Annotated in this window: 98 protein-coding genes (1 of these 98 only partly in view); 54 read left to right on the plus strand and 44 right to left on the minus strand. The window is 67.6% G+C overall.

Annotated elements, in window-relative coordinates:
* Positions 1-139 precede the first annotated feature (139 nt).
* Together AACH00_RS10105 and AACH00_RS10110 are read left to right on the plus strand one after the other, a co-directional pair.
* Positions 140-970, plus strand: a complete 831-nt coding sequence (locus tag AACH00_RS10105; protein WP_341398997.1) for a hypothetical protein — start codon at positions 140-142, stop codon at positions 968-970.
* A gap of 552 nt (positions 971-1,522) precedes the next feature.
* Positions 1,523-1,966 (plus strand): hypothetical protein, encoded by a 444-nt coding sequence (locus AACH00_RS10110; protein WP_341398998.1) that lies wholly within the window; start codon positions 1,523-1,525, stop codon positions 1,964-1,966.
* Positions 1,967-2,233: 267 nt separating this feature from the next.
* Here AACH00_RS10110 and AACH00_RS10115 read toward each other — a convergent pair whose 3' ends face one another.
* Together AACH00_RS10115 and AACH00_RS10120 are read right to left on the minus strand one after the other, a co-directional pair.
* Entirely contained in the window at positions 2,234-2,836 is a 603-nt protein-coding gene (locus tag AACH00_RS10115) for a TetR/AcrR family transcriptional regulator (protein WP_341398999.1), read from the minus strand.
* An 80-nt stretch (positions 2,837-2,916) separates the two neighbouring features.
* Entirely contained in the window at positions 2,917-3,603 is a 687-nt protein-coding gene (locus AACH00_RS10120) for a type 1 glutamine amidotransferase domain-containing protein (RefSeq protein WP_341399000.1), read from the minus strand.
* A 258-nt stretch (positions 3,604-3,861) separates the two neighbouring features.
* Here AACH00_RS10120 and AACH00_RS10125 point away from each other — a divergent pair, with 258 nt between their 5' ends.
* Positions 3,862-4,278 (plus strand): DUF2177 family protein, encoded by a 417-nt coding sequence (locus AACH00_RS10125; RefSeq protein ID WP_341399001.1) that lies wholly within the window; start codon positions 3,862-3,864, stop codon positions 4,276-4,278.
* A gap of 37 nt (positions 4,279-4,315) precedes the next feature.
* Here AACH00_RS10125 and AACH00_RS10130 read toward each other — a convergent pair whose 3' ends face one another.
* From AACH00_RS10130 to AACH00_RS10140, 3 genes are read right to left on the minus strand one after another with little or no spacing between them, the layout of a single operon-like run.
* Positions 4,316-4,765, minus strand: coding sequence for a hypothetical protein (locus AACH00_RS10130; RefSeq protein WP_341399002.1), 450 nt, complete (start codon positions 4,763-4,765; stop codon positions 4,316-4,318).
* A gap of 49 nt (positions 4,766-4,814) precedes the next feature.
* Complete coding sequence (locus tag AACH00_RS10135) at positions 4,815-5,255, minus strand: type 2 periplasmic-binding domain-containing protein (RefSeq protein ID WP_341399003.1); 441 nt, start codon at positions 5,253-5,255, stop codon at positions 4,815-4,817.
* A gap of 38 nt (positions 5,256-5,293) precedes the next feature.
* A complete protein-coding gene (locus AACH00_RS10140; RefSeq protein ID WP_341399004.1) occupies positions 5,294-6,451 on the minus strand; it encodes a porin in 1,158 nt (385 codons plus the stop codon).
* A gap of 334 nt (positions 6,452-6,785) precedes the next feature.
* Here AACH00_RS10140 and AACH00_RS10145 point away from each other — a divergent pair, with 334 nt between their 5' ends.
* The 3 genes from AACH00_RS10145 to AACH00_RS10155 are packed head-to-tail and all read left to right on the plus strand — an operon-like array spanning position 6,786 to position 10,359.
* Complete coding sequence (locus tag AACH00_RS10145) at positions 6,786-8,411, plus strand: CHASE2 domain-containing protein (RefSeq protein WP_341399005.1); 1,626 nt, start codon at positions 6,786-6,788, stop codon at positions 8,409-8,411.
* Complete coding sequence (locus tag AACH00_RS10150; RefSeq protein WP_341399006.1) at positions 8,408-8,812, plus strand: hypothetical protein; 405 nt, start codon at positions 8,408-8,410, stop codon at positions 8,810-8,812. The genes AACH00_RS10145 and AACH00_RS10150 overlap by 4 nt, the downstream gene beginning before the upstream one ends.
* On the plus strand, positions 8,809-10,359 hold the full coding sequence (locus tag AACH00_RS10155; RefSeq protein WP_341399007.1) for a M48 family metalloprotease: 1,551 nt from the start codon (positions 8,809-8,811) through the stop codon (positions 10,357-10,359). Before AACH00_RS10150 ends, AACH00_RS10155 begins: the two co-directional genes overlap by 4 nt.
* Here the strand turns inward: AACH00_RS10155 and AACH00_RS10160 are convergent.
* The 10 genes from AACH00_RS10160 to AACH00_RS10205 all read right to left on the minus strand — a co-directional run bounded on the left by AACH00_RS10160 (position 10,352) and on the right by AACH00_RS10205 (position 34,314).
* Entirely contained in the window at positions 10,352-13,396 is a 3,045-nt protein-coding gene (locus AACH00_RS10160; protein ID WP_341399008.1) for an ATP-binding protein, read from the minus strand. The two genes, AACH00_RS10155 and AACH00_RS10160, sit on opposite strands and share 8 nt — an antisense overlap.
* A 63-nt stretch (positions 13,397-13,459) precedes the next feature.
* Positions 13,460-14,188 carry a PEP-CTERM sorting domain-containing protein gene (locus AACH00_RS10165; protein ID WP_341399009.1) on the minus strand — a complete coding sequence of 243 codons (729 nt, stop codon included), beginning with the start codon at positions 14,186-14,188 and terminating at the stop codon, positions 13,460-13,462.
* Between the two features lie 203 nt (positions 14,189-14,391).
* Positions 14,392-14,739 (minus strand): RNA recognition motif domain-containing protein, encoded by a 348-nt coding sequence (locus AACH00_RS10170; protein ID WP_341399010.1) that lies wholly within the window; start codon positions 14,737-14,739, stop codon positions 14,392-14,394.
* 102 nt (positions 14,740-14,841) lie between these two features.
* Complete coding sequence (locus AACH00_RS10175; RefSeq protein ID WP_341399011.1) at positions 14,842-15,051, minus strand: hypothetical protein; 210 nt, start codon at positions 15,049-15,051, stop codon at positions 14,842-14,844.
* Positions 15,052-15,321: 270 nt separating this feature from the next.
* A complete protein-coding gene (locus AACH00_RS10180; RefSeq protein WP_341399012.1) occupies positions 15,322-16,425 on the minus strand; it encodes a M12 family metallopeptidase in 1,104 nt (367 codons plus the stop codon).
* Between the two features lie 68 nt (positions 16,426-16,493).
* Positions 16,494-20,597, minus strand: coding sequence for a hypothetical protein (locus AACH00_RS10185; protein ID WP_341399013.1), 4,104 nt, complete (start codon positions 20,595-20,597; stop codon positions 16,494-16,496).
* Positions 20,594-21,643, minus strand: a complete 1,050-nt coding sequence (locus AACH00_RS10190; protein WP_341399014.1) for a hypothetical protein — start codon at positions 21,641-21,643, stop codon at positions 20,594-20,596. Before AACH00_RS10190 ends, AACH00_RS10185 begins: the two co-directional genes overlap by 4 nt.
* Positions 21,644-21,647: 4 nt before the next feature.
* Entirely contained in the window at positions 21,648-23,651 is a 2,004-nt protein-coding gene (locus tag AACH00_RS10195) for a hypothetical protein (RefSeq protein ID WP_341399015.1), read from the minus strand.
* Positions 23,652-33,686, minus strand: a complete 10,035-nt coding sequence (locus AACH00_RS10200) for a DUF6603 domain-containing protein (protein WP_341399016.1) — start codon at positions 33,684-33,686, stop codon at positions 23,652-23,654. It abuts the gene before it with no gap.
* 16 nt (positions 33,687-33,702) lie between these two features.
* Positions 33,703-34,314, minus strand: a complete 612-nt coding sequence (locus tag AACH00_RS10205) for a hypothetical protein (protein ID WP_341399017.1) — start codon at positions 34,312-34,314, stop codon at positions 33,703-33,705.
* A 388-nt stretch (positions 34,315-34,702) separates the two neighbouring features.
* Between AACH00_RS10205 and AACH00_RS10210 the strand changes: the two genes are divergently transcribed.
* The 4 genes from AACH00_RS10210 (at position 34,703) to AACH00_RS10225 (ending at position 38,058) form a co-directional block, all read left to right on the plus strand.
* Entirely contained in the window at positions 34,703-35,125 is a 423-nt protein-coding gene (locus tag AACH00_RS10210) for a post-PEP-CTERM-1 domain-containing protein (RefSeq protein ID WP_341399018.1), read from the plus strand.
* Positions 35,118-36,578 (plus strand): PA domain-containing protein, encoded by a 1,461-nt coding sequence (locus AACH00_RS10215; RefSeq protein ID WP_341399019.1) that lies wholly within the window; start codon positions 35,118-35,120, stop codon positions 36,576-36,578. Before AACH00_RS10210 ends, AACH00_RS10215 begins: the two co-directional genes overlap by 8 nt.
* A gap of 200 nt (positions 36,579-36,778) precedes the next feature.
* A complete protein-coding gene (locus tag AACH00_RS10220; protein ID WP_341399020.1) occupies positions 36,779-37,534 on the plus strand; it encodes a DUF481 domain-containing protein in 756 nt (251 codons plus the stop codon).
* A 23-nt stretch (positions 37,535-37,557) separates the two neighbouring features.
* A complete protein-coding gene (locus AACH00_RS10225) occupies positions 37,558-38,058 on the plus strand; it encodes a CreA family protein (protein WP_341399021.1) in 501 nt (166 codons plus the stop codon).
* Between the two features lie 29 nt (positions 38,059-38,087).
* Here the strand turns inward: AACH00_RS10225 and AACH00_RS10230 are convergent, their stop codons facing one another.
* Positions 38,088-38,942 carry a PA4780 family RIO1-like protein kinase gene (locus AACH00_RS10230; protein ID WP_341399022.1) on the minus strand — a complete coding sequence of 285 codons (855 nt, stop codon included), beginning with the start codon at positions 38,940-38,942 and terminating at the stop codon, positions 38,088-38,090.
* 81 nt (positions 38,943-39,023) lie between these two features.
* On the opposite strand from AACH00_RS10230, the gene AACH00_RS10235 reads away from it, so the two are divergent.
* On the plus strand, positions 39,024-39,245 hold the full coding sequence (locus AACH00_RS10235; RefSeq protein WP_341399023.1) for a hypothetical protein: 222 nt from the start codon (positions 39,024-39,026) through the stop codon (positions 39,243-39,245).
* A 30-nt stretch (positions 39,246-39,275) separates the two neighbouring features.
* Positions 39,276-40,754 (plus strand): GGDEF domain-containing protein, encoded by a 1,479-nt coding sequence (locus AACH00_RS10240; RefSeq protein WP_341399024.1) that lies wholly within the window; start codon positions 39,276-39,278, stop codon positions 40,752-40,754.
* On the opposite strand, the gene AACH00_RS10245 is transcribed toward AACH00_RS10240, so the two are convergent.
* Entirely contained in the window at positions 40,676-41,386 is a 711-nt protein-coding gene (locus AACH00_RS10245) for a lysoplasmalogenase (protein ID WP_341399025.1), read from the minus strand. The genes AACH00_RS10240 and AACH00_RS10245 overlap by 79 nt on opposite strands.
* Positions 41,387-41,554: 168 nt before the next feature.
* On the opposite strand from AACH00_RS10245, the gene AACH00_RS10250 reads away from it, so the two are divergent.
* Positions 41,555-42,640, plus strand: a complete 1,086-nt coding sequence (locus AACH00_RS10250) for a DnaJ C-terminal domain-containing protein (protein WP_341399026.1) — start codon at positions 41,555-41,557, stop codon at positions 42,638-42,640.
* Positions 42,641-42,738: 98 nt separating this feature from the next.
* Positions 42,739-43,419, plus strand: a complete 681-nt coding sequence (locus AACH00_RS10255) for a diguanylate cyclase domain-containing protein (protein ID WP_341399027.1) — start codon at positions 42,739-42,741, stop codon at positions 43,417-43,419.
* Between the two features lie 150 nt (positions 43,420-43,569).
* On the opposite strand, the gene AACH00_RS10260 is transcribed toward AACH00_RS10255, so the two are convergent.
* Both AACH00_RS10260 and AACH00_RS10265 read right to left on the minus strand, forming a co-directional pair.
* Positions 43,570-43,878 (minus strand): hypothetical protein, encoded by a 309-nt coding sequence (locus tag AACH00_RS10260; RefSeq protein WP_341399028.1) that lies wholly within the window; start codon positions 43,876-43,878, stop codon positions 43,570-43,572.
* Positions 43,879-44,045: 167 nt separating this feature from the next.
* Complete coding sequence (locus AACH00_RS10265; protein WP_341399029.1) at positions 44,046-45,254, minus strand: lipase family alpha/beta hydrolase; 1,209 nt, start codon at positions 45,252-45,254, stop codon at positions 44,046-44,048.
* Positions 45,255-45,420: 166 nt separating this feature from the next.
* On the opposite strand from AACH00_RS10265, the gene AACH00_RS10270 reads away from it, so the two are divergent.
* The 3 genes from AACH00_RS10270 to AACH00_RS10280 all read left to right on the plus strand — a co-directional run bounded on the left by AACH00_RS10270 (position 45,421) and on the right by AACH00_RS10280 (position 47,235).
* Positions 45,421-45,726: a flagellar basal body protein gene (locus AACH00_RS10270; protein ID WP_341399030.1), complete on the plus strand. Its 306-nt coding sequence runs from the start codon at positions 45,421-45,423 to the stop codon at positions 45,724-45,726.
* A 96-nt stretch (positions 45,727-45,822) separates the two neighbouring features.
* Positions 45,823-46,143 (plus strand): nucleotide pyrophosphohydrolase, encoded by a 321-nt coding sequence (locus AACH00_RS10275; RefSeq protein WP_341399188.1) that lies wholly within the window; start codon positions 45,823-45,825, stop codon positions 46,141-46,143.
* Positions 46,144-46,287: 144 nt separating this feature from the next.
* Positions 46,288-47,235 (plus strand): DMT family transporter, encoded by a 948-nt coding sequence (locus AACH00_RS10280; RefSeq protein WP_341399031.1) that lies wholly within the window; start codon positions 46,288-46,290, stop codon positions 47,233-47,235.
* 9 nt (positions 47,236-47,244) lie between these two features.
* Here AACH00_RS10280 and AACH00_RS10285 read toward each other — a convergent pair whose 3' ends face one another.
* Positions 47,245-47,652, minus strand: coding sequence for a DUF6249 domain-containing protein (locus AACH00_RS10285; protein ID WP_341399032.1), 408 nt, complete (start codon positions 47,650-47,652; stop codon positions 47,245-47,247).
* A 138-nt stretch (positions 47,653-47,790) separates the two neighbouring features.
* Here AACH00_RS10285 and AACH00_RS10290 point away from each other — a divergent pair, with 138 nt between their 5' ends.
* Both AACH00_RS10290 and AACH00_RS10295 read left to right on the plus strand, forming a co-directional pair.
* On the plus strand, positions 47,791-48,408 hold the full coding sequence (locus tag AACH00_RS10290) for an RNA polymerase sigma factor (RefSeq protein WP_341399033.1): 618 nt from the start codon (positions 47,791-47,793) through the stop codon (positions 48,406-48,408).
* A gap of 32 nt (positions 48,409-48,440) precedes the next feature.
* Positions 48,441-48,878 carry a hypothetical protein gene (locus AACH00_RS10295; protein ID WP_341399035.1) on the plus strand — a complete coding sequence of 146 codons (438 nt, stop codon included), beginning with the start codon at positions 48,441-48,443 and terminating at the stop codon, positions 48,876-48,878.
* Between the two features lie 5 nt (positions 48,879-48,883).
* On the opposite strand, the gene AACH00_RS10300 is transcribed toward AACH00_RS10295, so the two are convergent.
* Positions 48,884-50,236 carry a radical SAM protein gene (locus tag AACH00_RS10300; protein ID WP_341399036.1) on the minus strand — a complete coding sequence of 451 codons (1,353 nt, stop codon included), beginning with the start codon at positions 50,234-50,236 and terminating at the stop codon, positions 48,884-48,886.
* Positions 50,237-50,430: 194 nt separating this feature from the next.
* On the opposite strand from AACH00_RS10300, the gene AACH00_RS10305 reads away from it, so the two are divergent.
* On the plus strand, positions 50,431-50,976 hold the full coding sequence (locus AACH00_RS10305) for a hypothetical protein (RefSeq protein WP_341399037.1): 546 nt from the start codon (positions 50,431-50,433) through the stop codon (positions 50,974-50,976).
* A gap of 649 nt (positions 50,977-51,625) precedes the next feature.
* Here AACH00_RS10305 and AACH00_RS10310 read toward each other — a convergent pair.
* Positions 51,626-52,582 carry a pseudouridine synthase gene (locus AACH00_RS10310; RefSeq protein ID WP_341399038.1) on the minus strand — a complete coding sequence of 319 codons (957 nt, stop codon included), beginning with the start codon at positions 52,580-52,582 and terminating at the stop codon, positions 51,626-51,628.
* Positions 52,579-53,403 carry an oxygen-dependent tRNA uridine(34) hydroxylase TrhO gene (trhO, locus tag AACH00_RS10315; protein WP_341399039.1) on the minus strand — a complete coding sequence of 275 codons (825 nt, stop codon included), beginning with the start codon at positions 53,401-53,403 and terminating at the stop codon, positions 52,579-52,581. The genes AACH00_RS10310 and trhO overlap by 4 nt, the downstream gene beginning before the upstream one ends.
* A 119-nt stretch (positions 53,404-53,522) precedes the next feature.
* On the opposite strand from trhO, the gene AACH00_RS10320 reads away from it, so the two are divergent.
* The 7 genes from AACH00_RS10320 (at position 53,523) to AACH00_RS10350 (ending at position 62,780) form a co-directional block, all read left to right on the plus strand.
* Positions 53,523-53,924 (plus strand): AbrB/MazE/SpoVT family DNA-binding domain-containing protein, encoded by a 402-nt coding sequence (locus AACH00_RS10320; protein WP_341399040.1) that lies wholly within the window; start codon positions 53,523-53,525, stop codon positions 53,922-53,924.
* A complete protein-coding gene (locus AACH00_RS10325; protein WP_341399041.1) occupies positions 53,921-54,409 on the plus strand; it encodes a PIN domain-containing protein in 489 nt (162 codons plus the stop codon). Before AACH00_RS10320 ends, AACH00_RS10325 begins: the two co-directional genes overlap by 4 nt.
* Before the next feature lie 144 nt (positions 54,410-54,553).
* Positions 54,554-54,985 (plus strand): MarR family winged helix-turn-helix transcriptional regulator, encoded by a 432-nt coding sequence (locus AACH00_RS10330; protein ID WP_341399042.1) that lies wholly within the window; start codon positions 54,554-54,556, stop codon positions 54,983-54,985.
* Between the two features lie 21 nt (positions 54,986-55,006).
* A complete protein-coding gene (locus tag AACH00_RS10335) occupies positions 55,007-56,263 on the plus strand; it encodes an efflux RND transporter periplasmic adaptor subunit (RefSeq protein ID WP_341399043.1) in 1,257 nt (418 codons plus the stop codon).
* Positions 56,260-59,340 (plus strand): efflux RND transporter permease subunit, encoded by a 3,081-nt coding sequence (locus AACH00_RS10340; protein ID WP_341399044.1) that lies wholly within the window; start codon positions 56,260-56,262, stop codon positions 59,338-59,340. Before AACH00_RS10335 ends, AACH00_RS10340 begins: the two co-directional genes overlap by 4 nt.
* A 23-nt stretch (positions 59,341-59,363) precedes the next feature.
* Positions 59,364-60,671, plus strand: a complete 1,308-nt coding sequence (locus AACH00_RS10345; protein ID WP_341399045.1) for a class I SAM-dependent methyltransferase — start codon at positions 59,364-59,366, stop codon at positions 60,669-60,671.
* An 87-nt stretch (positions 60,672-60,758) separates the two neighbouring features.
* Complete coding sequence (locus tag AACH00_RS10350; protein WP_341399046.1) at positions 60,759-62,780, plus strand: M13 family metallopeptidase; 2,022 nt, start codon at positions 60,759-60,761, stop codon at positions 62,778-62,780.
* 36 nt (positions 62,781-62,816) lie between these two features.
* On the opposite strand, the gene AACH00_RS10355 is transcribed toward AACH00_RS10350, so the two are convergent.
* The 3 genes from AACH00_RS10355 to AACH00_RS10365 form a co-directional block, all read right to left on the minus strand.
* The gene (locus AACH00_RS10355; protein WP_341399047.1) at positions 62,817-65,288 is read right to left on the minus strand and encodes an ATP-binding protein; all 2,472 of its coding nucleotides are present in this window, start codon (positions 65,286-65,288) and stop codon (positions 62,817-62,819) included.
* A 17-nt stretch (positions 65,289-65,305) separates the two neighbouring features.
* Positions 65,306-66,412 (minus strand): TRAP transporter substrate-binding protein, encoded by a 1,107-nt coding sequence (locus AACH00_RS10360; protein WP_341399048.1) that lies wholly within the window; start codon positions 66,410-66,412, stop codon positions 65,306-65,308.
* A gap of 73 nt (positions 66,413-66,485) precedes the next feature.
* The gene (locus tag AACH00_RS10365; RefSeq protein WP_341399049.1) at positions 66,486-68,222 is read right to left on the minus strand and encodes a sensor histidine kinase; all 1,737 of its coding nucleotides are present in this window, start codon (positions 68,220-68,222) and stop codon (positions 66,486-66,488) included.
* A 167-nt stretch (positions 68,223-68,389) separates the two neighbouring features.
* Between AACH00_RS10365 and AACH00_RS10370 the strand changes: the two genes are divergently transcribed.
* A complete protein-coding gene (locus AACH00_RS10370) occupies positions 68,390-69,316 on the plus strand; it encodes a MipA/OmpV family protein (RefSeq protein WP_341399050.1) in 927 nt (308 codons plus the stop codon).
* A 19-nt stretch (positions 69,317-69,335) separates the two neighbouring features.
* On the opposite strand, the gene AACH00_RS10375 is transcribed toward AACH00_RS10370, so the two are convergent.
* The 5 genes from AACH00_RS10375 to AACH00_RS10395 form a co-directional block, all read right to left on the minus strand.
* On the minus strand, positions 69,336-69,545 hold the full coding sequence (locus AACH00_RS10375) for a hypothetical protein (RefSeq protein WP_341399051.1): 210 nt from the start codon (positions 69,543-69,545) through the stop codon (positions 69,336-69,338).
* Positions 69,546-69,638: 93 nt separating this feature from the next.
* Entirely contained in the window at positions 69,639-70,337 is a 699-nt protein-coding gene (locus tag AACH00_RS10380) for an SOS response-associated peptidase (protein WP_341399052.1), read from the minus strand.
* Between the two features lie 23 nt (positions 70,338-70,360).
* Complete coding sequence (locus AACH00_RS10385) at positions 70,361-72,280, minus strand: inorganic phosphate transporter (protein ID WP_341399053.1); 1,920 nt, start codon at positions 72,278-72,280, stop codon at positions 70,361-70,363.
* Positions 72,281-72,313: 33 nt separating this feature from the next.
* Complete coding sequence (locus tag AACH00_RS10390) at positions 72,314-73,135, minus strand: flagellin N-terminal helical domain-containing protein (protein WP_341399054.1); 822 nt, start codon at positions 73,133-73,135, stop codon at positions 72,314-72,316.
* A 182-nt stretch (positions 73,136-73,317) separates the two neighbouring features.
* On the minus strand, positions 73,318-74,754 hold the full coding sequence (locus AACH00_RS10395; RefSeq protein WP_341399055.1) for a methyl-accepting chemotaxis protein: 1,437 nt from the start codon (positions 74,752-74,754) through the stop codon (positions 73,318-73,320).
* A gap of 233 nt (positions 74,755-74,987) precedes the next feature.
* Between AACH00_RS10395 and AACH00_RS10400 the strand changes: the two genes are divergently transcribed.
* Positions 74,988-76,271 carry a DUF4397 domain-containing protein gene (locus tag AACH00_RS10400; protein ID WP_341399056.1) on the plus strand — a complete coding sequence of 428 codons (1,284 nt, stop codon included), beginning with the start codon at positions 74,988-74,990 and terminating at the stop codon, positions 76,269-76,271.
* Between the two features lie 80 nt (positions 76,272-76,351).
* On the opposite strand, the gene AACH00_RS10405 is transcribed toward AACH00_RS10400, so the two are convergent.
* Positions 76,352-77,230, minus strand: coding sequence for a pirin family protein (locus AACH00_RS10405; protein WP_341399057.1), 879 nt, complete (start codon positions 77,228-77,230; stop codon positions 76,352-76,354).
* Between the two features lie 22 nt (positions 77,231-77,252).
* Complete coding sequence (locus AACH00_RS10410; RefSeq protein ID WP_341399058.1) at positions 77,253-77,876, minus strand: FMN-dependent NADH-azoreductase; 624 nt, start codon at positions 77,874-77,876, stop codon at positions 77,253-77,255.
* Positions 77,877-78,003: 127 nt separating this feature from the next.
* On the opposite strand from AACH00_RS10410, the gene AACH00_RS10415 reads away from it, so the two are divergent.
* Positions 78,004-78,981 carry a LysR family transcriptional regulator gene (locus AACH00_RS10415; protein ID WP_341399059.1) on the plus strand — a complete coding sequence of 326 codons (978 nt, stop codon included), beginning with the start codon at positions 78,004-78,006 and terminating at the stop codon, positions 78,979-78,981.
* Here the strand turns inward: AACH00_RS10415 and AACH00_RS10420 are convergent.
* A complete protein-coding gene (locus tag AACH00_RS10420) occupies positions 78,950-79,516 on the minus strand; it encodes a GNAT family N-acetyltransferase (RefSeq protein ID WP_341399060.1) in 567 nt (188 codons plus the stop codon). The genes AACH00_RS10415 and AACH00_RS10420 overlap by 32 nt on opposite strands.
* Before the next feature lie 77 nt (positions 79,517-79,593).
* On the opposite strand from AACH00_RS10420, the gene AACH00_RS10425 reads away from it, so the two are divergent.
* The 3 genes from AACH00_RS10425 to AACH00_RS10435 all read left to right on the plus strand — a co-directional run bounded on the left by AACH00_RS10425 (position 79,594) and on the right by AACH00_RS10435 (position 82,427).
* Positions 79,594-79,872: a DUF427 domain-containing protein gene (locus AACH00_RS10425; RefSeq protein ID WP_341399061.1), complete on the plus strand. Its 279-nt coding sequence runs from the start codon at positions 79,594-79,596 to the stop codon at positions 79,870-79,872.
* A complete protein-coding gene (locus AACH00_RS10430; RefSeq protein ID WP_341399062.1) occupies positions 79,853-80,677 on the plus strand; it encodes a hypothetical protein in 825 nt (274 codons plus the stop codon). Before AACH00_RS10425 ends, AACH00_RS10430 begins: the two co-directional genes overlap by 20 nt.
* Positions 80,678-80,846: 169 nt before the next feature.
* Complete coding sequence (locus tag AACH00_RS10435; protein ID WP_341399063.1) at positions 80,847-82,427, plus strand: thioredoxin family protein; 1,581 nt, start codon at positions 80,847-80,849, stop codon at positions 82,425-82,427.
* A gap of 1 nt (position 82,428) precedes the next feature.
* On the opposite strand, the gene gstA is transcribed toward AACH00_RS10435, so the two are convergent.
* Positions 82,429-83,037, minus strand: coding sequence for a glutathione transferase GstA (gene gstA, locus AACH00_RS10440; RefSeq protein ID WP_341399064.1), 609 nt, complete (start codon positions 83,035-83,037; stop codon positions 82,429-82,431).
* A 119-nt stretch (positions 83,038-83,156) separates the two neighbouring features.
* Here gstA and AACH00_RS10445 point away from each other — a divergent pair, with 119 nt between their 5' ends.
* The 4 genes from AACH00_RS10445 to AACH00_RS10460 all read left to right on the plus strand — a co-directional run bounded on the left by AACH00_RS10445 (position 83,157) and on the right by AACH00_RS10460 (position 87,223).
* Positions 83,157-83,522 (plus strand): glutaredoxin, encoded by a 366-nt coding sequence (locus AACH00_RS10445; RefSeq protein ID WP_341399065.1) that lies wholly within the window; start codon positions 83,157-83,159, stop codon positions 83,520-83,522.
* 142 nt (positions 83,523-83,664) lie between these two features.
* Positions 83,665-85,236 carry an alpha/beta fold hydrolase gene (locus AACH00_RS10450; RefSeq protein ID WP_341399066.1) on the plus strand — a complete coding sequence of 524 codons (1,572 nt, stop codon included), beginning with the start codon at positions 83,665-83,667 and terminating at the stop codon, positions 85,234-85,236.
* Positions 85,233-86,063 (plus strand): ABC transporter ATP-binding protein, encoded by an 831-nt coding sequence (locus tag AACH00_RS10455; protein ID WP_341399067.1) that lies wholly within the window; start codon positions 85,233-85,235, stop codon positions 86,061-86,063. The genes AACH00_RS10450 and AACH00_RS10455 overlap by 4 nt, the downstream gene beginning before the upstream one ends.
* On the plus strand, positions 86,060-87,223 hold the full coding sequence (locus AACH00_RS10460; RefSeq protein ID WP_341399068.1) for an ABC transporter permease: 1,164 nt from the start codon (positions 86,060-86,062) through the stop codon (positions 87,221-87,223). Before AACH00_RS10455 ends, AACH00_RS10460 begins: the two co-directional genes overlap by 4 nt.
* A gap of 66 nt (positions 87,224-87,289) precedes the next feature.
* On the opposite strand, the gene AACH00_RS10465 is transcribed toward AACH00_RS10460, so the two are convergent.
* Positions 87,290-87,583: a hypothetical protein gene (locus AACH00_RS10465; RefSeq protein ID WP_341399069.1), complete on the minus strand. Its 294-nt coding sequence runs from the start codon at positions 87,581-87,583 to the stop codon at positions 87,290-87,292.
* 230 nt (positions 87,584-87,813) lie between these two features.
* Between AACH00_RS10465 and AACH00_RS10470 the strand changes: the two genes are divergently transcribed.
* The 4 genes from AACH00_RS10470 to AACH00_RS10485 all read left to right on the plus strand — a co-directional run bounded on the left by AACH00_RS10470 (position 87,814) and on the right by AACH00_RS10485 (position 92,325).
* Positions 87,814-88,527 (plus strand): helix-turn-helix transcriptional regulator, encoded by a 714-nt coding sequence (locus AACH00_RS10470; RefSeq protein WP_341399070.1) that lies wholly within the window; start codon positions 87,814-87,816, stop codon positions 88,525-88,527.
* 92 nt (positions 88,528-88,619) lie between these two features.
* Entirely contained in the window at positions 88,620-88,778 is a 159-nt protein-coding gene (locus tag AACH00_RS10475; RefSeq protein WP_341399071.1) for a hypothetical protein, read from the plus strand.
* 93 nt (positions 88,779-88,871) lie between these two features.
* The gene (locus tag AACH00_RS10480) at positions 88,872-90,086 is read left to right on the plus strand and encodes an HlyD family secretion protein (protein ID WP_341399072.1); all 1,215 of its coding nucleotides are present in this window, start codon (positions 88,872-88,874) and stop codon (positions 90,084-90,086) included.
* Positions 90,087-90,126: 40 nt separating this feature from the next.
* Complete coding sequence (locus tag AACH00_RS10485) at positions 90,127-92,325, plus strand: peptidase domain-containing ABC transporter (protein WP_341399073.1); 2,199 nt, start codon at positions 90,127-90,129, stop codon at positions 92,323-92,325.
* A gap of 12 nt (positions 92,326-92,337) precedes the next feature.
* Here the strand turns inward: AACH00_RS10485 and AACH00_RS10490 are convergent, their stop codons facing one another.
* Both AACH00_RS10490 and AACH00_RS10495 read right to left on the minus strand, forming a co-directional pair.
* Positions 92,338-92,532 carry a YgaP family membrane protein gene (locus AACH00_RS10490; protein WP_341399074.1) on the minus strand — a complete coding sequence of 65 codons (195 nt, stop codon included), beginning with the start codon at positions 92,530-92,532 and terminating at the stop codon, positions 92,338-92,340.
* A 100-nt stretch (positions 92,533-92,632) separates the two neighbouring features.
* The gene (locus tag AACH00_RS10495; protein ID WP_341399075.1) at positions 92,633-93,292 is read right to left on the minus strand and encodes a Crp/Fnr family transcriptional regulator; all 660 of its coding nucleotides are present in this window, start codon (positions 93,290-93,292) and stop codon (positions 92,633-92,635) included.
* A 121-nt stretch (positions 93,293-93,413) separates the two neighbouring features.
* Here AACH00_RS10495 and AACH00_RS10500 point away from each other — a divergent pair, with 121 nt between their 5' ends.
* Entirely contained in the window at positions 93,414-93,695 is a 282-nt protein-coding gene (locus AACH00_RS10500) for a DUF2061 domain-containing protein (protein ID WP_341399076.1), read from the plus strand.
* Here AACH00_RS10500 and AACH00_RS10505 read toward each other — a convergent pair.
* Positions 93,614-93,901, minus strand: coding sequence for a YkgJ family cysteine cluster protein (locus AACH00_RS10505; protein ID WP_341399077.1), 288 nt, complete (start codon positions 93,899-93,901; stop codon positions 93,614-93,616). The genes AACH00_RS10500 and AACH00_RS10505 overlap by 82 nt on opposite strands.
* A gap of 61 nt (positions 93,902-93,962) precedes the next feature.
* Positions 93,963-94,373 carry a hypothetical protein gene (locus AACH00_RS10510; RefSeq protein WP_341399078.1) on the minus strand — a complete coding sequence of 137 codons (411 nt, stop codon included), beginning with the start codon at positions 94,371-94,373 and terminating at the stop codon, positions 93,963-93,965.
* Positions 94,374-94,627: 254 nt separating this feature from the next.
* Between AACH00_RS10510 and mnmG the strand changes: the two genes are divergently transcribed.
* The 4 genes from mnmG (at position 94,628) to AACH00_RS10530 (ending at position 99,142) form a co-directional block, all read left to right on the plus strand.
* Complete coding sequence (mnmG, locus tag AACH00_RS10515; RefSeq protein WP_341399079.1) at positions 94,628-96,625, plus strand: tRNA uridine-5-carboxymethylaminomethyl(34) synthesis enzyme MnmG; 1,998 nt, start codon at positions 94,628-94,630, stop codon at positions 96,623-96,625.
* 134 nt (positions 96,626-96,759) lie between these two features.
* Complete coding sequence (rsmG, locus tag AACH00_RS10520) at positions 96,760-97,422, plus strand: 16S rRNA (guanine(527)-N(7))-methyltransferase RsmG (RefSeq protein ID WP_341399080.1); 663 nt, start codon at positions 96,760-96,762, stop codon at positions 97,420-97,422.
* A 249-nt stretch (positions 97,423-97,671) separates the two neighbouring features.
* Complete coding sequence (locus tag AACH00_RS10525) at positions 97,672-98,313, plus strand: LysE family transporter (protein WP_341399081.1); 642 nt, start codon at positions 97,672-97,674, stop codon at positions 98,311-98,313.
* A 40-nt stretch (positions 98,314-98,353) separates the two neighbouring features.
* Positions 98,354-99,142 carry a ParA family protein gene (locus AACH00_RS10530; RefSeq protein ID WP_341399082.1) on the plus strand — a complete coding sequence of 263 codons (789 nt, stop codon included), beginning with the start codon at positions 98,354-98,356 and terminating at the stop codon, positions 99,140-99,142.
* Positions 99,143-99,155: 13 nt separating this feature from the next.
* Here the strand turns inward: AACH00_RS10530 and argC are convergent, their stop codons facing one another.
* Complete coding sequence (gene argC / locus AACH00_RS10535; RefSeq protein WP_341399083.1) at positions 99,156-100,097, minus strand: N-acetyl-gamma-glutamyl-phosphate reductase; 942 nt, start codon at positions 100,095-100,097, stop codon at positions 99,156-99,158.
* Positions 100,098-100,184: 87 nt separating this feature from the next.
* Between argC and AACH00_RS10540 the strand changes: the two genes are divergently transcribed.
* The 7 genes from AACH00_RS10540 to AACH00_RS10570 all read left to right on the plus strand — a co-directional run bounded on the left by AACH00_RS10540 (position 100,185) and on the right by AACH00_RS10570 (position 109,849).
* Positions 100,185-100,748 (plus strand): RBBP9/YdeN family alpha/beta hydrolase, encoded by a 564-nt coding sequence (locus tag AACH00_RS10540; RefSeq protein ID WP_341399084.1) that lies wholly within the window; start codon positions 100,185-100,187, stop codon positions 100,746-100,748.
* A 17-nt stretch (positions 100,749-100,765) separates the two neighbouring features.
* A complete protein-coding gene (locus AACH00_RS10545) occupies positions 100,766-101,677 on the plus strand; it encodes a ParB/RepB/Spo0J family partition protein (RefSeq protein ID WP_341399085.1) in 912 nt (303 codons plus the stop codon).
* Positions 101,678-102,032: 355 nt separating this feature from the next.
* Positions 102,033-103,955 carry a PrkA family serine protein kinase gene (locus AACH00_RS10550; protein ID WP_341399086.1) on the plus strand — a complete coding sequence of 641 codons (1,923 nt, stop codon included), beginning with the start codon at positions 102,033-102,035 and terminating at the stop codon, positions 103,953-103,955.
* A 70-nt stretch (positions 103,956-104,025) separates the two neighbouring features.
* Positions 104,026-105,312: a YeaH/YhbH family protein gene (locus AACH00_RS10555; RefSeq protein ID WP_341399087.1), complete on the plus strand. Its 1,287-nt coding sequence runs from the start codon at positions 104,026-104,028 to the stop codon at positions 105,310-105,312.
* Entirely contained in the window at positions 105,309-106,931 is a 1,623-nt protein-coding gene (locus tag AACH00_RS10560) for a SpoVR family protein (protein WP_341399088.1), read from the plus strand. Before AACH00_RS10555 ends, AACH00_RS10560 begins: the two co-directional genes overlap by 4 nt.
* 105 nt (positions 106,932-107,036) lie before the next feature.
* Positions 107,037-107,858 carry an alpha/beta fold hydrolase gene (locus AACH00_RS10565; protein WP_341399089.1) on the plus strand — a complete coding sequence of 274 codons (822 nt, stop codon included), beginning with the start codon at positions 107,037-107,039 and terminating at the stop codon, positions 107,856-107,858.
* Positions 107,858-109,849, plus strand: a complete 1,992-nt coding sequence (locus AACH00_RS10570) for a PAS domain-containing hybrid sensor histidine kinase/response regulator (RefSeq protein ID WP_341399090.1) — start codon at positions 107,858-107,860, stop codon at positions 109,847-109,849. Before AACH00_RS10565 ends, AACH00_RS10570 begins: the two co-directional genes overlap by 1 nt.
* Here the strand turns inward: AACH00_RS10570 and AACH00_RS10575 are convergent.
* The gene (locus AACH00_RS10575; RefSeq protein WP_341399091.1) at positions 109,821-111,239 is read right to left on the minus strand and encodes an FAD-binding oxidoreductase; all 1,419 of its coding nucleotides are present in this window, start codon (positions 111,237-111,239) and stop codon (positions 109,821-109,823) included. The genes AACH00_RS10570 and AACH00_RS10575 overlap by 29 nt on opposite strands.
* Before the next feature lie 65 nt (positions 111,240-111,304).
* Between AACH00_RS10575 and AACH00_RS10580 the strand changes: the two genes are divergently transcribed.
* Positions 111,305-111,931 (plus strand): cob(I)yrinic acid a,c-diamide adenosyltransferase, encoded by a 627-nt coding sequence (locus tag AACH00_RS10580; RefSeq protein ID WP_341399092.1) that lies wholly within the window; start codon positions 111,305-111,307, stop codon positions 111,929-111,931.
* Between the two features lie 27 nt (positions 111,932-111,958).
* On the opposite strand, the gene AACH00_RS10585 is transcribed toward AACH00_RS10580, so the two are convergent.
* Both AACH00_RS10585 and AACH00_RS10590 read right to left on the minus strand, forming a co-directional pair.
* Complete coding sequence (locus AACH00_RS10585) at positions 111,959-112,270, minus strand: hypothetical protein (protein ID WP_341399093.1); 312 nt, start codon at positions 112,268-112,270, stop codon at positions 111,959-111,961.
* A gap of 62 nt (positions 112,271-112,332) precedes the next feature.
* Positions 112,333-113,168, minus strand: the 3' portion of a protein-coding gene (locus AACH00_RS10590) for a 3-deoxy-7-phosphoheptulonate synthase (RefSeq protein WP_341399094.1). 292 nt of this gene lie beyond the right edge of the window; only the last 836 of its 1,128 coding nucleotides appear in the window; its start codon lies beyond the right edge, outside the window; its stop codon occupies positions 112,333-112,335.

Here is a 113,168-nt window from a genome sequence, read left to right on the forward strand (position 1 = left end):
TGATCCAATTTACATCTTCGCTGGTAGTCAACATTGACCCAGCAGATTGCGATTCTTCTAAACGACAATGGATCCAACTCGATGGGTCAAACCGACGCGATCCACGCGGGTCAATCGGTGGAAATCATCAACACCTCAAATGAAATTTGGCACTTTGCGAGCAGGATGGGCACTGGTTGCACTCGCTCTGATCGCACTAGCGGCGTGTGGCGATACCGGGTCGAGCGCACTTGCTGTGAAGGACGCGGTCTATGTGCGCGGCGATCTCGGCGGCGTACCTGTTCGGATTCCGCTTGAATTTGCAGAGTCTGTTGAGTATGACGACGACCCCGGTATTATGGAGCGCACTCCTCCCAAAGCCCCGGTGCGGTCGTCGTCTTCAAAACTGCGCAGCTTCGGCTTCGATTTTCGCTATCCCGACATGTCCGGCCCAGGGACTGAAGAGGCACGCAAGGACAAAGCGTCTAGTTCACCCGGCAATACGCATTGGATTTTCGTCGGGCTAATTGCGGGGCAACTGTATCACGGCGCCGGTGGAATTGAGCGCATTGCAGCAGGGATATTAAGAGAGCCAGACTTCGCCACGAAAGCTCCGTATCGGCTTGTCAGCCAAAAAACTTGCGGACTTGAAAGTTATGTTCCGGACTATGGCCGATTGAATGGAGTGTCTAATCGTGACAATCCCGCCGCCGAGGATATATTCGTAGACCGCGACGCTGCAGGCAACGTAAAAACATTAATTAGGTGTCGCAACAACCTACACCACGCGGTACCTTGCAAGCATCACTTTGATCTAGAGCCCCATATGCATGCTCGGGTATATCTCGTGTATCGTCGCGGCATGCTCTGTGACTGGAAGGGCATTCAGGGCGCCGCGTCTCGAGTAATTTCCAGCTTTCAAGTGGATGGGCAAGCGGCAGGCCAATCCGCCTCGTCCTCATCTTACCCAAACAACCTTCGAGGAAATTGAATATGCCTATGGTCTTGACGTATGCGAAATCGTAGGGCGCCAAAGTAATTGCGACTGGCCTACCGATACGTGCCTGAAGGTCGTGGAGAGCCTTTTGCTCGGGCAGCAGCTCTCGGCGGCCTGGACGAGCAGAACTTCGCCGGCACCAAATTCAGCGCGTTCCGCGTCTTGAAATTGACGGGTCGGACACTTCCAGTCGCCGAGCCTCGGGATGAGTTTGCTCTGGGTGCTTGAAGGTGTTGGCGATCGCCACACATGATGGGCTGTACGGGGCCGTCGCACTCGATCGTCAACAACCGAGAGCCTCCGCCAGTTGCCCAAGCGTGAATGCATCGGACAACAGGCTTACCTCGCGCGCGAGAACTCCCGCTCGGACGTGTTCCACTACATTGAGATGTGCTGGAAGCTCGCGCGGCGTCAATCGACTACACCAGGCCAGTCTGCAGCGCAGTTCAAACAACGCTATTCCCAACAGCTCGCCTGTGTCCAGGAAATCCGAGGCGATTCAATGCGTAGATTGGGGTGGCTCTCTGACTTTGAATCGGAGGAAGCGTGTTCGTCAACGAAATTATCCCTGAGGCCGACAAGCGCCAACACAGCTTTGAGGAAAACTCAGGCTTCTATATCTCCCAACCTTCTCAATGGACTGTTGATAGGTCGAGGGGAATGTTCTTAATTCATCGTTTGTCCTACAGCCCGGGCGGAGCGCAAAACGTAAGGTTTTGGGCTTTTTACTGGGGTGGGAAAGTGTTTGATGTCAAAGTTGAAAACATATCCTCTGAAACTGACGCTGAAGGCGTCCTGCATGCAAAAACCAGGTTGGTATCAATAGATCGACGACCAGCGCTGGAATGGGCGAGCAGTGAAATGCTGAACGATCTGAAGGAGGCACTTTCAGTGTATGGAGTTGCTGGAATATTCCATCCGGTTAAATCCTTTCAACTGCAGCTCTTGATCGAAGACGGCGGCAATACTTCGCACGGCGTTCTACATTGAACAAAAATAGTCAAGCGCCGCGTATTTACCCCATACAAAGATCACAACAACTCTGGCGCACTGATAGGTCAGTCGCAGTAACTGGGCGCGTCGTCACTGCAGCGTGTAGCGCCGGTATCGCTAAGTCATTGATTTACCGTGCGCGCCAAAGTAGTTGCTCTGGCGCCCTACGCGGGTTACCGAGGGCGTCGGAGTAATTGCTCTAGCGCCCTACGGTAGCTCGACCCTTAAGTACGTCACTTCGATGGAAGTGCGTCACCCAGTCAATCAGCCCTGCAACCCAAGCAGCCGCAACGTGCTGGCCATCGCCGCATCAAACGGCCGGGCGTTGCGCGCCACCTTGGCCAGCACGCTTGCGCCCATCCAGAGCTGATACAGGCTTTCCGCCAGTTCGGCAGGTGGGGCGCCCGCGGGCAATGACTGGTCGTCTCGCGCGGCCTGGATGGCCTGCGCCAGCCGGCTGACGATGCCGTCGGTGCCCAGCTTCATGGCGGCGCGCATGGTGTCAGACAGATCCGCCACCTCGGCTCCCAGCTTCACGGCCAGGCATTTGCCTTGGCACTCCTGCAATGACTGGGTGCTGCGCCAGTCGTTGAAGTAGGCCAGCAGCCGCTGTGCGCCAGGGGCGTCGCTGCCACCCAGCGTGTTGTCCATCGCGGCCAGGTACTGCTCGAAGTAAGCCACCAGCATGGCCTCACCGAACGCGTCCTTCGACGCGAAGTAGTGATAGAACGAGCCCTTCGGCACGCTCGCCGTCGTCAGGATCTCGTTGATGCCGACCCCGGAGTAGCCTTTGGTGGCCATGATCCGTTGGCCGACGGCGATGATGTCGCTGCGAACGTCGGTGCTTGCGCTGTTGCTGGTAGCCATGGCGTCATGCTAATCGAGACTAGACCGGTCGTCTTGGAACCGGGCCACGCCGGGCCCGGTTGATCAAGCCGGCCGTCCGCTCAGGCCTTGGCGGCCAGGTGGCTCAGCAGCACCTTGGCGGCTTCTTCCGACGAAGCCGGGTTCTGGCCGGTGATCAGCAGGCCGTCGGCGACGACGTACGAGCCCCAGTCATCGCCCTTGGTGTAAGCGCCGCCATTGGCCACCAGCATGTCTTCAACCAGGAACGGCACGATGTCCGTCAGGCCCACGGCCGCTTCTTCGCTGTTGGTAAAGCCGGTGACTTGCTTGCCCGCCACCAGCGGGCGGCCGTCGGCCGCCTTGACATCGCGCAGCACGCCTGGCGCATGGCACACCAGCGCCACCGGCTTGTCTGCGGCGATGAAGGACTCGATCAGCGCGACGGAGTGCTGATCAGCCACCAGGTCCCACAGCGGGCCATGGCCGCCCGGGTAGAACACCGTATCGAAATCAGCCTGCGAGACGGTGTCGAGGCGAACGGTGCTTGCCAGTTGGGCGGTGGCGTCGGCATCTTGCTCGAACCGGCGGGTCTGCTCGGTCTGGAACATGGGCTCGTTGCTCTTCGGGTCCAGCGGCGGCTGGCCACCCAGCGGCGAGGCCAGCACGATCTCAGCGCCCGCGTCCTTGAACACGTAGTACGGAGCTGCCAGCTCTTCGAGCCAGAAGCCGGTCTTTTGACCGGTGTTGCCGAGTTGGTCGTGGGAAGTCAGAACCATCAAAACTTTCATGATTTTCTCCGTCAGGTGAGCAATTGGATGTGAATTAGACCGGTCGTCTAGTAGCCGAGCCCAAAAAATGCACTTCTTCGGAAGTGCGGCAGGTCGCGCTGCGGTCAGATCGGCTTTGCGGGCTGTCCTTGGCAAGGCATGGTGCAACGATAAACCAAATTAGACCGGTCGTCTAGTGATTTTGAGCGGTTTCTTGAATTGCGCTTGACTGTGGGGTGGACCACACCATCTGTCGCCTTGCGCCTGTAAGCTGCCGCGATGAACCGCTATCTCGCCGCTTACGCCGGCACCGCCACCGTGATGGTGGCCCTCGATCTGCTGTGGCTGGGCGTCATCGCCAAGCCGCTGTACCAGCAAGGCATCGGCCACCTGATGACCGACCAGCCCATCGTGCCGGTGGCCGTGCTCTTCTACATGCTCTACGCGCTGGGGGTGGTGCTGCTGGCAGTCGCGCCCCAACTGGCGCCGGCCGCACCGCGCGGATGGGCCGAAACGCTGGGCATGGCGGCGCTGCTGGGCTTGGTGGCCTACGGCACCTACGACCTGACCAACCTGGCCACCCTCAAGAACTGGCCGCTCGGCTTGACGCTGATCGACATGGCCTGGGGCACGGTGGTGAGCACGGCCTCGGCGGCCGGCGGCAAGGCAGCGCTTGGTTGGGCGACGCGGGCGTAGTTACAGGCCGCCTGACCAGCTGCTTGAACTGCGGGCCTCAGCGCCCTGTGGCCGCCTGCACCTTGGCCGGGTCCACATAGCGCTGGAAATCAGACAACGCGCCTTTGACGGCGTAGTCGGCCATCAACTCCTGCATGGCCATCTGGCCCAGCATGCCGAAGCCGATCTCCAGCGCCTGGTTGCCCTCCGCCTGAACGGCCGCCTTGGTCTGGGCGGTGCAACGCTCCCCCAGCAACTGGCCGAAGATGCCGGCGATGGCCTTGGAGGAAGCCTCCATGTCGGCCGGCTTGACGTTGCCCAGCGCCTTGATTTCCGGGTGCTGCGACATGCCGACGAAGATCCAGCGCGCCAGTTCCTTGCGCTCCTTGCCCGTGGTGCTGTCAGCCAGGCAAGCACCCAGCGCGTCGGCCTTGGGGCCGGCGAATGCGGATGCGGCCAGAACGGTAGAAATCACGGCAGCGGAGAATGACTTGATCAGCGTCGACATGGGCATCGGTGAATGAGTTGAACGCGCTGAGTATCGCGCGCCCGCGCACTCACTCCACCGTCAACACCACCTTGACGCTGCCATCCACGGCGGCTTTCTCGATGTAGCCGATGGCGTCCACGTTGGCCGCAACGTACTTCTTCACGTCTGCGGCGGAGGCCAGTTCCTTCGGGGGTGTGGCCTTGCCGGAAAACGTGAGGCGTGACCATGCGGCCTTGACCTGCGCACTCGTCTTGCCCGCGGCCTTGCTGTAGAACTGCTCGCGCACGGCGCTGCTGTCGGGCAGGTCGGTCAGGGCCACGGCACTGCCGCTGGGCAGCGTCACCGACTTTCCCAGAAACAGGCTGGCGGCCTGGTCTGGCGTGAGGGTGCCGAGCGAGCTCTTCGGATTGACGATCACGGCCACTTCGGCCTGCGCCAGGCTGCACAGGCTCAGGAACACAGCAGCGGCAAACACACGCGGCTTGTTGATGTTGAAACGTTGGGTCATGGGGTACTCCGGGGAAATGGAAAGGCGTGGCGGCACGCTCAGAAAACCAGGTCGTAGGCGCCGGAAATCAGGCGCGTGTTGCCCACGCTGGTCACCGCACTGTTGTCCTTCACCTTGTCGATCTGCAGCTTCAGCGCGCCGCCCTTGTGCAACTCGTAGCGCAGCGCCAGCAACTGGCTCTTGAGCTTCAGCGGGTTGTAGGCGCTGTCGTAGGCGGTTTCGTCGTAGCCGCTCAAGCCGCCTGTCACGGTGAACTGGCCGATGCGGTAGCCCACCGTCAGCAGATGGAAACGCGCCTTGTAGCCCAGCGACTCACGCTTGGCCTGGCCAAGCTCGCTGCGGATGGTCCAGTCGTCCAGATCGGCATTCAAGGCCAGCCCGATGAAGTCCTGCTTCGGGCCGTCGGCCGCCACTTCCACCACCCCGGTGGCGTGGTCGGTCTGCGCGAAGTTGCTGCGGGCATAGCTGAAACGTGCGGTGAACCAGTCTTTCGACACCTCGACCGTGGTGCCGCCAATGCCGCCCCACTTCACGTCTTTCGGCTCTTCATAGAACAGGCGCGAGTACGGGTTCTTGCGGCTCTTCTCGGTGCCGAGCATCACCTCGCTGCGCACCGACCAACCCGCCACCTCCATCGAGTGGCTGAGGCTGGCGCCGTTGTAGTTCACCACGTCCCAGCCATACACGTCAGGGCTGGGGCGCACCGTGTTGGAGGCGTAGCCCACGTCCTGGAAGTCGGAGTAGTAATACAGCGGCAGGCGCTTGCGGCCGAGTTGCAGCGTCACGCTCGGGCTGAGCTGGTAACTCAGGTAGAGCCATTCAAGGTTCAGTGCCTGGTCCTTGGCGGTGCGGGTCGTGACCTGGGTGGTGGCGCTGAGCTGCGGATTGAATTTCACCGTGGCCTGCAGACCGGCCCGCGTCTCGGGGCGCACGCTGGCGTCTTCGTCATACACGCCGGCATGGCCCCAATCGGCGATGTAGCGGGTGCAGTTGCTGCTGAAGGCAGGCGCCAGGGTGCTGCTGGTGCAGCCACCCGAGGTGCGGCCAAGCACCAACGAGGCAAAGCCCGAGGTACTCACCTCCTGTGCCTGCGCAGCAACGGGACACAACAGGCCGGCAGCCATCAGGGCGGCCAGGCCCCGTACCGGGGACAGTGCCGCCATGCCAGCGGTCGTTGATGCGGGAGCCAGGACCATGTCGTTCTCCAGTGACGGGTGGATGCGCAGATGTACGTGCATGAAAAAGACAAACGGGCAGGCACGACAACATCAAAGGTCGATCGATTCTTGAACGCAAGGCGTTGCGGCATCGCCGGATAAGCAGACGGTTTTGCCCTCTGTTCTGGCGGACGATGAGGCGCATCAACCGGCTGGAGGCAAGGCTGTTGGAAAAGCGCGGCACCCCGCTCCGATACAGGGATGCCGTCATACAGCTGCCCGGGCTGCTGTGTTTACACTTGTTGCAAACATCAATGATCCAGATCGGCTCGGCTTTTTGCCCAATGCGCCGGTCCTCCGGGGGGAACGGCGAATGAAGGGGAAGTTGTGGATGGCGGCACTGGTGTCGCTGACGGCGCTGGTGACTGAATTCATCACGGACGCCTCCCTTCAGAGCGAGTTTTTCCGGCATGCCGCGGCGCGGATGTTCGTGCCGTACAACGCGTTCACGAACGCGCTGGGCGATGAGGCCCGTGCGGCCCGAGATCAACTGCTGGTGGTGGACATCGGCGCGCAAACCCTGGCCCGCTCACGCGACGGCTGGCCACTGAGCTACGGGCAGCATGCGCGCATCCTTGAGCGTGTGCGTCGCGCCAAGCCCAAGGTGCTGTTCATCGACTTCCAGTTCCAGGCGCCCCGGGCCGATGACACCCTGAGCCAGCTCGGCGATACGCTGTGCGCCTTCAAGGCCGACGGCATTCCGGTGCTGATGGCCGCGGGCTCGGAAGCCGCCAACGGCCTGCTCCGGCCCGAGCTGGAGGCCCTGCGCGGCAGCGACGGGCAACGGTGCTTCGAGAAGGTCAGCGTGACCTATGTGCCCTCGCCGATCGACCACATCGCCTGGACCTACCCGCTCAAGGCCACCGTGGGCGACACGGAGCTGGACTCCGCCGCATTGGCGATCGCCCGGCACCTGCGTGGTGAGCCCCTGCTGGACGAGCATGCGCACGACCCGACGATGGGTCTGGTCTGGGGCACGGGTCCGGCCTCGAACGGCCCGCGCTGGCAAGCGCCGGCACCTGCCCACCAGGCCACGGAGGCCCACGCGGACACACAGGCCAATACCCATGCCGACGCCAACGCGGACGGCCACTACTGCCGCGAAGCCGCCTGGCAAGACATGATTCCCTTGCGGCAGGTCGCCTTGCGTCTGCTGCAGATTCCGGCTGACAACCGTCCCTTCTGCCCCGCCCATCGCAGCATCGAGGCTTCCTCGCTCACGGGGCCGCAAACCCAGGCGCAGGCGTCGCAGCTGGCCGAGGCCATGACCCAGCGCGCCGTGCTGTACGGCGGCTCGTTCGACCCCAACGACTTCATCGCCTCGCCACTGCAAGGCGACCTGCCCGGCGTCTTCCTGCACGCGCAAGCCGCCGACAACCTGATCCGCTATGGCGAAAGCTGGCGGCGCACGAACATCGGTGGTCGCCTGGGCCACCAGGCCGAGTGGCCGATGACGCTGGGCGCGCTGTTCGGCATGGCCTTGCTCACCCTGCTGCTCAAGGATGTGGTGCGTTTTCTGCGTCACCGCATCCGCAGGGTGCTGGCAGCGGCCAGGCATTGCCTGAGGACATGGCGTCGGGCGGCAGCCGCGTCGCCGGCACAGGCGCCTGAGGCCGCACATCATGCAGTCCACACCCATCACCGCAGCCACTTCGTCACCGAACTGCGCGCCCTGCTTGGCCGGTTCGGCCGGGTCTATCTGGCGCTGATGGTGGCGCTGCCGATGAGCCTGCTGCTGGAAAACGTGTTCTGGATCTCGGTGTTCGGCTACTCGTCTGCGCTGGCCTTCTGCCTGCTTGGCGAAGTGTTCGCATCGACCGAGGAAGTGGCGGCGCACGAGCAGTCCAAAGCGTCCGCGATTTCGGCAGACACCACCGCCGTCACACCCGCCGCCACCGGCACCTCATCAGCCCCTCACGACACCAAGGCCGCATCATGACGCACCCGCTCCTTCGTTCTGCCAACGCACGCCTGCGCCACAGCCTGATGGGCCTGGCACTGTGCGGCCTGCTGGCCAGTGTCCAGGCCCAGACGCAGAACCAGACACAGACCACCGACCAGGTGGTGGCGGTGCTCAAGGGCGTCGACAAGGTCAGCCTGTATGCCAAGGCCTACGACAACAAGGCCCAGACGCGCCTCGACCCCAAGGAGCTGGGCTTTCCGCTGGCCGTGATGGAGGTCGATGGCGACTTCCTCAAGGTCAAGCTCAACGGCAAGGAGGTCTGGCTCGATGGCGCCGAAGTGGCCATCAACAAGGCCGTGGCGTTCAACTGCGTGAAGGACCAGCAGCGGCCGGTCAAGACGGCGTCGATCCAGGGTGCCTCGTCGGGCTGCAAATGACCACGGCCCTTCAACGCCTGGCGGGCCTGTCGCTGCTCGGGCTGAGCGCCGTGAGCTTGCTCAGTGCCTGCAATGCGTCGATGCCGCTGGCGTCGCCGCTGCGGCCAGCGGGTGCGCCCGAGACCGTCGCATCCACCACGGCACCGAACAGTCCGGAGGCTGCCGCGTCCGCAGCACCTCCACCCACGGATGCAGAAACCGAGCGCCGCGCCGACCTGCAACGCCTGCAAGGCATGGCCTGGGGCCTGGCCGACATTCCGGTCGCGCAGGCCTTCCTCGATGAGCAGATGCGCAAGGTGCAGGCCGCCGGGCCGCAGCCGCCGGTCTTTGCCAAGGTGGTGATTCGCCCCAAGCTGAGCTACAACGCGGCGACCACCGCCAGCGGCCTGATCGCCGTTGATCTGGGCTGGCTCAAGAGCATCGACAGCGAGGCCGAACTGACCGCCCTGCTGGCGCATGAATACGGCCATCTGGTGCGCGAGCACCTGGTGACCAAGAACCGCATCGGCACCGCGGCGCACTACGCCACCCTGGCGGCCAATTACTGGGCCGCCAAGTACAAGGTCAACAACACCTGGACCATGACCATCATGGATGCCGGCTGGTCAGAAATCCTGCTGCCCAACTGGAGCCGTGACCAGGAATACGAGGCCGACGCCTTCGCCCTGCAAACCACCCACGCGATGGGGTTTGGTTATGTCTCCGGCGTGAAGGCCTTTCTCGACCGGATCGAGTCCGTCGAGCGCAGCGCCAAGCGCAAAGAGCCCCCACCGCCTGCGAACGCGCCTGCTGCGAAAGAAGGCACCGGCGTCGATAACCACCCGCCGATTGCCGAGCGCATCAACCGCACGCGCCAGCTCGCCCTCACCCTGCCGCGGCAACGCCCGGTCACGGGTCAGGCCGATCGCTGGAAGGCCGTGCTCAACAACCCGGAATTCAAATCGGCCGAGTCTGAGTACCTGCTGGCCATCACCTATTTCGAGGGCACGGAGACAGACGCACGGCAAGCCGCTGCGCGTCTGACGCAAGAGCTGAACCGCCGGCCTGCACCACCCCGAACGGCCATGGGCCTGGCCGCTGCGGCCGACATCAACAATGACCCGGCCAGGAAGGTCAGCCTGCTCAAGGCAGCCACGTCAGCGCCCGACGCGTCGTTCCGCACCTACCGCATGCTGGCCCATGTCCAGCGCAAGCCCCTGGGGCTGCTGGCCGATTCAGCCGACACGCTGCAGGCCGGCCTCGCGCGCTTCGATACCCCCGCCGAGCTGCTGCCCGACGCCATCGAAGACCAGCGCGAGGGCAGCGACATGATCGACACACTGCCACGCAACCAGGTGACGATGGGCCAGAGCCTGTTTCAGGTGAAGAACTCGGCCACCGTGGTTCAGATGAACCTCAAGTGCATGCTCCAGCCCGCCTTCGCCGAGATGTGCGCCTGGGCCGCCAAGAACGTGCAGCAGCGCCAGGAAGAGCTGGCGCGACGCAAGTCACGCGACGCGGCCATGGCCAAGAGCGTCGAGAAGCGGCTGGACAAGATGTTCAAGTAAGCGCGTAAAGCGCTGCCAGCGCCGCCAGCCCCTGCCGGGTCACCAGCAACTCTGCCTCGGCACGGCAGCGTCGCGCGGCGGGCTCGTCGCGCAGCAATGCCGCCTGCAGAAACAGCGACTCGGCCAGCGCCTCGTGCAGCTGGCCGCGCCGGGCGGACTGCACCATCTGCTCGGCCTGCCGTGCGGCCTCAGCCGCGTCATTGGCGGCGCGGGCCAGCTCGAACGACGCACGCGCGGCGCGCCAATGCACCAGCGGGTGGCTGCTGCGCACGGCCAGGCCTTGCAGGCGCTCCAGCAACGCGGGCGACACGGCTTGTTGCAAGGCCAGCGCTGCCTGCACCTGCGCCAGCAGCAGCTGGCTCACACGCAGGGGCTCGGCACTCTGGGCAAGCAGCGGTGCCGCCTCGTCAAGCGCAAGGGCCGCGTCGGCGGGCCGTTGCCACAGCAGCATCAGGCGGGCGCGACGCACCAGCGCCTCGGCCTCGAAGCCGGGGCTGGCCTGCTCACGCGCCATCTGCAGCGCACGCGTCAGTGCAGCGTCGCTGTCCTCGAAACGTGCGGCACTGGCCAGCACCAGGCCCAGTACCAGCAGCGACAGGGTTTCGGTGTGGGCCACGCCAGCCCAGCTCTTCAGGCTGCGGCGCGCCATGGTTTCGGCTTCGCCGATGCGGCCGAGGGCGTGCAGCATCACGGCCAGGTCGTTCTCCACCGTGATGCCGCTGCAGTATTCGGGGTGGCGCTCCAGCAGCCTCGCGAGCGCGTCATGCGCAGCCTGCACCTGGCCACCGAACCAGTGGATCTGCCCCTCCCAGCTCAACAGGCTCGGCCGCTGCGGCGCGTGGGTCCGCAGCTGCGCCAGCAAGGCCCAGGCGGCGGGGATGTCGGGCTCGCGCATCGCCAGCTCGATCAGCACCTCGATGGCATCCACGCGTTCACCCACCGGCAAGGCGGGCAGCAACTGGCGCAGGCGTAGGGCATGCACCTGCGCGCGCGGAATGTCGCCAGCGAACACGCGGTTGTCGACCAGGGCAGAGCGCAGCCGGGCCTCGATCTGGCGGTGCTGTTCGGGGTCGGCCACCGCGCCGAGTCGGGCCTGCACGGCCTCCAGCGCGGCCTCGCCGCGGGCCAGGTCTTCGAACAGGTCGCAGGCGGCCAGCTCCAGTTGGGCGCGCAGGCTCTGGGTGGCATCCAGCGACGCATCCGCCACCTCGCGCCACAAGGCCTTGGCAGCGCTGAAGCTGCCGCGCGCCTTGAGTTGCTCGGCGCCGCGGTGACACCAGGCCAGCGCGGTCTGGGTATCGCCCGCCAAGCGCCAGTGCTCGGCGATGGTCAGCGCGTCGGGCGGCTCGTCGCCGGTCTGGCTCTGGCTGGCCAGCCACAACGCTGCGTGCCGGTGCAGGGCCGCGCGGTGCATCGCCGGCAGGGCCTGGGCCACCGCCTGGCGCACCAGATCGTGCCTGCACACCAGGCGGCCGCCACCGTCCTCGCGCAGCAGCCCGGCGGCCACGGCACGTTGAAGGCGCTGCGTCCACATCGCCAGCGCGGCGTCGTCTCGGGTATCCAGCCCCTTGATCAAGGCCGCGGCCGGCACGGGCTGCACAAAGACAGCCGATTGCTCCACGGCGGCTCGCAGGGGCTGCGGCAAACCTTCCAGCCGCTGCAGCACCAGGCGGGCGATGCGCACATGCACCGGTCCGGGCAGGTCATCGTCCTCGGCGCCCAGGCCGGCTTTCACCAGCTCGCCCAGCAGGAAGGCATTGCCGCCACTCAAGGCATGCAGGCGGTCGAGGGTGCCGGCGTCCTGCGCGAGGTGCGGCCAGCGGCTGGCACAGGCTTGCGCCACGGCCTCACGCGTGAGCATGCCCACGTCCTGCACGGCCAGACGGTTGGCGGCTTGCAGGCCGTCCAGGCTGGCCTGCAGGGCCTCGCTCACTTCATGGCGCCGGGCTGCGGCGCGCCAGGGCAGCCGGCCGCTGTGGGCCAGCATCAGCAACCACTCCACGGTGGCGGTGTCGCACCACTGCAGATCGTCCACCAGCAGCATCGGTGTCAGCGCTTCAAAGCCACGCGTCAGCGCCTCCACCAGCCGGGTGCGGGCGGTCATGGCGTCCAGCGGCGGCAAGGCCTCTTCCGGGGCCAGCTCGGGCAGCATGCGGGCCAGGTCCAGCCGATAAGGGCGGAGCGGGTGAGCGGGGTCTTGCACCAGGCGCGCCAGGGTGGCGATGTGGCTGCGCAGCACATCCAGCAGCGGCCGGTAAGGCATAGCGTGCAGGCCTTCCAGGCCGCGCAGCAGCGGCACACCGGGAAAGGCGGCTTGCAGCAGCGTCGTCTTGCCGGCGCCGGGTTCACCCAGCAGCAGCACCGCTGCGGTCGGGTTGTGCAGCAGGTGCTGCAGTTCGTGCGCGCGGCCGGGTGGGGCGTGAGCGGCATCGCCGACACCCGCGCTGGCGGCGACGCTCGACACCGGCGCTGCATGTGGCGCTTCAGGCGCATCCGCCATCGCTGATGCTGATGCTGATGCTGATGCTGACCTTGACGCAGACACCGCCGCAGCGCGCAGCCCGGCCGGAGCTTCACGGCTCCGGCGGCAAGCCTCCAGCCACTCGACCTGCAACGCGGGGTGGGTGTCTTCGCACCACTGGGCGAAGCCGGCATAGCCCGACAGCCGCCAGCCTTGCAGCCAACCGCCGGGCGACATCCGCGTCAACACGGCGCTGTCGCCAGACGCCTGCGCGGCGCGCAAGGCGGACAGGTCTGAGGGCAGCACCAGCCGCACGCGGGCACGTTCCGACTGCAAAGCCTCGACCTGATGCCAGCCCGCCAGCAACTGCTTGGCGCGGTGCAGGTTGATGCGCAGGTGGTGCAGCGCATCGGCGGGTGTGGCGTCGGGCCAGAACACCAGCGCCAGCGCTTCGCGCGTCATCCAGCCGGCCTGGGTGGCCAGCACCAGCAGCAAGGCTGCCGGCACCGTCAGGGGCAGGGGCTGCGGGGGCGCGTCAGCCGGCGCCCAGGCCGGGCCTGTCAACAAGATCAGCATGTTGAAGCCGAGTGTCGCAGCCTCGGCCGCCGGGTCACAAGCCGCACAAAGTCGTGCGCTCGCTCAGGCAACGCGCTTGCGGCGCGCCCGTGCGGCCAGCAAGCCCATGCCCGCCAGCAGCATCGCCACCTGGCTGGGCTCAGGCACAGGGGCAGCGGCAGCCACACCAAACACATCCAGTTCGCGGTAGCCGGCGTAGCCATAGTCCAGGCCATTGCTGAACTGGAAGCGCACCGTCTGCACATTGGTGGCCAGCCAACCGCCGGAGCCGGTCAGGCCGACCCGTGAGTTCGTGTTGCCGCCACGGGTGGTGGCGTTGAAAAACACGGTCGCCAGCTCGATGAACGTGGTTGGGGCCGCGGCGGTGGCATAAGACACCACATAGGCCTGGCCGCCACGGTTGCCGTCCCAGCCGGCATAGGTGTTGATGGCACTGAGGTTGTAGCCTTGCCCGCCGACGGTATCGAAGGTGAACGTGGCGGTGTGGCTTCCGTCTGCCGTCGCAGATTCCCCACCGTTGCCCTGGTTGCCCTGGCGGCCATAAATGCCGTTGTTGAACGCCACCGTGCCGTTGGCGCCTTCCTTCTGGAAGTCGCCAGCGAAGCTGGATGTGGCCAGATGGGTCTGCAGCAGATCGTCACTGGCGACCGCGTAGCCGACATTGGCCTGCTGCGCGGTGCTGATGTTGACGGCAGGCGCCGGCACGGTGGCCGCCAGGGCCTCCTCGGGCACAGCCGCCAGGGCGGCCAGCAGGCTCAGCATCAACAGCGGAGCAGGGTGGTGGATTTTCATGACAGCGTCCTTCAGGCAGTGTTGTGAAGTGGATGTGAGCCAGGTCGACACGCCGATTCTTCAAAGCCACCGTCTCAGCCGCGTCTCAGGCGGGCACGCACCGCACTTCAAACTGGGGGGGCACCGACTGTGCTGTTGTGCTGCAGACGAAAAAAAACCGGCTCCTCAGAGCCGGCTCTTTGCAGTCAACGAGTGACTGAAGATCAGTAGCGACCGCCGCCGAAGCCGCCGTTGCCGTAACCGACATCGGCGCGCTGGCCCTTGTAGCCGTCGGCGCTGTAGCTGCCGCCACCGCTCGAAGCTTCACGCGGACGGGCCAGGCTGACGACGATCGAGCGACCGTCGACCGACATGCCGTGCAGTGCGGTGATCGCGGTCTGCGCTTCGTCGGCCGAACCCATTTCCACGAAGCCGAAGCCCTTGGATTTGCCGGTGTCGCGGTCCATCATCACCTTGGCCGACGACACGCTGCCGTGCTCGGAGAAGTTGCTGCGCAGGCTGGCGTCGGTGACGGAATAAGGCAGGTTGCCCACGTAAATCTTGCTGCTCATGGGGAGTCTTTCTGTATCAGGCGCATCGTCGCGATGCGGTTGTGCGAAGCGGTCGTTCGCAGCGACTGGGGTGCTGAAGTCTGCTTGGGTGAACGCAGGAAATCAGCACACCGGGGGGTGAGGCATGCTGGTTTGCAGCCAGCCTTGGGTGACTGCAAACAGCTTGGCGGCATCGCGCGAGACAAAGGTCTTGTCGAAGCGGAACACACGGCAGTAGCTGCCGTTGCCTTGTGCGCGCTGTACCGAGAATGAGGCGCGAAAACGGCCGCAGTCGGTGAGGTGTGTCGCGGGCGAAACGACGAACTTGCCCATGGAAATGGCTGTATGTGAGATCTTGTTCAATCAAAACCGCGGGGTTGAAATCACCTGCGGGAGCATCGGACGGCTCGGTTGGCTGCTGCTCTGCAGACCAAAAGGGGCGGTGGGGCGGCAAGGTGCTACCCGTGCAAGGCGTATGACGCTTTGAGAAATCGCCGTTGGGGAAGCGATTTCCTGCATGCCAGTGTTCGCTTTATATCATTTGTGTGATATGCGGGTCAATCTATATTTCTGAAGGCATTAAAGATGACCGCTGACTGACGCTCAGCCCCGCCGCGCCTTGACCCCGATCGTGTACGCCCCGCGCCCGTCGGGTGCGTGGTGCTTCACGGTCAGCCAGTAATCGCCGGCGCCCAGCTTGCGCACGATGCGGCCATTCAGGCCCTGGCCGCGGTCGTCGTCCACCGCCAGCACGGCGCCGGGGTCGTTGGGGCCGTGCAGTGCCAGCACGGTGTTGGTGCTGCCTTCAGTGTTCATGATGCAGGTGGTGGCGGCGGTGAGCGTGAAGCGGTAGGTGTCCACCTCGCCGGTGCTGGCCAGGTCGGCCGCATGGCGGGCGGCGCCGAGCACCAGGTCGACCACGCCCGGCGCGCCGGTGCGCGGGTACTGCCGCTGCATGTAGCTCACATCCAGCGGTGAGAAGTCGGTGTTCCAGCCAATGGCGAAGCTGCCCACGGTCAGGCTGTCAGGCACCGCGTACTGCATGATCGACGTGGCATCAAAGGCGCTGTGGTTGGTGCTTTCTTCCGAGTAGGTCTGGAAGATGTTGAAGTCCACATCGGCCGTGCTCCAGCCTTGCTGGGCGTAGTACTTGTAGACCTTCGGCTTGTCCCAGGGGATCTGCCCAGACGCGGCCGGGTTCTGGTGTTCATGGATCATGCCCAGCGCGTGACCGAACTCATGGCGCACCACGCGCTCGTATTCCCGCAGGCTGGTGGACGGCTCCAGCCAACCGTAGTTCATCGTGGCTTCGCTGGCCGGCACGGTCAAGGCATCGGTGCCCACGGTCGACCATGAAAAGCCCTTCTCCGCGAAGCTGATGCGGATCTCCGCCGCGCCCTGCGTCACGAAGTCCAGCGTGAGGTTGGCATGCGCCTCCCACTGCTTGGCGATGGCCTGCACGCGGGCCTGCACCACCGGGTCGCCGTCAAGGAACTTGCAGCGGATGCGCCGACCGTTTTCCCAGAGCTTGAGCACCTCGAACGCGGCACGGGTGTGGCGCTGGCCGCCCGGGCCGCTGCGCAGCACCGTCACGCGCGTGTTGTCGACACGCTCCCGCGTGGCCACCTCGTCGGCAGAGCGACGGGCAGCCGCCAGGCCACTCAGGCCGGGCACACGGGGCGAGCAGATCTTGCAGAGTCGGGCCATGGATGTTCATTCCTTCAAAGCGATCAGAGAGATGGAGGTGGCGGTGTTTCAAGCAAGGCCAACTGGCCTTACTTGACTGGCTCGGGCGGCTCAGGCGCCACGCGCACCCAGCCCTCGCGCAGCTCACCCGGCTCGTCCGGCAGCAGCGCCGTTTGCGTGGCCGAGAGGATGGCGTCGGTGCGCCAGCTGGCCGGGGTGTCGCGCCAGAGAAAGTTCTGCGACTGACCAAACACCGACACCTTGGGCAAACGCACCTGGCCCTTGGCCGCGAGGTCGGTTTCCACCAGCACCGGCCCGGTGCGCAGTGAAGGCGCGAGGCGCGACAAACCCGGAGACACCCAGTCACGCGCCAGTGCCAGCGCCTTGCGGGGCAAGATGCCGCTGGTCAGGTGGCACTTGCCGCCGGGGTGCATCAACACCGTCAGCGTCACGGTCTGGCCCAGGTGCAGCCGGAGGGCGTCGTCGTCCTTCAGGCCCGCCAGATACGGGTGGCTCAAGGCTTGAGCCTGCGGCTGGGCGGTGCCCTTGCCGAACAAGCCGAGGTGACCCCGGTACTTGCCACTCACTGCCGCTTGGCTGGCCACCACCTTGTCCACCACATGGAACAGGCTGAAGTCGTCGTTGACGAAGTAGCCCAGCACGCCGTCGTCGCTCCGGGTGAGCTCACCGATGCGCGCCTCGAAGGCATGCCGGCGTGCGTCTTCTTCGGCCTGCGCCCAGGCGACCGCCTGCGTGGGGTCTGACAGGTCCACATCGGTGGGCGGCTTCAGCTCCAGCCGCAGCTGCGCCCGCACCACCGCCAACGGTCGGCCCACCAGGCCCGCCACATGCTCGGTGCCCAGCGAGGCCAGGCTGTCCACCGTCCACTGGCTGGTGTCAATGGCGCGCAGCAGCGCAGACAGGGCCGACATGCTTTCCAGGCCTGCAGGGGCCGTGGTGTCGGCGCGGCCTGCGGCGTCGGCCGCCACCAGGCCGGTGGCCAGCAAACCCAGCGGCGCCTCGGACGCCTTCAGGCCGTACAGCGGGCCGGCGTCCACCGGGCCCGGGCGGCCGGGTGCGGCCTCCCACATCACGCCGCCGCTGATGGGCTCATGCAGCAGTTCACCCAGCGGGGCGCCGTCCGCGCCGAACAGCTCGATGCTTTCATCCAAGTGGTCGGGCATCAGAAAGCCGACCACCGGGTTCACGGCCAGGGCGGGCTCGATCTGGTCGACCCGCGCCTCCACGCCCTCGGCGCCCAGCGGCGTGGCCGCATCCACCAGGCGGAACAACCAGCGCGCCGGGCGCAGCAGGCGCGGCGCCAGGCCCAAGCGGCCCGGGCGGGCCGGCAACACGCTGCGGCTGGGCACGGCCACTGCACCCAAGGTTTTGGCGGGCACCTCCAGCGTGCGACCAAAGGCATCGAGCAGGCGCGCGCGTCGCAGCGTCAATGCGCCTGCCCACACGCTGGCGGGCGGGCGTTGCGGCGCCGGACCAACGTTGCCGGGCCCACCCGGGCGGCGCAGACCGTCCTGCGTCACGAAGCCCAGCAGCTGGTGGCGCAAGCCGTCCAGCGAAGCGGTCAATACATCGAGCTGCTGCACCGAGGCATCCAGCGCGCGGTAAGCCTCTTCGGTGGCTTCATCGACCTGCCCACCCGAGGGCGAGGCATCAAGCTGGTCTTCAGCGGCCAGCCAGTCACTGATGGCGGCATGCAGCGTGGTGGCCGCGCCGCCGGTCAACAAGGAGCGGCCGGTCAGGGTGAGCACCTCACCGGCGACGCTGGCCTCGGTGGCGCCGCCTTGCAGGTCCACCGCACCCAGCTGCCAGGCCGCCAGCGTGGGCGGGTCCAGGCCTTCCACATGCACCTGCCATTCCAGCCACAGCGGCACCCAGGGCTGCTGCCAGTTGGTGATGGCCACCAGGTCGGGGTCCATGCCTTCAAACAGCGAATGCGGGCGCAAGGCTTCGGCCACCTGGCGCTGGGCCAGCCGGGCTGCAGCGGCCATGGCCGGGGCCTGGCTGGCGCGTGGGGTGCCACTCGTGCTGTCACGCGGCACGTCGCGCAGCACCGCCCCCAGCCCGCTGAACGCCGCCGTGCTGCCGTCGTACACGCCATCAGCGCCGAAGCGCATCAGCAGCTCCGCATCCAGCCGCGCGCGGGCGGGCTTCACCTGGTCACCCGTGGCCACGGCGTTTGCCAGCCAGTCGAGGTGGTAGGGGTCGAACAACAGCATCTCGCGGGCCAGCTTCAGCACTTCCGGCGGCAGGCCGCCGTGGTCCAGCGTGGGCAGCAGGGCCTTCAGATCGGCCACACCGGCCACGCCCTCCACCACCTGCGAAGGCCAGCGGCAACCCAGCGTACGGTCCGACGAGCCGCGTCCGTCATGGCCGTGCCGCAGGCTGCGCGAGGCGCCGCGTACCGCCACCATCGGGTCGGTGGGTGCGGTCCAGCGGGCGGCGGGGCGGTCGACCACGCGAGGGCTAAAAGCGGCGAGCGCGTCCTTGATGCGGGAGCTCGCCAGGTCCTCGATGTCGAGGTGACTCCTTGAAGCCAGGTCGGGCCGGAACTCGAGACCCAGCCGCGCGGACATGGGTTTGCTGACGTTGCTGACGTTGCTGTTGGCGGTGGCTGTGTTCTTGGCCGAATTGGCCGCGTCGGCCGATGTGCCGCTCTTGGCCGCCCCCGTGCCCGCCCTGGCCAGGCGGCCCTGCGGCAGCTGCTTGAAGCGGTCGTTGCCGGCACTGCCGGCAGGCTGCGAAAAGAACGCCGCCGCGTGCTCACCTTCTTCGAGGTTCACCAGGCCATCGGCCGAGCCCAGCTGGTTGACCCGCTGGCTGGTGAACGCGGCCAGCAGGCGCTCGGTGGCGCGTTGCTGGTTGGGCGTGGCGCCGCGTGCCGCCAGCGCGGCCAGCACATCATCGTCATGCTGGCCCATCGCCACACTCAGTGATTCGGCTGCCGGGCGCAGATCGCCCCACAACTTGCCGCCCACCGGCACGCCCACCACCACGCCATGCAGCAGGCTGCTGCGCAGGTGCCAGGCGGGTGCCTTCCAGGCCTTGGCTCCTTCGCCGATGAAGGCCGATGAGCGCTCATCCACGGCCATCTCGACCATGCGCAGGCTGCGCGGCACAAAGGGCTGGTCCGGCGTGGCGGCCACCCGTGCGGCCTGCGCCGTGCCGGCCTTGTCGAAGGTGGCGGTGGTCAGGCCCAGCGCATCGCGCCGCGCCTGTGCTTCCAGCTCCGCCACACGTTGCGCCACCTGTGTGCCCCAGTCGGTGGGCAGGGACCAGCGCAGCTTGTCGAGGTGTTTGCTCAGGCCCTTCAGATCACCCGCGTCGCCCAGCGGGTCCAGCGTCGGGTCACTCCACCAGCCGGCCACCAGGTAGCTCACGCAGCCCTGGTCCACCCCGCCGGGTGCGATCTTGTCGAGGTCTTCCAGCGTGTCATGGAAAGCGAAGCGGTTGAGCACCGCGTCGTACACCCCCGACCACGCCACGCTGCCGCCCGCCGTGCCGATGAGCGCCTCGCGGTGCACGGCCTCACCCGCCGGCGTGGCCGCGGTCGAGGCCTTGCCACCCTCGCGCCAGCTGCCCAGCGGCACCGCCACGGCCCGATCAGCTTCCAGCACCCAGCCAGTCACCACCGGCACCCGGGCGCCGCGCGGCAACACGGTGCGCAGCACCACCCAGCGGTCGGGCAGCGGCGGCAGGGCCAGCCGGTTGCTGCCCTCGCGCGCACCGTCGTCCAGCCGGCCACGCAGCAGCGCATCCGGCATGGCCCAGTGCAGGTGCACACCCGCCGGGCGCGGCGTGCCGGTGTCAAACGGCGGCGGCATGCCCGGGCCGTTTGCAGCCGCGTTCTGGCCATCGGCCGAGACCACCGGCAGCGGCAGCCGCACCATCGGTTCCTTGTGGCCGGGCGGCACCACCAGCGCCTGCACGTCCACCGGCACCAGCAGGCGAGGGTCACGCAGCAGGTGCTCGTCCCAGCTGGCGATTTCTCGCAGCGACTGCCCGGCGCGTTCCAGCGCCAGGAAGCGCGAACTGCGCAGGGCTTGCTGCAGCGGCTTGACCGGGACGAGTATCGAAATGCCGTCGGCAGGGCGGGCCGTGGTCGAGCCCGTGGACCCGCGCGGCTTGCGCACGGCGGACGGTGCCTTGGCGCCGCGTTTGGCTTGCTGGCTCATGGCCGTGCCTCCTTGATGACCTTGTCCAGGCTCACCTTCCAGTCGGCCAGCGCCACGCTGGGCCGGAAGCTGTCGAGCGCCTGAAAGTGCAGGCCCTGCTCGTCGCTCGGGTCCCCGAACACCTGCCGATACGGGAAGCGCAGCATTTGCAGCGCCAGGCCGCTGGCCGGCAGCGGTGACGCGGCATTCGGCACCTTGGCGGCCAGTCGCTTGCGCAGCTCCGCCACGTCGATCACGCCCGACGCCCCGGCGCGGAACGGCACCTCCACCGAGTTGCCGGCGGTGAGTGCATTGATGGGCGGCACCAGCGCGCCATCCGTCGCATTGCGCAGGGCCACGCGGGCCTTGCGCGCCGCTGGCGGGTCGGCAGCATTCAGGCGCACGCCGAACTGCACACCCTGGCGCGGCTCTTCGATGTGCACCACTTCAGGCAGCCCATCAAACAACACCAGCAGCACCGCAGGCGCGAGCCGCTCCATGCGCAGCAGCTTGAGCCGGTTGGGGTCGTCCTCGGCGACGGTGCTCAGGGCGTCATCGGGCAGCACGTCGCGGGCATAGGCGCGCACATGCAGCCCCGGCCAGCCCGACACCAGCCGCGAGCGCAGCAGGCAGCCGGTGATGGTGCCGGCCGGCCCGTCGAGCTGGTCACGCGCGGTGGCGGGGCCGCCGTTCAGCACCGGTGCACGCACGGCGCGCTCGGTGCGGTCGACCTCGTCGCGGATGTGCGGATACACGGCTTCGAGGTGGGCATGGTCGAGCGTGCTGACGGTGCCCACGCTCAGCGCGCCCTGCACCAGCGCGTCGGTCCAGGCGCGGTCGATGTGGAAGAAGCGGATCGACTCGACGGGCAGCAACGCCGCGTCGGGCACCAGGTAGCTGAACGGCACGCCATGCAGAAGGCGCAGGCGCGCCAGAAAGCGGCGCAGCTCACCCGGCACGACATGGTCGCCGTCGTCCGGGTCCTGGTCGGTGAGCAGGTGGGAAAAACTGGTGGCGGCCTGCATCGCCGAGCTCATGGCCGCGGCGGCATCAAGATGGAGCTTCATGGTCTCAGTCCTCCGTGCTGTCATCGACGGCGCCGGCCATCAGCTGGTCGAGCGCATCGGCGTTGGTGGCCAGCGTGGCCACCATGCGCGGCGGTGGCGGCTTGATCACCTGCGTCAAGGTGCGCTGCAGCTCCGACATCAAGCCCGCGCGCAGGCTGGGCAGATCGGCGCCGGCCTTGAGCGGCGGGGCCAGCACCACCGGGCTGGCCTGCAATGCGCCGGTCACGCCCAGCATGGCGCTGCGCTTGTTGAGTGCGCCCAGGTCCAGGCCCAGGCCGTTGGCCACGCGCTGGTCCAGCTCGGCCGTCGACATGGCCAGCGGCCGGCCCGGGTCGGCCAGCGGGCGCTGCGGGCCGAGCATGGGCTCGGTGTTGTCGGCCATGGTTTTCACCATCGTCAGGGCAACGAAGCGGCCGAGGTCAATCCGCCGCTGGCCCACGGTGGCGAGCAGCTCGGGCAGATCAAACGGCAGGGCCTGATCGAGCAGGCTGCGCACCCGTCCGACGCCAAATTGCTCGGCGCGGAAGCGCTGCAGCGACGACACCACCGACAGCTGCGACAGCGCCAGCAGCCGGCCCAGCTCGAACGCTGCGGCCAGGCCCAGGTCTTCGCGGCCGTCGGGCACCACGCTGCGCAGCTGGTCGGCGGCGTGGGCCAGCGGCAAGGTGGTTTTGCCGCTGGCGGCGCCGCGGTCGGTGGCAAAGGGCACGCAAGGGCCGCGGTACCAGGCGCGCAGCGCATCACCGCGGCGGCTCTGGTGGTCCAGGCCCAGGTGGCCGGTGGCCACCACTTCCGGCGGTGCGCGGCGCGGTGCGGGCGCCGTGTCGCCTGCCACCGCGTCTGGCTCGGGCCGCAGGGTGCCGAGCAAGCCGGTGTCCAGCGACTGCATCAGCGTCTCGAATGTGGCGCCTTCGGTGCTGGTGAAGGTCCAGTGCGCCAGCACCGGAAATTTCAGCACCTTCTCGCGGGCGTAGAACTCGATCGGCGGGCGGAAGCCGTTGGCCATCACCTCACGCACGCGGGTCATCGCGGCCGGGTCACGCGCGGCCATGGTCACCTGATGGGTGGCCTGGGCCCAGGGCGCGGCGGCGGCCTGCTGGCCCAGCGGCCGGCTGCCATCCAGCGCATGAAAGGCGGCGTTGCTGACGACCGGCGCTGCCGCGCGCGCGGCCCGGTCTGCGCGTGACATGCGGGGCGCACCCGGCACCTGAATGCCGGCCGGCAAGGCGGCGCGCGGCATCACCAGATCGTCCGGCCCGCCGGGCAGCTGGAGCTGCATCAGCGGGCGCCAGTCTTGTGCGCGGCTGAAGGCAAAGTCGGCCACCGCCAGACCGGGCTTGGGCAGCGCCGCCAGCTGGCCCTCCACATTCACCAGGCAGGCCATGTAGCGCACAGGCACTGGGGTGCCGTCTGTCTGCTCCATCACCGGCAGGCGGTTGGCCAGCACCACGGCCACCCAGCCGTCGTCGTCGGCGCCCATCAGCTCGGTGTCGCTGATGTCGACCTCGCGCACATGCGTCAGCATGGACAGGTCGTCGGCGCACGGGAAGATCTTCTTCACCACCGAGGCCGTCACCGACAGGTACAGGCCCTGGGCCACGTCCTGGTCGTTGGTGTCGGGCAGCGTGAGGCCCTCAGTCACCACCCCTGACACCGGCGTGGGGGTGGACAGGGACGCCTCGCCCTCGGCCACCAGCACCAGCGCCAGCCAGGGCTGGGCCGACACCTCGGGGCCGCCGGCCGGGTTGCGCTCCCAGGGCAGCGTGCGGCGCTTGAGCACGATCTGCGGCAGCCGATCACTGAACGCGCCTTCCGCATTGGCCGGCGGGAAGGTGCTGAGGATCTGGTCGGTGGGCATCACGTAGCGGGGCGCCGACACCCGCACATGCGTGGTTTCAGTGCCCACCGGGAAGGGCAAACCGCCCTGAGCGGTGCGCAGGGTGTAGTTGCCGGCGGTGACCTGCGGCAGCACATGGCTGTGCAGGATGAAGTGTCCGATGGCTGGCATTCAGGCGGCCTTTCTGCGACGTGTCTTGGGAAGCGGTGTGGCCGCGGGCCGGGTGGCCAGGGTGCGGGCGGCTGCGCGCTGTTGCGGGGTGCGCACCGGGCCTTGCCAATGCAGGCGCGTGGCAGCAGCCCCCTGCCCCGGTGGTGTGGGCGGGGCCAGCGGCGCCAGGGCGGCGTCCAGCCCGCGTGCAGCCACCAGCGCCAGGGCGGCTGCGGCGCTCAGGCCGGCACTGCCGAGCACGCCGGCCAGCGTGATGCCCGAGCCCGTGGCGATGCTGATCGACGGTGCGGCGGCGCCGTCCTTCGAGGCCTCTGGCACCAGGTCATAGGCCAGCACACTGCGCTGCCCCATCACCAGCAACTGCGGCGCCAGCGGCTCACCCAGTTTGTCGAGCGCCCGGGTGGCGCCGTCCAGGCCCATCAGCAGATCACCGGGCGCCGGCTGCTCGTCGTCGAGCACGATGAGCACCGAACGCAGCGGCTGGTTGAAGACCGTGCTGACGGTGGTGTCGCCCTGGGCCAGTTCGGCCCCGCGCACCCAGCCGGCTGCCGCACGTTGACCGTGGGCGGGCACCGGCGTGGCGGTGGCGTGCATCAGGCATCCGGGCGCCACGGCCGTGTTCCAGCCGGCGTACGGCATGAGCAAGCCGGCATGCCAGCCGAGCAAGCCCGCCGCAGCGCCGTCTGCACTGCCTGCGCCCAGGCCGGTGACCACGATGCGCTCGGTGCCTGGCGGCAGGCTCACGGCCTGCTTGGCATCGGCTTGCGCCGGCAGCCGGGTGTCGAGCAGGCGTCGGCCGCCCAGCCCCAGCAACACCACGCGGCAGGCCGCCCCGGTCATCACCAGGTCCGGGCGGGCCTGCTTCGAGCTGGCGTCTGCCCGCGCATTGGGCAGCTGCAGCACCACCGTCTGGCCGGCGGCCAGGCGGGCGCCCGCCTGGCGGTCACGGTCGCGGCCAGTCATTGCCTGCTGGAAGATGCTCAGGTCGGCGGCCAGTGGCGCACCGGCCCGGGCCACCACCGCGGTGGGCAAGGCGGCCTGGCCAGTGAGTGGCACACGGGACGTGGCCACCAGCGTGGTGGTGCCGTCCGTCAAGGTGCGCGACGCTGCGGGCGTGCCCACCAGCACCAGCCTGGCCGCGAACGACCGGCTGCGCTTGGCTTCCACCAAGGCCATCGTCGGCGGGGCCGTGCGCCACGCCTTGTCGCTGCCCTTGACCGTGGTGGTGGCCGCGGCCTGACCGATGCGGCCATCGGTTTGACCAGCGCTCATCAGCGCCAGCGCCACGGGCGCATCCACCACCGGGTCAGCCACCGGCAGCGGCCGGGCCTTGACCTGCAACGGCACCACCTTCACCACGGGGGATTCCAGCCCTTCGGCGAGGCTGCTGAAGCGCGGGGGTGCACTGCGTTCACCGCGCAACGCCGCCAGCGCCGTGGGCGAGGCCTGCCGCGCCAGCTGGCTGCGGGCCTGGGCCATGGCGGCCTCGACGTTGGTCACGGCCGGCACCAGCTTGCTGACGCTGATCGCCAGGTCACGCAGGCGTTTGCTGTCGGCCAGGCTGCGGCTCAGCGGCAGCGGCTTGCGCCGTCCGATGCTGACCTGGTGGTACGCCACCGGCGGCGTGGCCTCACCGGGCTGGCCGGTGGTGGTCAGGCCGATGGACTGCAGCGCCTTGATCATCTCGCCCTTGGGCATCTTGCGGTTGCTCGGATCGCCCGGCGGCCCCCACACGCCCACGGGGAAGCTGCCCAGGGGCTGCCGTTCCAGGGCAAACGGGAAGTCGTCACGCGTGACACCGTCGCGCAGCCAGGTGAACGTCACCACCGGCGCAATGTCACTGTTGCCCATCGGCCCGATGCCCAGCACACCTTCACTGTCCGCAGGCTTGGTGGTGACGGACCCATCCTTCGCCTCCGTCTTGATGAGCACCAGCGGCACCGTGCTGGTGAACATCAAGCCGAACTCGGCCACCACCACGAAGGGCTGCTCGGCCGTACCGTCGGGCGGCTTGGCGTTGGCCGCGGCGGGTTGCGCACCGCGTCCGGTGATCAGGGCCTGCGTACGAACCGGCTTGCCGGTTTCGGTGCCCAGGTACTTGGCGGTGAAGGCCTCCGCCGTCAGGTAGGCGCGCTGGGCCTGGTCGCTGCCGCCAAACTCCAGCGTCAGCTCGATGGGGCCAACCTCAAACGTGGCGCTGCCGCGGAAGTCGGGGCCCTCCACCGCGATGCGCGCACCCAGGTGCACCGAGATGGTCAGGTCGCCCAGGAAACCGAGGTCGAGCGTGACCCCCGCCGCGATGCGCGCATAGGCCATCACGTGGTAGTGGAAGGGATCGAAATACACGATGCCGTGCGCGCCGAAACGCACCTCGGCCCAGGCAGGCCCGAAGTGCGCCGAGGCTTCGAAATCACCGCCGGCCATCAGCGCTTCCGAGCTCAGCGCGAAGTAGCTGCCGGCCTTGATGACGATGCTGTCGCCGATCGCCCAGCGCAGGCCCAGGCGGGGCACCACGGGGTAGCCGTCGCGGTGGAAGTCGGGGTGGTAGCCGCCCAGCGTCATGACAAATTCGCCGGCGTGTTCGCCCTTGAACCAGATCACGTAGGCGAAGCCGCCGGTGAGCTTGATGTCGGGGTAGAGCAGCCAGGAGTTGTCGGTCAGCTGGCCCTGCACCCAGAGCACACCCTCGCTGGTCGAAAAGCGCACCATCAGCGCCAGCTCGATCGACACCAGCGCCACCTGCGGCCGTGGCAACGCCATGCGCGCCAGGCCCAGCAGATTGATGTCGAGGCCGTCGCCCACCTGCACGCCGATCACGGCGATGCCGTCGACCAGCGCGAAGCTGGTGAACGACAGGCCGCCAGCGAACCAGAAGGTGCCGCGCTGCATCGGGAAGTAGGTGCCCAGCGCCTGCAGCTTGTCCATCGGCTCGCCCGCACTGGCGCTGGGGTCGAGCATTTCGATCAGCGGGTATTCGCCGAACTTCGACAGATCGGTCGGCAGCTTCATTGCCCGGTTGATGCCGAAGCCACCACCGAGGCCGGTGAGGAAAAACGCGGGCGGGCCGCCCAGCATGCCCACCACGGCGCCTGCCGCGAAGAAGCTGGTGAAGCGCTCTTTGGTGATTTGATCCTCGCCCTCACCGTAGCCGCCGTAGAGCGTCAGGCCATACACGCCGAAGCGGCCGAGCAACATGCCGAGGTATTGAATGCCGCCGCCCGATGCCGTCTGCTTGAGCAAACCACCCGCGATCGACACGCCCGCCATGTCGGCAGCCACGGCCAGGCCGGCCAGATCGATCGCCCAGTTCGCCGGGTCCAGCAGGCCAGCGCCGCTGGTGTTGTTGAAGTTGTAGCGAAGCTGCAGGTCGTCCACCGCGCAGCTCAGCCCGAACATCGAGACCGAGCCGTCCATCAGCACACCGACCGACTGGATCTGGCCATCGCGCGTGGGCAGGTCGAGCCCGACCTGCTCCAGGTAGAGCGGGCCGAAGCCGCGCTGGATGGCCAACCACCAAGGCCCCGGCGGCTCGCCGGCCGTCAGGCTGACGGACACGCCGCCGCTGCCATGCTGCTGCACCGCCAGCGCCGGTGAAAACGCAGGCCGCGGCGGGGTGGGGCCGCTGTCGCGCATCAAGCCCTGGGCGATGGGGTTGTTGCCGCCGGCACCGGCCATCGGCACCGCCAGATTCTGGAACTGCAGCTGGATGCCTGCACCAGTCAGGCCGGTGCTGTCGATGCCGCCGTACAGGTGCAGGGCGACCGTGTCGATGCTCAGGCCGGTGTCGAGCAGCGGGCCGGTGGCCTTGCCCACGCGCAAGCCCAAGCCGTTCACCACCAGGCTCGGCGAAAAAGCCAGCGTCGGGGTGGTAGACAGGAAGCCCACGAACAAGCCCCCGTCGCCCGGCGGGTCGGGCGTGATCCAGCGGTCATCGTTTTCGAGCCACAGGCGCACCTCGCCATCGACCAGCAACAGGCGCTGCGACAAGCCCAGCTGCAGGCCGAGTGGCCCGTCCGGCGCCAGCTGCAGCAGCGACACGGTGAGGCCGTCCACCGTCAGCACGATGCCGGCGGACACGATGTTCTTCAGCAGCGCCAGCACGCGCGGCTGAACGCTGCTGAGCGTGGCCTCGAACAGGCCGGTGTCCAGCTCGAAGCTGCCCGACGCGTCTTTCAGCAGCACGCCCTTCAGCAGCTCACCCACGCTGCTGGGCGCGTTGCCCACCGGCGTGTTGAGCAGTTGCGTGACGGCCGGCTGCGCCAGCGCCACGGCTGCCGCCAGTTCCAGCAGCAATTGCACGGCGCGCTGGGCGACCTCGGGCGGCACGGCAGGCGCACCCACCACCGGCAAGGCAGGTACGTCATGCGGCGCGTTGAAAGGCCCGTCGCTGGCCACCAGGTGGAAGGTGCCGTCATCCAGCTGGCGGCACACAGACAGGCGCCTGAAGGGCGCCGCTTCGTCGAGCAACAAACCGACGCTGACCTGCCGCGTACGCCCCGGCGCCGCGCCGGCCACCACGCTGAACCACGGTCGCAGGTGCGCGCCGCCGATGTCGATGGGCTCGAGGCGCACGGTGGCGTCCACGGCCTGCACGCCGGCGTCAGACAAGGTGAAAGCCGCGTCGAGCAGCAGCACGTCGGGCACGATCAGGTTGATGACCGCCAGTTGCACGCTGCCCGTGGACGGCGTCCAGGTGAGGCTGAACACGCCGACCTCGCAGCGGATGGCGGCGCCTCCCGACGAGTCAGTGCTGCTGAGGGTGAGCGCTGCTGGCACCACGCCGCGCAACGCCGCCACCAGCGGCTGCAAGAGAGCCGCCGAGGCCCCCGGCGCCGCGGCCTTCAACGCCGCCACCGGCGCCTGGGCCCAGGCACGCAAGGCGGCCGCATCGAACCGGGGTGGTGAGCCGGTGCGCAGGCGCATCAAGTCACCCACCTGCTGCACCAGCGGCCCGACGTTGGCGGCCTGCGCAGCCAGGGTGTCGAGCAGGAAGGGCAAGGCCGCTTCCACTGCAGACCCTGCTGCGCCAGCCAGGCTGCCCAGGCCTGCAAACGGCAGCAAGGACACATCTGCCCCGCTGGCCGGACGCAGGAAGAGGCGGACCTGGCCGTTGTCGAGCGCCAGGTGCAGCGCAGGCCGGCCGGCCGATGCCCCGGGCAGGCCGAGGTGGGCTGCCAGTGCAGCCACTGGCGACTGACCCGCCGTGAGCCACAGCCCGGCGGTGAGGCCCAGCTGCAAGTGCGGCTGACCGGCGGCGGGGGCCACCCAGGCGGCGGCGTCGATGGCCAGTGAGAGCCCGCTGCGCGGCCCATCCACCAACCAGCTGACGCTGACGCCCGGCAGCACCACCAGCGTGGCCGGGGCGCCCGGCGCAGCGGCGGCCTGGCCCCACAGCAGGCGCAGTGCGTTCAGCAGTTGCGGGCCGCGTTGCGCGAGGGCGCTGGCCGCGCCTTGGCGTTGCCACCAGGCCGTCGGTTGATCAAGCCAGGCCAGCAAAGGCCGCACCGGGCGCAGCGCGCCCGCGGCCACCTCGCTGGCGGGCACCAGCAGATCGAGCGCGTCCAGCGCCGCTTCCAGCACCGGCGCCAGCACCGTGTCGGCTGAACGCAGGCCTTGCAAACCGGCCTGGGCCACCACGGCGGGCAGCCAGCGCGCCAGCAGGCGCTCAACCGCCGGCACATCGGCCACCGGCCACAAGGCCACGGCCTGGGCCGGGCCGCTGACGGGCAGCCACACCAGGCGCACGGTGGGCGCGGCGCCGGCCACGGGCGCATCCATTTGCAGTTGCCAGTGGGCTTGCGATGCCTCCGGCGCACGCACGCCGAGCTGGAACTGGCCCGTGCAACCGGCGGGTGAGCAGGTGAGGTCGAGCAGCCAGCCGAAGCGGCCGGCGTTGGGGCCACCCGCCTGCACACGCACGGTGCCGGTGGTGAGGTCCACCGACGCCCCCAGCGGGCCGAGCAAGGCACGCAGCGCATCGGCCAAGGCACCGCCGGGCGCGGCCAGGCGCTGACGCAACAAGCCCAGCGGGTCGAGCACGAGTTGATCCAGCGCGTCGGCCACCAGGCCACCTTCCGCAGCCAGCAGGCCCAGCTCTTCCAGCACGTCGCCCAGGGCCACGGCCAGTGAATTGCCCACATCGGCCTGCACACGCTGCATGACCGCGGAGAGCAGCACCCGCGCTTCGGGCAAGGCCGGCACGGCATCGGCGCCGGTGCCCAGCACCAGGCGCTCCCAGCGCTGGCCAAACAGGCGGGCATCGTGGAGGGTGATCGTCGTTGTTGCGGCGCTGGTGGCCGAGCCGTCGCCGTCCAGCGGCAGCACCATCTCCACCGACACGGCGCGCAAGGCCATCTCGGGGCGGGCCATCAGCCAGCCTTGGCGGTCGGCCAAGCCCAGTTGCACACGCAGTGTGCGGGTAGCGGCCACCACGCCGGCCGGGCCCACGTCATGTGCCAGCAAGAGCAGATCGGCCTGGCCGGTGATGCGCACATCGCCGGCGGCCTGTACAGGCAGGGGCCAACGCAAGCCGGCGCGCCAGCCGGTGGGTGCAGCAGCCAGCAGCGGCGCAAGCGCTGCGGCTGCCGCTGCAACGGCGGCCCGGTGGTTCAAGCCCGCCGCCACCACGGCAGTGAGGGCATCAGCCACCTGGGCTGCTGTCAGCACGCCAAACACCGCGTTCACGGCCAGGCCCGCGCGGGGCGCCGGCAAGGCCTGCGGCGGCAAGCGCAGCTCGGCCGTGGGCTCGGGTTGATCGGCCAGCGGCAGCAGGCCGTCCAGCAGCGCGCGGCCACGGGCCAGGTCGCTGTTTTCGGCCGGCGCGCCGGTGGCGGGCGGCGGCGGCAGCAGGCGGCCCAGCAGGTGCACGGCATCAGCCATGGGCTGCTCGGTCAGCACACGGAGCGAGATGTCGGACAGCGGCGTGCCCACCAGCACCAGGTCGGCCACGGCCGGGCATTGGTCAGCCGCGATGCGCGCGGCGTGGCCGGCACCGGCCAGCGCCACCAGCGCGATGGCGGGGTCGATGCTGGACAGGTGATTCAACACGCGGGACAGGCGCGCGGCCTGCTGAGCGGTGCCGTCGTCGGTGTCGCCCGGTGCGCGGCAATCGGCACGGCTGCCCAGGGCCACGAACCACACGCCGGTGGCAGCGGTTGGCAGGGTGAACATCGCCGGGCTCAGGCCGCTGCCGGTGAGGTTGATGCGGCGATCGGCGGGCATGGCCGCCCAGGCCTGCTCCCCCACGGCCACATGCACCACGAGGTTGGGCACGCGGCCGGAGATGACGGCCACGTCGATCTGCTCCCACAGCTGCGTGGCAGCAGCGGCCAGCTGGTGCAGACGCACGCCGGCCGGCACAGCGCTGCCCACGGGCGGGCGCAGGCGGCCGTCGCCGTCTGCACAGCGGTTGGCGAAGCGCTCCAGGCCGTCCTGCAACTGGTCTTGAAGGCGATGGCGCAGCAGGTCGGCCAGGTCCGGCGCGCGGCGGGCATCGGCCTGCAAGGCCGCCAGCCATTGCGCCGGCGTGAGGGCCGGCAAGCCGGGCAGCCAGTTCTGCAGCAGATCGCGGGCGGCGTTCAAGGCAGGTGCCGGGCCGGCCGGTGGCAACCAGGCCACCAGCTCGGGCAGCAGGGCTGCAGCGGGGGTGGCGGGGCCGGCCAGGGCCAGGCGCCACGGGTCGTCCGGGTGGCCGGTGCCGGCCAGGGTAGCGGGCAGCGCCGGGGTGCTGCCCAGCAGGTCAGCCAGCCAGCCGAGGGCGCGCGGGGCCAGCGGGCTGGCCAGCAAGGGGCGCAGCCAGGCCTGCAACGCAGCGGCGGGGTTGGCCACCAGGTCGGCCAGGCGCAGCGGCGGGTGGCTGCCAGACGGCGGTGGCGTGGGCTGCCAGCCCAGCAAGGCGATGGCCTCGGCCAGCGCCGGGTGCACGGCCACCGGCTGGCTCAACAGATGAGCCAGCAGGGCCTGCAGCGCATCCCAGTCGGCGGCGGGCAGGGTCAGGCGACCAGCCGCATCCAGCCGCGGCATGACCAGCGGCAAATCCCCGCTCGGCAGCGACAACCTGGGCGAAGGCAGCAGGCACTGCGCCTGCAGGCCGGTGGCGGGCAGCCAGTGCAAGTCCAGCCCCAGGCCATCGGCCAGCAGCGCCGCACCGGCTTGCAGGGGCAGACGGATGCGCGGCGGCGTGGCGCCGGCTTCGGTCAACATCAGGCGAGCCTGGGCGGCGGGCAGCAGCTCGGCGCTGCGCACCAGCACATCCAGCTTCAGCAGCGTCACGCGCAGCCGGGTGGCGGCGTTCAGGGCCACGGCGCGGGCATCGACCGCGTCAAGGCGGGCCAGCACCACGGCGTCCAGCCACAGCACGGAGCCGTCCACCGCCAGCTCCAGCGCCAGTTCGGTCTGCCGGGTGGCGTCTTGGGCGCGATGCAGCGGCAAGTGCCACGGGTCAGCCCGGGTGCCACTGCCGGTGATGGCGGGCAGCGCCGCGCCGGCATCGGCCAGCGCGGTTTGCACCGCTACCAGCAAATCACGCAGCTCAGACGGCCGGCTCATCAAGGCGCGCCAGTGGGCGGCCACGGCGCGCAGCGGGTCGTCGAGCAAATCGTGCAAGGCCACGGGCGCCAGACCCGACGGCGCCTGCAAACCCAGCAGCCGGCGCACCAGGCCGAGCACGTCACCCAGGCCGGCGAGCAGGCTGTCGGCGAGGCTGGCCACGGTGGTGCCGGCCGCGTCGATGACGGCATCGGGCGTGCTGAGGTCGAGCGTGGCAAAGCGCTGCGCGCCGATGACCACGCCATCCGCCGCGAGCAGGAAGCGCAGCTGGCGGTTGGCGTCGAGCTCGAAGCCGATGCGCACGGTGTCGACGTGCACGGCCGGCGGGCCCGACACATCCAGCACCGGTGTGCCGGGTGCGGGCAAGCCGGCCTGCGCCCACACGGCCAGGCTGGGCAGGGCCAGCAGGCTGCCATCCACCAGATCCGCACGGAGCAGCGCCGCGCGGATCTGCACCGGCGTGGCGGCGGGCCCGAGCCGCACGGTGAGCGCGGGGGTCAGTCGGGTATGGCCGGACGGGCCGGTGTCCACGCCAATGGCCAGCGATACCGCAGCGCTGCCGCCGATGGTCAGCTGCACCGCATCGCCCACCACCTGCGCGCCCAGCAAGGTGGCCAGATGGCCCATCCAGCGCGTGCGCATCGGCGCCTGGCCCAGCACCTGCTCCAGCCATTGCGCCAGCGCCAGCGGGCCGCGCTCGAACAGGCCCTGCAGCGGGAAGTCGGGCAGGTCATCGGTGCTGCGCAGCCCCAGCAGCCCGGCCAGCGCCTGCACCGCCGGCGGCCCGGCTTCGGCCTGCGCCTGCAGCAGCGCCAGCACGAGGTGCAGCACGGCTTCATCCAGCTGATCTACCCCGGCGGCGCTGACGAACACATCACGCGGCGCAGGCGCGCCAGGCAGTTGCAGGCCCTGCAACATCAGGCCGAACACGGGCGGCTGCGTGTGATCGTCAATGGCGGTGGGCGCATCAAGCGACAAGCCGATGCCACCCAGCCGAGGCAGGCCCGGCACTGGCGCTGCGGTGTCGAGCGTGACCTGGGTTTGCACGCGCAGGCGCCCACCCGGCGCACCGAGCAGCAGCAGCGCCCCCACCGGCGCGCTGGCGTCTTCGCGGAAGGCCCGGAACAGCGGCACCATCAGGCGCGTCTGGCTGATGGCCGGGGCGGTGGTGCGCACCGTCAGGCCCACGCCGATGTGCAGGCCGTCCAGCGGCCGCGCGTCCACCGTCAGCGCCAGGTCCACCGGCGGGTCGGTCAGGGTGATGAGCGGCAGCCAGGTGATGCCGTCCACCTCTTGCCGCGCGGCGCCACCCAGCGCTTCGTCGATGAAGGCCATCAGGGCCTCGCGCTGCGCCGGGTTCGACAACACCCGCGTCAATGACGCCGCCGGGTCAGAGAACCAGTCGGGGTTGGGGTCTTCGCCATCAAACAAACCGAGGGCGGCGGCCAGTTGGCCCAGCAGGCCCAGATCACTGCGGTGCATGCTCATCAGGTCACCTCGAAGGTCACAGCTTTGCCGACTGGCCGGTGAACCGGTGACGGGCCATGGGGAGAATCGTCAGGCCCTTGGACGTGACCATCACTTCAACGGGCACCAGCACCTGGCCGCGCGCGTCTTTGCCGGCCGCCGCAGCCAGGCCGCTGAACAGGCCCAGCACGCACTGCCAGGCGAAGGCCACCAGCGCGTCGCCCCAGCGGTCCACCACCAGGGTCGGGCCTTCAGGCACGCGGTGGGTGGCGGCGAACAGGCCCGCGGGCTGGTCGGGGGAGCCGCAGACGAAGGTGATGCGCACCCGGGCGTCACCGGTCTGATCACAGCGCACCGCCAGGGTCAGGGCCAGCACGCCGTCGTCGATGGAAACGTCGGAGGGTTCCAGGGCGACGGCCAGCTCGTCGCTGCCATCGACCCAGACAACCTCCTTGCGCAGGCTTGGCCGGTACAAACCCGCCGCCTCACGCATGGCCACCGCCAGCAGCTCCCGGGCGGTGCCGCCGCCCATTTCGATCGGGGGATGCAGCTGACCTTCGGTCAAGGGCGCCCGCACGGCGGCCAGGGTGAGGGCCGTGTGTTGCTGTGCAACAAATTTCAGGTACTCGGTGGCGATGCTGGCAGGCATGTTTGGCGGCTCGACTGTGTTGAAAAATCAACAGGCCACACGGCCGACGCGGACTTGCGCCAAGGCTCGATCACCTGCCACTGACGGACCAATGTAGGAGGGCAGCCTCCAAATGGGAGCCCCTACCAAGGCCGTCCGGAGGGCCAGCTCACCCCCTAAGACAGAGGTGCCAGCAGGCCTCGTGAAGCTTTGCGCCACGGGCCTGATCTGCTACGCGCGCCAGACTCCAAACCCAACCAGATCCACCCCAAAAAAGACCCGCTTGTTTTTTCAGAATGCAAGAGAGAGTTCCCCGGTTCTGGTTACCCCACCCCTAGAACATCAATAGCAACGTTCAGACGCACGTCATAAATTGAGGCTTCAGCTTTATTTGGCGAGGAGCCTCCTCATGTTCTCGAAGTCGTTGTCCAGTGCGTGCCTGATCGGCTGCGCCCTGACCATGAGCCTGGTGACTGTGGCGCAAGCCCAGGAAGCTGCTACCGCAGCGCCCAGCGATACCAACTCCGGCATGCGCGTCAGCGTGGATCCGGTCACCAAGGAAATCCGGCCTGTCAGCGCCGCTGAGTCACGTGCACTGGACCGCAAGTCCGGCGTCGACGCGTCCAGCCTGCAGCGCAGCAAGCCTGTGACCCTGACGTCCAAGGCCACCGGTGCCCGCGGCGTGCGTCTGAGCGAAGAGCACATGAGCTCTGCCGTCGCCACCATCTCGGCCGATGGCAAGCTCCAGATGGAATGCATGGAAGCCGGCGACCACGCTGGTCATGCCCACGCCGCTCCTGCAGCAGCACGCAAGGAGTCGAACCTTGAATAAGCATCTCTCTTTCTCCGCCAAGGCCCTGTGCGCCGTGGCGATGGCCGTGGCCGCCCTGGGTGCGCAAGCAGCTGGCGCCAAGGCCCGCCTGCTGATCGTCAACGGTGACCCCGCTGGCGTCGGCTTCAACGACACGACCCCGGCCACGCCGGTGGGTGGCAACCCCGGCACCACGCTGGGCGAGCAGCGCCTGTTCGTGTACGACTACGTGGCCAAGAAGTGGGCGCGCGAGCTGCCCCCGGGCCCGCCGATCCGCGTGGCTGCCAGCTGGCAAGCCCTGACCTGCACGGCCTCCAGCGCCGTGCTGGGTTCGGCCGGTGCCTACAACGTGTGGCGCAATTTCCCGAACGCTCCGAAGCAGGACGTCTGGTACTCGTCCGCGCTGGCCAACACCCTGGCCGGCAGCGACCTGGACGAAGGCGCTGATCCGGAAATCATCTCGCGCTTCAACGTGAACCTGGGCACCCCGGGCTGCCTGCCGAGCTCGCCGTTCTACCTGGGCGTGGACAACGTCGCCCCGGCTGGCCACATCAACTTCGCCATCGTGCTGCTGCATGAGCTGGGCCATGGCCTGGGCTTCCAGGCCCTGACCAGCGGCTCGACCGGTGCACGCATCTCCGATGGCTCGAACGCCTACCCGGCGATGTGGGAATCGTTCATGTACGACAACACGGCTGGCAAGTCGTGGGCCGACATGACCGACGCCGAGCGCGTGACCTCGGGCATCAACACCGACAACCTGGTGTGGACCGGCGCCAACGTGCTGGCCGACGCCCCGAAGGTGCTGAACGGAACCCCGTTCCTGAAGCTGTTCTCGCAGGCTGCACCTGATGTTGCCGGCACCTACCCGGTGGGCACGGCCTCGTTCGGCGCCCCGGTGACGACGACCGGCCTGAAGGGCGACATCGCTCCGATCGTCGACCAGCCGGACGGCGTGACGGGCCTGGCCTGCACCGCGCTGAGCCCTGAGAACGCGGCAGCCGTGGCCGGCAAGGTCGCCTTGGTCGACCGTGGCACCTGCGCCTTCACCATCAAGGCGAAGAACGTGCAGAACGCTGGCGCCGTGGGCGTGCTGGTGGCCGACAACGTGGTGGCTGGCCTGACCGGTCTGGGTGGTGCTGACTCGACCGTCGTGATTCCGGCTGTGCGCATCCTGAAGACCGACGGCGCCAAGATCCGCGCTGGCGTGGCTGCAGCAGGCGCCGCTGGCGTTCGTGGCAACCTGCGTGTCGACAACAACGTCCGCTCGGCGTCTGACGCCGCCGGCCGTCCGCGTCTGTACGCACCGAACCCGTACCAGTCGGGCTCCTCCGTCTCGCATTGGGATACCGCCGCCAGCCCGAACCTGCTGATGGAACCGGCGATCAACGCCGACCTGACCCAGAAGGTCAAGGCCCCGGTGGACCTGACGCTGCCCCTGCTGAAGGACATCGGCTGGCCGATCGGCCAATAAGTTGCCAGCCGCGGCAGCCTGCAACTGCGGGCTGAATGCGGACTGAAGGTACCAAGGGCCGGGTGGCAACACCCGGCCCTTTTTTTGTTGCCCGGAGGGGCCGCTTAACATCCGGGCACCTCCAGCCGGGCCGATGCGGCCCTTGACGTTGATCCCGCATGCGCCTGCCTCGCCTTCACGCACTTCTCCCCGCCTTGCTGATGCTGAGCGGCCCAGCCATTGCGGCGCCGCTCGACACGGCCACGACAACGGCCACCACCACCACGCCGGGCCAAGCCACGATGGCCGCCAACTCCTGGGGCACCTGGTCGGGCGACATGAGCTTCGGCCTGTCCTTCAACAGCTCGAGCAGCCTGTCGCGTCGCACCACGGCCGATGCAGAACTGCTGCTGACCCGCCCCGACAGCGACATCAGCTTTGACCTGGCCTTTGACCGAGAGACGGTGAAGGTGCCGGGTCAGCAAGCCGAACTGGACCGCGACAAGTACGACGTCAACGTGAAGTACCGCCACACGCTGTGGGATGCCGACACCTTCGTCTACCTGTCGCCACGGCTGCGCCACAACGTGTATGGCTACTACGTGCGCACCAGCGCGCTGCGTGCCGGCCTCGGCCACCGCTGGCAGACCGGCCGCGACCTGAACCTCACGCTCGAAGGAGGCACCGGTTACCGCCATGCCCGCCTCTACAACGACGGCACCGCCAACGAGGTGCTGTTCACCGTGGCCGGCCGCGCGCGCTGGCAGGTGAGCCCCGGCGTGCAGCTGCGCCTGAGCGTGGTGCATGAACAAAGCCGGCAGGAGCGTTACCGTACCGTCGACATCAGCCTGCGCTCACGCTTGACGGATCATGTGGGCCTGCAGGTCAAGGCCAGTCACAGCCGCGGCTTCCCGTTCAGCAGCATCGAGCCCGACGGCGAGACCGAGCTGGATGTGGGCGTGAGCTACGAGTTCTGAACCATCCACTCCGGGAGATCACCATGCGCCGCTTCCATGTCCACACCAGCGCCCCCAGCCGTGCCCTTGCACTGGGGCTGCTGACCTTGTGTGCCACCACCGGCCTGCGGGCCGAGCAGATCGGCGCCGTCGACACGGTGTTCAAGTTCATCGGGCCCGACCACAAGATCGTGGTGGAAGCCTACGACGACCCGAAGGTGGCAGGCGTGACCTGCTATGTGTCGCGCGCCAAGACCGGCGGCATCAAGGGCGCGCTGGGCCTGGCGGAAGACAAGTCGGAAGCCTCCATCGCCTGCCGCGCCGTCGGGCCGGTGTCGATCGGCAAGCCGCTGCCCGAACAGGAAGAGGTGTTCAGCGAGCGCATCAGCCTGGTGTTCAAGAAGCTGCGCATCGTGCGGATGGTGGACACGCCGCGCAACACGCTGGTCTACCTGACCTACTCCGACCGGCTGATTGAAGGCTCTCCGCAGAACTCGGTGACCGCCGTGCCGGTGGACCGCGGCACGCCGATTCCGGTCAAGTAAACCAGCCGACGAGGGCTGGTGAGCGCGCGTCAGGCCTCGCGGCCCGACATGCGCATCTGCCGCGCGGTTTCCTCGTCGCGGGCATCGTCGATTTCACGCAGCACGCTGCGCAGATCAACGCTGGCCAGCTCGGGCTCGAAGTGGCCGGTCAGCGGGGTATCGGCCTGCAGCATGCCGCGCTGATAGAGGCTCCACATCTCGGGGCCGTAGGCAGTGTTGAGCAGCGCCGGCTCGAAGCGGCCGAAGAAGTTGCGCAGGTTGTCCACGTCGCGCAGCAGCATGCGGGCGGCGTGGTTGTTGCCGGCGGCGTCCACGGCCTGCGGCAGGTCGATGATGACCGGGCCGTCTTCGGCCAGCAGGATGTTGAACTCCGACAAGTCACCGTGCACCGTGCCGGCCGAGGCCAGCATGCGCACCACCTGGCGCAGCAGCGTGTCGTGGTGGCGTGCGGCATCTTCCCGGGTGAACTCGACATCATTGAGGCGTGGCGCGGCATCACCATCGGCGTTGGTGACCAGCTCCATCAGCAGCACGCCGTCATGGAAGTTCAAGGGCCGGGGCACGCGCACGCCTGCCGCAGCCAGGCGGTACAGCGCGTCCACCTCGGCGCTCTGCCAGGCCTCTTCCTGGGCCTGCCGGCCGAAGCGGGTGCCCTTGGCCATGGCGCGCGCCTGGCGGGTGTTCTTCACCTTGCGGTTTTCGGTGTAGTCCACGGCTTGCCGGAAGCTGCGGTGGGTGGCTTCCTTGTAGATCTTGGCGCACAGCGTTTCGTCACCGCTGCGCACCACGTAGACCATGGCTTCCTTGCCGCTCATGAGTTGTCGAACCACGGTGTCGATCAACCCTTCTTCGATCAGCGACTGCAGTCGGGGAGGTGCTTTCATCACCCATTGTGCGCGAGGCTGTCATCGCTGCCGGGCTCGATGGCGTTAGGGAGGTGTCTTCCACACCCGAGGCATGCTGCCATGACCGCCTATCCACGCGCCACCCGGCTGCTGTCGCTCGCCACCACCCTGTTGCTGGGCGCAGCGCTCAGCGGCTGCATCGTGGTCACGCCGCGCGGCTATCACCACGGCTGGCGGCCCGGCGTGGTGGTGGAAGCTCCGCCGGTGATCTACCCCGGCGGCGGCCCCCGCGGTGACTGGGATCACGGTCGCGGCGATGACCGCTGGGGTGGTCGCCGCTGACCCTGCGCGCCACACCGGCAGAATGGGGGGATGCCGTTGGTTTTGCCCCTTGCTGTTTTGTTGATCCAGGCCCTGTTGATGGGCCTGATGCCGGCCGACATTCCGACCATCGCCTACCTGGCCATGGTGATCGTGCCGGTACTGTCCGGCGTGTGCGTGCTGCTGCGCGCATACCGTGAAGCCAAGCACGCGCGCAGCGGCTGGTTGCTGCTGGCCTTCGCCATCTTCATCTGGACCGGCGGTGCCGCCGCCAACCTCTGGCACGAATGGGTGCTGGGCCGCCAGAACGACATGTACCGGGAGGCCATGCTGGCGTTCCATCTGTCGGCGGTGCCGCTGCTGCTGCTGATCGCCACGCCCTGGCGTGCAGGCTGGTCTGAGCCCATCCGCTGGGTCGACGCAGGGCTGTCGCTCGCGCTGGGTGTCAGCTACTTCCTGCTGACCTGGCAAAGCCTGACCGCCCGCGGCGCCCCGGATGAAGCCAGCGTGGCCGTGATGGTGTGGCTGGTGGATGCGCAGAACCTGTTCGTGGCCGCCGGCGCCGTGGTGCGGTGGCGCGCCGCGCAAGAGCGCGCCGAGCGCGACCTCTTCACCGCCGTGGCCACCCACAGCGTGGTCTACATGGTGCTGGCGGGGCTGAACAACCACTGGGTAGCGGCGCAGGGGCCGGAGATCAGCTCGGCCATCACCGTGGCCTTTGCCCTGCTGATGACGCTGGCCCTGCGGCCTGCCGGCCCCATGATGCTGAGCCAGGTGCCCCTGCGCGTGGTGCTGATGGTGCGCAGCCTGAGCCCGGTGATGATTGCCGGCGCGCTGCTGGGCGTGTCGCTGGTGCTTGTGCCCTTCGATTACCCGGCCGGTGTGGTGGGGGTGCTGGTGTCGGTGCTGGGCTATGCCTTGCGCAACACGCTGGCCCAGGCCAGCACGCTGGCGAATGGCGAGCTGCTGCGGCGTGAACATGACGCCCTGCAATCGGTGGCCTTCACCGATGCGCTGACCGGCGTGGCCAACCGCCATTGGCTCGATCGTTCATTGAACGAGGCCTGGCGCCGCGCTCTGCGTGAGCGCCACAGCATGAGCGTGCTGATGATCGACATCGACCACTTCAAGCTGCTGAATGACCGCTACGGCCACACCACCGGTGACCACTGCCTGCGCGAAGTGGCCGAGGCCCTGAGCAGCGCGCTGGTGCGGCCCGGCGACCACCTGGTGCGTTATGGCGGTGAGGAGTTTCTGGCGATTCTGGAAGACGCTGATGCGAACGGCGCCCTGGTGGTGGCCGAGCGCATGCGTCAGGCCGTGGCGGCCCTGCGCCTGGAGCACATGGACAGCGCCAGCGGCCTGCTGAGCGTCAGCATCGGCGTGGCCAGTGCCATGGCGGTGTCCGGGCGCGCGCCCATCACGCTGGTGGAAGCCGCAGACAAGGCCCTCTACGACGCGAAATGCCAGGGCCGCGACCGCGTGATCGTGGCCGCCGGCGCAGGCAGCGCTGACACGAAGCAGGCCTGAGCCACCCAGTAGGTGACCAGCACCCAGAGGCTGTCCATCGGCACCGGCCCGGCGAACTTGTTGATGGCGATCAACGAGTCCGACAGCATGAACAGCAGGCCCCCACAGGCCGCCAGTCGCGCCCCCGACACCTGCGCCGCTTGCGCGGCATCCTGACGCAGCGCCTGCCAGCGGCCCGCTGCCAACGCTGCCATGCAGCTCAGCGCCACCACGTACACCAGCACCGGCGGCTGAAGATCAGCCGGGATGGACGGCCACAGCCAACCGAGCACGGCCGCCGCCGCCACCGCATTGAACGCCAGCGCCGGCCACCACCAGACGCGGTGCCCGCCCCGGGTGAATGCCACGATGTAGGCGAGGTGCGCCAGCATGAACGACCCCAGGCCCGGCAAGAAGCCCGACACCGGCCACATCAGCGCCACATCACCCGCCAGCGAGCACACCAGCGCCCGGCGGATCCACGGCTGCATCGGATGGCCCGCGCCCCTCGGCCAGGCCCAGAGCATCAACAACAACGTGGTGGCCGGCTTGAAAACATAGTTCAGCCAAGGCTGGCCCAGCGCCCACGGCGCCGACACAATGGCCAGAACGCCAGAAATGGCCGCCAGCAGCAACACAGGTGGAAAGTTCATGGTGGGCAGTTTCCCAGCCCGCCGGGGCAGCAGCCATCCGGGGCAACAGCAATGACAAAGGCTGCCATCGCCATCTGTGCCAACCACTTTGCATGACGCTCAACAGCCCGCCGGAGCGGCCGATAAGCGCCATGGCCCGGCATGTGGCCGGAGCGGGAATTCAATCGAGTGGACATCGAGGACGCGTACGTCGAGCTGGGGGTGCAACGCACTGCCAGCGAACAAGAGGTCAAGGCCGCATGGCGCAAGCTGGTGTCCCAGTGGCACCCCGATCGCCATCCGGGCCCGATGGCCGTGGCGCGCATGCAGCGCATCAACCTGGCCTACCAGCTGATCCGCGACCAAGACCCGGCGGAGGATGCCCCTGCGCCCCCACCGCAGGCATCGCCACGGCCACCACCGCAGGCCGAACCCCCAGCGGCACCACCCGCCGGACCACCGCCGCCACCAGGCCCGCCGCCGCGTGCCGTGCGGCGAAGCGTGAAGCTGACACTGGAAGAAGCAGCGCTCGGCTGTACGCGCTTGCTCAGCGGCTTCTTGTCGTCGACCTGCGAGCCCTGTGACGGCCGCGGCGTGCTGCGCCACACCCACGATTGCAGCAACTGCAACGGCACCGGCACGGCACGCGCACCGGGCTGGGTCGGCTTGTTCAGCCTGCCGGGCGAATGCACGGCGTGCAATGGCAGCGGCAAGACACGCGTGCCCTGCGCGGCCTGCCAGGGCACCGGCAAGGCCGCCTCGCTGCCTTGGCGCCTCACCGTGCGCATACCGGCAGGCGCGCGCCAGGGCGACGTGCTGCATGCCGACGGCAGCCAGGCCAGGGCGGGCCACGGTGCGGTGACGCTGGACATGACGATCGATCTGCTGCCGCATCCCTTGTTCAAGCTGGATGACGACGGCCTGCTGCACATCAAGGTGCCCATCGACGGCTTCGGCTGGATGGCGCAACGCGCCGTGGACATCCCGACCCTGGACGGCCTGCGAACCCTGCGGCTGGTGCGCGAACAGCTGCACTACCGCCTTCCGGCAGCCGGCTACCCGTCTCGCAAGCCCGGCTTGCGCGGTGACCTGGCGGTGGAGGTGGAGCCGATCTTTCCGGCACGACTCAGCAGTGAGCAGCAGCGCCTGCTGGATCAGCTGATGGCGGCCTCGGCCGGCAGCGACGAAACCGCGCCCGACCCCCGACTGGCCCAGTGGAAAAAGGACCTGCAGGCCTGGCAACGCAAGCACCAGCAGCAACAACGCAAACGCTGAGGGCGGTTACCGCACAGACGCCCCGTCGCATGAAAATCAGGCTATGGCCCTTGTTGACGCCATTTGGGCCTTTGGACCTACCGATCAGGGGATGCGACATGAACGGGCTTGCCATGACCTCCACTGCCACGGCCGCCGCACTGGCCATTGGCACCGTGACCAACGACGACACTCCCAGTCAACAGGCGCTGTGGCGGGAGATCCAGCGCCTGCGCGCACTGCTGGCCCACCAGGAGCATGCGCTGCTGGCGAGCCGCCTGCGCGAGGAGGCATCGCGCCACTCAGCCTTTCACGACACCTTGACCGGCCTGCCCAACCGCCAGGCCTTTGACCAGCGCTCCACCGATGCGTTGAGCACGCACCAGCATGCCGCTGACGGCTTCGCGCTGATGTACATCGACCTCGACGGCTTCAAGGCCGTGAACGACCGGCATGGCCATGCCGTGGGCGACGAGTTGCTGAAGGTCATCAGCGCACGGCTCAGCCACGCGATGCGCAGCGGCGACGCCGTCAGCCGCCAGGGTGGCGACGAGTTCCTCTGCCTGCTCTGCCACGTGACGATGCAAGCGCATGCCGACGCGATTGCACAGAAGCTGCAGGCGGTGGTGAGTGCGCCCTGCCTGGTGGGCGATCAGCAGGTACAGGTGCGCGCCAGCATCGGCATCGCGTTTTATCCGCAGGATGCCAGCGACATGCCGGGCTTGCTTCGCGTGGCCGACGCCGCGATGTACCGCGCCAAGAAGTACCAGCTTGGGCATGCGTTTTCTGATCTGCAGTGACGCGCCCTTTAAGGCTGCGGCAAATCAGACAGGCTCAATGGGTGAGCCAGAAATGAAAAAGCCGGGCAAGCCCGGCTGATTGGCGGTTTCCCGCTGGTGGGTGGCCCGCACGCTGGCGGGCCGAACCATCAGTACGCGACCACTGCGCGATTACTTGGCGACAGGTGCTGCAGCCGTCACGGGCGCTGCAGCCGGTGCAGCCGTGGTGGCTGCGGCGGCATGGGCCTTGTGCTCATGCTTCTTGGCTTGCTTCGCGGCCATCTTGGCTTCGTGCTTGGCCTGATGCTTGGCTTCGTGCTTGGCCGTTTGCGCGGTGGCAGCAGGCGTGGCAGCCGGTGCAGCGGTGACGGCCGGGGTGGGCGCGGCCACCGGGGCAGGGGTGGCTGCAGCCTGGGCGAACGAGGCAGCGGCAGCAGCGGACAACAGCGAAGCGATGATGAACGATTTGGTCTTGATCATGATTCCAGATTCCAGGTGTGATCGAGATTCGCGGTAGCTCCGACTCTCCTGAGCGGGTCCGGCAATCGCCGGGCTTGAGATGACAACGCCGCCTCGAACACACTGGTTGACGACATTTCTGAAAAAAGTTTCTCAGCGGCCACCAACCCGTTCAACCCGGCACAGGCTCATAGCGTGAGCCACTTCTGGAGATGGCGCTGCACCGCTTCGTTGTCGAGCAGATTCATGTGGCCGCAGCCCTTGGCCACGAAGGTGCGTGAAGCCGGAAACCCCAGTGCTCGGCTGGATTGCCGATGCCGGCCCAGGGCGCTGTCGATCGTCACCAGGCCGTCGCCCAGCCAGGCCGGCGCCAGGCTGCCAGCCACCGCATAGCTGGCCACGCCCGCTGGCAAGGACACGGGGGTGCGCTGATCACGGCCCACATGGCGCTGGGCATGCCGGATGTCTGACGCCAGCAGGTTGCCGTAGCGCAAGTCAGTGATGCCGGCGCTGCGCAAGCCCGCCAGCCGGGTGAACGGCATCAGGTAAGGGCTGAGCGACAGGGCCTGATGCACCCAGCTGCCTGCCTGCTCCAGCGGCGCGCCGTGGTGGGGTGTGCCCAGGCACACCAGCTGGCGCACCTGCGCGGGCCAGGCCATGCCTGCGGCCTGCGCCTGCTGCAGGGCACTGCGCAACACCAGCCCACCCATGCTGTGGCCCAGCAAGGCCACCGATGCCACGGGCACCGGCCAGGCCGCCAGGCAACGCTCAAGGTGCTGCGCCAGCGCCAGGCCATTGGCCGATATGTGCAGCCCGCTGTTGTAGCGCGCATAAACGGGCGACCAGCCGGCTGCTGCCAGCATCTGCCCGTGATCATGGCCCTGGTGCGTCCATTGCAGGTCGTTCATGCACAGGCCGTGCACCAGCACCAGCACATGCGGCGTGGCGGGTACATCGGCGGGGCGGCGGTGCAGGCCCATCGTCAAGGCCAGCGGGTTGTCAGTGGCCGCCAGATGATCACCCAGCACGCCGTTCAGCGCCGCCAGCACGGCCAGGCGGCGCTGCGGGGGCGCCGCACCGTCGGTCGCTGCGACGGCGGTGTCGTCGTCGGGCAGCGCTGCCAGCGTGCGCTGCGCCAGGGCCAAGGCGGCGTCCAGGCCCGTGCCCACCCAGTGGGTGGTGTTGCGGATGCTGCGGTAAACAAAGCCCGTCAGGCCCGTGGTGCGGGTGTCCGCCACCTTGCCGAGCGGCGGCGCCAGGCTCACCACCCGCTGGTGCACGCTTTCCACCATGCCGGTGACGCCCTGGGTGCCTTCCACGGCCAGCCGGACGCTGCCGCGCAAGTCAGACAAGGCCGACAGGGCGGTGGTGACCGGACGTTTGCCTGGTTTTTTCATGCAATATTCCCCCGGCAGACAAGGCTTGCCCGCATCATCGGCATCATGCCTGCGCCGGGCTGGCCGCAATGACATGACAGCGCCACTCACCGCTGATTTCAACTTTTTACATTCATGGACGAGATAAGCGGCTCAACAGCCTGCCAGTTCGGTCGATAGCGGGGGCATGTCTACATCAGCCATCTCCAGCATCCCGTCCACGGGCCTGAGTGCCAACCAGGCACGGCTGAGCGTGGCGGCCCACAACATCGCCAACGCCAGCACCGAAGGCTTCAAGCGCCAGGAGGTGCATCAGGAAGCCCGGCCGGACGGTGGTGTGCGTGCCAGCGTGCGCCAGACCGAGCAGGCCCAGACGGACATCGCGCAAGACGTGGTGGAGCAGAAAGTGGCGCTCTACAACGCCCAAGCCAACGTGCAGGTCATCCGCACCGGTGACCGCATGCTGGGCAGCCTGCTCGACATCAGCGTCTGACCGGGCGAACCCGGCCGCGAAGGCGGGTGAGGTGCTCGCCCACAATGGCCGCACCGAACCATTTCGCTGCGGCTGCCTGCCGTGGCCGCACCGCCCGTGAACACCGCCGCCCTGCAAGCCACACTGCGCCAATTCGCCGCTGACCGCCAGTGGCAGTCCTTTCACACCCCGAAAAACCTGAGCACCGCCTTGATGGTGGAAGCGGCCGAGCTGGCCGAGATCTTCCAGTGGCTGACGCCGGAGCAATCGATGGCCACCCGCAATGACCCGGTGGTGCACGAACAGGTGTGCGACGAAGTGGCGGATGTGCTGCTCTACCTGCTGCAGATCGCCGACCATGCGGGGGTAGACCTGGAGGCCGCGGTGGCAGCCAAGTTGCGCAAGAACGCGGTGAAGCACCCGGTGCCGGGCGGCTGAAGGAAGCTGGCCGGTCTGCCGAGTGATGGCACGCGCGGCAATGCCTGCCTCGATCTTCACCCATGCGACACTGCCCGCCCCCGGGCTGACCGCTGCGTCACAGGCCACTGAAGTGCCACCGGTGTTGTTCTGGAGACCCTGCGCGTGACCCGTTGGCAAGCTGATGCCCTGTTGATTTCCGTGGCCCTGATCTGGGGTTTTGCGTTCGTGCCGCAGGCCTGGGGCATGGAGCACCTCGGCCCGTTTGCCTTCACCGGCCTGCGTTTTGCGCTGGGTGCGCTGGTGGTGGCACCACTGGCGTGGCTTGAATGGCGGCAACCCAAGGTGCACGCGGTGGCCACTGCCGGCGGCTGGGCCGCGATGGCGGGCCTGGGCAGCCTGATCTTTCTGGGCGCGGCCCTGCAGCAGGTGGGCTTGCTCACCACCAGTGCCACCAATGCCGGCTTCCTCACGGCCTTGTATGTGCCGATGGTGCCGGTGCTGGGCTGGCTGTTTTTTGGCCGCAAGCCGCATTGGGTGGTGTGGCCGGCCGCGTTGGCCTGCGTGGTGGGCACCTGGCTGCTGGCAGGTCATCAGGGCAGTGACACTGCCGGTGCCACCATGGCCACCACCTTCGTCGTGGGCGATTTGTGGGTACTGGGCAGCAGCCTGCCCTGGGCACTGCATGTGGCGCTCGTGGGCTGGGTATCGGCCCGCTGGAACGTGGGTTACGTGCTGGCCTTGGTGCAGTTCATCGTCTGCAGCGTGCTGGCCTTGGTGGTGTCGCTGGTGATCGAGCCCTGGTCGTGGGCAGCCATCCAGGGTGCCGGCTGGGCAATTCTGTACACCGGCGCGGTGTCGGTGGGCATTGGCTACACCGGCCAGGTCGTGGCGCAACGCCATACCCATGCCTCGGATGCGGCGCTCATCATGTCGAGCGAAACCGTGTTCGCCGCCCTGTTTGGCGCCCTGCTGATGGGCGACCGCCTCACACCCAGCGGCTGGCTCGGGTGCGGTCTGATCCTGGTGGCCATCGTGGTGTCGCAGTGGCTGCCGCTGCGCCAGGGCGGTAATGGCCACGGTGCATCTGAGGCGGAAGCCTCACATCCCTGAGCGAAACGCTCAGTTGGCGTTCACGGCTGGGCGATTCACCTCGATCAGATAGCTGATCAGGTAGGCCACGCCGATGGCCACCGGAATGCCGGCCCACACCGCCGAGGCGAGGTCTTCGTTGAACACCAGCGCGCCGCCCACGGCCACTCCGACCAGCAGAAACAGCAGGCCGCGGCGCAGGATGGTGGCCGGCCCGCAGATGCGAGAGGCCTTGCGGCCCTGCTCGAACAGCTCTGGCGGCAGCGGTGGCACTTCCAGCCCGCGCTCCAGCATCAGCATGCGTTCCTTGTGCAGCAACTCCAGCATGATGCGTTTCTTGCGGTAGTCCATCATGATGGCCAGCATGGCCATGCTGATACCCATGACCATCGCGATGATCGGGATCATGAAGGGAATGATGTGCTTGAGTTCGGTCATGTCAGCGCTCCTTGTGGCCGTGTTGGCGTCGTGATGCGGTTGATACCCGGCGACCAGCTTGATGGTTTCAGCCCAGGCACAAAAACTTTTTGTGGGGCCGGGTGAAACCTGTTCGACAACGCCGAGGTATCAACCGGCATGCGTGACCGGATCGAGCCCCCTGCCCCCAGTGCTGCAGCCGCCCGCGATGCGGACATCTGCGCCCTGCTGGCCGCCGGCGACTTGACGATGGCGTTCGATCTGCTGATGCGACGCTACGAGCGGCATCTGCACCACCTGTGCCTGGCCCTGCTGCGCCGGCCCGAGCTGGCCAGTGAAGCCACGCAGGACGCCCTGGTGCGCATCTGGCGGGCCCTGCCCGGCTACAACGCCGCGCTGGGCGCCCCGTCGACCTGGATGTACGCCATCACGCGGAACCGCTGCCTGAGCTTGCTGGCCAAGCCTGGCCTGCAAGTTGAATCATTGAGCGATGAGGATGTGGCCTTTCAAGCCGAGCAATTGAGCAGCCCATCGGAAACAGACAACACCGCCGACAGCCAGCAGGTGCTTCAGCAACTGATCGGGAAGCTGCCGGACGCCCAGCAGCAATGCCTGCGCCTGTTCTATTTTGAAGAGCGACAGGTGGCTGAAGTGGCGCTGATGCTCGGGCAGCCGGAGAACACCGTGAAGACACACCTGCACCGCGCCCGCGCCAACCTGAAACAACAACTGCAACAACATGGCCTGGCCGATCCGGCGCTGTGGTTGGGCCACTGAGCCCCTGTTGTTGCACGCACCGAGGCCAGACCATGTCACTGCCACATGACCCCTTTGACCCCGCCCTGGACGCTGCGCTGGACGTGGCCCTGGCTCAGGCGCTGAAAGCACCGCCTGTTTCGCCCACCTTGCAGGCCAGTGTCTGGCAGCGCATTGCCATGGAACAGGCCCAGGAGCTGGCCACCCGAAAAGCCGCTGCCGAAGCCGAATGGCAGATGGCCAGCCAGCAACTGGACGAGCAAAAGGTGCAAATGACCCGCGACACTCTCGCCATGGTGCTGGGTCTGGCCTTCACGGCGGGTACCGTGGTGGCTACCTTGGGTCCGGCCGTGATGGCGAACACCAACTGGATCGATCCCGGTGCCCAGGGCGTGGTGCTGCCCGGCTTGGCCGTGCTGGTGGGCATGACCGCTGGCGCGCTGGTGTGGATCGAGCGCCTGGGTTGGCCGAGGTGGTTGCGCCTGGGGTGAAGCGCTCAATACGGCGAAGGCTGACTCTCCTTGCGCCGAAGGACGATGGATTGCCACAAAGAAGGCGCGCGCGCAGGGGGCGCCTCCGCAGCCACCTGTGGACGTTCACCAGCTGACAGCCATTGCGTGGGGCCGCCCAGCAAGGCTGTCCCGGAAGGGCCGATCACTCGCACCACCACCGAGCGAGGCAAATTGTCTGGCGCGACGGGAACCTTGAATACAAAGCCGCAATGTGGCCCCTGTGCCTGTTCATGAACCCTGGCCACGTCGGTGCGCTGAAAACCAGTGCTCAAGTCAGCCACCACCTGGCCATCCAGCAGCAACTCCATCCGTGTGGCGTATTTGCCGCTGATATCCAGCGCCCAACCTTCCACATTCATGATGTTGCCAACTGTGAAATTGCAGACATCAATCACCCCGAACGATTTGTTGTCGGGCGGGCGGCCGGTCAAACCGTGACTTTCCTTGTCGATGGCCCCCAGCGCCGCTGCAGGTGAGATGGAAGCCGCCTTGGACACCAGTGGAAACTCGTGAATATTGCTGACCGTGAAACGCGTCGATTGCCATTTTGAATTGGTGACGATGAACAGCAGTGAATCCACCCCGATCTCATCCGCAATCGCCTGAGCTTCCAGAATTTCCTCATCCTGGTCATTGTGCTCAAAGAGAATGTATTTCCATTCCAGCACGATGCCCGGTTGGCCGATCGTCTTGCAGTCCCGCATGAACTTCATGACCTGAGCCAGGTTGCCCCCACGACGGTATTTTTCGTAAGTAGCCTGCCGGGTGCCGTCGCAAGACACCACGATGCGATCAGGACGTGTGTTGGCAATGGTGCTTGCAAAGTCAACGTTCCCGGTGGTAGTGACCACTTGCATCGACTCTGGAGAACCGTACTTGACGGCATTGAACAATGCGGTGAAGTTGTCATGCAGCAAGGGCTCACCCTGGCCGATGTATTGAACCTCGCCCACCTGGATGTTGTCGCGCTGGCAAGATTCAATCAGGCGCGTGATCAACTCGGGCCTGAGTGAATTGGTGTCTCTGCCTTTGGCAATCACGCTTTTCCGGATGCAGCATGCACACGACAAACCGCAAGCCAGCGTCGGCTCAATCAACAGATTGACGCGGGTATCCAGGGTGTCATGGGGCTGCGCACCCCGTGAAAACAGATCGCAGATTTCGCAAGTATCCGGCCACGGCATTCTTGAATTGGCGAATGACGAGCGAATGTGCTGGTAAAGCGGACCCTGCAGAATATCTTTCAAGCGCCAGCCGGGCGAATCTGCAATCAGACCAAGATCAATCTTGTAGCCTTTGCTGTCATCGCAGCAAAGATGCCCATCAGCCTTGACCATGACCTGGCGAAGAATTCTGCAATCCATTCGTTTTCTCCCTGCGTCCGATGCCGAGTACTCCGTTCAGGGTTTGCTGCAGCCTGGCGGACCTTTGCGGCCCTGTTTGCCGGGGCATGATGCCCGAGGCGTTTGCTGACACAGCCCCCTAAACCAAGGTATGCCATGCAGCACCGAAGTGATCAGAAAAATGCCGCTTGCAGACTGTCTTCACCACCGCTGTCTGCCCGGTGCGCTGTTTTGGCGTTGAATACGGCATGGACTTGATCTGCTTCCCTCGCCAACGGCTTTCAGGCCGCCTCTGGCGCTCTCTCGGCGCCTTGTGGCTGGTGGCAGGTGCACACAGCGCCCACGCGGCCGATGCCGGCACCGAGGAGTTCTTCCGCCGCAGCTCCAGCTGCGTGGCGGCGCTGAAGGCCGATGTGGCGCCCTTGATCGCCCGGTACAAGGCAGGCGCCACCCAAACCCGGCCCGACATCCTCAAGCTCACCGAGCTGGGCTTCACATTCGCCGGCACGGCCTACCTGCGCGGCTTGCGCAACCCGCAGGCCGACAGCCTGATGCAGGACGCCGAGAAGGCGCAGAAGACCCAGGGCACCGAGCAGCTCAAGGCCTTGTCGCAGGCTTGCCAGAGCGAGGGCCAGGCGCTCTACAGAAAAGCCAACTTCATCGAGCGGGCGCTGGTGAAGAACAAGGCGCAATCGCGCGTGGAACACCTGCTGGGCCCGGAAGACAAGCGCTGATCACGGTGGACAAGGTGTCGTCAAGGCACAAGGTTGTGGATAACTTTTGAGCAACAGGCCGGTTATCCACAAGCCAAACGCCTTGTCCGAGGTTGATATCGAACCGTCCCTGCACAACCAAGGGCTGTCTTCACAGGGTTTGTTCAATTGCAAGCTGTTGATATGAAAGTGAAAAACAGCCTTGTCCACAGATTTGGCCTTGCTCTACTAATACGACTACCCTTTTTCAGAGACTTCTCTTGTTGAATACAGGAAGAAGAAAAAACAAGGGGGCGGGCTTTCAGCGCAGCTTTGGGGAAAACGGGGTGGGCTCCCAAGCCCGAAGTGGCTGGATTGAGCGGAGCCTGGAGGGGCTGTCAAGGCACAAACTTGTGGACAGTCCTGGCACAAGCAGAGGCTTGTCCACCGGCCTCAAGGGGTGCGCTGCAGTTGTTGTTGAACTGGTCCCGCCGTTGCAGGGGTGCGGCCCACATGCTTGTCCTGCTGGCAAGTGCTTGTCAGCGCTTGGAAAAACGGGGATATCCACACAAAAAGGTGCCCTCTACTGCTATGACCTATTCAGATTTCCTTCAATTCCTTCAATCAATACAAGAGAAGAAAAAGCGAAGAAGAAATCTGGGAACGCCTGCAAAAGCGTTCGAAGGAAGCTTCAGAGGAAGTCTGGCCAGCTGAGCGAGCGCAGGCTGTTGAAGCTGCGCGCTTCACCCGTCACCGGGTCATCAAAGCGGATGCTGCGAGCCAGCAACTGCAGAGGGCGGCTGTAGTCCGGCGCGACGCCCACAGGCGGTTCATCCTTCAGCACCGGGTAGATGCCGTCACCCAGCAGGGGCAGGCCCAGCGCATGCATGTGCACGCGCAGCTGGTGCGTGCGGCCCGTGTGCGGGCTGAGCTGGTAGTGGCCGATGGCCTGACCGTCGGAGGCCCCCGTGCCCGGCACGCGGCGCAGCAGATCGATGTGGGTGATGGCATTGACCTCACCCGCCACCTCGGTCACCTGCATGAAGTGGGCATCGCTGGTGGCCAGCCGGCTGGCGCGGGTCAGTGGCCATTGAAGATCGTCACGCACCGGAGCCAGGGCTTCGTAGACTTTGTGCACCACCCGGTCGCGGAAGAGGGCCTGGTAGGCGGCCCGGTCATCCGGCCGGATGCTGAAGATGACCACGCCGGCGGTTTCACGGTCGAGCCGGTGGATAGGCACGAGCGTATCGAGCCCGGTCTGCTTTTGAAGACGCGCCAGCAAGGTTTCGCGCGCATAGCGGCCCTTGGGCGTCATCGGCAGGAAATGCGGCTTGTCGACGACCAGCAACTGCTCATCCCGGAACAGGATCTGGGCGTCGAAGGGAATGTGGGCCTCGGCCGGCAGTTCCCGCCAGTACCAGAGCGTGCTGTGGGGTCTGTAGGGCGCTTCAGGGGGCACGGGCAGGCCCTGGGCGTCCAGCACGTCTCCGCGGGCCATGCGGGCCTGCCAATCGGTCATCGAGACCGCTGGCAGCCGCCAGGCCAGGAACTCCGCCACGGTCAGCCAGGGGCCGGGTGACAAGGCCACGCAGCTGGCGCCCACGCCTTCGCGGGGGGCAGGGCGCCAGGCGGGACGGGGCCGGCTCATTCGTCGGTGGCTGCGTCCAGCCGCAGGGCCCGGGTCAGGCGCCAGGCTTCATCGGGCGATGCGGGGTCATACACCTGCCGGGCGGTGGTGTCAGTTTCCTGCATGCGGGTGTTGATGGCGATGCGGTTGTCGAAGACAAAACACTCGCCCTGCCAATCCAGTTCAGCGTCTGGCAACGACTGGAAGTAATTCAGGATGCCGCCCTGCAGCTGGCGCACGGCCAGGCCTTGCTCCTGCATCCAGGTGCTGGTCTTTTCGCAGCGGATGCCGCCGGTGCAGTACATCGCCACCGTCTTGCCTTGTTCACGCCACTGTGGAGCGCGGGCTTGCACCCACTGCGCAAAGTCGCGGAAGTTGTCGACTTGCGGGTCGATGGCACCTTCAAAACGGCCGAGGCGGTACTCGAAGCTGTTGCGGTTGTCGATGACCACCACGTCATCGCGCTGGATCAGGGTGCGCCAGGCTTGCGGGCTGACATGGGTGTCGTCAGACGCCACGGCTGTCACGCCGTCCACGCCAAAAGCCACGATTTCCGGCTTCACGTGTACCTTCATGCGGGCGAAGGGCGCCGTGTTGCAACTGCTGCGCTTGAAGGCCATGCCGGTGAAGGCACCTGCGAAGGGTGCGTCGTTCAGCAAGGCTTGCTCGAAGGCGGCGATGTGCTCGGCGGTGCCTGCGGCCACGCCACTCAGGCCCTCGGGTGCCACCAGGATGCTGCCCTGTACATGGGCACAAATCTCCCGCAGATGGCGGGCCACCGCCTCCGGATCAGCCAGAGGTGTGAAGCGATAAAACGAGGTGTGAATCAACGCTGACGACATGACGTGATTGTCGCGCGTTGCAGCCGCAATTTTGATGGCTGACGTGGTTGCGAGGAGCCAATCGGAATGCCTTTCAAAGCTAAAGTAATGGCCCCTTACTTTCTGATTGACGGATTTCAATGCTGGCCAAGCTGACTTCGAAGAACCAGTTGACGCTGCCCAAGGTCATCACCGAAGCGGTGGGCCCGGCCGCGTATTTCGAGGTGCAGGTGACCGACGGCCAGATCGTGCTGACCCCCGTGCGCATCCAACGCTCAGATGCCGTGCGCGCCAAACTGAGTGCGCTGGGCCTGGCTGAAACCAGCGCGTTCGACGCCGTGGCCTGGGCCCGCAACGACAAGCCGATCTCGGCCCGCAAGCGCTCAACCACCCCCACTGCTGCAAAGACAGGCAAAGCTGAAAAAACGCGGGAAAAAAAACGGGCAGTGCTTGCCAAAGTGATGAGCGAAGCGCGTGCTGAGCCTGCCAAAAACGGGGAGACCCGCCAAAAGCGTTCAAAACTGGGCAAGGACACGGCATGAGCGGCGCCACCTTGAAAAAAACCGTGCCAACAACGGCGCGCCCCTGGCGGGTGGCCATCGACACGCCGGTGGTGCTCGATGCCTTGATACGAAACCAAGGCCCTGGCGTCTGGTTGCGGCAAAGTTGGCAAGCCGGGCATATCACGCCCCTGCTGTGCACTGCCATGGCACGCGAGTTGGTGCAGGCCCTGGCCTGGCCACACTGGGAACTGGCGCCTGAGGAATGCCAGGATTTGCTGGCTGACTTTTTGCCGCATGTGGAAGTGGTGAACGTGCTGGAGACCACCACCACCCGATCTGGCCGCGCCAGCCGAGACCGTGCGTTGGCAGCGCTGGTTCGAGCCGGTCAGCCTGACGTTGTGCTGCAAAACTTGGCAAATGAGGTTGGAGCACAAGAGTTGACGCGCCCACCCGCCATTCGCCAGCGCGGGCTGAAAACCTGGAGTGTCGAGGACTTGATGGCCGCACTCGCAACACGTGCCTGAAACCCACTTAGACCTGACCACGGGCAGGGTTGGTGTAAACCTCGTCTCAACAGTGTCATGACACTTTGTTAGATTATCAAAGTGTCAGATTTGTCCGCGCCCCCCTTGTCCAGCAGTCCTGCTCCGTCCGAATCAGCTGCTGACATGGCCCATGCCGCTGCGCTGGCTGTGATGGGGGTGGTGCCTGAAGTGATGCGTGAGTTGCGCAGTGCCATGCGCAGCGCCGCACCAGACAGCCTGACCGTGCCGCAATTTCGCGCGCTGATTTTTGCGTGGCGGCAACCGTCGACCACGGTGGGTGACCTGGCGGCGCACCTCGGTGTGACGGTGCCCACGGCCTCGGTCAATGTCACGCGGCTGGCCAAGGCGGGTTGGTTGGTGGTGGCGTCCGACACCGATGACAAGCGCCGTCGGCTCATCTCATTGACACCGGCCGGTCAAACGCTCGTGGAAGCTGCATGGGCCCGCACGGCCCGATCGTTTTCACATCGTCTGGCGAGTTTGCCGGACTCCGCTTTGACGCAATTGCGTGAAGCCATGGAACTCTTGCGGGTGCTGTGTGCTCCTGCTGTATGAACAAAGCTGGATGAAGTTGAAATGAAAAAGAGCACGATCTTGTGGGCCCTGGTGGCCGTGGCGGCTGCGGTTGGTGGCGGTACCTGGTGGCGGGCACGAAGCGCCCAACCAGCGGCAGATGCAGCAGCTGGTACGGCCTCTGCACCCCGGCCGGCTCAGACCGTCACCGTGTTCACCGTGCTGCAGAAGGACGTGCCGGTCACCATCGAAGCCACCGGCACCGTGGTGCCGCTGAACACGGTGGAGTTGCGGCCGCAGGTGTCCACCACCGTGCGCAGCATCGCCATCCGTGAAGGCCAGTTCGTGAGGAAGGGCGACCTGCTGTTCAGCTTCGACGACCGCGCCGACCAGGCCAATGCCGAAAAGGCCCGTGCCACGCTGCTGCGTGACCGCGCCACGCTGGCTGATCTGGAGCGGCAGTGGAAGCGTTCTCAGGAATTGCGCGCGCAGAACTTCATTTCGCAAGGCGCTGCCGACACGGTGCTGGCCCAGGTGGAAGCGCAGCGTGCGCTGGTGGTGGCTGACGAAGCGGCCGTGCGAGCTGCTGATGTGAGCACCAGTTACGGCAGCCTGCGTGCGCCCTTGTCGGGCCGCACCGGCGCGATCGCGGTGAACCCGGGCAGCCTGGTGCAACCCTCGGGTGCGGCGCTGGTGACGATCAGCCAGATGGACCCGATCAATGTGAGCTTCCAGATCCCGGAAGCGCAGCTGGGTGCGCTGCTGCGCGGTGGTGAAGAGGGCAAGGGTGCCAAGGGCGCTGGCGTGACGGTGCTGCTGCCGCCGTCGGGCCCGGGCCGCAATGCCCCGCGCGAAAGCCTGAATGGCACGGTGTCCTTCATCGACAACACGGTGGATGTCGCCAGCGGCACGATCAAGGTCAAGGGCGAGGTGCCCAACCCGAAACAGCTGCTCTGGCCGGGTCAGTACGTGACGGTGAAGATGACGCTGCGCACCTTGAAGGACGCATCCGTGGTGCCGCAGGCCGCGCTCATCATCCGCGGCCAGGAACGCCAGGTGTATGTGGTGAATGCCAAGGGTGAAGCCGAAATGCGCCCGGTGCAGCAGCGCTTCAACGCCGGTGAATTCGTGGCCGTGGAAGGCGTGAGCCCGGGCGAGCAGGTGGTGGTGGACGGCAAGCAGAACCTGCGGCCGGGCACGCCGGTGAAGGTGGCGGCAGCCAAGGCGGGCAAGGGCGCCTCGGGCGCGGCGGGCAGCGCCAGTGGTCCAGGTGAAGCCTCAGCCTCTGCAGCCACCGCTGCTTCCGGAGCCTCGCGATGAGTTTCGCGGAGACCTTCATCCGCCGTCCCGTGATGACGGTGTTGCTGAACCTGGCCGTGGTGGTGGCGGGCGCACTGGCGCTCGACAAGATTCCGGTCGCGGCCTTGCCCAGCTACGACACGCCGGTCATCAACGTGAATGCCAGCTTGCCCGGCGCTTCACCTGAAACCATGGCGAGCTCGGTGGCCCTGCCGCTGGAAAAGCAGTTCTCGACCATCGCCGGCTTGTCGGTGATCAGCTCGTCGAGCTCGCTCGGCAGCACCTCGCTGACGCTGGAATTTGATGGCTCGCGCAACATCGATGCCGCCGCACTCGATGTGCAGGCCGCGCTGTTCCGGGCCCAACGCAGCCTGCCTGCCGAAATGACCTCGCCGCCCAGCTACCGCAAGGTCAATCCAGCCGATGCGCCGGTGCTGCTGGTGGCGCTCACCTCACCGTCCATCTCGCTGACCGAGTTGAACGACTACGCCGAGAACCTGCTGTCGCCCAGCTTGTCGACGATCGAAGGCGTGGCCCAGGTGTCGATCTTTGGTCAGCGCCGTTACGCCGTCCGCATCCAGGTGAATGCCGAGATGCTGGCCGAGCGCAACCTCACGCTCGATGAGCTGCGCACGGCCCTGGCCGGTGCCAACTCGAACACGCCGGTGGGCCTGCTGGAAGGGCCGCGCCAGACGCTGACGGTGAATGCCAACAAGCAGCTGATGTCGGCGCGCGAGTGGGGCCAGGTCATCGTGGCCACCCGCAATGGCGGCCCGGTGCGCCTGCGTGATGTGGCGCTGGTTCAAGACAGCGTCGAGACCGTGAAGAGCCATGCCGAGCTCAATGGTGAGCCGTCGATCACGCTGGCCGTGCAGCGCCAACCCAATGCCAACACCGTGCAGGTGGTGGACAAGGTCAAGGCGATGCTGCCGCGCTTCGAATCACAGCTGCCGGCCTCGGTGAAGATGACGCCGGTGAACGACCGGTCCAGATCAATCCGCGAGGCGCTGCACGATGTGTTCCTGACGCTGGCGCTTACCGTGGCGCTGGTGGTGCTGGTGATCTTCCTGTTCCTGCGGCGCCTGTCGGCCACGGTCATCCCGACCTTGTCGCTGCCGGTGTCGCTGATCGGCGCCGTGTCGCTGCTTTACGCCTTCGGCTACAGCCTCGACAACATCTCGCTGCTGGGCATCACGCTGGCCGTGGGCCTGGTGGTGGACGACGCCATCGTGATGCTTGAGAACATCGTGCGCCATGTGGAAGACGGCATGCAGCCGTTTGCCGCGGCTGTGCGGGGTGCGCGCGAGATGAGCTTCACCATCGTCTCGATCTCGGTGTCGCTGGTGGCGGTGCTGATCCCGATCTTTTTCATGCCCGGCGTGATCGGCCTGCTGTTCCACGAGTTTGCGGTGGTAGTGGGCCTGTCGATCCTGGTGTCGGCGGTGGTGTCACTCACGCTGGTGCCAATGCTGTGCAGCCGCTACCTGAAGCACCATGAAGCACACGAGGAAGGCCCGCTGGGCCGCACCTTCGAGCGCGGCTTCTCGGCGCTGCAGAACGGTTATGCCCGCTCGCTCGACTGGGCCCTGAAACACAGCCGCTGGATGCTGGGTGTGGCGGCCGGCAGCCTGGCCTTGACGCTGTGGTTGTTCACCGTGATGCCCAAGGGCTTTTTCCCCGAGGAAGACCTGGGCCAGATGCAGGTGACCACCGAAGGCGCGGAAGACATTTCCTTCGACGCCAAGATGGCACTGCAGGCGCAGGTCGTGAAGATCTTCCGCGACGATCCATCGGTGGCCACGGTGTCGTCGTTCCTGGGCGGCGGCAGTGGTGGCCGCATGTTCATCAACCTGAAGCCGCGCAGTGAACGCCCGCCGATGAAGGAAGTGGTGGAAGGCCTGCGCAAGAAGCTGCGTGGCGTGGCCGGCATGCAGGTGTTCATGCGGCCGGTGCAGAACCTGCAGCTGGGTGGTCGCCAATCGAAGGCGCGCTACCAGTACACGCTGCAAAGCGTGAGCGCCGATTCGCTGACCGAATGGGGCAGCAAGCTGCAGGAGAAGATGCGCGCCGACCCGCTGTTCCGCGACGTGACCAGTGACGCGCAGAACCGCGGCCTGGAAGCCTCGCTGAGCATCGACCGCGACAAGGCCAACTTGCTCGGCGTGCAGATGTCGGACGTGCGCACCGCGCTGTACAACGCCTTCGGTGAGCGGCAGGTGTCGACCATCTACGGCCCGAGCAACAGCTTCAGCGTCATCATGGAAGCGGCTGATGCCGACCGTCGTTTCGAAGACGCCTTCAACAAGGTCTACCTGCGCAGCAAGGCCGGTGGGCTGGTGCCGCTGTCGGCGTTTGCCACGGTGCAGCGCACGCTGGGGCCCACCTCGGTGAACCACCAGGGGCAGCTGCAGGCGGTCACCCTCAGCTTCAACATCGCGCCCGACGCGGCACTGGGTGATGCCACCAAGCGCATGGGCGAGATCAGCGCCGATCTGCAACTGCCGGCCACCGTCATCGCCAGCTGGGGTGGTGACGCCGCGGTCTTCCAGGATTCGCAGAGTGGCCAGACCATCCTGATCCTGGCGGCGCTGGCGGTCATCTACGTGCTGCTGGGCGTGCTGTACGAGAGCTACATCCACCCGCTGACGATCCTGGCGGGCCTGCCGTCGGCGGCGGTGGGCGCGTTGATCACGCTCTATGCGTTTGGCCAGGACCTGACGCTGATCGCCACCATCGGCATCCTGATGCTGATCGGCATCGTGAAGAAGAACGCGATCATGATGATCGACTTCGCCCTCGATGCGCAGCGCCACCAGGGCATGACACCGGCCGAGGCCATCCGGCAAGCGGCGGTGCTGCGCCTGCGGCCGATCATGATGACCACGCTGGCCGCCATCATGGGTGCACTGCCGATCGCGCTGGGCCTGGGTGCCGGCGCCGAGCTGCGCCAGCCGCTGGGCCTGGCCGTGGTGGGTGGCCTGGTGCTGAGCCAGGCCGTGACGCTCTACATCACGCCGGTCATCTACCTGGCGCTTGACCGATGGGCCGGCAACGGCCCGATCACCACCGAGGTGGTGGAGAGCAACACGCTGGTGTGAGCGCGCCTGAGACAATCCGGGGCATGAGTGATGTCCCGGATGTTTCTTCTGCTGCCCTGAACGACGACCGCACCGCGCTGGTCGACCTGGCCCGGCGCGACCGCTTCCTGCAAAGCCTGCGCGAGGCGATTGCCCAGCAGCACTGCATCAAGCTGGTGCTGGGCAAGCCCCGCCACGGCGGGCACGACTTGGTGCGCGTCACGGCCCGCCCGCTGATGCTGCGCAACGAGGCCTGCCTGAACCTGGTCTGGCGCCACAGCACCAAGGACATCACCAAGAACCCGCCGCTCGCCGAGGGCCTGGCGCAAGTCGATGAATTGCTGGGGGGCACCTTCAGCCACGCCCACCTGTTCACCACCACCGAAGAGCTGCAGCTGATGATCAGCAAGCGCGGCAAGATCGGCCTGGTGCGCAAGGCCGTGACGGCCGCAAGCGCTTCCGCCGCCGGGGCCGATGAAGGTGGCACTGGGGATGTCACCGCCGCTGCCCTGACCGGCCACAACCGCGAAAAGCACCGCCTGCTCAGCCTGGACCTGCCCTTCCTCGAAGACCTGGGCGTGACCGATGCGCAGCACCGCCTGGTGCCCGCCATGTCGCGCAAGTGGAAGCAGATCAACAAGTTCGTCGAGGTGCTCGACCACGCGCTGACCCAGGCGCAGTTTCAGCCGGCCGACGGCACGGTGAACGTGGTGGATTTCGGTGCGGGCAAGGGGTACCTCACCTTCGCCACCTACCAGCACCTGCATGCCGCACGCGGCTGGAACGCCCAGGTGCGTGGGGTCGAGCTGCGTGAAGACATGGTCCACCTGTGCAACGCGGCAGCTGGGCGGCGGGGCCTGAGCGGCCTGCAGTTCATCTGCGGTGATGTGCGCAGCCATGTGCCCGAGCGGCTGGACGTGATGATCGCGCTGCACGCCTGCGACACCGCCACCGACTTCGCCCTGCACACGGCCGTGCGTGCCGGCGCGGCCATCATCCTCAGCTCACCGTGCTGCCACAAGCAGATCCGCCCGCAGATGCAACTGCCGCCGCTGTTGCAGCCGATGCTGCAGCACGGCATCCACCTCGGCCAGCAGGCCGAGATGGTGACCGACAGCCTGCGCGCGCTGCTGCTCGATGCGCATGGCTATGACGCCCAGGTGTTCGAGTTCGTGGCGCTGGAACACACCAGCAAGAACAAGATGATCCTGGCGGCGCGTCGACCAGCGGATGTCCCGGGCGAAGCCGAGCACCGCGCCGCGGTGCTGGCCCAGATCGCCGAGCTCAAGGCCTTCTACGGCATCACCGAGCAGTGCCTGGAAACCATGCTTCGGGCGGACGCCCCGGCGTGATAGCGTGGCACCCATCGGTGCCACTGCGTTTTGTCGGCCACAAGCCGGACCAGTGGTGGTTTGTTCCTCACCCCACAGGATCCTCACGTGTTGAAGTTCACCTCCCTGGCCGCTGCGGCCCTGGTTGCCCTCAGCCTGCATGGCACGGCGCTTTGTGCCTCCCCCACGTTCGACCGCAGCGGTTTTGACACCTCGGTGCGCCCGCAGGACGACCTGTTCCGCGCGGCCAACGGTGGCTGGCTCAAGGCCAACGCCATCCCCGCTGACAAGTCCAGCTACGGCAACTTCGTGATCCTGGCTGACCGCGCCGACGGCCGCGTGCGCGCCATCGTTGACGAGCTCGCCGCCAAGACCCACGCGCCCGGCAGCATCGAGCAGAAGGTCGGCAGCTTCTACAAGTCGTTCATCGACGTTGACACCATCGACAAGGCCGGCACCGCCGCGGTGACGCCCTGGCTGGCCCGCATCGATGCGGTGAAGTCGCCGCGTGATCTGGCCGTGCTGCTGGGTGAATGGCAAGGCCGCGTGGCCGGCCCGATCGCCCTGGATGTGCAGCCGGATGCCAAGCACCCGGACGTGAACCTGGCGCTGACCTGGCAAGCCGGCCTGGGTCTGCCGAACCGCGACTACTACCTGTCGAAGGACGAGCGCAAGGCCAAGGCCCGCGCGGCCTACCAGGCGTATCTGGTCGAGTTGTTCAAGCTGAATGGCGACACCGCTGCGGCGGCGGAAGCCGGTGCCACGGCCGTGATGGCGCTGGAAACTCGCCTGGCGCAGGCGCAGTGGGACGAGGTGAAGAACCGCGACCCGAAGAAGACCTGGAACCCGATGACGCTGAAGGCCCTGGCGGCCTCGGCCCCGGGCTTTGACTGGTCGGCATTTTTTGCTGCGTCGTCCATGTCGAAGATGGCGCGCCTGTCGGTGTCCCAGCCGAGCTACAACAAGGACTTCGCCAAGGCCGTGAATGACGTGCCGCTGACCACCTGGCAGCTCTACCTGAAGGCCCACACGCTGGACAGCGCGGCCCGCGTGCTGCCCAAGGCCTGGCGCGATGCCCGCTTTGCCTTCCGCGGTACGGCGCTGGCCGGCCAGAAGGAGCCGCGTCCGCGTTGGCAGGAAGGCACCGATGCGCTCGACGGCGCCCTCGGCGAAGCCGTGGGCCAGGTCTACGTGGCACGCCACTTCCCGCCGGCCAACAAGGCCCGCATGCAGCAGATGGTGGACAACCTGATGGTGTCGTACGGCGAGTCCATCGACAAGCTGTCGTGGATGAGCGCGGCCACCCGTGCCAAGGCCCGCGAGAAGCTGTCGAAGTACACCGTCAAGATCGGCTATCCGACCCAGTGGCGCGACTACGGCAAGCTCGAGATCCGCGACGCGGACCCGCTGGGCAACCTGATGCGCGCCGGCCGTTTCGAGTTTGAACGCGTGGCGGCCAAGCTGGGCCAGCCGGTGGACCGCACCGAGTGGGGCATGACGCCGCAGACGGTGAATGCGTACTACAACCCGTCGATGAACGAGATCGTGTTCCCGGCGGCCATCCTGGAGCCGCCGTTCTTTGACATGGACGCTGATGACGCGCAGAACTACGGCGCCATCGGTGCCGTGATCGGCCATGAGATCAGCCACGGCTTCGATGACCAGGGCAGCCAGTTCGACGGCGACGGCCGCCTGCTCAACTGGTGGACCCCGGCCGATCGCAAGGCCTTCGCCAAGCTCGGCGCCGCGCTGGTGAAGCAGTACGGTGGCTATGAAGCCCTGCCGGGCCAGAAGGTCAACGGTGAACTCACCCTGGGTGAAAACATCGCCGACCTGTCGGGTCTGGAAATCGCGCACAAGGCCTGGGTGCTGTCGCTGAAGGGCCAGCCGGCCCCGGTGATCGACGGCATCACGGGTGAGCAGCGCTTCTTCTATGGCTTCGCCTACGCCTGGCGCGGCAAGATGCGCGACGAGCTGATGCTGCGCATCCTGACGGCCGACCCGCACTCGCCGGACGAGTTCCGCGCGAACGGCACGGTGGTGAACATCGACAGCTTCCATCAGGCGTTTGGCACCCGCGCGGGTGACCGCATGTTCAAGCCCGCCAAGGACCGCATCAAGATCTGGTGATCTTGCGGCCAGCCTGATCTGCCGCCGGGCGCCTGCTCAGGGTGCCATGCGGCGGATCATGTCCGCCAGCACGGCCAGGTCGACCGGCTTGCTCAGGTGGCCGTTCATGCCGGCGGCCTCTGACGCCTGGCGGTGTTCGGCCATGGCGTGCGCCGTCATGGCCACGATGGGCACCTTGCGCACCGCACCGGGCAGGGCGCGGATGGCTAGGGTGGCGGCTTCACCGTCCATCTCGGGCATCTGGATGTCCATCAGCACCAGGTCGTACTGGCTGGCCTGCACCTGCCGCACCGCTTCCACGCCGTTGGCCACGATGTCGCAGTAATGGCCCAGCCGGTCGAGCATCGCCTTGATCAGGATCTGGTTCACGCCGTTGTCTTCGGCCACCAGAATGCGCCGCCGCAAGGCGCCGATGCTCGTCGGGGCTGGCAACGCCGGGGCCACCTGCGGCGCTTCGCGGGCCAGCGGCAGCGGCAGCGTCACCCGGAAGGTGCTGCCCTGGCCCAGCACGCTCTGCGCTTCAATGCGCCCACCCATCAGCACCGCCAGGTCGTGGCTGATGGCCAGCCCCAGCCCACTGCCGCCGTAGCGCCGGGCCGTGCGGCTGTCGCCCTGCAGGAAGCGCTCGAACAAGGTGGGCAGCATGTCAGGCGCGATGCCGATGCCGGTGTCCTGCACCTCGATGCACAGCTGCATCTGGCCGTCGGTCAGCGGCGTGGCCGACAGGCGCACCCGCACGTCGCCACGGTCGGTGAATTTCAGTGCGTTGCCGATCAGGTTGAACAGGATCTGCCGCAGCCGGCTGGGGTCGCCCATCAGGGGCGGCAGGGCATGGCCTTCGAGGTGCAGCCCCAGGCCTTGCGCCTGCGCCCGCACCGAGAGCAACTGCACCACGTCATTCACGGTGCCCAGCGGGTTGAACGAGACGATCTCCAGCGTCATCCGGCCAGCCTCGATCTTGGACAGATCAAGGATGTCGTTGATGACCGCCAGCAGCGCCTGGCCGGACTGGCGCATCAGTTCGCACAGCCGCCGCTGGTCGTCGTTCAGGCCACTGGCCAGCAGCAGGCCGTTGGTGCCCAGCACGGCGTTCAGCGGCGTGCGGATCTCGTGGCTCATCTGCGCCAGGAAGCGCGACTTGGCTTCGTTCGCAGCCTCGGCGTCGGCCTTGGCCTGCGCCAGTGTCTGCTCCGAGCTGGTGATGTCGCGGAAGACGCTGACGACGCCGCCGTCGGGCATGCGCCGCTCGATCGCGTGGATCACCATGCCGCTCGGCAGCTGCTGCTCCAGGTGGCCTTCAGGCCGGCGGTGGGCATCCAGCCGGGCCTGCACCCAGCGGCGTTGCTCGTTGTCCGGCAGCTCGGGGTGAATGGCCTGAACGGCCGTGTAGGCCAGGGTTTCGTAGGGCGTTCCGCGGCGCAGCACACCGCGAAGCCACGGGAAGATGGCCTCGTACCGCGGGTTCCAGGCCACCACGCGTTCGTTGGCGTCACACAGCAGGAAGCCGTCGGCCATGGCGGCCAGGGCCTTGTCCAGGGTCTGCCGCGATTGCTCGGCCCCTGCGCGGGCGCGGTGCGTGATCTGCAGGAACCACAGGGCCGTGGCCGCCGAGGCCAGCACCAGCAGGATGAAGCCGCCGGTGACCAGCAACACCACCGGACGTTGCTGGCGCGCCGGCAGCAGGGCCTGGCGGGTGGGCAGGCTGGCTGAAATCAGCAGCTGCGGATAGAGCGTCGGTCGCACCGCTACCAGCGCGTCCTGTCCGTCCAGCCGGGCGGCCATCGGCTGGGCCAGGCCGGTGCTGTTGGCGCGGTTGAGCGGCGGGCTCAGGCGCCGGCCGGCCAGGGCGGTCTGCTCGGGCACCATCACCAGCAGTTCGCCGTCGTCGTGCTCCAGCGTCATCTGCACGCCGTCGCTGTCGGCGTCGCGGTCCAGCACCGCGGCCATCTGCGCCACGGGCACTTCGGCCACCACCAGCAGACGTCCCACCCCCGGCCATTCCACGGGCCGGGCAAAGAACAGGGCGTTTTCCGCGGTGGCGAAATTCAGCGTCGGCTGGCTCACCAGCATCTGCGGTGCGGCCTGGCCCATCACTTTGTTGACGAAGGCCGGCGGCAGCGGAGAGGCCAGTTTCGTGCGGTTGCCCAGGCCGGCGACCATGACCGTGCCGGTGGCGTCCACCAGCATCAGGTCGCTGATCAGCAGGTTGCGGTTGATGGCGGCACGCAGCAGTTGGGCGCTGAGGGCCTTGTCGAGCTGGCCGTTGCGTTGCAGCGCCGGGTTCAGCAGCTCGCGCGTGCCGGCGAGCATCACGTCCACGGCCAGCAGCCCGCGGTTGATGTCGGACTCCGCGCTGTTGATCAGCCGTGCGCTGCGCTGGCGGGCCGCCTGCATCGCGTCATGTTCGGCATTGCGGATCAGCGTGCCTGCCACCGCCGCCATGCCGGCGACGAAGACCACGGTGACCCCGGCAATGGCGATGCGGCTGCGGCGCAGGATCGTGGGCATGCAACCGCCTGTCGGCCTCAGGGTTGTCGGGCAGTGATGCCGCTGACAGGGGCCAGGTGGTGGTTCCAGGCCTCGGCGCAACTGGTGCCGCAGCGCTGCACCCAGCGCGCCAGCACGGTGCTCGCGAAGATCTCGCGGCGCCGGCGTTCATCCTGCGGCGTGGCGCGGACTTCGGTCATCGCGCCTTTGCGGCCGGCCTGGCATTGGCTGGCGCCGATGTTGCACGCCACGCCGTCGCCGGTCTCGCGGCTGGCCTCGTCCCAGATGCGGGTTTCGAGCTTGCCGAGTTCCACCTTGAGCAGCTGGCGTTGTCCGGTGGTCAAGGCTCCCCAGGCATCGCCATTGGCACCAAACACCGCCATGCCCCAGCTGATCGCCAGGCTGTGGATGTGGGTGGTGAGCTCGGGCAGGCCGATGGTGTTGCCCGACATGCTGCCGGTGATGGCGCAGTCGATGTTGCTGTTGCGCAGGTTGCCGACGATGCTGGCAAAGGGCAGCGGCACCGGTGTGGCGCCCACGGCTTCGACCCAGTCGGCCTGCGACGTGCCCGTGGTGCGGATGCGGCGGCCGGTCAGATCGCCCAAGCCGCTGAAGGGGCGGTTGCAGAACAGCATCTGCGCCGGGTAGACATAGACAGCCAGCAGCTCGATGCCGTAGCGCTCGCGCAGCGTGCTCGCCATCACCGGCCGGAAGGCGTGGGTGTGCTTGCGCAGTGCGGCGATGTCGGGGTTCAGGCCGGCCAGGTCGGGGGCGGCCAGCAGGGGCTCCTGCACGCCGCTCAGGCTGAGCAGGGCCGTGCCGAAAGGCACCACGCCCAGCTGCATCAGCCGCAGCATGTCCTGGCCGCGGATGCCGGCACGGTCAAAGGCCGTGACTTCGCCGTTGAGCTTGCCGCCGGTCAGCTGGGGCAGCTCCCGCGTCCAGAACGGCTCTTCATGGCGGGTGAACTGGTTGACGTTCGCCAGGCCGCCGACCACCCGCAGGGTGATGGGTGCGTCAGGCGCGGCGCCGGAGGCGGTGGTGGATGACGGGGCGGTGGTGGCCGCCGAAACGGCGACTGGCGTAGCGCCCAGCAGGCCGACCGTCAGCCAGAGCGCACAGGTCAATCGGGTCAGCCCGGGCATGTTCAAAGCGAGTCCTCGGTGCCTGTTTGCTGCAGGGTGGCACACCGGCAGTATCGCAAAGGCCGCGAGGTCATTACAAGTTGGCGGGCGTGGGTCCGCCCGGGGGTGGTTCGATCGGCAGCACCAGGCGAACGGCATGTCCGCTGCCGCCGGTGTTTTCGCCCAGCAGCTGGCCACCCATGCGGCGCGCCAGGGCCTGGGCCAGCGCCATGGCCAGCCGGGGGCCGAGCTCGGCCTCGGCGTCTTCGGTGTCCAGGGCAAAGGGCTGGGCGCCCATCGGCAGGCTGGCCTCGCCATTGCCCGGGGCTTCCACATGGCACACCACCGCGTCGTCCTGGGCCCGCACGCCCAGCAGCACCCGGCCCGGGCCGCCGGTCAGCAAGGCATGGCGCACCAGGGCTTCGAGCAGCTGGCGCAGGCGGGCGGCGTCGCAGTGCAGGTAGTCCGGCACGGCTGGCGCCACTTCCAGCTGCAGGTGCTGGCCGCGCTGGGTGGCCAGCAGCGAGAGCGCCTCCGCCACTTCGCGCAGCAGCGGCCGCAGCGGCTCGGGCTCGGGGCGCAGGTGCATCTGTCCGGCTTCGATCAGGGCCAGATCCTGGATCGCCAGCAGGTGCTGGTTGAGCTGGTCGGTGCCCATGCGCACCACCCCCGCCTGGTCCGCCGGCAGCTCGTCGGCGATGGCCAGCAGCCCGTTCAGCGGGCGACGCAGTTGCTGCGCCAGCCGGGCCAGGAAGCGGCTCTGGGCCTGATGCGCCAGGCGGGCCTGCTGTTCACGCGCCGCGAGCAGGCTGTGGCGCTGCTCCAGCCGACGCAGGCCCAGCACGATGCTGGCGGTGACGCCCAGCACCGCCAGTGAAATCAGGGCGGCCATGCCCAGCACCGCGGTGCGGGTGGTGCGCCAGCTGTCGAGCACTTCATCGGTGGCCGTGGCCACGCTGACGCGCAGCGGGTAGGTGCCCACCTGGTGCCAGGCATGGATGCGGTCGACCGGATCGGTGGCGTCCATGCCCCGGCCGCTGTAGCGGCCCATCGCGCCGGCCAGCGGCTGCACGAGCGGGCTGCCCGGGTTGAGCTTGCTGCCCATGCCCTGGCTGTCGCCGCCCATCACGCGGGCGCGGATGACCTGGTCCTGGCCGACCAGCGCGACGCTGCCCAGGCGGCCCAGGGCCACGCCGCCGAACACGTCCTCGAAGTAGGCCGGGTCCAGCGAGGCCACGACCACGCCCAGACCATGGCCGTCGGGCGCGCTGATGCGGCGCGACAGCTGGATCGTCCAGCGCTGCGACACCTTGCCCAGCACCGGCTTGCTGATGAACAGGCCGCGGTCGATGATGCCTTCGGGGCCCAGGTGCACCCGCACATGTTCACGGTCAGACAGGTCGATCGCGCCGGTCTGGCGGCCATCGGGGTCGAGGTTGCTGCCGCGGAACCGGCCGTCCGGCCCGATGTGCGAGAGCTGCACCAGGATGCGCGGCGCCAGTCCGGTTTCACCCGCCAGTGCGACGAGGTCGGGTGGCTCACCGCGCTTGATCTGGTCGCGCAGGCGCAGCAGCGCCTGGTCGGCGCCGGCCAGCACCCGCAGCGTCTGCTCTTGCAGCACGCTGGCCAGGTTGGCGTTCTGGCGGAGCTCGGCCTCCACGGTTTCGTCGCGCTGCAGGCTCAGCATGCCGAGCGTGGCGCCCCAGGTGCCCAGCAGCAGCAAGCCCGCCAGCACCAGGGCCAGGGTGCTGAGGCGACCGGCGCGCGAGGCACCGATGGCAGTGGTCGTGGTGGGCAGTTCGGCTGCAGTCAAAGGCGTCGGCCCATTCATGGCATGCGATGCATTGACGATGCCACACCGAACCACTCGCCAGAGGCCGCAAAAACCCCCAAGCCGGGCAGATGCTCAGCCTGCCTTCATCTTTGTGTGGCACCCTCTGCGGCGATGACCTCGGGCACATCGCGGCGGGGTGTTGAACATGGCAAGGTGAGGTCCAGATGTCTGCTGATTCCATGCGTGTGCGACGGTCCTTCAGCCGGGTGTGGCCGGTGGCCCTGCTGGCCGGCCCGGGCCTGGCCTGGGCCCAGGTGTCACCACCTGCCGGTGAGGCAGCTGCCCCGGCTGCGGAAAGCTCCGCATCTGCCGGGTCAGCCGATGAGCCCGTGGCCAGCTCCCCGTCCGCGCCCTATCTGCGCACCCAGATCGGCATGGTGCTGGAAACCCGGCCCACCTACCTCGGCTCACCCAACCGCGAGACCAAGCTGCGGCCGGTGCTGGGCCTGCAATATGGCCGCTTCAGGCTGAGCAGCTCGCGGGCGTCGCTGGTGGAGTCCTCGGGCGGCGGCGGGCAGCTGTCGGGGGCCAGCGTTGATCTTTCGCCGCGGGGCCCGTGGTCGCTCAACGCGGCCTTGCGCATCGATCATGGCCGTGGCGCTGGTGATGACCCGCTGCTGGCCGGTTTGCCCGAGGTGCGCCAGACTGTGCGCGGACGGGTGAGCGCCCGTTACGCCATCACGCCCTCGTGGAGCGCCGGCGCTTCGCTGTCCACCGACTTGCTGGGCCGCAAGGGCGGTACGCTGGGGGCGCTCGATGTGGGCTGGAGCACGATGCTGACGCCGGCCTGGCGCTGGACGCTGGGCGGCGGGCTGGGTTTGGCAGATGCGACCTACATGCGCAGCTATCACGGCATCAGCCCGGAGGTGGCTGCAGCCACCAGCCGGACGGCTTATGTGCCGGGGGCTGGCATGCACGGCGTGGGGGTGTCGACGGGCCTGACCTGGAACGTGAGCCCGGCCTGGCGGCTGGGTGCCACGGGGGCGTTCGGCCGGCTGACCGGGCCGGCGGTGGACAGCCCCTTGACCCAGGCACGCAACAACTGGTCGGTCAGCGTGGGCGCGGTGTGGGTGAAGGACTGGCGGGACTGAGCCTCGGCGGCTCAGCGCTTCAGCGGCGGCCGAAAAACTGGCGGAACAGGTCTTCGCTCAGCAGCTCGCGCACATGCAGGCCGCGCAGGGTTTCGCGGAAGGGGCTGGGTTCGGCATTCGGCAGGTCCATGTCCACCGGCATCGGCAGGGTGTCGGGCCAGATGGCGCCGCGGGGCGTGGCCGGCTGACTGGCCTTGACGGGCAGGCGGGGGGTCATCGGGTAGCTCATCAAAGGCTCCGTGGAAGCGTTCTGCACATGGCTCATCTTCGGCCGAGTGCCGATTGAACTTCAGCGGAAACAGCAGGGGACGAGCCGCGCTGTTCAGAGCACCACGGGCTCGATCAGCGATGCGCCATCGTTGCCGGCCCGGCCCACGGCGCGCCCCACCGGCCAGGCTTGCAGGGCCTGCGGCGGGGTGAGGGGCAGCAGGGCGGCCAGGGCGTCGGGGTCTTGCAGCTGGCGGTCCAGCCAGGCGCCTTGGTGCTCAGGCGTGACGATGACCGGCATTCGGTCATGCACCGGGGCCATCGTCTCATTGGCATCGCGGGTGATGATGCAGCAGCTCAACCGCCAGTCTTCGTCACTGGTGGAGCCCTCCGGGCGCCAGGCCTCGAACAGGCCGGCAAACGCCAGCAGCGGGCCATCGGCGGCGCTGAAGTACCAGGGCTGCTTGTAGGCCTTGCCATCGGCGCCGGTCATCGGCTGCCATTCATAGAACCCGCTGACCGGGATGAGGCAGCGACGGCGCCGCACGGCCTGGCGGAACGAGGGTTTGCCGGCCATGCCTTCGAGCCGCGCGTTGTTGAGCTTCGCGCCGATCGACGGGTCTTTGGCCCAGTGCGGAATCAGCCCCCAGTGCATCAGGTCGGCCACGCGTTCGCCCTTGGGCGTGTTGCGCACCACCGGCACGGCCGAAGTGGGCGCCACGTTCCAGCGCTGCGGGAAGGGCTGTACCCGGGTCAGGCTGAAGGCCTGCACGAGGGTGGCCGGGTCATAGGCCACCACGTATCTGCCGCACATGTGGGGTGCCTCCGTGGCGCCGCTCAGCGCGCCCGCTTGGTGATCAGGAAGCGGTCGACCACGCGCCAGCCGGCGGGCACGGGCTCGTCCGCATGGCGGCGGCGCGGCACGCTGTCGATGCCGAGCATGAACACCTCCAGGCCGTCCGGGCCGAGCCGGCAGCGCAGGAAGCCCTTGTGGTCGGCAATGGCCAGCGCACCGAAGGCGTTGTTGGGCAACTGGCCGAACACCCCGCTGGCCAGGGCCAGCCAGGCGCCGAAGATCAACCCGCCCACCCCCATGCCGGCCAGCGCCACCAGCCACCAGGTGGTCAGCGCCGCGCCCATCGACACCAGCGGATCAGCGGCCGCCAAGGCCCCCGGCCACAGCGCATTCACGGCGTGCTCGGCGCCCAGAAACAGCAGGAAGATGGCGAAGCTGTGCACGGCGCCCAGCGCCAGCCCGCTGGCCAGGCGGCCCGGCCACGTTCCCGGGCCTTCCCAGGCCACGCGCACGCAGGCGGTCAGCATGGCCGCATTGATGAAGGCGGCAAACGGGCTGACGACGATGGCCTTGAGCCAGTGCAGGGCGGCGTCCCACAGGCCGGGCGCGGCCACGGCGGCCAGGCTGGCGTGGAAGTTCGCCGCCGTCACGTAGGCATTGAAGCCGTAGAGCAGGCCCAGACACAGCGCAAAGCCGAGGTTGGAATCCCAGGCCTCGCGCAGCGTCTGGCTGACGCCCAGCTGCCACACCGGCCGGCTGGGGCGCAGCGCGAACATCGACCACAGTGCCCGCCAGGCCAGCGCGCGGGTGCGGGCCGGTGGCGGGAAGCTGCAGGCGTGCTCGAACCGCGGGTTGTGGGGCGAGGCCGTGTGGGCGCCCGCGCCCGGCCGGCCCACCCGCACGCGCTGGCCGAGGTCGGCGCTGCTGGCTTGTGGTTCGGGCTCGCGGTCGAGCTGCTTGGTGGTCTGCACGTCGGGGCTGTGGGTGGGGTGCAGGAAGGCGCCGCCACTGCCGCAGGTGATCAGGTGGGTGTCCAGGCCGGTGGCCGGGTCGCGGGCCAGGGTTTCGCGCTGGTAGTGGTGCAGATCACCGGCGATGCGGGCGCGCAGCCGGGCACCCCGGGCCTCGATCATGGCTTCGAGGCGCTGGTAGCGGCGCGGATAGCCGGGGCTGGCACCGTCGCCCAACGGGCGGGTCCAGTAGGGTTCGGGGTAGACCACCAGCACATCGTCGCCCGGCTGGATGCCCGCCGGGTTGTCAGTGGCCAGCAGGCTTGCAAAACCTTCGAGCTGTTGCCGGTCGATGTCGCCCACCAGGGCGAAGTCGAGGCCGAGGATCCAGAAGCCTTGCGGCAGCCGGGTGGCGAACCAGGTCTGGCGCTGCGGCGTGCGCGCACCGATCACCGCGCCGCGGTCGTAGTTGACGAAGTAGCGGCAGAAGGTGGAGGCCGAATCGAACCAGTCGTGGTTCTGCGGAATGGCCACCAGGGTCTTGCGCGGGCCGGGCTGGTCGGGGTCGACGAAGCGGCTGGCCGGGTCGCGGGCCATGGCCAGCATCTCGATGAAGCGGTACTGGTACTCCTGGGCGCTGGCGCCGGGGTAGGCCAGGTCACCGCCCAGCACCAGCAGCTCGCCCTCGGGCAGGGTCCGCATCTGGCCGTTGTCGTCGGGCACGGTCAGTTCACGGGCCAGCAGGGCTTGCGCCACGGTGAAGGTGGCATTGCCGCCGTCGCCGGTGTCCGACATGAAATCGAACCAGAAGGGCTGCTCGACGCTGGCCGGCTGGGCAGACAGATCGACCGGCGTGAGCACCGGCGACAAGGTCTCGCGGCGGTCGAGGTTGCGCTGGAAGTCGACGGACTGCACCAGCTCACGACCGGCTTGCCAGAGTACGCCCGGGGCGTACCAGGCAACGCGGCGGCGCTGGTCAGGCGGAATGTTGCTGCCGAAGGTGCGGGCCATGCCCGCATGCTAACCGCGCGGCGCGGCCGGGCGTCAGGCCACCAGCATCAGCAGGTTGCGGCGGTTCTGGGTGCTTTGCGCCAGCATGCTGACGGCGGCGTACTGGGCCGTCTGGGCGCTGTGCATGCGGCTGACTTCCGCCGCCATGTTCGAGCCGGTGAGCCGCTCATAGCTGCTGCTGCTGGCCGCCACCTGCTGCTGCAGGCTGCTGGCGGCCGAGGACAGCCGCGACTGCGCTGCGCCCAGCGTGGCCCGCAGCTCCGACACCGTCTTGAGGGCGTCGTCGAGGCTCTTGGTCATCTGCGCGGCGTGGCTGGGGCCGGCCTGCGGACCGCTCAAGCTGCCGGCGGTGGCCGCCATCACCTGCGCGTTCTGCTGTAGGTTCTGGGTGTCCACGGTGATGGTGTCGGTGGGGCCGGGGCCGGCGGGCAAGGGCGTGCTGCCGGCATCACCGGCCAGCACGGCCTGGCCATTGAACCGGGTGCTGGCCAAGGTGCGTTCCACCTCGGCGGCCATCTGCCGGTACTCGCGGTTCAGGGCCTCGCGGTCGCGGTCGGTGTAGGTGCCATTGCCGGCCTGCTGGGCCAGCTCGCGCATGCGCTGCAGGTGCTCGGTCGTCTGGCTGAGTGCGCCGTCGGCGGTTTCTGCCAGCGACTGGCCGTCTTCCATGGCCTGCACGGCCACGGTGCTGCTGCGCAGGGCGGCTGCCAGGCGATCGGCAATGGCCGAGCCGGCGGCGTCGTCGGTGGCGGAGTTGATGCGGCGCATCGTGGCGATGCGCTCGATGGCGGTGCGCTGGTTGGCTGACGACTCACGGTCGGCAGGCAGCGCCGACATGGAGTTGAAAGACAACATGGGCGGCCCTTTGGCAACCCTGAAAGCAGGCTGCCGTCGGCGTCACTATGGCACGCGCCTCCGGAAATCTGAAGCCCTCGGCAGGGCCGCTTGTGCCATGTTGGCGTGACTTCCTTCGCGTCTGGCGCCCTGTTGTGGCGTTGCGTGCTTGTGCCGCGGTCTGGTGCCGGGCGGGAGGGGCCTCAGCCCGGTGTGCGCTGGCTGACGCGCGACATCGCCCCGGCCAGGGTCACGGCCTGGTACTTCAGGCTTTCTGCCGCAGCGGCGCTTTGCTCCACCAGCGCGGCGTTCTGCTGCGTCACCGCATCGAGCTGGCCCACGGCTTCATTCACCTGCACCAGGCCGTCGCTTTGGGCGCTGGCCGCGGCGGTGATCTCGCCAATCATGTCGCTGACGCGCTGCACCGAGGCCACGATGTCGTTCATCGTGCTGCCGGCGTCCTGCACCAGGCGCGTGCCGTTTTCCACCCGCTCGACGCTGGCGCCGATCAGGGTCTTGATTTCGCGGGCGGCACCGGCCGAGCGCTGGGCGAGCGAGCGCACCTCGCCGGCCACCACCGCGAAGCCGCGGCCCTGCTCACCGGCGCGGGCGGCTTCCACGGCGGCATTCAGCGCCAGGATGTTGGTCTGGAAGGCGATGCCGTCGATCACGCTGATGATGTCGGAGATCTTCTTCGACGCGGTGTTGATGTCGCTCATCGTCTGCACGACCTCAGACACCACGGCGCCGCCACGCTGGGCCACGGCTGCGGCCGATGCGGCCAGCTGGTTCGCGGTGCGGGCGGAGTCGGCTGTCTGGCGCACGGTGCTGGTCAGCTGGACCATCGACGACGCGGTTTGCTGCAGGTGGCTGGCGGCCTGTTCGGTGCGCTGGCTCAGGTCCACGCTGCCGGCGGCGATTTCGGACGAGGCGTTCTGGATGTTGTCGATGCTGCCGCGCACCGAGCCCATGACAGAGTCAAGCTCCATCAGCGTCTGCTTCATGGTGCCGGCGCCCTGGGTGCTGGTGTCCACCGCGGCCACATCCAGGCTGATCTGGCCATCGGTGCTGCGCACCTGGCTGAGCAGCTGGTTCATCTCTTCCCCCTGCGCGGCGTCGCGGCGCATCAGGATGGCCATCCACACCTCGAAGGTGGTCTGTGCCACGACGTAGCCGGCGTGGATCAGCACGCGGGCGAAATCAGGCTCGGTCAGGCAATACACCCCGACGCCGCTGGCTTGCAGCCGGTCTGCCACCACGTGGTGAACGGCAATCACGCCGGCGGCGACCAGCAGGGGCCGCCAGTCCCGGTACAGCAGCAGGAAGGCCAGGGTGACGAACACGCCGAAGTGCACCTCCAGCAGGCCGCGCGCCAGCTGGATGTGCAAGGCCACCATGCCCATCAGGCTGGCCGCCAGCACGAGGCGTGCGGTCAGGCTGCCCGGGGCCAGCAGGCCGGCGGCCACGCCCACGCCGAGCAGCGGCAGGCCCACCGCCAAGGCGACACCGAGGCTGCCGTAATAGCTGCCGATGGCCAGCGCCATCAAGGTCGACCCCGCCAGGATCAGCATCAGCAGCTTGTCGGCCTTGGTCGACAGCCGGACTTGCAACTGGGTATGGGAAAGCAGCGGGGTGGACATGGAATGGGGGCCGGTAATACTTCGTAGGGAGTTATCGACATACTGAGGGGGTTTGTTGAGATGGAAGGCGTGAAATGCGCCACCATCACCCGGCTGTTCGGGGGTGTTATCCGGTGGATGAAGGCTTGTGTGCGCTTCACCAGCGGGCATCACTGGGCAACATGCCAGCAAACTGGCGCCGCTCAAAATCGGTTAACCCGGCCAGTCGGCCGCGAAGACAGGACCCTCGTCGCATGAAAAAACGTTCCTTGCTCGGCCTCGTGGCCGCAGTGCCCCTGGTGCTTCTGGCTGGCTGCGGCGGCAGCAGCGAGAAGGAGGCCACCGTCCGTCTGCTGAACGCCAGCGCGGGTTACAGCTCGGTCGACCTGTATGTGGAAGACGAGAAGGAAATCGGCGCCATCGGCTTCGGCACGCTGAGCGACTACGTGGGTGTCACCTCGGGCGATGTGACCGCAGAGTTCACCAACGCCGGCTCAACCACCGCGCTGCTGACCAAGAGCCTGTCGCTGGGCACCGATGACGCCTACACCCTGGTCACCTACGGCTGGGAAGGCGCGATCAAGTCCGTCGTCATCACCGAGAACCAGGACGATGCTGACAGCGGCGAGAGCAGCGTCAGCGTGCTGAACACGGCGGTTGATGCCGGCGCGCTCGACATCTACCTGACGGGTACCGATGAATCGCTCGACTCCTCGACCCCGGTGCTGAGCAATGTCAGCGGCGGCTCGCGTTCGTCTTTCGCCACGGTCAAGGCCGGTACCTACCGCCTGCGCATCACCGGCTACGGCGACACCAGCGATCTGCGTCTGGATATCGCCGAGGCGGTGGTCTCCAGCACGGGCGTCTACACCTTCGTGCTGACCCCGGGCAGCGGCGGCGTGCTGGTCAACAGCCTGATGCTGAAGCAGGGCGGCGCGCTGACGCAGCAGCTCAATACCAAGGCCCGCGCCCGCGTCGTAGCCGGCATGGCCAGCGGTGGCAAGGTCACCGTGAAGGCGGGCAGCACCACGCTGGCCACCGCCGCCGCTTCGCCCGCGATCAAGGACTACGCCCTGATCGACGCCGGCACCGTGACGCTGACCACCAGTGTCGACGGCACCGCGCTGACCAGCACCACCCAGACCATCAAGGCTGGCTCTGACACCACGCTGCTGGTGACGGGCAACAGCGCTGCTGATGCGACCGTGAAGGTGCTGAGCGACGACAACCGCCTGCCCACGGTGAGCACCAAGTTCAAGATGCGTCTGGTGCATGCCGCGCCCTCGCTGGCCAGCGACGCGCTGACCTTGACGCTGGACCTGGAAGACCTGGTGACCGACCTGACCTGGGGCACGTCGTCGAGCTTCGTCAGCCGCACGGGCACCTCCAGCAGCAGCCTGGAAGTGAACTCGCTCTCCTCGACCACGCCGGTGTTCAGCGTGACCGAGCAGGCCTACCTGTCCAACAGCATCTACACCGTGTTCGTCTATGACACGTCGGCCGGTGTGGCCACGGCCAAGGTCAAGAAGGACCGTTGATTCCGGTCAGCACTGAGCACTGACAGGTTTCAACCATGACAAAGGGGCTGCATTCGCAGCCCCTTTTTTGTTGTGTGGCCTCAGGCCATCTTGCCGGCCTGGAAGTCTTCGACAGCCTGGTAGATCTGTTCGCGGTTGTTCATCACGAACGGGCCGTACTGCACGATCGGCTCCTTCAGCGGCTGGCCGGCGATCAGCAGGAAACGCGCGCCCTCTGGGCCGGCCTGCAGCGTCACGCCGTCGCTGCCGGACGTGTTGGCCAGTATGGCCATGCGCTGCGTGGGCACCGCCTGCGTGCCGATCTGCACACCGCCGCGGTAGACCTGCACGAACGCGTTGTGGTGCTCGGCCAGCGGGTGGCTGAAGCTGGCGCCTGCGGGCAGGTGCACGTCCAGGTACAGCGGCTCGGTGACCGGGCGCTGCATGGCGCCGGCCACACCGGCGTGGTGGCCGGCGATCACGCGCACCACGCTGTCGCCGCTGCGAACTTCGGGAATGGTCTCCGTCTGGATGTCGACATAACCCGGGTCGCAGAGCTTGTCCTTGGCGGGCAGGTTCAGCCAGAGCTGGAAGCCCTCCATCACGCCTTCTTCCTGCTCGGGCAGCTCGCTGTGGATGAGGCCGCGGCCGGCGGTCATCCATTGCACGCCGCCGTTGCTCAGCAGGCCTTCGTTGCCGGCGGAGTCGCGGTGGCGCATGCGGCCCGCGATCATGTAGGTCACGGTTTCGAAGCCGCGGTGCGGGTGGTCGGGGAAGCCGGCGATGTAGTCATCGGGCTTGTCCGAGCCGAAGGCGTCGAGCATCAGGTAGGGGTCGAGCCGGCGCTGCAGGTCTTGCGTCAGCACGCGCGTCAGCTTGACGCCGGCGCCGTCGCTGGTGGCCTGGCCGGTCACCACGCGCTCCACGGTGCGGGGGTGCAGCACGGTGGTGGCGGTGGTGTCAGCTGTGGTCGTGGTCATGGTGTGTCCTTGGTTCGTTCGCTCAGGCAACAGCGCCGCTCAGCAGCTCATCGATCTGGGCGCGGGCGCTGGCCAGGCCGGCGGCTTCGGCGTCGGGGCCCATGGCCATGCCTTCCGCGTAGATGAAGTGCACGTCGGTCATGCCCAGGAAGGCGAGGATGCCACGCAGGTAGGGCACCTGGGTGTCGGCCGGCTGGTCACGCCAGATGCCGCCGCGGCTGAGCACCACGTACACGGTCTTGCCGGTCAGCAGGCCGCGCGGGCCGGTGGCGGTGTATTCGAAGGTGACCCGGGCCCGCGAGATCGCGTCGATCCAGTTCTTCAGCTGCGCGGTGATGCCCAGGTTGTACATGGGCGAGCCCAGCACCAGCACGTCGGCGGCCTGCACCTGGGCGATCAGCGCGTCGTCCAGCGCCACGCGGGCGGCCTGTTCGGCGCTGCGCTGCTCGGCAGGGGTGAACAGCGCGCCGAGGGTGGCTTCGTCCAGCACCGGGTGCGGCTGGCGAGCCAGGTCACGCACCGTGTGGGTGGCGCCGGCATGGCGGGCCAGCAGCGCGGCGCTCAGCTCGTTGGCGAGGCGGGTGGAATGCGAGCCCTGGCCGTTTTCAAAGGCGCGGGCACTGGTGTTGATTTGCAGGATGTTCATGGTGGGCTCCGAAGGTTGGTGCCACTCCGTGATTCGGGCTGGCATGGGGTGAACTTTATTGGTGGCTGGATGATTGATAAACCCGTTGCTTTGGGTGTGAATGTTCCATTGGTGGAACAATTGCGCCATGGACCCCAACGACCTCGCCCTCTTTGCCCATGTGGCCGACGCCGGCAGCTTCACCGTGGCCGCGGACCGCCTCGGGCTGCCCAAATCCACCGTGTCGCGCCGTTTGACAGCGCTGGAGGCGCGGCTGGGCGAGCGGCTGATGCAGCGCACCACCCGCCGGCTGACGCTCACCGACTTCGGCCTGGGCGTGCTGGAACATGCCCGCCAGGTGGTGGCCGAAACCGACAGCGTGCTGGCCCTGGCCCAGCACCGGCAGGCCGAGCCGAGTGGGGTGCTGCGGGTATCGATGCCCGGCGACATCGCGCAGCTGGTGCTGGCCGATGCCCTGGCCGCCTTCGTGCGTGATCACCCGCGCGTGACGCTGGCACTTGACCTCTCACCCCGTCGGGTCGACCTGGTGGCTGAGAGCTTTGATCTGGTGGTCCGCATGGGCTCGCTGCGTGACGAGGCGCATTTGTCGGCCCGCCGGCTGGCCACGTTCCAGACCGGCCTGTATGCGTCGCCGGGCTGCCTGGCCGCACTCGACGCGCCGCAGCACCCGGACGAGCTGCTGGACCCCGAGCGTGGCTGGCGCGCACTGGTGATTGCGCCCGGCGGGGTGGGGCGGCCGCTGCCCTGGGCCTTGCAGCAGCACAGCATTGACGGCCAGGTGACGGCGCGCTGGGAAGGCCTGCCCGCACGCGCCACGCAGGCCAACTCACCGGCGCTGCTGCTGCAATTGGCCGAGGCCGGGCAGGGCGTGGCGGCGGCGGGTGAGTTTTTTGCGCACCGCGCCGTGCGCGACGGCCGCCTGGTGCGGGTGCTGCCCGACTGGCAGCTGCCCGGCGTGGATTGCTGGGCGGTGTTCCCGGAGCGGCGGCTGATGCCGGCCAAGACCCGCGCCTTGCTCGATGCGATGGTGCAGGCTCTGGCCCCCTGTGAAAACCAGGAAGCCGGCCCCGCGTTCAACCCGCTGGCGCGTGCGCCCAGGCCCTGACCAGCAAGCCGTACAGCGCTGAATCAGACACTTCGTCACCGACGATCCAGCGCTCGCGCAGCACGCCTTCCCGCTCGAACCCCAGTCGCTCGAGGCTGCGTGCAGACGCGGTGTTGCGCGGGTCGATGTCGGCTTCCAGCCGGTGCAGGTTCAGCGCCGGAATTGCCCAGTTCAGCAAGGCTGTCGCCGCTTCGTGCATCAGGCCTTGTCCGCCGTGCGCCGGGTGCAGGGCGTAGCCGATTTCGCCGCGGCGGCATTGCGGCATCAGGTTGAACAGCGAGCAGGTGCCGATCAAGGCCTCGGGGGCGGTGTGCAGCGCCAGGCCCAGTCGCAATGATTCACCGCTGGCCAGGCTGCTGCGGTCGCGCGCCACCATGGCGTGGGCCGGGGCGTCGTCGGTCCACGGGCCGTGGCTCCAGTAGCGGGTCACATCGGCGTGGCTGTAGAGCGCAAACAGGGCGGGCACGTCGGCCTCCACCAGCGGGCGCAGGTGCAGGCGGGGCGTGTGGAGCTGGACGGTGGAGAAGTCAGGCATGGCGCGAGTATGCCGAGGCGCGCCGGGCTGGCACACTGGCGCTTTTCCTGCTCTGCCGCTTGCGGGCGGTTCCTCCCATGAAAGCGATCTGGAACGGCGCCGTGCTGGCCGACAGCGACGACATCGTCGTGGTTGGTGGCGACCAATATTTCCCCGAAGCCGCGCTGCAGCGCACGCACACCTCGTTCTCCAACCACCGCAGCAGCTCCGAGCGTGGCCAGGCCCACTACCTGAGCCTGTTCGTGAATGGCGAGTTCAACGCCGATGCGGTCTGGTTCTATCCGGAGCCGGCCGAGGAATACCCCGAGCTCAAGGGCCGCGTGGCCTTCTGGAAGGGTGTCCAGATCGTCGACTGACGGCGCGGCTGCGGCCGGCGTCGTCACGCTGACCACCGCCCACCGCCGCCGGCTGAGGGCGCTGTGGCGCTCGGCCGGCTGGCCCAGCCACGACGCGCTGGACCTGGAGCTGCTGGTGGCCGGGCTGCTGAGCCGCCACCTAGACGCCGCCGGCCGCGAGAGCCTGCGCCTGACCGACGCCGGCCTGCATGAGCTGGCGCGCACGGTGCAGGGCCACCGCAGCGCCCGCGATGCGCATGAAGCGCTGGTGGCGCGGGTGTCGCTGGAAATGCACCGCGCTGGCCGGCTGGTGTGGCGGGGCTTGTCGCTGCGTGCTCCGGTGGCCGCCGAGGTGGCTGGCCCGGACGGCAGCACGGCGGCGGTCACCCGCTGGGCGATGGCGATGCCGGATGTCTTTTCGATCCGGCCGAGCACGCTGGAGGCGCATGTCGAGCCGGTGGTGCACGAGATCAAGGTGCGCCGCGCCGACCTGCTCGGTGACTTGAAGAAGCCTGCCAAGGGCGAGGCCTACCGCGCCCTGGCCAGCCAGTGCTGGTACGTGCTGGCGGCCGGCATCGGCGATGAGCACGACGTGCCCGAGGTGTACGGCGTGATGCGCGCCCACCCGGTGGCCGGTGCAGAAGGCCTGCTTCGTTTCGGTGCGCTGGAGGTGCTGCGCCCGGCGCCCAGGCGGGCCTGCCGCGTGCCCCATGCCGGCTGGCTGGCCCTCGCGCGGGCCACGCCGGAGCGCTTCGATGACGAGCCGCAGGCGTCATTGATGCCTGATGAAGATGTACTGGCACCGGGCCCCGGCGACGCCGCTTGAAGACCACCCGGGAACCATCTGCGGAGATCGTCTATCGGACAAGGCGCGGGTTGGCGCAAAATCTGCTCGCGAGTTGTTGTCCACCCCCATCCTTCCCCGGTGCGCCTCAGACGTTGCTGCCACAAGCTGCCGCGTCTGCGCCCCGGTCTGCATCTGGAGTTGAAAACCCATGAGCCGGTCTGCTGTCTTGTCTTTGCCTGTCTCCGTGCTGCGCGCCACGGCCCTCTGCGCCGTGCTGGCCTTGTCCGGCCCGGCCGTCTCCCTGGCCGCCTACAACCCGCCGTCGCACAATGTGGCCTGGCAGCCGGCCGCAGCCGATGCCGACATCGACAAGGCCTTCGCCCAGGGCAAGGCCGAGAAGAAGCCCGTGCTGGTGTACTGGGGCGCGGCCTGGTGCCCGCCGTGCAACCAGCTCAAGGCCACGCTGTTCAACCGCCAGGATTTCGCTGAACGCTCAAAGAGCTTCGTGGCGGTGCACATCGACGGTGATGCCCCCGGTGCCCAGAAGCTGGGCAGCCGCTTCAAGGTGCGCGGCTACCCGACGGTGATCCTGTTCAACCCCGAAGGCCAGGAAATCACCCGTCTGCCGGGCGAGGTGGACGCGCCGCAGGTGATGAACGTGCTGCAGATGGGCTTGTCTGGTGGCCGGCCGATCAAGGCCGTGCTGGCCGATGCCCGTGCCGGCAAGCCGCTGCCGGCGAACGAGTGGCGCCTGCTGGCGTTCTACTCCTGGGACACCGACGAAGCGCAGCTGGTGCCGGCCGCCGAGCGCCCGGGCCTGCTGGCCCAGCTGGCTGCCGCAGCACCTGCCGCCGAGGTTGAAACCAGCACCCGCCTGCTGCTGAAGTCGCTGGCTGAAACCGACGCTGGCAAGCCCGCGGCCGTGTCGGCGGCCCAGCGTGAGCGCGTGCTCAAGGTGGTGGCCGACGCCGCAGCCAGCCGCACGCAGATGGACGTCATCGTCAACTACGCGCCCGACCTCGTCAGCGCGCTGGCGCCGCAGGCCGGCCCCGATCGCAAGTCCACCGCCGCGGCCGTGGATACCGCGCTGCAGCGCCTGCAGGCCGACACCACGCTGTCGCGCAGTGACCGCCTGTCTGCGCTGATCGCACGGGTGGGGGTGGCGCGCCTCGATCAGCCGAAAGACACGCTGAAGCCGCAGCTGCCCGATGCCTTGGTCAAGCAGGTGCGCGACATGGCCGCGACGCTGGACCGCGAGATCACCGACGGCTATGAGCGCCAGGCCGTCATCACCTCGGCGGCGTACGCACTCGGCCAGGCCGGCTTGTGGAAGGAGAGCGACGCGCTGCTCAAGGCGAATCTGGCCAAGAGCCACTCGCCGTACTACCTGATGAGCCAGCTGGGCGGCAACGCCAAGAAGCAGGGCCGCAAGGACGACGCGCTGGCCTGGTATGCACAAGCCTTTGCCAAGAGCGAAGGCCCGGCCACGCGCCTGCAGTGGGGCTCAAGCTACTTCACGGCGCTGATCGAGCTGTCGCCGAAGGATGCCGCCACCATCGAGAAGGTGGCCGCGCAGCTGTTCACCGAAGCCGGCAACCAGCAGGGCGCCTTCTATGAGCGCAGCGCGCGGTCCTTGCAGAAGGTCGGCACCCAGCTGGGCCAGTGGAACAAGGGTGGCCAGCACCAGGCGGTGGTTGACCGCCTGAAGGCCCAGCTCGCCCCGGTCTGCGGCAAGCTGCCCGTCGCCGATGGCCAGAAGGCCACCTGCGACGGCTTGATCAAGGCCTGAGTTACTTCAGCAGGCCTTCGGCTTTGAGGGCCGCCTGCACGGCGGGCCGCGCAGCGACGCGGCCCATGTAGGCGCCCAGGTTCGCCAGGCTGCTGATGTCCACGCCCACGTACTTGCCCCAGCCCGCCACGGTGAACAGGTAGCCGTCGGCGACGGTGAAGGTGTCACCGGTCAGCCAGGTCTTGCCGGCCAGCTGGCCGTCCACCCAGCTCAGCTGCTTCATCAGCGCGGCGCGGGCCTTCACCTGCGTGTCCTCGGCGGTGCCGGGGGTGAACAGTGGCGAGAAGCCCTTGTGCAGCTCGCTGGTGATGAAGTTCAGCCACTCCATCAGGTGGTAGCGCGCCAGGGTGCCGGCGGCCGGGGCCAGGCCGGTGGCGGGCGCCTGATCGGCGATGTACTGGACGATGGCCGGGCCTTCGGTCAGGCGCTCGCCGCTGTCGAGTTCCAGCAGGGGCACCTGGCCGCGCGGGTTGATGGCCAGGAAGTCGCTGCCGTCAGCCAGCTTCTTGGTCTTCAGGTTGGTGATGTGCAGATCAAACGCCAGGCCGGCTTCGCGCAGCGCGATGTGCGGCGAGAGGGAACAGGCGCCGGGGCTGTAATACAACTTCATGCGGGTCTCCATGTGTTGGAATGCTCGGGCTGCCATGCTGCCAGCCTTTGGGCCGGCTTGCATGCGCCGGTGTTGAACCCTGCTTCCGCTGTTTTTGAATGCCTTTTGAAGGACTGCCCATGCCACGCGCCGTGCTGGATGAACAACGTATCCACCCCGCCATCCGCAGCGTGGTGGCCGGCCACCATGCCGACGCCATCGCCGAGGTGGAAGCGGCCGTTGCGGCCCACCCGGTGGTGGTGCTGGGCATGGCCGGCAACCCATGGCCGAAGAAGGCCCGGGCGGCGCTTGACCGGCTCGGCATCGCGCACCACGACATCAACCACGGGAGCTACGTCAGTGGCTGGCGCCGTCGCAACGCGGTGAAGATGTGGTGCGGCTGGCCGACCTTCCCGATCATCTTCGTGCGCGGCCAGATGGTCGGCGGTGCGCAAGACCTGCAGCGCCTGATCGACAGCGGTGAGCTGAAGCGCTTGCTGGGCTGAGCGGCAAGCGCGTTGCAGGCGGTGGGGTGGGTATCGGGGCCGCCTCCGCCAGTCATGCCTGTTTTCTGCCGTTCATGCGGTGCGGCCTGCCGTTCGCCCATGGGGTGTGCCGCCGGTGCCCGGCGCCACCACAATGGCCGGCATGAGAACCTCATTCCGTTCCAACACCCGCCCCACAGCCTGGTCCGCCAGCTGGGGTCTGAGCCTGGTCATCGTGCTGCTGGCCAATCTCTCGCCATCGTCCTCACGGGCCGCAGCAGATACCGTGGGTGCCAGCCCGCCCCGGCTTGAACTCTCGGCCTGTCGCCTCAAGGGCGTGGCGCATGAAGCCCGCTGCGGCGTGCTCAAGCGCCCGTTGAACCCGGCTGAGCCGGCGGGCGCGCAGATTGATGTGCATGTGGCCGTGCTGCCCGCCCTGGCGCGCAACAAGCTGCCCGATCCGGTGCTGATGTTTGCCGGCGGCCCGGGGCAAAGCGCCATCGAGCTGGCCGGCCCGATCAGCCAGCAGCTGGGTCGTTTCCTGAACCGCCGCGATCTGGTGTTGATCGACCAGCGCGGCACGGGCCAGAGTGCCCCGCTGCGCTGCGAGGACGCCGAATCCACCCGCAGCAGCCGCCTGCAGGACATGCTCGACCCCAACGCCGAAGACCGCCGCACCCTGGCCTGCCTGACGCGGCTGAAGGCGCTGCCTTACGGCGACCTGCGCTACTTCACCACCACCATCGCGATGCAGGACGTGGAAGCGGTGCGGCTGGCGCTGGGCCTGGGGCCGATCAACGCGATCGGCGGCTCGTACGGCACGCGGGCGGTGCTGGAGTACCAGCGCCAGTTCCCTGACAGCGTGCGCCGCGCGGTGATCGACGGTGTGGCCCCGCCCGACATGGTGCTGATGCGCTCGATGTCCACTGACGTGCAAGCCGCGTTCGATGCGCTGCTGGCGAGTTGCGCGCAATCGCCCGACTGCCAGCGACGCTACCCGGACCTGGCCGGCCAATGGCGCAAGCTGCTGGCCAGCCTGCCGCGCGAGGTGACACTGGAGCATCCGATCACCGGCCAGCCGGAGCGGGTCACGCTGACGCGCGACGCGGTCATCACCTTGATCCGCACGCCGCTGTATGCGCCGATGCTGGCGGCCGCACTGCCGCTGGCCATCAGCGAGGCAGCCAACGGCCGCTTCATGCCGCTGCTGGGCCTGGGGCTGGGCAGCATCGGCGGTGGGCGGGGCATGGGCTTGTCCACCGGCATGCACTTCTCGGTGGTGTGTGCCGAAGACATGCCGCGCCTGGCCACGGCCACGGATGTGCCCGGCGGTGACGTGGGCCAGGGCAATGAAAACATGTACCGGCGTGTGTGCTCGCACTGGCCGCAGGGCGCGGTGCCGCCGGCGTTTTACAGCGTGCCTGCAGCGCGCCATCCGGTGCTGCTGCTGAGCGGCAGCCTCGACCCCGTGACGCCCCCGCGCCATGCCCAGCGCGTGGCCGGTTTGCTCGGCCCGCAGGCCGCGCAGGTGGTGGTGCCCAACGTGGGCCACGGCGTGATGGGCCTGGGCTGCGTGCGCGATGTGGTGTACCGATTTGTCGACCAGCCGAACCCCGCCAAGGCGCTGGCTGACGTGAAGACCGATGCGGCCTGTGCCGCCAATCTGCCTCGCCCGCCGGCCTTCGTGCCGGTGGGGGCAGCAACGGCCGTGACCGCCGGGGAGGGCGCCAAGTGATTGATGTTCAGGATCTGCGCAAGAGCTTTGTTCAAGGCAGCGGGCGCCGCAAACAGACGGTGCTGGCCGTGGACGGTGTGAACTGGCGTGCCGAGGATGGCCGCATCACCGGCCTGCTGGGGCCGAACGGCGCCGGCAAGACCACCACGCTGCGCATGGTGGCCGGCCTGATCGAGCCCGATGGCGGCACCGTGGTGGTCGACGGCATCGATGTGGCCAGCCAGCCGCGCGCGGCGCTGGCCCGCATGGGCGTGCTGTCTGATGCCCGAGGCCTCTACCCCCGGCTGACCGCGCGTGAGAACGTGGTCTATTACGGCCGCCTGCACGGCATGAGCGGGGCTGACGCGAACCGGCGTTGCATTGAGCTGGCCGGTCTGCTCGACATGCAGGGCCTGCTGGACCGCCGCACCGACGGCTTCAGCCAGGGCGAACGCATGAAGACCGCGCTGGCACGGGCGCTGGTGCACAACCCGCCGAACATCGTGCTTGATGAGCCCACCAACGGGCTGGACGTGCTGGCCACCCGCGCCCTGCGCGACACCCTGCGCCGGCTGCGCGACGAGACCGGCAAGTGCATCGTCTTCTCGAGCCACATCATGCAGGAGGTGGAACGCCTGTGTGACCACGTCGTGGTGGTGGCCCATGGCCGCACGGTGGCGAGCGGCACGGTGCCGGGCCTGCTGGCGCAGACCGGGCAGACCGATTTTGAAGAGGCCTTTGTCAGCCTGGCTTTCGGGGCTGGGGCGGCTTCGAGCCATGGTGTGGCCAACAGCACGGACAACCGCATGGGCACGCACGCTGCGTCGGCCCTGAAGGAGCAGGCATGAACATCGGATGGCAAGTGTTCCTGAAGGAACTCAAGGACGCCCTGCGTGACCGGCGCACCCTGATGGCCGTGCTGATGAGCTCGGTGATGATGGGCCCGCTGATGCTGTTCGCGCTGTCGACGCTGGTCGAAGGCATGGAGAAGCGGGCCGAGGCGCGCGAGGTGTTCGTGGCGGGCATCGACCACGCACCGGGCCTGCGCAACTACCTGGAGCGCCAGACCTGGAAGGTGCTGCCCGCGCCGACGGACTACGAGCGGGCGCTGGAGCGCAGCCAGCTGGGCGATCCGGTTCTGGTGGTGGCCAAGAACTTCGAGGCGGACCTGGTGGCCGGCGAGCGGCCGCTGCTGGAGATCGTCACCTCGAGTGCCAACCAGCGCGCCGATGGTGCGGCGGGTCGGCTGGAGGACCTGGTGCAGGGTTATGCCCGCGAGCAGGCCGGCTTGCGCCTGATGGTGCGCGGCGTGGCGCCGATGCTGCTGCAGCCGATGCAGGTGGAGCGGCGTGACCTGGCCAACCCGGCGGCCCGCGCTGCCCGTCTGACCGGCATGCTGCCCTTCTTCGTGCTGATGGCGGTGCTGTACGGCGCGCTGAATGCGGCGCTCGACACGACGGCCGGTGAGCGCGAGCGAGGCTCGCTGGAGCCGCTGTTGATGAACCCGGCCACACGCCTGTCGCTGGTGGTGGGCAAGTGGGGCGCGGTGGCGGCGGTGGGCATGCTGGTGGCAATCCTGTCGTCGCTGAGCTTCCTGCCCAGCCAGATGCTGTTCAAGAGCGAGCAGCTGGCGGCGCTGTTCCGCTACGACTGGCCGGAGGCGCTGGCCTTCCTGGGCCTGCTGCTGCCGCTGGCCGGGGCCCTGGCCGCGGTGCTGATGGCCATCGCCATCCGCTGCAAGACCTTCAAGGAAGCCCAGGCCAGCAGCACGGTGGTGGTGCTCGTGGTGTCGCTGTTGCCGATGCTCACGCTGTTCAACCAGGACGGCGAAAAGCCGTGGCATTTGTGGGTGCCAGCGCTGGCGCAATCGACGCTGATGTCGCGCGTGCTGAAGGGCGAGTTCATCAGCACCACCGACATGCTGGTGCCGGCCGCGGCCTGCGCGGTGCTGGCTGCGGTTTGCGTGGTCTACATCGCCCGGCAGTTCCAGACAACGGCCGTGCGTTGATGGTGGCGCGGGGCGCCCGGGAGGGCGGCCCCGTGTTGCTGAGTGGTGGCCTGACGCCGTGCGCGTTCAGGCCCGTTTCAAGGCTTGCCAGACGGCATCCTGCCAAGGCAGTGCCCGCACCAGCCGGCTGAAGTGCAGCGCGGATTCCCGCGGTGTCAGCACCTCGCCCTGGTCGCTCACCAGCCGCAGATTGGTGACCACGCACATGGGGTCGGCCATGGCCAGCACCCCTTGGTCAATCTGCACCCAATCCCAGGCCAGGCCGGCATCGGTGTGGCCGCTGCATTCGCCCCAGATCGTCTGCCCGGTGGAGGGGTGCGAGCGATCGCCGAAGGTGGTGATGCGCGTACCCAGATGCACAAACCGCAATTGTTCGCGGGCGTTTGCCTGACAGAATACGGCAGGCCACGAATACAAGGACCAGGGAGGTGGCATGGTCATGTCCTGGACGTGCTGCAAGATGGAGTTCTTTGTCGTCTGCATGACCTGAAGTCTGGAGAGTGCAACTTGCGTCTGCTAGCTGTAAGACCTGTCAGGGCGCCTCGTTTGGCGCCTGCGGGGGTGCGGGTGTTGAGACAGGGGGTGTGTGCATGCTGAGCGGCAGTTATCTGTCGGTCATGGAAGCGCAGACCCAGGAGCAGTTCCGTGACCGCATCGTGCGGTTCGCCCAGGAGCTGGGCTTCGACTATGTCTCTGCCATGACGGTGGTGGACCACTCCTTGTCGCACTCGGAGTTCATCAATGTCGACAACATGCCACAGGCGATGGTGGATGCTGCGGCGTCGGCCACCACCTACCGGCGTGACCCGGTGATGCAGCACTGCAAGCGCGGCACCGTGCCCATCATCTGGGACCAGACCACCTATGTGAACCGCGGTGTGGCGGACCTCTGGGAAAACCTGGCCGAGCACGGCTACCGCACCGGCATTGCCCTGGCCATGCACTTCCCGGAAGGGCGGCATTTCATGATGGGGGTGGACCGCTCTGAAAGCCTGCCCGGCAATGCGACGGACCTGACGCGCATGGTGGCCGACCTGCAGTTGTTTGCTGTGCATGCGCAGGACGCCGCGCTGCGCTTGTTTGTGCCGGTGGACATGCAGATGGAGCGCCCGAAATTGACGCCCCGCGAGCTGGAAGCGCTGCGCTGGACCATGGAAGGCAAGACGGCCTGGGAGGTTGGCAGCATCCTCGGCATCAGCGAGCGCACGGCGGTGCTGCACATCCAGAATGCCATGCACAAGCTGGACGCCATCAACAAGCACCAGGCGGTGCTGAAGGCCCTGCGGCTGGGGTTGATCCACTGACCCTGTAAGAGTTGACAGTGTCGTGATCGGGAGTGGCTTGGTTCAATGACGCCATGCGCTGGAACAGCGCTTCAACGTTTCGGAGAACCACCATGACCCAGTCCCTGATTGCCCTGATCCGCCGTGTTTTTGTCGCTTCGTCGCAGCCTGCTGCCGTGCCTGCCGGCAAGGTGCACCGCGAGCTGAGCGTCGAGGAACTCCGCAGTGTGTCGGGTGCCGGTGACGTGAGCTCGCCGGGCCGCGGCTGGTAAGTCGTCCGAGCTGTTGTCGACAAGCGCGTGCCGCTGTTTCGACCTGAATCCCTCCACAACCGGCAACAGGCCTGGCTTGGCAGCATCCATGTGATGCAGCCCTTGGGCCTGCGCGGGTTGATGTTCGGGGTGCTCGCTGCGCTGGTCGCGGTCAGCACCCTGCTTTTTTTGGGTGAAGCCAGTCGCAAGTCGCGCCTGAGCGGCGTGCTGGTGCCGGACCGCGGCCTGATGCGCGTGGTGTCGCCGCAGCCGGGCACCGTGCTGGCTGCCGCCGTGCAGGAAGGGCAGGTGGTGCGGGCCGGTGATGTGCTGTTCACCGTGCAGCTGGCGGCCGCGCAGTTGAGCCAGCAGGCCCAGGCCGGCTTGCAGCAAACCTTCGACCACCGCAGTGACAGCTTGGCGCTGGCGGCCCGCCATGCAGCCGCCTTGAGTGCCGAGCGCCTGCGTGGGCTGGGGGAGCGCGTGGAGGCGCTCAAGCGCGAGCTGCAGCAGACGGACGCGCAGGCGGCACTGCAGCAGCAGCGCCTGGCGCTGGCTGAAAAGGCCCAGGCCCGGCTGGAAGCACTGAACAGCGAGCAATTCATTTCGTCTGCCCAGGTGCAGGCCAAGGCCGAGGAGGTGCTGGCGCTGAGGGCAGAAGCCGCGGCCGTGGCCCGCCAGCGGCAGACGCTGATGCGTGAGCTGGGCGCGCTGGAAGCGGAGCGTCGGGAGGCGCCGCTGGAGACCGCCCAGAAGCAGGGCGAGCTGGCCCGTGAGCAGGCCGAGATCGCCGAAGCGGCGGCCCGTGCCGACGCGGCCAGTGCACAGACCCAGATCGTGCTGCGCGCGCCGGTGGACGGCACGGTGACCGCCGTGCATGTGCTGCCCGGCCAGGCGGTGGGCACCGAGGTGGCGCTGGCCAGCGTGGTGCCGCAGGGCGCCGTGTTGCAGGCGCACCTCTACGCACCGAGCAGCGCGCTGGGCTTCCTGCAGGTGTCGCAGGCAGTGCAGATGCGTCTGCAGGCCTATCCGTACCAGCAGTTCGGCTTGCAGCCGGGGCGGGTGCTCAGCGTGGCACAGGCGCCGGTGCAGGCCGCTGAGCTGGCCACGGTGCCGCTGGCGGTGCGGCCTGTGGCGCAGGAGCCGGTGTACCGGGTGACGGTGGCGCTGGAGCCCGCGGACCTTTTGGTGCGCCAGGCGGCAGGCCCGCAGCCCATTCCGCGTCGCCTGCTGCCCGGCATGCAGCTGGAGGCCGACGTGGTGCTGGAGTCGCGTCGCCTGGGTGCCTGGTTGTTTGAGCCTCTGCTGGGTTTGGCGCGCCGTGGTTAGTGGGTTGAACGAGCAGGGCTCAGACGTGGACGGCGACAGCATGCGTGACGCCGCCGCCTCGTCGCTCGGTTGGCTGCAACGGCTGGGGCAGCGGCGTGGCCGGGTGCCGCTGGTGCTGCAGTCAGAAGCCGCTGAGTGCGGCCTGGCCTGCCTGGCGATGGTGGCCGGCGCGCACGGCCTGGACACCGATCTGCAGACCCTGCGTCAGCGCTTCCAGTTGTCGCTGAAGGGCGCCACGGCGGCGGATGTGTCGGAGATGGGCTCTGCGCTGGGCTTGGCGCCGCGCGCCTTGCGTTGCGAGCTGGCTGATCTGGACAAGCTGCATCTGCCCTGCGTGCTGCACTGGAACCTGAACCACTTCGTGGTGCTGGTGGCGGTGCGGCGCGGTGTGCTGACGCTGCACGACCCGGCGCGCGGTGTGCGCCACATGTCGGTGGCGGCGGCTTCGCCGCACTTCACCGGCGTGGTGCTGGAGTTCACCCCGACAGCGTCCTTCCAGCCCCGCCGCGACCGCCAGCCGGTGCGCCTGCGGCAGCTGCTGGGGCCGGTGCACGGCCTCAAGCGGGCCTTGGGGCAGGTGTTGTTCCTGGCGCTGGCGCTGGAGTTTTTCGTGATGCTGTCGCCCCTGCTGCTGCAGCAGGTGGTGGATGGCGTACTGGTAACCGGCCAAAGTGAGTTTATGCTCACTCTCGGTATTGGCTTTGGTGGGCTGGTGCTGTTCCAGGTGCTGGCCGCGGGCGCACGCTCATGGGCGCTGATGTATCTGTCGTCCAGCCTGAAGCTGCAGTGGCTGGGCCAGGTGTTTTCTCACCTGCTGACATTGCCGCTGGCCTGGTTCGAGCGGCGCCAGACGGGCGATGTGTGGTCGCGGTTTGCGGCGGTGCATGAGATTCAGGACAAGCTCACCACCCAGTTCGCCGAAGGGCTGATCGACGGCGTGATGGTGCTGTTCTGCCTCGGCCTGATGTGGCTGATCAGCCCGCTGCTGAGTGCCGTGGCCCTGGCCGCCGTGCTGCTGTACGCGCTGGTGCGTTGGGCCTTGGCGGGGCCGATGCGCGAGGCCACCGAAGAAGCGCTGGTGCACGACGCGAAGAAGTCGACGCACTTCCTGGAGAGCCTGCGCGGTGTGTCGGCCATCAAATTGTTCAATGCCCAGGCGCAGCGCCAGTCCCGCTTCATGAACCTGGTGGTGGACGCCATGAACGCCGACCTGACGCTGCGCCGGCTGGAGTTGCGCCTGGCACTGGCGCACCGCGGCCTGTTCGGGCTGGAGCGGGTGGCGGTGGTGTGGCTGGGTGCGCTGGCGGTGCTCGACGGCGGTTTGTCGACCGGCTTGCTTTTCGCCTTCCTGGCGTACCAGGAGCAGTTCGCCACCCGCACCAGTGCCTTGATCGACAAGCTGGGTGAGCTGCGTTTGCTGAAGGTGCAGGCCGATCGTCTGGCCGACATCGTGCTCACCGCGCCCGAGCACGATGGCAGCGTGCTGGCGCGCCCGCCAAAAGCGGCTGATTGCGAAGGTCGGCTGGAGCTGCGCGATGTGCACTTCGCCTACAGCGATCTGGAGCCCGAGGTGCTGCGCGGCGTGAGCCTGTGCATCGAGCCCGGTGACAGCGTGGCGATCGTCGGGCCGTCGGGCTGCGGCAAGACCACCTTGCTCAAGCTGCTGCTGGGCGTGCATGTGCCCACGGCGGGGGAGGTGTGCATGGACGGCCGGCCGCTGGCGCATTGGGGCCTGCGGCCCTGGCGCGAGGCGCTGGGCGCCGTGCTGCAGGAGGAGCCGCTGTTCGCCGGTTCCATCGCCGACAACATCGCCTTCTTCACGCCCGAGACCGACATGGACTGGGTGCGCACCTGTGCCCGGATGGCGTCGGTGCTCGACGACATCGAGGCGATGCCGATGGGCTTTCACACCCTGGTGGGCGACATGGGAGCGGCGCTGTCGGGCGGGCAGAAGCAGCGCATCCTGCTGGCGCGGGCCTTGTACCGGCGCCCGCGCGTGTTGCTGCTCGATGAGGCCACCAGTGCGCTGGATGTGGACCGTGAACGGCTGGTGAACCGCGCCGTGCAGCAACTGCAGCTGACGCGGATCATCGTCGCCCACCGGCCCGACACCGTGGCCAGCGCTGACCGCGTCATCGTGCTCAGCGAAGGGCGGGTGGTGCAGGACTTCCGGCGCGTGCCGGGTGTGGGCGCGGAGGCGGGTGCCGAGCCCGGCGCTGTGTCCGGCGCTGCGGCTTGAGCTGAGCGCCGCTCAGTCCTTGGTGATGGGGCAGCTGGAATAGCCCAGCATCGGGTAGAGCGGGCAGAAGCGGGTCAGGCCGGTGGCCAGTGGCACGAGGCCGATCCAGCCCCAGGCGCCGATCGTGCCGGTGACGGCGAGGACGATCAGCACGAGGCCGAGGGTGATGCGGGCAATGCGGTCGATGCCGCCAACGTTGGAAATCATGCTGGGCTCCTGGGTGTTTGGGTGTTCGGTTGAGAGGGCGCCACGGGATGACGCTTGAGCACACTGTGCGCCCGGCGCGGGGCCTTGTCTGTGACCGGGGTCACTCAGTCGATTCACCGGCCGCCACGCGCCGCAGGGCGGCGGGCTCCAGCACCTCGATCTGTTCGCGGCCCAGGCGCAGCCAGCCGGCGCGCTCGAACCTTCGCAGCAGGCGGGTGATGATTTCGCGCACCGTTCCCAGCTCATCCGCCAGGGCCTGGTGGGTGTGGTGCAGCGTGCTGCCGTGGCCAAGCAGGGCGGCAGCCAGCCGCTGATCGAGGCGCTGGAAGGCGACGGCTTCGGCGAGCGCCATCAGGTCGGTCAAGCGCTCAGCGAACACACCCAGCGCAAACTGGCGGAAGGTCGCATCGGCCAGCCAGCGCTCGAAGCCGGTCGGGGAAAGCACCAGCATGCGGGTGTCGCAGGTGGTGTGGCCGTGCGCTGCCAGCGGGGCATGGCCGAACAGGCTGGCGGTGGAGGCCACGCAGATTTCCCCGGGCACCACGCGGTAGAGCTCCAGCTGCCGCCCTCCGGGCGCACCGCGTGCCACGCGCACTTCACCGCTGAGCAGCAGCGGAAAGCCCTGGCAGGGCTGGTGGGCCTCGAACAGGCTGGTGTGCGCAGGCACGTCCATGGGTGTGGCGTGATGGGTCAGCACCTCGTCGCGCAGCTGGGCTGGCAAGGTGGCGATGCTGGGGTAGAGCTGGTGGAGTTCGGTCATCGGGTGTGCGGGAAAGGGCTATGGCCACGATGCATCGAAATGATCCCGTGCGGACCGGCCCTCCGGGACAATTCTGTCCATGCCCGCTTACACGCGGGGTTCGATTCAAGCGAGGTGTGAGATGGCCAAGTCAGCAGCGTTCGGCGTGATGCACGTAGGCATCGCCTTTGGTGTGGGTTACGCGCTGACGGGCAGTTTCGCGATCGCAGGCGCCCTGACCATTGTCGAGCCGCTGTGCAACACCGTTGCGCACTACTTCTTCGACCGCTGGTGGAGCCGGCGGGAGCAGGCGGCTGCGCTGATGGCGGCGGGTGATGGTCGTCAGGCGGCGCCGGTTGGCGAAGCTGAAGAGCCGGACGCTGAGGTCCAGTCTTCCAGCTGGGTCAGCCACGCGATGGCCTGATCACGGCTGTTGCCGCACATGTCGGGTGCGGGCTGCAGGGAGCCGCAAACGGCGGGTCGCCGGGGGGCACCAAACAGCTGGCAGCCATCGTTGGCATCCAGCTGAATGCAGCGAACGCCGGCCGGTTTGCCCTGGGGCATGCCAGGGATCGGGCTGCTGATCGACGGGGCAATGCAGCAGGCGGCGCAGTGAGGGCGACAGTCCATCGCCCCATTGTTTCACGTGGAACAGGTGCCGGCCGCCACCGGCGCGGCACCTTCGCCGTGATCAGTTCACGCCGTTGCGGCCGTTGGCGCTCGGGGTGAGCGACGGCTGCACCGGGCTGCTGCAGGCAACCCAGGTGGCGGCTTGGCCACCGTTGGAGCCGTTGTAGAACCACTGGAAGTTGGGGTACTCGCCCATCAGCATGTACAGGCTGTTGGAGTTGGTGGAGTCAGCCATGGTGACTTGCTGGTAGCCCTTGTGCGGCTTCTTGCCCGAGTAGTTGCCGCTGATCGTCCAGGTCTCGCTGTTGCGCTGTACCACCAGCGCGGTGCCGCTGATGGACTTGCTGTCGGTGTCGTAGCTCAGGGTGTACTGGTTGCCGTACTGGTCTTGCAGGCACTCGGCGGCCATGGTGGCCGGGGCGGCCACGGTGGCGATGGCGAACAGGGCGATGCTGGTGAACTTGGTGGTCATGTTGAACTCCTCGTTGGTTGCCGGACATCAATGGCGATGTCCGTGGCGCACTGTGCTTGGCCGGGGATGCTCAAAACATCCCTACGCGGGCCCCGCGGAGCCCCTAAACAGCCGGCCCCTAGAAGTGGAAATAGCCCGTAGACCGGCGGCGAGTTCTGTGCTTGAGGCCCCCGCTTATCGGGCATGTCCTTTAAAATCAAGGGTTTGCGCTAGCCGCCTTGAGCCGGTGCACGCCTTCCTCCAGGACTGGATCCATGCTTTATCCCCAAGAATTTGATGTCATCGTGGTTGGTGGCGGCCATGCCGGCACCGAGGCTGCGCTGGCTGCGGCCCGCATGGGGTGTGCCACGCTCCTGCTGACGCACAACATCGAGACCCTGGGTCAGATGAGCTGCAATCCGTCGATTGGCGGTATCGGCAAGGGCCACCTCGTGAAAGAGGTGGACGCGCTGGGTGGCGCGATGGGTCTGGCCACCGACGAGGCGGGCATCCAGTTCCGCATCCTGAACTCCAGCAAGGGCCCGGCCGTGCGGGCGACGCGCGCGCAGGCCGACCGCATTCTCTACAAGGCCGCCATTCGCCAGCGCCTCGAAAATCAGCCAAACCTGTGGCTGTTCCAGCAGGCGGTGGACGACCTGATGGTCGAGGGCGACCGGGTGGTGGGGGCGGTCACGCAGGTGGGCATCCGGTTCCGGGCGCGCACCGTGGTGCTGACGGCCGGCACCTTCCTCGACGGCAAGATCCACGTCGGCCTGCAGAACCACAGCGGCGGCCGCGCTGGCGACCCGCCGGCCATCAGCCTGTCGGCGCGCCTGAAAGAGCTCAAGCTGCCGCAGGGCCGCCTGAAGACCGGCACGCCGCCGCGCATTGATGGCCGCTCGATCGACTTCAGCCAGCTGGAAGAGCAGCCCGGTGACCTGGACCCGGTGCCGGTGTTCAGCTTCATGGGGAACGCCGCGATGCACCCGCGCCAGGTGCCTTGCTGGATCACCCACACGAACACGCAAACCCACGACGTCATCCGCTCCGGCTTTGATCGCAGCCCGATGTTCACCGGGGTGATCGAAGGGGTGGGGCCGCGCTACTGCCCCAGCATCGAAGACAAGATCAACCGCTTCGCCGACAAGGATTCGCACCAGATCTTTCTGGAGCCCGAAGGCCTGACGACGAACGAGTTCTACCCGAATGGCATCAGCACCTCGCTGCCGTTCGATATCCAGCTGAACGCGCTGCGCACGATGCCGGGCCTGGCGAATGCCTACATCCTGCGCCCGGGCTACGCCATCGAGTACGACTACTTCGATCCACGCGAGTTGAAGAACACGTTCGAGACCCGGCAGATCCAGGGCCTGTTCTTCGCCGGCCAGATCAATGGCACCACCGGCTATGAAGAGGCGGCGGCTCAAGGCCTGTACGCGGGCGCCAATGCGGCCCTGCAGGCCCAGGGCAAGCCACCGCTGGTGCTGCGCCGTGACCAGGCTTACCTCGGCGTGCTGGTGGATGACCTCATCACCAAGGGTGTGACCGAGCCCTATCGCATGTTCACCAGCCGGGCCGAGTTCCGGCTGCAGCTGCGTGAAGACAATGCCGACGCCCGCCTGACGGCGCTGGGCCGTGAGCTCGGGCTGGTGGACGATGCCCGCTGGGATGCATTCAACCGCAAGCGCGACGCTGTTTCACGTGAAACAGAGCGGCTCAAGTCGACCTGGGTCCGCCCGGCGACGCTGCCGGCAGAGGCGGGTGAGCGTTTGCTTGGCAAGGCCATCGAGCGCGAATACAACTTCGCCGACCTGCTGCGCCGCCCTGGCGTGACCTACGACACCTTGGCGGAAGTGGCTGCCATCGCCCATCCGAATGCCGGTGTTTCACGTGAAACACGCGTGGCTGAGCTGGGCGCCACGCTGGCCGATGCGGTCATCGAGCAGGTGGAGATCGCCATCAAGTACGCCGGCTACATCGACAAGCAGGTGGAAGAGGTGGGCCGTGCACTGGCGTATGAAAACCTCGCGTTGCCGGAAGATCTCGACTACGGCCAGGTCTCGGCGCTGAGCTTCGAGGTGCGTCAAACCTTGAACCGCCACCGCCCGGCCACGCTGGGGCAGGCGGCGCGCATGTCGGGTGTCACGCCGGCGGCGGTGTCGCTGCTGCTGGTGCATTTGAAGAAGAAGCGCTTCAAGGGCTTTGAAGGTGACGCGCCTGCAGCGCCCACCACGCCCGACGCCGACAAATCTGAAGCCGGTACACCAGCCTGAACTGACGGCCCCGGTTTTCACCTGCAAAATCCGGGGCAGGGTGTTCAGGCTGAACGACAGCGCCTGTCGTTACGAGCCCGCCTTGCTCCGAACCCTTGACCCCGGTGGCAGCGGCCACCTCTTCCACGCCAGCCATGACCCATCCTCAATACGACGCCCTGGTGGCCGGCCTCCGTGCCCTGGGCCTGCCTGACGATGACGCGCTGGCGCAGCCGCTGCTGGCCTACATGGACCTGATCGGCCGCTGGAACAAGGTCTACAACCTGACGGCCATCCGCAACCCTGACGACATGCTCTCGCAGCACCTGCTGGATTGCCTGGCCGTGGTGGGCCCGTTGTCGGAGGTGGCTGACGCCCGTGCGGCCGATGCGCCGGCGTTCCGGGTGCTGGATGTGGGCAGCGGGGCAGGGCTGCCCGGCGTGGTGCTCGCCATCTGCCGCCCACAGTGGCAGGTGACCTGCGTGGACACCGTCGGCAAGAAAGCCAGCTTCATCCGCCAGGTGGGCGCCGAGCTGGGCCTGCGCAACCTCACGGCGGTGCACCAGCGCGTCGAGGCCATGACCGATGCGCCGCACCACCTCATCACCTCGCGCGCCTTCGCGTCGCTGGTCGACTTCATCAGTCTGACGCGGGAGCGCCTCGCCCCCGGTGGCGTCTGGGCGGCGATGAAGGCCCGGCCGACCGAGGAAGAGCGCGCAGCGGTGCCGGCAGACGTGCGTATCGACCGCGTGGCATCAGTGCAGGTGCCGGGCCTGGACGCCGAACGCTGCATCGTCTGGATGTCGAAGCAGGCCTGAGCGGCTGACGCGCCGGCGCGCTGGTGGAGAGCGGCGCAGGGAGGTCTCTGCCGGGTGGTGTCGAGTGGGTGGTGATGGCGCCACAGGCCCGTGCAGGCCATCGGTCGCGCACGGCTTGTCCACGCGGTTGCCCACTGGCCGGGTGGGGGTCATGCACACATAATCCCCAACTCATCCACCACTTGTTCCGGGTGCCATCCACAGACTTGTCCACAAGCTGCGGCAGGGCCACCCGAAAGGCCCGCAGCGATGACCTTTCCCAGCTTCTTCGGCCCGTTCATGGGCATTGCCGACTACGGCACCTACTGCGCCGCCATCCTGCTGTTTCTGGCGCTGCCAGGGCCGGGCACCTTTGCCTTGCTCACCTCCACCGCCAAGGGCGGCTTCAAGGCCGGCGCCGCTGCCACGCTGGGGGTCATCCTGGGCGACCAGGTGCTGCTCTGGCTGGCCGTGGCGGGTGTGGCCGCGCTGCTGGCGTCCTACCCGTCGGTGTTCAACATCGTGCGCTGGGCCGGCGCGGCGTACCTGGCCTGGATCGGCCTGAAGCTCTTGTTCGCCCGTGAGGGGGAGGACGCCAGCCCGGTGCGCATCGAGCCGCATCACTATGCCCGCCAGGCGTTCCTGATCACCTTGCTGAACCCCAAGGCCATCGTGTTCTACATGGCCTTCTTTCCGCTGTTCATCGACCCCGCCCACCACCTCGGCGGCCCCACGTTCGTGGTCATGGCGCTCACCATCGCGGTGATCACCGCGGCCTATTGCCTCACCTTGTGCGCCTTCGCCCAGGCCGTGGCCGCCAAGGTGCGTGCGCACCAGCGCGTGGCCAAGCTGCTGGAGCGCCTGGCCGGCGTGTTCCTGATCGGTTTTGGCTGGCGATTGTTGCGTGACTGACGCGGCAGGCGAGCCCGGCTCAGGCGACAATCCGCCCCCTATGTCCCGGATCTTCTGCATTGCCAACCAGAAGGGTGGCGTCGGCAAGACGACCACCTGCGTCAACCTCGCCGCCGGCCTTGCCCGCATCGGCCAGCGTGTCCTGCTGGTCGATCTCGATCCGCAGGGCAACGCCACGATGGGCAGCGGTGTGGACAAGCGCACCTTGCCCACCACCGTCTATGACGTGCTGCTGGAAACCGCCAGCGTGGCGGAGGCGCGTGCCCGGGCCGAGAAGGCCGGCTACGACGTGCTGGGCGCCAACCGCGAGCTGGCGGGTGCCGAGGTCGAGCTGGTGGCCCTGGAGCATCGCCACGAGCGCCTGCGCCGCGCCCTGCGGGCCGCCGACGCCGACTACGACTTCGTGCTGATCGACTGCCCGCCGTCGCTCAGCATGCTCACGCTGAACGGCCTGTGCAGCGCGCACGGCGTGATCGTGCCGATGCAGTGCGAGTACTTTGCGCTCGAAGGCCTGACCGACCTGGTCAACACCGTCAAGCAGGTGCACGCCAACCTGAACAAGGACCTGCAGCTGATCGGCCTGCTGCGCGTGATGTTCGATCCGCGCATCACCTTGCAGACGCAGGTGAGTGACCAGCTCAAGGCGCACTTTGGCGAGAAGGTGTTCAACACCGTGATCCCGCGCAATGTGCGGCTGGCCGAGGCGCCGAGCTACGGCCTGCCCGGCGTGGTGTTCGACCCGTCATCGAAGGGCGCTCAAGCCTTCATCGAATTCGCGCGCGAGATGGTCGAGCGCGTCACCGCGGAAACCGCTGCCGCCTCGTCCTGAGGCGGCAGGTGCCTCACAGGCCGAGACCTTCGGCCACGCCCAGGTGCACGTTCATGGCCTGCACGGCGGCGCCGCTGGCGCCCTTGCCCAGGTTGTCCAGGCGGGCGATGAGCACCACCTGCTCGTCATTGCCGAACACGCCGATGTCGACCCGGTTGGTGTCGTTGCAGGCCTGCACGTCGAAGAAGCCACCGTCGAGGTTGGCCGCGTCGCCCAGCGGCAGCACGTGCACGAAGGCCTCATCGGCATAACGCTCAGCCAGGCATTGCTGCAGCATGGCGGCGGTGGTGCCGGCCTTCAGTTGCGACAGATGCAAGGGCACACTCACCGCCAGACCCTTGTAGAAGTTGCCGACGATGGGCATGAACACCGGCGTGGTGGTCAGGCCGGTGTGGGCCTTCATCTCGGGCAGGTGCTTGTGCGCCAGGCCCAGCGAGTAGGGGCGGGGTGATTGCAGGCGGGCGTTGCCGCCGGCTTCGAACTCGGCAATCATCGATTTGCCGCCGCCCGAATAGCCCGTCAGCGACGTGGCGCTCACCGGCAGGCCCGCAGGCACCAGGCCGGCGTCCACCAGCGGCCGCAGGGCCAGGATGAAGGCGCTGGCATGGCAGCCCGGGTTGGCGATGCGCTTGGCGGCGCGGATGGCCTCGCGCTGGCCGGCGCACAGCTCGGGCATGCCGAAGGTCCAGCCCGGCACGGTGCGGTGCGCAGTGCTGGCGTCGATCAGGCAGGTGTTCGGGTTGTCGATCATCGCCGCGGCTTCGCGCGAGGCGGCGTCGGGCAGGCACAGGAAGGCCACGTCGGCGGCGTTCAGCAGACGGGCGCGCTCGGCGCTGTCCTTGCGCTTGTCGCTGTCGATGCGCAGCACTTCGATGTCGCTGCGGCCGGCCAGAACCTCGTGAATGCGCAGACCGGTGGTGCCTTCCTGGCCGTCCACAAAAACCTTGTAAGTCATCATCGTCCTCGTTCGGGTGTGCCGGGCGCCGCTTGCGCCAGAATCAGGGTCAACCCGAAAGCATAAGCCAAAGGCTGCGACACCCGCATGAACAACGCCACCACACCGCGATTTCTGCTTCTTCCGGGCTGGATGGACTCCGGCCCGACCCATTGGCAAAGCCGCTGGGAGGCCCTGCATGGCGATGAGCGCGTGCAGCAGGACGACTGGGTCTGGCCACGCCGTGGCGACTGGATGGCGCGCCTGGACGAGGTGCTGCTGGCCGACCCGCGCCCGGCGGTGCTGATTGCCCACAGCCTGGGTTGCCAGCTGGTGGCCTCGTGGGCGGCGCATTCGAAGCACACCCACCGTGTACTCGCCGCGCTGCTGGTGGCGCCGCCCGACACCGAGGCCGCCGACATGCCGCCGCAGTTGCACAACTGGCGGCCCATCGTGCGCCAGCCGCTGCCGTTCCCGGCGGTGGCGCTGTTCAGCACCGACGACCCTTACTGCACGCTGCCGCGCGCCAACGGCATGGCCGACGACTGGGGTGTGCCCGGCCTGGAAATCGGCGCCCTGGGGCACATCAATGGCGACTCCGGGCTGGGTGACTGGCCCGAGGGACGTCAATTGCTGATGCGCCTCGTGGAACCCGTGGCTGACGACGACTGATAGCGGACAATCCCCCCATGGCAACGAAGAAACCCAAAGGCCTCGGGATGGGGCTGGAAGCCCTGCTGGGCCCGAAAGTCACCGACGCGTCCGCGCCGGCTGAAATGCGCGACGGTGCACCGGCCGTGCTGAAGATCGCGCAGATGCAGGCGGGCAAGTACCAGCCTCGCACGCGCATGGACGAGGGCTCGTTGTACGAGCTGGCCGAGAGCATCAAGAGCCAGGGCATCATGCAGCCCATCCTGGTGCGCCCGGTGGGCGAGCCGGCTGAGCGCCGCTACGAGATCATCGCCGGTGAGCGCCGCTTCCGTGCGGCGCAACTGGCGGGCCTCGATGAAGTGCCGGTGCTGGTCAAGCACGTGGCCGACGAAGCAGCCGCCGTGATGGCGCTGATCGAGAACATCCAGCGCGAAGACCTGAATCCGCTGGAAGAGGCGCAAGGCCTGAAGCGCCTGATCGATGAGTTCGGCCTGACGCATGAGCAGGCCGCACAAAGCGTGGGTCGCTCACGCTCGGCGGCCAGCAACCTGCTGCGCCTGCTGAACCTGGCTGAGCCGGTGCAGAAGATGCTGATGGCCGGTGATGTGGACATGGGCCACGCCCGTGCGCTGCTGCCGCTGCCGGCTGCGCAGCAGATCCTCACCGCCAATGAAGTGGTGGCGCGCAAGCTGTCGGTGCGCGAAGCCGAGAAGCTGGCCACGCAGGTCCTGAACCCGGGCCGCCAGACGCCGCTGCTGCGGGTCGAGAAGGAAAAGTCGCGCGACATCGTGCGGCTGGAAGAGCAGCTCGCCGACATCCTGACGGCCGATGTTGAAATCCGCGTGCAGCGCAAGACGCGCCGCGGTGAGCAGGGCGAAGTGGCGATCCGCTTCAGTTCGCTCGACGAGCTCAACGGCCTGCTCGACAAGCTCGGCATCACCGAGCGCTGACACGGCCGCATCAAGGGGTGTGCGCCGGGAGGCGCGCCCCCGCGGAACCAACGTGCCGCGCGCATGTCCAAGCTGCATGCCCATTCAAGGTGCGCAGCGTGTCGGCATGAAAGTCGCTAGCAACGTTGAAACCCTGAACGGTCTGTTGGATTGCGAACCAACAACACCCTTTTTCCTGCTTTAGGCACACTCGACATCGTCGCAAGCTGAAGGCATCGCAACGAGACTTCTTTCACGTCACTGACCGGAACGCTCTGATGGCGCCCGGGCCGGGTCAAGCCGGGACGCCATCAAAACTTTCCAGGCGCTTCGCAGGCTAGCCATGGCCTGCAGCGTCATCCACTCAGGAGGTCCCATGGACGTGATCAGCAGCTTTGCCGCCCGCTTCGAACGCACCCGTGAGGAGGAGATGTCCCTCGAGGACTACCTCAACGAGTGCAAACGCAACCCGCTGGCGTATGCCACCGCTGCCGAGCGCATGCTCCGCGCCATCGGTGAGCCGCAGATGGTGGACACCCGGCACGACACCCGCCTGTCGCGCCTGTTCGCCAACAAGGTCATCAAGATCTACCCCGCCTTCGCCGAGTTCTACGGCATGGAAGACGCCATCGAGCAGGTGGTGTCCTACTTCCGGCATGCAGCGCAGGGCCTGGAAGAGAAGAAGCAGATCCTCTACCTGCTGGGCCCGGTGGGCGGCGGCAAGAGCTCCATCGCCGAGCGCCTGAAGGCGCTGATGCAGGAGGTGCCGTTCTACGCGATCAAGGGCTCGCCGGTGAATGAATCACCGCTCGGCCTGTTCGATGTGAACGAGGACGGCCCGATCCTGGAGAGCGAGTACGGCATCCCGCGCCGCTACCTCAACCGCATCATGTCGCCGTGGGCGGTGAAGCGCCTTGAAGAGTTCGGTGGCGACATCCGCCAGTTCAAGGTCGTCAAGCGCCACCCGAGCATCCTCAAGCAGGTGGGCATTGCCAAGACCGAGCCCGGCGACGAGAACAACCAGGACATTTCCAGCCTGGTGGGCAAGGTCGACATCCGCAAGCTTGAAAGCTTCGCCCAGGACGACCCTGACGCCTACAGCTACAGCGGTGGCCTGTGCCTGGCCAACCAGGGCCTGCTGGAGTTCGTGGAAATGTTCAAGGCGCCGATCAAGGTGCTGCACCCGCTGCTGACCGCCACCCAGGAAGGCAACTTCAAGGGCACGGAAGGTTTTGGTGCCATTCCCTTCGACGGCGTGGTGCTGGCCCACAGCAATGAAAGCGAGTGGAAGGCCTTCCGCAACAACAAGAACAACGAGGCCTTCCTCGACCGCATCTACATCGTCAAGGTGCCGTACTGCCTGCGGGTGAGTGAAGAGGTGAAGATCTACGAGAAGCTGCTCAAGGGCAGCTCGCTGGCCGGTGCCACCTGCGCACCGGGCACGCTGAAGATGATGAGCCAGTTCGCCATCCTCACGCGGCTGAAGGAGCCGGAGAACTCGTCGCTGTTCAGCAAGATGCAGGTCTACGACGGCGAGAACCTGAAGGACACCGACCCGCGCGCCAAGAGCTACCAGGAGTACCGCGATTACGCCGGTGTGGACGAAGGCATGAGCGGCATCTCCACCCGCTTCGCCTACAAGATCATCTCCAAGGTCTTCAACTTCGACTCCACCGAAGTGGCGGCCAACCCGGTGCACCTGATGTATGTGCTGGAGCAGCAGATCGAGCGCGAGCAGTTCCCGGCGGAGGTCGAGCAGAAGTACGTGGCCTACATCAAGGAGCAGCTCTCGCCACGCTACGCGGAGTTCATCGGCAAGGAAATCCAGACTGCCTACCTCGAGAGCTACAGCGAGTACGGGCAGAACATCTTTGATCGCTATGTCACCTACGCCGACTACTGGATCCAGGACCAGGAGTACCGCGACACCGACACCGGCGAGGTGTTCGACCGGGTGTCGCTGAACGGTGAACTCGAGAAGATCGAGAAGCCGGCCGGCATTGCCAACCCGAAGGACTTCCGCAACGAGATCGTCAACTTCGTGCTGCGGGCGCGGGCCAACAACGCCGGCAAGAACCCGGTGTGGACGAGCTACGAAAAGCTGCGGTCGGTGATCGAGAAGAAGATGTTCTCGAACACCGAGGAGTTGCTGCCGGTGATCAGCTTCAACGCCAAGGCCAGCGCCGACGAAGCCAAGAAGCACGAGGACTTCGTCGACCGCATGGTGGCCAAGGGCTACACGCCCAAGCAGGTGCGGCTGCTCTGCGAGTGGTACCTGCGGGTGCGCAAGAGCAGTTGATGTCGACGGGGCTGGCTCATTGGTTGAGCCAGCCACTCCCTGATCGCGAACCCTTCAAAAAAGGTCGTTCATGTTGCAGCAAGTCATCGACCGCAGGCTGGCCGGCAAGAACAAGTCGATCGGCAACCGCGAGCGCTTCCTGCGGCGCTACAAAGGGCAGATCCGCGACGCCGTGCGGCGCGCGGTGGATGGTCGCGGCATCCGCGATCTCGAGCGCGGCGAAGAGATCACGATTCCGAAGAAGGACATGTCGGAGCCGGTGTTTCACCACGGCCAGGGCGGCCAGCGCGAGATGGTGCACCCGGGCAACCAGGAGTACGTGGCGGGTGACCGCATCCAGCGCCCCAAGGGCGGCGGCAGCGGGCAGGGCAGTGGCAAGGGCCAGGCCAGTGATTCCGGTGACGGCGAGGATGACTTCACCTTTGCGCTGAGCAAGGAAGAGTTCATGCAGGTCTTCTTCGAGGACCTGGCCCTGCCGCATCTGGTGCGCACGCAGCTGGCTGAAACGCCGGAGTGGAAAAGCCACCGCGCGGGGTTTTCGAGTGACGGCACGCCGAGCAACCTGCACATCGTGCGTTCGATGCGCGGCGCGCTCGGCCGGCGCATTGCCCTCGGTGGTGAGTCGCGCCGTGAGCTGCACGAGCTGGAAGCGCGGGTGGCTCACCTGATGCGCCACCACGGCGGCGAGCCTGTGGCGCTGAAGGAATTGCAGGAGGCGCAGGAGCGCATCGCCGCGCTGAAGGCACGCCTGGGGCTGATCCCTTTCCTTGATCCGATCGACCTGCGTTTTCGCAGCCGGGTGCGCACGCCGGTGCCCACCAGCAAGGCGGTGATGTTCTGCCTGATGGATGTCTCTGGCTCGATGGACGAGCAGCGCAAGGAGTTGTCCAAGCGCTTCTTCATCCTGCTCTACCTGTTCCTTACACGGCACTACGAGAAGATCGAGCTGGTCTTCATCCGCCACCACACGCAGGCCCAGGAAGTGAGCGAGGAAGACTTCTTCCATGCGCGGGAAACCGGTGGCACGGTGGTGTCGTCAGCGCTGGAATTGATGAGCAAGATCATCACCGAGCGCTACAGCCCGGAGGAATGGAACATCTACGGCGCCCAGGCCAGTGACGGCGACAACTGGCACCACGATTCAGGCCGCTGCCGCGAGTTGCTGACCCAGAAGCTGCTGCCGGCCTGCCGCTACTTTGCCTATGTGCAGGTGGCCGAGGAAGAGCAGAACCTGTGGGAGGAATACACCAAGCTGGTGGATGCCGAGCCGCACTTCGCGATGCGCAAGGCGGTCGATCCGTCGCACATCTACCCGGTCTTCCGGGACCTGTTCAAGAAGGAAGGGGTGAACGCATGAGCGAGCACTTTTCCCAGGAACGCCGCTGGCACGACGACCGCGGGCGTGTGGCTGCCGAGGGTGATCGGCGGCATGTGCGCGAGGTGCAGCAGCACCCCCTGCCGGCGCCGCTGCGCGCCGAGCGGCCGCTGCCTGACCCGAGCGACTGGACCTTCGACCTGATCGAGCAGTACCACGACGCCATTCGCCGCACCGCGCAGCGCTTCGGGCTCGACACCTATCCGAACCAGCTCGAGATCATCACCGCCGAGCAGATGATGGATGCCTACGCCAGCGTGGGCATGCCGGTGAACTACCGGCACTGGAGCTACGGCAAGGAGTTCATCAGCACCGAGAAGAACTACCGGCGCGGCCACATGGGCCTGGCCTACGAGATCGTCATCAATGCCAACCCCTGCATCAGCTACCTGATGGAGGAGAACACCATGGCCATGCAGGCCCTGGTGATTGCCCACGCGGCCTATGGCCACAACAGCTTCTTCAAGGGCAACTACCTGTTCCGCATGTGGACGGATGCCGCGTCGATCATCGACTACCTCGTCTACGCCAAGAACTACATCGCCGAGTGCGAAGAGCGGCATGGCGTGGACACGGTGGAGCTGTTCCTCGACTCCTGCCACGCGCTGCAGAACCACGGCGTTGACCGCTACCGGCGGCCGAGCAAAAAGTCGCTTGCCGAAGAGCTGGCGCAGCGCAAGGACCGCGAGACCTACGCGCAGTCGCAGGTGAATGAGCTCTGGCGCACCTTGCCCCGCAAGGCCGATGCGGTGGAAGACGCGCCCACCAGCCGCCGCTTTCCTGAAGAGCCGGAAGAGAACTTGCTGTACTTCATCGAGAAGAACGCGCCGCTGCTGGAGCCCTGGCAGCGCGAGGTGGTGCGCATCGTCCGCAAGGTGGCGCAGTACTTCTATCCCCAACGGCAAACCCAGGTCATGAACGAAGGCTGGGCCACGTTCTGGCATCACAAGCTGCTCAACACGCTCTACGACGACGGCCTGCTGACCGATGGCGTGATGATCGAATGGCTGAAGTCGCACACCAACGTGGTCTACCAGCCGCGTGTGGGTGACCGCGGCTACAACGGCCTGAATCCGTACGCGCTGGGCTTTGCGATGTACACCGACATCAAGCGCATCTGCGAAGCGCCCACCGATGAAGACCGCGCCTGGTTTCCTGACATCGCCGGCCAGCCCTGGCTGCCCGTGCTGGACCAGGCCATGCGCAACTTCAAGGACGAAAGCTTTGTGGGCCAGTACCTCAGTCCCAAGCTGATGCGCGACTTCCGGCTGTTCGCCATCGTCGACGACGACAAGCAGACCGAGCTGGCCGTCAGCGCCATCCACGACGAGGGCGGCTACCGGCGGGTGCGCGAAGCGCTGTCACGCCAGTACGACCTCGGCGCGCGCGAGCCGAACATCCAGGTGTGGAACGTGAACCTGCGCGGTGACCGCTCGCTGACGCTGCGGCACACCCAGCACAACAACCGCCCGCTCGATGACAGTGCGGCCGAGGTGCTCAAGCATGTGTCCCGGCTCTGGGGCTTCGGCGTGCAGCTGGAAAGCGTCAATGGCCAGGGGGAGACCACCCGGCGATGGAGCGTGGCAGCCCCCCTGACTTGATGTAGATCACGCTGGCTGCAAGAATGGCAGCGATTGAGGCGTTGAGCGCCCTGTCGAGTGCAACACCTGTTGCACCCTCAATCGCTGCACGCGAGGAGTCGTTGGATGAGCGAGCCACTGTCAGTCTGGACGCACCGTCATGCCGTGGTGCGACGTGGGAATGGGCCGCGCACCTTGTTGTTCGCTCACGGCTTCGGCTGTGACCAGGGCATGTGGCGCCACCTGGTGCCCGCCTTCGAGAACGATTATTCGCTGGTGCTGTTCGACTACATCGGGTCGGGCCGCTCTGATGCCTCGGCCTACGACCCCGTCCGGCACGTCACCCTGTCGGGTTATGCCGAGGACGTGGTGGGCCTGGTCAATGCGCTTGATCTGAAGGACGTGGTGTTTGTCGGCCATTCGGCCAGCGCCATGGTGGGCGTGCTGGCGTCACAGATGCAGCCGGGTCTGTTTTCGCACATGGTGATGATCGGCCCGTCGCCCTGCTACATCAACCACCCGCCTGACTACGTCGGCGGCTTCGAGCGCAGCGACATCGACGCCATGCTCGACATGATGGAGCACAACTTCGAGGCCTGGGCCGACGCGCTGGCGCCGGTGGTGATGAAGCATGCCGACCGGCCCGAGCTGGCCGAAGAGCTGGATGCCAGCTTCTGTGCGCTGGATCCCTCGATCGCTCGCCGCTGGGCGCGGGCCATCTTCCTGGCTGACAACCGCGCTGATCTGCCCAAGGTGCAGATTCCCTCGCTGGTGCTGCAATGCAGTGACGACGCGCTGGCACCGCTGGCGGTTGGCGACTACATCGCCCGCCACATGCCGCAGAGCACCGTGCAGGTGCTGCGCGCTACCGGCCATTGCCCCCACATGAGCGAGCCCGATGAGGCCGTTGCCGTCATGCGCGACTACTTCCGCAACCAAGGCATTTGATGTTCGCCTCCGGCGCCGGCTCGTCCATTCAGCAGCTGCACTCGGCGCCCCCCACCGGACATGTGCACGACGGCTTGCCTTGCGCGGTGGTCAGCTTCTTTGACAGTGGCCGGCTGTACAACTGGAACACCGGCTACATGCAGATGCTCGGGTTGGAGCTGGGGGCGGCCCCGCCAGCGCTGTTCGCCGATGCCCTGACGCCAGCCTCGCGCATCCTGTACCTGACCGGCCTGTGGCCCAAGCTGCAACTGCAGCAATGGGTGGAAGAGAGTTACCTGACGCTGCGCGCCTCGGCGGGCGGCGATGTGCCGGTGCTGGTCAACATCCGCCGCGAAGTGCTGCCGGATGGACGGGTGCGCAACGTGGCCGTGCTGGTGCACATCCGTGATCGCAAGCGGATGGAGGAGGAGTTGCTGCGGGCGCGCCGAGCCACCGAACAGGTGCCGGGCCTGGTCTGCCAGTTCATGCTGTCACCCAACGGCGCCGCCTGCTTCCCATTCGCCAGCGACGCCATCCAGACCCTGTTCGACGTGACGCCCGCCCAGGCGCGGCTCAGCGCCACGCCGATGCGCAGCCGCATCAGCCCGCCCGATTGGCGTTCGCTGCGGCGCAGCCTGCTGGTGTCCGCACGCCGGCTCTCGTCCTGGCACCACGAGTTCCGGGTGCGGGTGCGTGGCGAAGAGCGCTGGGTCGAAGGCCGGGCCTCGCCGCAACGCCTGGCTGACGGCACGGTGCTGTGGCATGCCTACCTGTGTGACGCCACCGAGCGCCGCGCCACAGACGCCCTGGTGCGCGACAAGGAAGTGGCCGAGCAGGCCAGCCGGGCCAAGAGTGAATTCCTCGCCCGCATCAGCCACGAGCTGCGCACCCCGCTGAATGCCGTGATGGGCTTTTCGCAGTTGCTGGCAGCCGATTCGGCCCAGCGCCTCGATGCTGCCCAGCGCGACTACCTGGGCCACATCGAGGCCGCGGGTCGAGGGCTGCTGGAGCTGGTCAACGAGGTGCTCGACCTCACCCGCATCGAAACCGGAGCGGTCGATCTGCACCTGCAGCCCTGCGATGTTCGCCAGGCCCTGCTGGCCGGCATGGGCATGGTGACGCTGCAGGCCGCGCAGGCGGGCGTCGAGCTGCACTGCGAGGCGCCTGCAGGCCTGGCGGTGATGGCTGATCCGCAGAAGCTGTCTCAGTGCCTGCTCAACCTGCTGACCAACGCCGTGAAGTACAACCGGCCGCAAGGCCTGGTGCGGCTGACGGCTCGCCCGCAGGGGGCCTGGGTGGCGCTGGAACTGCATGACACCGGGCCGGGCCTGGACGCCCGGCAATGCGCCCATCTGTTCGAGCCCTTCAACCGCCTGGGCGCCGAGCGCACCACGGTGGAAGGCAGCGGCCTGGGCCTGGTCATCACCCGTGGCCTGGCCCTGCGCATGGGCGGCGATGTGCTGGTGCACAGCGTGCCGGGGCAGGGCAGCTGCTTCACGCTGCAGTTGCCGGCCGTGGAGCGCGCGGGCATTGAGGCCAAGCGCGCGCCTGAGGCAACCCGACCGCCGGAAGTGCCGCCCGCTCAGGCCACGGTGGGCCAGCAGGTGCGCCATGCGCTGTATGTGGACGACAACCCCGTCAACGTGATGCTGATGCAGGCCATCGCCCAGCGCTGCCCGGCGATGCGGCTGCATGTGGCCGCCACCGGTGCCGAATGCCTGGCCCAGGCCGAGCGGCATGCGCCCGAGCTGCTGCTGGTGGACATCGGCCTGCCCGACATCAACGGACTGGAGCTGCTGGGCCGCCTGCGAGCCTTGCCCGGTCTGCAGGCGGTGCCTGCGGTGGCGGTGTCGGCCGATGCCTTGCCCGCCGATGTGGACCGTGCGCTGGCCGCAGGCTTCGCGGATTACTGGACCAAGCCGCTGGACCTGGGCGCCACGCTTGCCGCCTTCGAGGCCTGGCTTGACCGCGGCGCCGTCGCACTCACAGCTGGAAGATCTTTCCCGGGTTGAGGATGTTGTGCGGGTCAAGCGCCAGCTTGATCGCCCGCATCATCGCCACGCTGCCTGCCCCGGTTTCCTCGACCAGGAAACCCTGCTTGTGCAGGCCGATGCCGTGCTCGCCGGTGCAGGTGCCTTCCACCGCGATGGCGCGCTGCACCACCCGGTCGTTCAGGGCCTCGGCGCGCTCGCGCTCTTCGGGCAGTGCCGGGTCGATCAGGTAGGCGATGTGGAAATTGCCGTCGCCCACGTGGCCCACCACGAAGTGCGGCAGGCCGGCAGCCTCCGCGTCGTCCAGCGCGGCCGTCACCATGCCGGCCAGCTGCGAGATCGGCACGCAGGTGTCGGTGGTGATGGCGCGGCAGCCCGGCTTCATCTGCAGGCCCGACAGGTAGGCGTGGTGGCGCGCCGTCCACAGGCGGGTGCGCTCTTCCGGCGTGGTGGCCCACTGGAAATCATTGCCACCCAGATCGCGGGCGATTTCCTGCACCGTGGCGGCCTGCTCGGCCACGCTGGCGGCGCTGCCGTGGAACTCCATCAGCAGCATCGGCGCCTCGGTCAGCCCGAGCTTGTCGTGCAGGTTCACGGCGCGCACGGCATGGCGGTCGAGGAACTCGCAACGGGCGATCGGCACGCCCATCTGGATCAGCTGGATGGTGGTGTTGACGGCGCCTTCCACGTCCGGGAAGAAGCAGATCGCGGCGGCCACGCTTTCGGGCAGCGGATGCAGCTTCAGCGTGATCTCGGTGATGACGCCCAGCGTGCCTTCGCTGCCCACCATCAGGCGCGTCAGGTCGTAGCCGGCACTTGATTTGCGGGCACGCGTGCCGGTGCGGATGACCTCGCCGCTGGCGGTCACCACCGTCAGGCCGAGCACGTTCTCGCGCATCGTGCCGTAACGCACGGCGTTCGTGCCGGAGGCGCGCGTGGCCGTCATGCCGCCGATGGACGCGTCTGCGCCCGGATCGATCGGGAAGAACAGGCCCATGTCCTTGACCTCGCGGTTCAGCTGGGTGCGCAGCACGCCGGCCTCCACGGTGCAGGTCAGGTCATCGGCATGCACCTGCACCACGCGGTTCATGCGCGACAAGTCAATGCTCAGGCCGCCTTGCACGGCCAGCAGGTGGCCTTCCAGCGACGAGCCTGCGCCGTAGGGAATGACCGGCACCTGGTGCTGCGCGGCCTGGCTGACGGCGAAGGCCACCTCCTCGGTGCTTTCGCAGAACACCACGGCGTCGGGCGGCGGCACGTCGAAGGGCGATTCATCGCGGCCATGCTGCTCGCGCACGGCCAGCGCCGTGGACAGGCGCGGCCCGAAACGGGCGCTCAACGCGCTGAGCATCTGGGCGGGCAGCGGACGGGCGAGCAGGCGCTCGGCGGGGTGCGGCATCGGAGCGTTCATGGCCTCACTGTACTGCCGATGGGCCCGTGCGTCGCGGGGCTGCTGCGGCGCCTCTACACTGCCGCATGGCCAATCGACTCACTCAAATCGCGACCCGCACCGGGGATGACGGCACCACCGGGCTGGGCGACGGACAACGTGTCCCCAAAGACCATCTGCGCGTGGCCGCCATGGGCGATGTGGACGAACTCAACTCGCAACTCGGCGTGCTGCTGGCCGAGCCGTTGCCGGCCGATGTGCGCGAGCTGCTGGTGGTGATTCAGCACGAGCTGTTCAACCTGGGCGGCGAGCTGTCGATCCCGGGCTACGAGCTGCTCAAGCCCGACGCCGTGATCCGCCTGGACGAAGCCCTGGCGCACTACAACGCCCAGTTGCCGCGCCTGGCCGAATTCATCCTGCCTGCCGGCACCCGCAGCGCCGCGCTGGCGCATGTGGCGCGCACCATCGCCCGGCGTGCCGAGCGGGCCGTGGTGGGCCTGACGGCGATCGAGCCGGTGAACGACGCGCCGCGCCAATACCTGAACCGCCTGTCCGATCTGCTGTTCGTGCTGGCGCGGGTGCTCAACCGGGCGAACCTGGACGGCCTGGGTGGCGACGATGTCTACTGGCGCAGTGAGCGCCTGCAGCGCGCGCAGGCTGAAGGGGCGGATGACCAGCCCGCTGAGGGCGCCGCCGACAACACCGGCGGCTGAGCCTGCGGCGGCGTCAGCTGAGCAACTTCAGCTGCGCACCGTCATCTGAGACAGGTCCACCCGCACCACGGGCCGGCCCAGTGCGGCGCAGGTGGCGCGGCCGAAGGTTTGCTGCCAGTGCGCATCATCAAAGGCCAGCGGGCCGGCGGCATCCGCCACGGCCAGCAGCTTGTCGGCCGTCAGCACCTTGCCGCTGGCGCGCAGCGGGCTGCAATCAAGCCGCGTGAATTCGCCATCCAGCCAGCGCCGGGCCTCGTCGGCGGGCGGCAGCTCATTGGCGTTCACGGGGATGTCCAGGCTCTGGCGGGTATCGAAGACAACGGTCACGATGTGGCGCATCGGCAAACCTCGGCGGGGTGTGTGCGGGGGTGTGTCGAGTCTGGCACGCCCCCGCGCGCTTGTCACCCGCGGCGAGCCCTGACAGCGTCGCTCAGCGTTTCCAGCACACCCACTGAATCGTCCCAGTCGATGCAGGCGTCGGTGATGCTCTGGCCGTGGCACAGCTTGGCCGGGTCGTCCTTGCCCGGCGTGAACTTCTGGGCGCCGCCCACCAGGTGGCTTTCCACCATCACGCCGAAGATACTGCGGCTGCCGGCCTTCAGCTGCTCGCCGATGTCACGGGCCACGTCGATCTGGCGCTGGTGCTGCTTGCTGGAGTTGGCATGGCTGCAGTCCACCATCAAGGTGGCAGGCAGCTTGGCCGCTTCGAGTTCGCTGCAGGCCGCGGCCACGCTGACGGCGTCGTAGTTCGGGGCCTTGCCGCCGCGCAGGATGACGTGGCAATCCTTGTTGCCCTTGGTCTCGACGATGGCGACCTGGCCGTTCTTGTGCACCGACAGGAAATGGTGCGGGCGGGCGGCGGCCTGGATGGCGTCGGTCGCGATCTTGATGTTGCCGTCGGTGCCGTTCTTGAAACCGATCGGTGCCGACAGGCCCGACGACAGTTCGCGGTGCACCTGGCTTTCGGTGGTGCGCGCGCCGATGGCGCCCCAGCTGATCAGATCGCCGATGTACTGCGGGCTGATGGTGTCGAGGAACTCGCTGCCGGCCGGCACGCCCAGGCGGTTGATCTCCACGAGCAGCTGGCGGGCGATGCGCAGGCCTTCGTCGATGCGGTAGCTCTCATCCAGGTACGGGTCGTTGATCAGACCCTTCCAGCCGACGGTGGTGCGCGGCTTCTCGAAGTACACCCGCATCACGATTTCCAGGGTGTCGGCATAACGCTCGCGCACGTCCT

This window comes from Ideonella margarita, assembly GCF_038066635.1.
In the GTDB taxonomy this organism is placed as follows: domain Bacteria; phylum Pseudomonadota; class Gammaproteobacteria; order Burkholderiales; family Burkholderiaceae_C; genus Ideonella; species Ideonella margarita.

Bases quoted from the DNA above. Each gene is read 5' to 3' on its own strand.
- AACH00_RS10105 (WP_341398997.1), top strand. From the start codon at position 140: ATGAAATTTGGCACTTTGCGAGCAGGATGGGCACTGGTTGCACTCGCT.
- AACH00_RS10115 (WP_341398999.1), bottom strand. From the start codon at position 2,836: ATGGCTACCAGCAACAGCGCAAGCACCGACGTTCGCAGCGACATCATC.
- AACH00_RS10120 (WP_341399000.1), bottom strand. From the start codon at position 3,603: ATGAAAGTTTTGATGGTTCTGACTTCCCACGACCAACTCGGCAACACC.
- AACH00_RS10125 (WP_341399001.1), top strand. From the start codon at position 3,862: ATGAACCGCTATCTCGCCGCTTACGCCGGCACCGCCACCGTGATGGTG.
- AACH00_RS10130 (WP_341399002.1), bottom strand. From the start codon at position 4,765: ATGTCGACGCTGATCAAGTCATTCTCCGCTGCCGTGATTTCTACCGTT.
- AACH00_RS10135 (WP_341399003.1), bottom strand. From the start codon at position 5,255: ATGACCCAACGTTTCAACATCAACAAGCCGCGTGTGTTTGCCGCTGCT.
- AACH00_RS10140 (WP_341399004.1), bottom strand. From the start codon at position 6,451: ATGGTCCTGGCTCCCGCATCAACGACCGCTGGCATGGCGGCACTGTCC.
- AACH00_RS10145 (WP_341399005.1), top strand. From the start codon at position 6,786: ATGAAGGGGAAGTTGTGGATGGCGGCACTGGTGTCGCTGACGGCGCTG.
- AACH00_RS10150 (WP_341399006.1), top strand. From the start codon at position 8,408: ATGACGCACCCGCTCCTTCGTTCTGCCAACGCACGCCTGCGCCACAGC.
- AACH00_RS10155 (WP_341399007.1), top strand. From the start codon at position 8,809: ATGACCACGGCCCTTCAACGCCTGGCGGGCCTGTCGCTGCTCGGGCTG.
- AACH00_RS10160 (WP_341399008.1), bottom strand. From the start codon at position 13,396: ATGCTGATCTTGTTGACAGGCCCGGCCTGGGCGCCGGCTGACGCGCCC.
- AACH00_RS10165 (WP_341399009.1), bottom strand. From the start codon at position 14,188: ATGAAAATCCACCACCCTGCTCCGCTGTTGATGCTGAGCCTGCTGGCC.
- AACH00_RS10170 (WP_341399010.1), bottom strand. From the start codon at position 14,739: ATGAGCAGCAAGATTTACGTGGGCAACCTGCCTTATTCCGTCACCGAC.
- AACH00_RS10175 (WP_341399011.1), bottom strand. From the start codon at position 15,051: ATGGGCAAGTTCGTCGTTTCGCCCGCGACACACCTCACCGACTGCGGC.
- AACH00_RS10180 (WP_341399012.1), bottom strand. From the start codon at position 16,425: ATGGCCCGACTCTGCAAGATCTGCTCGCCCCGTGTGCCCGGCCTGAGT.
- AACH00_RS10185 (WP_341399013.1), bottom strand. From the start codon at position 20,597: ATGAGCCAGCAAGCCAAACGCGGCGCCAAGGCACCGTCCGCCGTGCGC.
- AACH00_RS10190 (WP_341399014.1), bottom strand. From the start codon at position 21,643: ATGAAGCTCCATCTTGATGCCGCCGCGGCCATGAGCTCGGCGATGCAG.
- AACH00_RS10195 (WP_341399015.1), bottom strand. From the start codon at position 23,651: ATGCCAGCCATCGGACACTTCATCCTGCACAGCCATGTGCTGCCGCAG.
- AACH00_RS10200 (WP_341399016.1), bottom strand. From the start codon at position 33,686: ATGAGCATGCACCGCAGTGATCTGGGCCTGCTGGGCCAACTGGCCGCC.
- AACH00_RS10205 (WP_341399017.1), bottom strand. From the start codon at position 34,314: ATGCCTGCCAGCATCGCCACCGAGTACCTGAAATTTGTTGCACAGCAA.
- AACH00_RS10210 (WP_341399018.1), top strand. From the start codon at position 34,703: ATGTTCTCGAAGTCGTTGTCCAGTGCGTGCCTGATCGGCTGCGCCCTG.
- AACH00_RS10220 (WP_341399020.1), top strand. From the start codon at position 36,779: ATGCTGAGCGGCCCAGCCATTGCGGCGCCGCTCGACACGGCCACGACA.
- AACH00_RS10225 (WP_341399021.1), top strand. From the start codon at position 37,558: ATGCGCCGCTTCCATGTCCACACCAGCGCCCCCAGCCGTGCCCTTGCA.
- AACH00_RS10230 (WP_341399022.1), bottom strand. From the start codon at position 38,942: ATGAAAGCACCTCCCCGACTGCAGTCGCTGATCGAAGAAGGGTTGATC.
- AACH00_RS10235 (WP_341399023.1), top strand. From the start codon at position 39,024: ATGACCGCCTATCCACGCGCCACCCGGCTGCTGTCGCTCGCCACCACC.
- AACH00_RS10240 (WP_341399024.1), top strand. From the start codon at position 39,276: ATGCCGTTGGTTTTGCCCCTTGCTGTTTTGTTGATCCAGGCCCTGTTG.
- AACH00_RS10245 (WP_341399025.1), bottom strand. From the start codon at position 41,386: ATGAACTTTCCACCTGTGTTGCTGCTGGCGGCCATTTCTGGCGTTCTG.
- AACH00_RS10255 (WP_341399027.1), top strand. From the start codon at position 42,739: ATGAACGGGCTTGCCATGACCTCCACTGCCACGGCCGCCGCACTGGCC.
- AACH00_RS10260 (WP_341399028.1), bottom strand. From the start codon at position 43,878: ATGATCAAGACCAAATCGTTCATCATCGCTTCGCTGTTGTCCGCTGCT.
- AACH00_RS10265 (WP_341399029.1), bottom strand. From the start codon at position 45,254: ATGAAAAAACCAGGCAAACGTCCGGTCACCACCGCCCTGTCGGCCTTG.
- AACH00_RS10270 (WP_341399030.1), top strand. From the start codon at position 45,421: ATGTCTACATCAGCCATCTCCAGCATCCCGTCCACGGGCCTGAGTGCC.
- AACH00_RS10285 (WP_341399032.1), bottom strand. From the start codon at position 47,652: ATGACCGAACTCAAGCACATCATTCCCTTCATGATCCCGATCATCGCG.
- AACH00_RS10290 (WP_341399033.1), top strand. From the start codon at position 47,791: ATGCGTGACCGGATCGAGCCCCCTGCCCCCAGTGCTGCAGCCGCCCGC.
- AACH00_RS10295 (WP_341399035.1), top strand. From the start codon at position 48,441: ATGTCACTGCCACATGACCCCTTTGACCCCGCCCTGGACGCTGCGCTG.
- AACH00_RS10300 (WP_341399036.1), bottom strand. From the start codon at position 50,236: ATGGTCAAGGCTGATGGGCATCTTTGCTGCGATGACAGCAAAGGCTAC.
- AACH00_RS10310 (WP_341399038.1), bottom strand. From the start codon at position 52,582: ATGAGCCGGCCCCGTCCCGCCTGGCGCCCTGCCCCCCGCGAAGGCGTG.
- trhO (WP_341399039.1), bottom strand. From the start codon at position 53,403: ATGTCGTCAGCGTTGATTCACACCTCGTTTTATCGCTTCACACCTCTG.
- AACH00_RS10320 (WP_341399040.1), top strand. From the start codon at position 53,523: ATGCTGGCCAAGCTGACTTCGAAGAACCAGTTGACGCTGCCCAAGGTC.
- AACH00_RS10325 (WP_341399041.1), top strand. From the start codon at position 53,921: ATGAGCGGCGCCACCTTGAAAAAAACCGTGCCAACAACGGCGCGCCCC.
- AACH00_RS10330 (WP_341399042.1), top strand. From the start codon at position 54,554: ATGGCCCATGCCGCTGCGCTGGCTGTGATGGGGGTGGTGCCTGAAGTG.
- AACH00_RS10335 (WP_341399043.1), top strand. From the start codon at position 55,007: ATGAAAAAGAGCACGATCTTGTGGGCCCTGGTGGCCGTGGCGGCTGCG.
- AACH00_RS10340 (WP_341399044.1), top strand. From the start codon at position 56,260: ATGAGTTTCGCGGAGACCTTCATCCGCCGTCCCGTGATGACGGTGTTG.
- AACH00_RS10345 (WP_341399045.1), top strand. From the start codon at position 59,364: ATGAGTGATGTCCCGGATGTTTCTTCTGCTGCCCTGAACGACGACCGC.
- AACH00_RS10355 (WP_341399047.1), bottom strand. From the start codon at position 65,288: ATGCCCACGATCCTGCGCCGCAGCCGCATCGCCATTGCCGGGGTCACC.
- AACH00_RS10360 (WP_341399048.1), bottom strand. From the start codon at position 66,412: ATGCCCGGGCTGACCCGATTGACCTGTGCGCTCTGGCTGACGGTCGGC.
- AACH00_RS10365 (WP_341399049.1), bottom strand. From the start codon at position 68,222: ATGAATGGGCCGACGCCTTTGACTGCAGCCGAACTGCCCACCACGACC.
- AACH00_RS10370 (WP_341399050.1), top strand. From the start codon at position 68,390: ATGTCTGCTGATTCCATGCGTGTGCGACGGTCCTTCAGCCGGGTGTGG.
- AACH00_RS10375 (WP_341399051.1), bottom strand. From the start codon at position 69,545: ATGAGCTACCCGATGACCCCCCGCCTGCCCGTCAAGGCCAGTCAGCCG.
- AACH00_RS10380 (WP_341399052.1), bottom strand. From the start codon at position 70,337: ATGTGCGGCAGATACGTGGTGGCCTATGACCCGGCCACCCTCGTGCAG.
- AACH00_RS10385 (WP_341399053.1), bottom strand. From the start codon at position 72,280: ATGGCCCGCACCTTCGGCAGCAACATTCCGCCTGACCAGCGCCGCCGC.
- AACH00_RS10390 (WP_341399054.1), bottom strand. From the start codon at position 73,135: ATGTTGTCTTTCAACTCCATGTCGGCGCTGCCTGCCGACCGTGAGTCG.
- AACH00_RS10395 (WP_341399055.1), bottom strand. From the start codon at position 74,754: ATGTCCACCCCGCTGCTTTCCCATACCCAGTTGCAAGTCCGGCTGTCG.
- AACH00_RS10400 (WP_341399056.1), top strand. From the start codon at position 74,988: ATGAAAAAACGTTCCTTGCTCGGCCTCGTGGCCGCAGTGCCCCTGGTG.
- AACH00_RS10405 (WP_341399057.1), bottom strand. From the start codon at position 77,230: ATGACCACGACCACAGCTGACACCACCGCCACCACCGTGCTGCACCCC.
- AACH00_RS10410 (WP_341399058.1), bottom strand. From the start codon at position 77,876: ATGAACATCCTGCAAATCAACACCAGTGCCCGCGCCTTTGAAAACGGC.
- AACH00_RS10415 (WP_341399059.1), top strand. From the start codon at position 78,004: ATGGACCCCAACGACCTCGCCCTCTTTGCCCATGTGGCCGACGCCGGC.
- AACH00_RS10420 (WP_341399060.1), bottom strand. From the start codon at position 79,516: ATGCCTGACTTCTCCACCGTCCAGCTCCACACGCCCCGCCTGCACCTG.
- AACH00_RS10425 (WP_341399061.1), top strand. From the start codon at position 79,594: ATGAAAGCGATCTGGAACGGCGCCGTGCTGGCCGACAGCGACGACATC.
- AACH00_RS10435 (WP_341399063.1), top strand. From the start codon at position 80,847: ATGAGCCGGTCTGCTGTCTTGTCTTTGCCTGTCTCCGTGCTGCGCGCC.
- gstA (WP_341399064.1), bottom strand. From the start codon at position 83,037: ATGAAGTTGTATTACAGCCCCGGCGCCTGTTCCCTCTCGCCGCACATC.
- AACH00_RS10445 (WP_341399065.1), top strand. From the start codon at position 83,157: ATGCCACGCGCCGTGCTGGATGAACAACGTATCCACCCCGCCATCCGC.
- AACH00_RS10450 (WP_341399066.1), top strand. From the start codon at position 83,665: ATGAGAACCTCATTCCGTTCCAACACCCGCCCCACAGCCTGGTCCGCC.
- AACH00_RS10460 (WP_341399068.1), top strand. From the start codon at position 86,060: ATGAACATCGGATGGCAAGTGTTCCTGAAGGAACTCAAGGACGCCCTG.
- AACH00_RS10470 (WP_341399070.1), top strand. From the start codon at position 87,814: ATGCTGAGCGGCAGTTATCTGTCGGTCATGGAAGCGCAGACCCAGGAG.
- AACH00_RS10475 (WP_341399071.1), top strand. From the start codon at position 88,620: ATGACCCAGTCCCTGATTGCCCTGATCCGCCGTGTTTTTGTCGCTTCG.
- AACH00_RS10480 (WP_341399072.1), top strand. From the start codon at position 88,872: ATGCAGCCCTTGGGCCTGCGCGGGTTGATGTTCGGGGTGCTCGCTGCG.
- AACH00_RS10485 (WP_341399073.1), top strand. From the start codon at position 90,127: ATGCGTGACGCCGCCGCCTCGTCGCTCGGTTGGCTGCAACGGCTGGGG.
- AACH00_RS10490 (WP_341399074.1), bottom strand. From the start codon at position 92,532: ATGATTTCCAACGTTGGCGGCATCGACCGCATTGCCCGCATCACCCTC.
- AACH00_RS10495 (WP_341399075.1), bottom strand. From the start codon at position 93,292: ATGACCGAACTCCACCAGCTCTACCCCAGCATCGCCACCTTGCCAGCC.
- AACH00_RS10500 (WP_341399076.1), top strand. From the start codon at position 93,414: ATGGCCAAGTCAGCAGCGTTCGGCGTGATGCACGTAGGCATCGCCTTT.
- AACH00_RS10505 (WP_341399077.1), bottom strand. From the start codon at position 93,901: ATGGACTGTCGCCCTCACTGCGCCGCCTGCTGCATTGCCCCGTCGATC.
- AACH00_RS10510 (WP_341399078.1), bottom strand. From the start codon at position 94,373: ATGACCACCAAGTTCACCAGCATCGCCCTGTTCGCCATCGCCACCGTG.
- mnmG (WP_341399079.1), top strand. From the start codon at position 94,628: ATGCTTTATCCCCAAGAATTTGATGTCATCGTGGTTGGTGGCGGCCAT.
- rsmG (WP_341399080.1), top strand. From the start codon at position 96,760: ATGACCCATCCTCAATACGACGCCCTGGTGGCCGGCCTCCGTGCCCTG.
- AACH00_RS10525 (WP_341399081.1), top strand. From the start codon at position 97,672: ATGACCTTTCCCAGCTTCTTCGGCCCGTTCATGGGCATTGCCGACTAC.
- AACH00_RS10530 (WP_341399082.1), top strand. From the start codon at position 98,354: ATGTCCCGGATCTTCTGCATTGCCAACCAGAAGGGTGGCGTCGGCAAG.
- argC (WP_341399083.1), bottom strand. From the start codon at position 100,097: ATGACTTACAAGGTTTTTGTGGACGGCCAGGAAGGCACCACCGGTCTG.
- AACH00_RS10540 (WP_341399084.1), top strand. From the start codon at position 100,185: ATGAACAACGCCACCACACCGCGATTTCTGCTTCTTCCGGGCTGGATG.
- AACH00_RS10545 (WP_341399085.1), top strand. From the start codon at position 100,766: ATGGCAACGAAGAAACCCAAAGGCCTCGGGATGGGGCTGGAAGCCCTG.
- AACH00_RS10550 (WP_341399086.1), top strand. From the start codon at position 102,033: ATGGACGTGATCAGCAGCTTTGCCGCCCGCTTCGAACGCACCCGTGAG.
- AACH00_RS10555 (WP_341399087.1), top strand. From the start codon at position 104,026: ATGTTGCAGCAAGTCATCGACCGCAGGCTGGCCGGCAAGAACAAGTCG.
- AACH00_RS10560 (WP_341399088.1), top strand. From the start codon at position 105,309: ATGAGCGAGCACTTTTCCCAGGAACGCCGCTGGCACGACGACCGCGGG.
- AACH00_RS10565 (WP_341399089.1), top strand. From the start codon at position 107,037: ATGAGCGAGCCACTGTCAGTCTGGACGCACCGTCATGCCGTGGTGCGA.
- AACH00_RS10570 (WP_341399090.1), top strand. From the start codon at position 107,858: ATGTTCGCCTCCGGCGCCGGCTCGTCCATTCAGCAGCTGCACTCGGCG.
- AACH00_RS10575 (WP_341399091.1), bottom strand. From the start codon at position 111,239: ATGAACGCTCCGATGCCGCACCCCGCCGAGCGCCTGCTCGCCCGTCCG.
- AACH00_RS10580 (WP_341399092.1), top strand. From the start codon at position 111,305: ATGGCCAATCGACTCACTCAAATCGCGACCCGCACCGGGGATGACGGC.
- AACH00_RS10585 (WP_341399093.1), bottom strand. From the start codon at position 112,270: ATGCGCCACATCGTGACCGTTGTCTTCGATACCCGCCAGAGCCTGGAC.